This is a genomic window from Gordonia iterans (assembly GCF_002993285.1).
Classification (GTDB): Bacteria; Actinomycetota; Actinomycetes; order Mycobacteriales; family Mycobacteriaceae; genus Gordonia; species Gordonia iterans.
Genome location: NZ_CP027433.1, coordinates 169114 through 284456, shown reverse-complemented (window position 1 = coordinate 284456; position 115343 = coordinate 169114). Strand labels below are relative to the sequence as shown.

The 115343-nt window shown below is 68.7% G+C and carries 102 protein-coding genes and 3 pseudogenes (1 of these 105 running past the window's edge); 65 read left to right on the top strand and 40 right to left on the bottom strand.

The features are described from left to right. Window positions 1-333: 333 nt before the first annotated feature. Window positions 334-1125 carry an LLM class F420-dependent oxidoreductase gene (locus C6V83_RS01300; protein ID WP_105940867.1) on the bottom strand — a complete coding sequence of 264 codons (792 nt, stop codon included), beginning with the start codon at window positions 1123-1125 and terminating at the stop codon, window positions 334-336. A 66-nt stretch (window positions 1126-1191) separates the two neighbouring features. On the opposite strand from C6V83_RS01300, the gene C6V83_RS01295 reads away from it, so the two are divergent. Together C6V83_RS01295 and dinB are read left to right on the top strand one after the other, a co-directional pair. Continuing rightward, a complete protein-coding gene (locus C6V83_RS01295; protein WP_105940866.1) occupies window positions 1192-1806 on the top strand; it encodes a class I SAM-dependent methyltransferase in 615 nt (204 codons plus the stop codon). Window positions 1807-1929: 123 nt separating this feature from the next. Next, window positions 1930-3177, top strand: coding sequence for a DNA polymerase IV (gene dinB / locus C6V83_RS01290; RefSeq protein WP_105940865.1), 1248 nt, complete (start codon window positions 1930-1932; stop codon window positions 3175-3177). A gap of 134 nt (window positions 3178-3311) precedes the next feature. Here the strand turns inward: dinB and C6V83_RS01285 are convergent, their stop codons facing one another. Further along, window positions 3312-4349 carry a quinone oxidoreductase family protein gene (locus tag C6V83_RS01285; protein ID WP_105940864.1) on the bottom strand — a complete coding sequence of 346 codons (1038 nt, stop codon included), beginning with the start codon at window positions 4347-4349 and terminating at the stop codon, window positions 3312-3314. 110 nt (window positions 4350-4459) lie between these two features. Here C6V83_RS01285 and C6V83_RS01280 point away from each other — a divergent pair, with 110 nt between their 5' ends. Beyond that, complete coding sequence (locus tag C6V83_RS01280) at window positions 4460-5761, top strand: TrpB-like pyridoxal phosphate-dependent enzyme (protein WP_105940863.1); 1302 nt, start codon at window positions 4460-4462, stop codon at window positions 5759-5761. Here the strand turns inward: C6V83_RS01280 and C6V83_RS01275 are convergent. Next, window positions 5731-7377, bottom strand: coding sequence for a DHA2 family efflux MFS transporter permease subunit (locus C6V83_RS01275; protein WP_105940862.1), 1647 nt, complete (start codon window positions 7375-7377; stop codon window positions 5731-5733). The two genes, C6V83_RS01280 and C6V83_RS01275, sit on opposite strands and share 31 nt — an antisense overlap. A gap of 121 nt (window positions 7378-7498) precedes the next feature. On the opposite strand from C6V83_RS01275, the gene argG reads away from it, so the two are divergent. The 3 genes from argG (at window position 7499) to C6V83_RS01260 (ending at window position 11290) form a co-directional block, all read left to right on the top strand. Beyond that, window positions 7499-8917 (top strand): argininosuccinate synthase, encoded by a 1419-nt coding sequence (gene argG / locus C6V83_RS01270; protein ID WP_105940861.1) that lies wholly within the window; start codon window positions 7499-7501, stop codon window positions 8915-8917. 121 nt (window positions 8918-9038) lie between these two features. Further along, window positions 9039-10259: a sensor histidine kinase gene (locus C6V83_RS01265; protein WP_105940860.1), complete on the top strand. Its 1221-nt coding sequence runs from the start codon at window positions 9039-9041 to the stop codon at window positions 10257-10259. After that, the gene (locus C6V83_RS01260; RefSeq protein ID WP_105940859.1) at window positions 10256-11290 is read left to right on the top strand and encodes a hypothetical protein; all 1035 of its coding nucleotides are present in this window, start codon (window positions 10256-10258) and stop codon (window positions 11288-11290) included. The genes C6V83_RS01265 and C6V83_RS01260 overlap by 4 nt, the downstream gene beginning before the upstream one ends. A 43-nt stretch (window positions 11291-11333) precedes the next feature. Here the strand turns inward: C6V83_RS01260 and C6V83_RS01255 are convergent, their stop codons facing one another. Further along, window positions 11334-12059 carry an MSMEG_1198 family transcriptional regulator gene (locus C6V83_RS01255; RefSeq protein WP_105943631.1) on the bottom strand — a complete coding sequence of 242 codons (726 nt, stop codon included), beginning with the start codon at window positions 12057-12059 and terminating at the stop codon, window positions 11334-11336. A gap of 173 nt (window positions 12060-12232) precedes the next feature. On the opposite strand from C6V83_RS01255, the gene C6V83_RS01250 reads away from it, so the two are divergent. Further along, window positions 12233-12838 (top strand): helix-turn-helix transcriptional regulator, encoded by a 606-nt coding sequence (locus C6V83_RS01250; protein WP_105940858.1) that lies wholly within the window; start codon window positions 12233-12235, stop codon window positions 12836-12838. A gap of 4 nt (window positions 12839-12842) precedes the next feature. Here C6V83_RS01250 and C6V83_RS01245 read toward each other — a convergent pair whose 3' ends face one another. Next, a complete protein-coding gene (locus C6V83_RS01245) occupies window positions 12843-14030 on the bottom strand; it encodes a cation:proton antiporter (protein WP_105940857.1) in 1188 nt (395 codons plus the stop codon). A 91-nt stretch (window positions 14031-14121) separates the two neighbouring features. Between C6V83_RS01245 and C6V83_RS01240 the strand changes: the two genes are divergently transcribed. Next, the gene (locus C6V83_RS01240) at window positions 14122-15135 is read left to right on the top strand and encodes a zinc-binding metallopeptidase family protein (RefSeq protein ID WP_105940856.1); all 1014 of its coding nucleotides are present in this window, start codon (window positions 14122-14124) and stop codon (window positions 15133-15135) included. Here the strand turns inward: C6V83_RS01240 and C6V83_RS01235 are convergent. Beyond that, window positions 15110-15538: an MDR/zinc-dependent alcohol dehydrogenase-like family protein gene (locus tag C6V83_RS01235; RefSeq protein ID WP_105940855.1), complete on the bottom strand. Its 429-nt coding sequence runs from the start codon at window positions 15536-15538 to the stop codon at window positions 15110-15112. The genes C6V83_RS01240 and C6V83_RS01235 overlap by 26 nt on opposite strands. 11 nt (window positions 15539-15549) lie before the next feature. Between C6V83_RS01235 and C6V83_RS01230 the strand changes: the two genes are divergently transcribed. From C6V83_RS01230 to C6V83_RS01220, 3 genes are read left to right on the top strand one after another with little or no spacing between them, the layout of a single operon-like run. Then, the gene (locus tag C6V83_RS01230) at window positions 15550-16695 is read left to right on the top strand and encodes a tyrosine-type recombinase/integrase (RefSeq protein ID WP_325027368.1); all 1146 of its coding nucleotides are present in this window, start codon (window positions 15550-15552) and stop codon (window positions 16693-16695) included. Next, complete coding sequence (locus tag C6V83_RS01225; RefSeq protein ID WP_010157051.1) at window positions 16685-17020, top strand: helix-turn-helix domain-containing protein; 336 nt, start codon at window positions 16685-16687, stop codon at window positions 17018-17020. The genes C6V83_RS01230 and C6V83_RS01225 overlap by 11 nt, the downstream gene beginning before the upstream one ends. Before the next feature lie 46 nt (window positions 17021-17066). Further along, window positions 17067-18989 (top strand): hypothetical protein, encoded by a 1923-nt coding sequence (locus C6V83_RS01220; protein WP_199832562.1) that lies wholly within the window; start codon window positions 17067-17069, stop codon window positions 18987-18989. Window positions 18990-18998: 9 nt separating this feature from the next. Here the strand turns inward: C6V83_RS01220 and C6V83_RS01215 are convergent, their stop codons facing one another. Next, the gene (locus tag C6V83_RS01215) at window positions 18999-19340 is read right to left on the bottom strand and encodes an ArsR/SmtB family transcription factor (protein WP_091182437.1); all 342 of its coding nucleotides are present in this window, start codon (window positions 19338-19340) and stop codon (window positions 18999-19001) included. An 82-nt stretch (window positions 19341-19422) separates the two neighbouring features. On the opposite strand from C6V83_RS01215, the gene C6V83_RS01210 reads away from it, so the two are divergent. Genes C6V83_RS01210 through C6V83_RS01190 form a run of 5 tightly spaced genes read left to right on the top strand, consistent with a single transcriptional unit; the run spans window position 19423 to window position 23927 of the window. Beyond that, window positions 19423-20754 carry an NAD(P)-binding domain-containing protein gene (locus tag C6V83_RS01210; RefSeq protein ID WP_091182439.1) on the top strand — a complete coding sequence of 444 codons (1332 nt, stop codon included), beginning with the start codon at window positions 19423-19425 and terminating at the stop codon, window positions 20752-20754. Between the two features lie 47 nt (window positions 20755-20801). Next, entirely contained in the window at window positions 20802-21161 is a 360-nt protein-coding gene (gene cmtR, locus C6V83_RS01205; RefSeq protein WP_091182441.1) for a Cd(II)/Pb(II)-sensing metalloregulatory transcriptional regulator CmtR, read from the top strand. Next, on the top strand, window positions 21158-23071 hold the full coding sequence (locus tag C6V83_RS01200; protein ID WP_176980777.1) for a heavy metal translocating P-type ATPase: 1914 nt from the start codon (window positions 21158-21160) through the stop codon (window positions 23069-23071). Before cmtR ends, C6V83_RS01200 begins: the two co-directional genes overlap by 4 nt. Continuing rightward, complete coding sequence (lspA, locus tag C6V83_RS01195) at window positions 23068-23622, top strand: signal peptidase II (protein WP_024356154.1); 555 nt, start codon at window positions 23068-23070, stop codon at window positions 23620-23622. The genes C6V83_RS01200 and lspA overlap by 4 nt, the downstream gene beginning before the upstream one ends. After that, the gene (locus C6V83_RS01190) at window positions 23619-23927 is read left to right on the top strand and encodes a hypothetical protein (protein ID WP_010157044.1); all 309 of its coding nucleotides are present in this window, start codon (window positions 23619-23621) and stop codon (window positions 23925-23927) included. Before lspA ends, C6V83_RS01190 begins: the two co-directional genes overlap by 4 nt. Window positions 23928-24063: 136 nt before the next feature. On the opposite strand, the gene C6V83_RS01185 is transcribed toward C6V83_RS01190, so the two are convergent. From C6V83_RS01185 to C6V83_RS01150, 8 genes and pseudogenes are all read right to left on the bottom strand, one after another. Beyond that, on the bottom strand, window positions 24064-24468 hold the full coding sequence (locus C6V83_RS01185; RefSeq protein ID WP_010157043.1) for an arsenate reductase ArsC: 405 nt from the start codon (window positions 24466-24468) through the stop codon (window positions 24064-24066). 16 nt (window positions 24469-24484) lie between these two features. Next, on the bottom strand, window positions 24485-25489 hold the full coding sequence (locus C6V83_RS18980; protein ID WP_091182444.1) for a metalloregulator ArsR/SmtB family transcription factor: 1005 nt from the start codon (window positions 25487-25489) through the stop codon (window positions 24485-24487). After that, window positions 25486-26574 carry an ACR3 family arsenite efflux transporter gene (gene arsB, locus C6V83_RS01175; RefSeq protein ID WP_091182445.1) on the bottom strand — a complete coding sequence of 363 codons (1089 nt, stop codon included), beginning with the start codon at window positions 26572-26574 and terminating at the stop codon, window positions 25486-25488. The genes C6V83_RS18980 and arsB overlap by 4 nt, the downstream gene beginning before the upstream one ends. After that, window positions 26571-26897 (bottom strand): thioredoxin, encoded by a 327-nt coding sequence (trxA, locus tag C6V83_RS01170; protein WP_091182447.1) that lies wholly within the window; start codon window positions 26895-26897, stop codon window positions 26571-26573. Before trxA ends, arsB begins: the two co-directional genes overlap by 4 nt. Then, window positions 26894-27868: a thioredoxin-disulfide reductase gene (gene trxB, locus C6V83_RS01165; RefSeq protein WP_091182449.1), complete on the bottom strand. Its 975-nt coding sequence runs from the start codon at window positions 27866-27868 to the stop codon at window positions 26894-26896. Before trxB ends, trxA begins: the two co-directional genes overlap by 4 nt. A 168-nt stretch (window positions 27869-28036) precedes the next feature. After that, window positions 28037-28552: pseudogene (locus tag C6V83_RS01160) on the bottom strand (alcohol dehydrogenase catalytic domain-containing protein); the annotation flags it as partial. A gap of 482 nt (window positions 28553-29034) precedes the next feature. Then, window positions 29035-30129, bottom strand: coding sequence for an inositol-3-phosphate synthase (locus C6V83_RS01155; protein ID WP_105940852.1), 1095 nt, complete (start codon window positions 30127-30129; stop codon window positions 29035-29037). Continuing rightward, the gene (locus C6V83_RS01150; protein ID WP_105940851.1) at window positions 30122-30823 is read right to left on the bottom strand and encodes a PadR family transcriptional regulator; all 702 of its coding nucleotides are present in this window, start codon (window positions 30821-30823) and stop codon (window positions 30122-30124) included. The genes C6V83_RS01155 and C6V83_RS01150 overlap by 8 nt, the downstream gene beginning before the upstream one ends. A gap of 168 nt (window positions 30824-30991) precedes the next feature. On the opposite strand from C6V83_RS01150, the gene C6V83_RS01145 reads away from it, so the two are divergent. The 3 genes from C6V83_RS01145 to C6V83_RS01135 all read left to right on the top strand — a co-directional run bounded on the left by C6V83_RS01145 (window position 30992) and on the right by C6V83_RS01135 (window position 35303). Beyond that, a complete protein-coding gene (locus C6V83_RS01145) occupies window positions 30992-31381 on the top strand; it encodes a DUF5318 family protein (RefSeq protein ID WP_105943629.1) in 390 nt (129 codons plus the stop codon). Between the two features lie 135 nt (window positions 31382-31516). Beyond that, window positions 31517-33733: a transglycosylase domain-containing protein gene (locus C6V83_RS01140; protein WP_105940850.1), complete on the top strand. Its 2217-nt coding sequence runs from the start codon at window positions 31517-31519 to the stop codon at window positions 33731-33733. 7 nt (window positions 33734-33740) lie between these two features. Next, the gene (locus tag C6V83_RS01135; RefSeq protein WP_234353810.1) at window positions 33741-35303 is read left to right on the top strand and encodes a glycosyltransferase family 87 protein; all 1563 of its coding nucleotides are present in this window, start codon (window positions 33741-33743) and stop codon (window positions 35301-35303) included. Window positions 35304-35349: 46 nt separating this feature from the next. On the opposite strand, the gene C6V83_RS01130 is transcribed toward C6V83_RS01135, so the two are convergent. Then, the gene (locus C6V83_RS01130; RefSeq protein WP_105940849.1) at window positions 35350-37422 is read right to left on the bottom strand and encodes a GNAT family N-acetyltransferase; all 2073 of its coding nucleotides are present in this window, start codon (window positions 37420-37422) and stop codon (window positions 35350-35352) included. Window positions 37423-37568: 146 nt separating this feature from the next. Here C6V83_RS01130 and rpsF point away from each other — a divergent pair, with 146 nt between their 5' ends. The 4 genes from rpsF to rplI all read left to right on the top strand — a co-directional run bounded on the left by rpsF (window position 37569) and on the right by rplI (window position 39303). Beyond that, on the top strand, window positions 37569-37850 hold the full coding sequence (rpsF, locus tag C6V83_RS01125; RefSeq protein WP_105940848.1) for a 30S ribosomal protein S6: 282 nt from the start codon (window positions 37569-37571) through the stop codon (window positions 37848-37850). A gap of 132 nt (window positions 37851-37982) precedes the next feature. Beyond that, entirely contained in the window at window positions 37983-38531 is a 549-nt protein-coding gene (locus tag C6V83_RS01120) for a single-stranded DNA-binding protein (RefSeq protein WP_105940847.1), read from the top strand. A gap of 41 nt (window positions 38532-38572) precedes the next feature. Continuing rightward, window positions 38573-38830 (top strand): 30S ribosomal protein S18, encoded by a 258-nt coding sequence (gene rpsR, locus C6V83_RS01115; protein ID WP_105940846.1) that lies wholly within the window; start codon window positions 38573-38575, stop codon window positions 38828-38830. Between the two features lie 20 nt (window positions 38831-38850). Further along, entirely contained in the window at window positions 38851-39303 is a 453-nt protein-coding gene (gene rplI / locus C6V83_RS01110; RefSeq protein WP_105940845.1) for a 50S ribosomal protein L9, read from the top strand. A gap of 329 nt (window positions 39304-39632) precedes the next feature. Here the strand turns inward: rplI and C6V83_RS01105 are convergent, their stop codons facing one another. After that, a complete protein-coding gene (locus tag C6V83_RS01105) occupies window positions 39633-40193 on the bottom strand; it encodes a hypothetical protein (protein ID WP_105940844.1) in 561 nt (186 codons plus the stop codon). Between the two features lie 401 nt (window positions 40194-40594). Between C6V83_RS01105 and dnaB the strand changes: the two genes are divergently transcribed. The 5 genes and pseudogenes from dnaB to C6V83_RS01080 form a co-directional block, all read left to right on the top strand. Next, window positions 40595-42802: a replicative DNA helicase gene (gene dnaB / locus C6V83_RS01100; protein WP_267893964.1), complete on the top strand. Its 2208-nt coding sequence runs from the start codon at window positions 40595-40597 to the stop codon at window positions 42800-42802. Window positions 42803-43233: 431 nt separating this feature from the next. Then, on the top strand, window positions 43234-43551 hold the full coding sequence (locus C6V83_RS01095) for a transposase (RefSeq protein ID WP_105940842.1): 318 nt from the start codon (window positions 43234-43236) through the stop codon (window positions 43549-43551). Window positions 43552-43565: 14 nt separating this feature from the next. Continuing rightward, window positions 43566-44450: an IS3 family transposase gene (locus C6V83_RS01090; protein ID WP_267893963.1), complete on the top strand. Its 885-nt coding sequence runs from the start codon at window positions 43566-43568 to the stop codon at window positions 44448-44450. A gap of 88 nt (window positions 44451-44538) precedes the next feature. After that, window positions 44539-45684 carry an IS110 family RNA-guided transposase gene (locus C6V83_RS01085; protein ID WP_105940840.1) on the top strand — a complete coding sequence of 382 codons (1146 nt, stop codon included), beginning with the start codon at window positions 44539-44541 and terminating at the stop codon, window positions 45682-45684. Between the two features lie 26 nt (window positions 45685-45710). After that, window positions 45711-45950, top strand: a pseudogene (locus C6V83_RS01080) (integrase core domain-containing protein); the annotation flags it as partial. Between the two features lie 163 nt (window positions 45951-46113). On the opposite strand, the gene C6V83_RS01075 reads toward C6V83_RS01080, so the two are convergent. Further along, the gene (locus C6V83_RS01075; RefSeq protein ID WP_105940838.1) at window positions 46114-47394 is read right to left on the bottom strand and encodes an IS256 family transposase; all 1281 of its coding nucleotides are present in this window, start codon (window positions 47392-47394) and stop codon (window positions 46114-46116) included. Between the two features lie 159 nt (window positions 47395-47553). Between C6V83_RS01075 and C6V83_RS01070 the strand changes: the two are divergent. After that, a pseudogene (locus C6V83_RS01070) lies at window positions 47554-47922 on the top strand (transposase); the annotation flags it as partial. A gap of 279 nt (window positions 47923-48201) precedes the next feature. Here C6V83_RS01070 and C6V83_RS01065 read toward each other — a convergent pair. Continuing rightward, window positions 48202-48576, bottom strand: a complete 375-nt coding sequence (locus C6V83_RS01065) for a YidH family protein (RefSeq protein WP_105940837.1) — start codon at window positions 48574-48576, stop codon at window positions 48202-48204. 228 nt (window positions 48577-48804) lie between these two features. Here C6V83_RS01065 and C6V83_RS01060 point away from each other — a divergent pair, with 228 nt between their 5' ends. After that, complete coding sequence (locus C6V83_RS01060; RefSeq protein ID WP_105940836.1) at window positions 48805-49953, top strand: acyl-CoA dehydrogenase family protein; 1149 nt, start codon at window positions 48805-48807, stop codon at window positions 49951-49953. Between the two features lie 104 nt (window positions 49954-50057). Further along, window positions 50058-50747 carry a GntR family transcriptional regulator gene (locus tag C6V83_RS01055; protein WP_105940835.1) on the top strand — a complete coding sequence of 230 codons (690 nt, stop codon included), beginning with the start codon at window positions 50058-50060 and terminating at the stop codon, window positions 50745-50747. A 36-nt stretch (window positions 50748-50783) separates the two neighbouring features. Here C6V83_RS01055 and C6V83_RS01050 read toward each other — a convergent pair whose 3' ends face one another. Further along, window positions 50784-51977: an acyl-CoA dehydrogenase family protein gene (locus C6V83_RS01050; RefSeq protein WP_105940834.1), complete on the bottom strand. Its 1194-nt coding sequence runs from the start codon at window positions 51975-51977 to the stop codon at window positions 50784-50786. 118 nt (window positions 51978-52095) lie between these two features. Here C6V83_RS01050 and C6V83_RS01045 point away from each other — a divergent pair, with 118 nt between their 5' ends. Continuing rightward, window positions 52096-53307: an acetyl-CoA C-acetyltransferase gene (locus C6V83_RS01045; protein WP_105940833.1), complete on the top strand. Its 1212-nt coding sequence runs from the start codon at window positions 52096-52098 to the stop codon at window positions 53305-53307. 15 nt (window positions 53308-53322) lie between these two features. Here the strand turns inward: C6V83_RS01045 and C6V83_RS01040 are convergent, their stop codons facing one another. Genes C6V83_RS01040 through C6V83_RS01020 form a run of 5 tightly spaced genes read right to left on the bottom strand, consistent with a single transcriptional unit; the run spans window position 53323 to window position 57255 of the window. Next, window positions 53323-53778, bottom strand: coding sequence for a MaoC family dehydratase (locus C6V83_RS01040; RefSeq protein WP_105940832.1), 456 nt, complete (start codon window positions 53776-53778; stop codon window positions 53323-53325). Between the two features lie 21 nt (window positions 53779-53799). Next, the gene (locus tag C6V83_RS01035; protein ID WP_105940831.1) at window positions 53800-54681 is read right to left on the bottom strand and encodes an FAS1-like dehydratase domain-containing protein; all 882 of its coding nucleotides are present in this window, start codon (window positions 54679-54681) and stop codon (window positions 53800-53802) included. 2 nt (window positions 54682-54683) lie between these two features. Then, complete coding sequence (gene fabG, locus C6V83_RS01030; protein WP_199832561.1) at window positions 54684-55427, bottom strand: 3-oxoacyl-ACP reductase FabG; 744 nt, start codon at window positions 55425-55427, stop codon at window positions 54684-54686. Between the two features lie 44 nt (window positions 55428-55471). Beyond that, window positions 55472-56047, bottom strand: a complete 576-nt coding sequence (locus tag C6V83_RS01025) for an aldolase/citrate lyase family protein (protein ID WP_105940830.1) — start codon at window positions 56045-56047, stop codon at window positions 55472-55474. Beyond that, the gene (locus tag C6V83_RS01020) at window positions 56044-57255 is read right to left on the bottom strand and encodes an acyl-CoA dehydrogenase family protein (RefSeq protein ID WP_105940829.1); all 1212 of its coding nucleotides are present in this window, start codon (window positions 57253-57255) and stop codon (window positions 56044-56046) included. The genes C6V83_RS01025 and C6V83_RS01020 overlap by 4 nt, the downstream gene beginning before the upstream one ends. Before the next feature lie 297 nt (window positions 57256-57552). On the opposite strand from C6V83_RS01020, the gene C6V83_RS01015 reads away from it, so the two are divergent. The 4 genes from C6V83_RS01015 (at window position 57553) to C6V83_RS01000 (ending at window position 62758) form a co-directional block, all read left to right on the top strand. Next, window positions 57553-58728, top strand: coding sequence for a CaiB/BaiF CoA transferase family protein (locus tag C6V83_RS01015; RefSeq protein ID WP_105940828.1), 1176 nt, complete (start codon window positions 57553-57555; stop codon window positions 58726-58728). After that, window positions 58725-59933 (top strand): CoA transferase, encoded by a 1209-nt coding sequence (locus C6V83_RS01010; protein WP_105940827.1) that lies wholly within the window; start codon window positions 58725-58727, stop codon window positions 59931-59933. Before C6V83_RS01015 ends, C6V83_RS01010 begins: the two co-directional genes overlap by 4 nt. Window positions 59934-60068: 135 nt before the next feature. Next, window positions 60069-60749, top strand: coding sequence for a P-loop NTPase family protein (locus C6V83_RS01005; RefSeq protein ID WP_105940826.1), 681 nt, complete (start codon window positions 60069-60071; stop codon window positions 60747-60749). 2 nt (window positions 60750-60751) lie between these two features. Further along, window positions 60752-62758, top strand: a complete 2007-nt coding sequence (locus C6V83_RS01000) for a YhgE/Pip domain-containing protein (protein WP_105940825.1) — start codon at window positions 60752-60754, stop codon at window positions 62756-62758. Between the two features lie 203 nt (window positions 62759-62961). On the opposite strand, the gene C6V83_RS00995 is transcribed toward C6V83_RS01000, so the two are convergent. After that, complete coding sequence (locus C6V83_RS00995) at window positions 62962-64338, bottom strand: MFS transporter (protein WP_105940824.1); 1377 nt, start codon at window positions 64336-64338, stop codon at window positions 62962-62964. Window positions 64339-64474: 136 nt separating this feature from the next. Here C6V83_RS00995 and C6V83_RS00990 point away from each other — a divergent pair, with 136 nt between their 5' ends. From C6V83_RS00990 to rnhA, 6 genes are all read left to right on the top strand, one after another. Then, window positions 64475-64957, top strand: coding sequence for a MarR family winged helix-turn-helix transcriptional regulator (locus C6V83_RS00990; protein WP_105940823.1), 483 nt, complete (start codon window positions 64475-64477; stop codon window positions 64955-64957). Between the two features lie 121 nt (window positions 64958-65078). Beyond that, complete coding sequence (locus tag C6V83_RS00985; protein ID WP_105940822.1) at window positions 65079-65921, top strand: SDR family NAD(P)-dependent oxidoreductase; 843 nt, start codon at window positions 65079-65081, stop codon at window positions 65919-65921. Between the two features lie 172 nt (window positions 65922-66093). Next, on the top strand, window positions 66094-66903 hold the full coding sequence (locus C6V83_RS00980) for an SDR family NAD(P)-dependent oxidoreductase (protein ID WP_105940821.1): 810 nt from the start codon (window positions 66094-66096) through the stop codon (window positions 66901-66903). After that, complete coding sequence (locus C6V83_RS00975) at window positions 66890-67762, top strand: LLM class F420-dependent oxidoreductase (protein WP_105943626.1); 873 nt, start codon at window positions 66890-66892, stop codon at window positions 67760-67762. Before C6V83_RS00980 ends, C6V83_RS00975 begins: the two co-directional genes overlap by 14 nt. Next, the gene (locus tag C6V83_RS00970) at window positions 67759-68241 is read left to right on the top strand and encodes a nuclear transport factor 2 family protein (protein ID WP_105940820.1); all 483 of its coding nucleotides are present in this window, start codon (window positions 67759-67761) and stop codon (window positions 68239-68241) included. Before C6V83_RS00975 ends, C6V83_RS00970 begins: the two co-directional genes overlap by 4 nt. A gap of 111 nt (window positions 68242-68352) precedes the next feature. After that, the gene (gene rnhA / locus C6V83_RS00965; RefSeq protein ID WP_105940819.1) at window positions 68353-68811 is read left to right on the top strand and encodes a ribonuclease HI; all 459 of its coding nucleotides are present in this window, start codon (window positions 68353-68355) and stop codon (window positions 68809-68811) included. A 36-nt stretch (window positions 68812-68847) separates the two neighbouring features. Here rnhA and C6V83_RS00960 read toward each other — a convergent pair whose 3' ends face one another. The 7 genes from C6V83_RS00960 to C6V83_RS00930 all read right to left on the bottom strand — a co-directional run bounded on the left by C6V83_RS00960 (window position 68848) and on the right by C6V83_RS00930 (window position 77587). Further along, window positions 68848-69417, bottom strand: coding sequence for a peroxidase-related enzyme (locus C6V83_RS00960; RefSeq protein WP_105940818.1), 570 nt, complete (start codon window positions 69415-69417; stop codon window positions 68848-68850). Window positions 69418-69490: 73 nt separating this feature from the next. Next, window positions 69491-70492: an acrylyl-CoA reductase (NADPH) gene (gene acuI / locus C6V83_RS00955; RefSeq protein ID WP_105940817.1), complete on the bottom strand. Its 1002-nt coding sequence runs from the start codon at window positions 70490-70492 to the stop codon at window positions 69491-69493. A 312-nt stretch (window positions 70493-70804) separates the two neighbouring features. Next, complete coding sequence (locus tag C6V83_RS00950) at window positions 70805-72724, bottom strand: ABC transporter ATP-binding protein (RefSeq protein WP_105940816.1); 1920 nt, start codon at window positions 72722-72724, stop codon at window positions 70805-70807. Next, window positions 72721-74454 carry an ABC transporter ATP-binding protein gene (locus C6V83_RS00945; RefSeq protein ID WP_105940815.1) on the bottom strand — a complete coding sequence of 578 codons (1734 nt, stop codon included), beginning with the start codon at window positions 74452-74454 and terminating at the stop codon, window positions 72721-72723. The genes C6V83_RS00950 and C6V83_RS00945 overlap by 4 nt, the downstream gene beginning before the upstream one ends. Before the next feature lie 104 nt (window positions 74455-74558). Then, complete coding sequence (locus C6V83_RS00940; RefSeq protein WP_105940814.1) at window positions 74559-75365, bottom strand: family 1 encapsulin nanocompartment shell protein; 807 nt, start codon at window positions 75363-75365, stop codon at window positions 74559-74561. Window positions 75366-75403: 38 nt separating this feature from the next. Further along, window positions 75404-76513, bottom strand: a complete 1110-nt coding sequence (locus C6V83_RS00935; protein WP_105940813.1) for a Dyp-type peroxidase — start codon at window positions 76511-76513, stop codon at window positions 75404-75406. Window positions 76514-76627: 114 nt separating this feature from the next. Continuing rightward, complete coding sequence (locus tag C6V83_RS00930; RefSeq protein WP_105940812.1) at window positions 76628-77587, bottom strand: alpha/beta hydrolase; 960 nt, start codon at window positions 77585-77587, stop codon at window positions 76628-76630. Window positions 77588-77823: 236 nt separating this feature from the next. Here C6V83_RS00930 and C6V83_RS00925 point away from each other — a divergent pair, with 236 nt between their 5' ends. After that, complete coding sequence (locus C6V83_RS00925) at window positions 77824-79494, top strand: FAD-binding dehydrogenase (protein WP_234353808.1); 1671 nt, start codon at window positions 77824-77826, stop codon at window positions 79492-79494. 76 nt (window positions 79495-79570) lie between these two features. On the opposite strand, the gene C6V83_RS00920 is transcribed toward C6V83_RS00925, so the two are convergent. Next, a complete protein-coding gene (locus C6V83_RS00920) occupies window positions 79571-81022 on the bottom strand; it encodes a DUF3068 domain-containing protein (RefSeq protein ID WP_199832559.1) in 1452 nt (483 codons plus the stop codon). 57 nt (window positions 81023-81079) lie between these two features. Further along, on the bottom strand, window positions 81080-82495 hold the full coding sequence (locus C6V83_RS00915; RefSeq protein WP_105940810.1) for an ABC1 kinase family protein: 1416 nt from the start codon (window positions 82493-82495) through the stop codon (window positions 81080-81082). A gap of 230 nt (window positions 82496-82725) precedes the next feature. Between C6V83_RS00915 and nadB the strand changes: the two genes are divergently transcribed. The 8 genes from nadB (at window position 82726) to C6V83_RS00875 (ending at window position 93532) form a co-directional block, all read left to right on the top strand. After that, window positions 82726-84327 (top strand): L-aspartate oxidase, encoded by a 1602-nt coding sequence (gene nadB / locus C6V83_RS00910; protein ID WP_105940809.1) that lies wholly within the window; start codon window positions 82726-82728, stop codon window positions 84325-84327. Window positions 84328-84450: 123 nt separating this feature from the next. Continuing rightward, window positions 84451-85710 (top strand): hypothetical protein, encoded by a 1260-nt coding sequence (locus tag C6V83_RS00905; protein WP_105940808.1) that lies wholly within the window; start codon window positions 84451-84453, stop codon window positions 85708-85710. Window positions 85711-85802: 92 nt separating this feature from the next. Further along, window positions 85803-87284 (top strand): FAD-binding protein, encoded by a 1482-nt coding sequence (locus C6V83_RS00900; RefSeq protein ID WP_105940807.1) that lies wholly within the window; start codon window positions 85803-85805, stop codon window positions 87282-87284. 287 nt (window positions 87285-87571) lie between these two features. Next, window positions 87572-89104 (top strand): Re/Si-specific NAD(P)(+) transhydrogenase subunit alpha, encoded by a 1533-nt coding sequence (locus tag C6V83_RS00895; RefSeq protein WP_105940806.1) that lies wholly within the window; start codon window positions 87572-87574, stop codon window positions 89102-89104. Beyond that, window positions 89101-90543, top strand: a complete 1443-nt coding sequence (gene pntB / locus C6V83_RS00890) for a Re/Si-specific NAD(P)(+) transhydrogenase subunit beta (RefSeq protein ID WP_105940805.1) — start codon at window positions 89101-89103, stop codon at window positions 90541-90543. Before C6V83_RS00895 ends, pntB begins: the two co-directional genes overlap by 4 nt. 322 nt (window positions 90544-90865) lie before the next feature. Beyond that, entirely contained in the window at window positions 90866-91213 is a 348-nt protein-coding gene (locus tag C6V83_RS00885) for a YciI family protein (RefSeq protein WP_105940804.1), read from the top strand. Between the two features lie 4 nt (window positions 91214-91217). Next, the gene (locus C6V83_RS00880; RefSeq protein ID WP_105940803.1) at window positions 91218-92480 is read left to right on the top strand and encodes an RNA polymerase sigma factor; all 1263 of its coding nucleotides are present in this window, start codon (window positions 91218-91220) and stop codon (window positions 92478-92480) included. Between the two features lie 104 nt (window positions 92481-92584). Further along, window positions 92585-93532, top strand: coding sequence for an ERCC4 domain-containing protein (locus tag C6V83_RS00875; RefSeq protein ID WP_105940802.1), 948 nt, complete (start codon window positions 92585-92587; stop codon window positions 93530-93532). Between the two features lie 43 nt (window positions 93533-93575). On the opposite strand, the gene C6V83_RS00870 is transcribed toward C6V83_RS00875, so the two are convergent. Beyond that, a complete protein-coding gene (locus C6V83_RS00870) occupies window positions 93576-94334 on the bottom strand; it encodes a metallophosphoesterase (protein ID WP_105940801.1) in 759 nt (252 codons plus the stop codon). Between the two features lie 161 nt (window positions 94335-94495). Next, window positions 94496-95707 (bottom strand): helix-turn-helix domain-containing protein, encoded by a 1212-nt coding sequence (locus C6V83_RS00865; protein ID WP_105940800.1) that lies wholly within the window; start codon window positions 95705-95707, stop codon window positions 94496-94498. Window positions 95708-95889: 182 nt separating this feature from the next. On the opposite strand from C6V83_RS00865, the gene C6V83_RS00860 reads away from it, so the two are divergent. Next, window positions 95890-97728 (top strand): flavin-containing monooxygenase, encoded by a 1839-nt coding sequence (locus C6V83_RS00860; protein ID WP_105940799.1) that lies wholly within the window; start codon window positions 95890-95892, stop codon window positions 97726-97728. 84 nt (window positions 97729-97812) lie between these two features. Further along, window positions 97813-99057: a serine/threonine-protein kinase gene (locus C6V83_RS00855; RefSeq protein WP_105940798.1), complete on the top strand. Its 1245-nt coding sequence runs from the start codon at window positions 97813-97815 to the stop codon at window positions 99055-99057. 39 nt (window positions 99058-99096) lie between these two features. Here C6V83_RS00855 and ligD read toward each other — a convergent pair whose 3' ends face one another. Next, on the bottom strand, window positions 99097-101199 hold the full coding sequence (ligD, locus tag C6V83_RS00850; protein WP_105943625.1) for a non-homologous end-joining DNA ligase: 2103 nt from the start codon (window positions 101197-101199) through the stop codon (window positions 99097-99099). A gap of 82 nt (window positions 101200-101281) precedes the next feature. Here ligD and C6V83_RS00845 point away from each other — a divergent pair, with 82 nt between their 5' ends. Continuing rightward, a complete protein-coding gene (locus C6V83_RS00845) occupies window positions 101282-101821 on the top strand; it encodes a hypothetical protein (protein WP_105940797.1) in 540 nt (179 codons plus the stop codon). Between the two features lie 61 nt (window positions 101822-101882). Here the strand turns inward: C6V83_RS00845 and C6V83_RS00840 are convergent, their stop codons facing one another. Next, the gene (locus C6V83_RS00840) at window positions 101883-103787 is read right to left on the bottom strand and encodes a DUF222 domain-containing protein (RefSeq protein WP_159067412.1); all 1905 of its coding nucleotides are present in this window, start codon (window positions 103785-103787) and stop codon (window positions 101883-101885) included. Window positions 103788-104024: 237 nt separating this feature from the next. Between C6V83_RS00840 and ku the strand changes: the two genes are divergently transcribed. From ku to C6V83_RS00800, 8 genes are all read left to right on the top strand, one after another. Then, on the top strand, window positions 104025-104933 hold the full coding sequence (gene ku / locus C6V83_RS00835; RefSeq protein ID WP_105940795.1) for a non-homologous end joining protein Ku: 909 nt from the start codon (window positions 104025-104027) through the stop codon (window positions 104931-104933). A gap of 61 nt (window positions 104934-104994) precedes the next feature. Continuing rightward, window positions 104995-106527: a flavin-containing monooxygenase gene (locus C6V83_RS00830; protein ID WP_105940794.1), complete on the top strand. Its 1533-nt coding sequence runs from the start codon at window positions 104995-104997 to the stop codon at window positions 106525-106527. Next, a complete protein-coding gene (locus C6V83_RS00825) occupies window positions 106524-107027 on the top strand; it encodes a DUF4334 domain-containing protein (RefSeq protein WP_105940793.1) in 504 nt (167 codons plus the stop codon). The genes C6V83_RS00830 and C6V83_RS00825 overlap by 4 nt, the downstream gene beginning before the upstream one ends. An 8-nt stretch (window positions 107028-107035) precedes the next feature. Then, window positions 107036-108415 (top strand): alpha-hydroxy-acid oxidizing protein, encoded by a 1380-nt coding sequence (locus C6V83_RS00820; protein WP_105940792.1) that lies wholly within the window; start codon window positions 107036-107038, stop codon window positions 108413-108415. Between the two features lie 150 nt (window positions 108416-108565). Next, the gene (locus C6V83_RS00815) at window positions 108566-109993 is read left to right on the top strand and encodes an LLM class flavin-dependent oxidoreductase (protein ID WP_105943624.1); all 1428 of its coding nucleotides are present in this window, start codon (window positions 108566-108568) and stop codon (window positions 109991-109993) included. Then, the gene (locus C6V83_RS00810) at window positions 109990-111030 is read left to right on the top strand and encodes a methionine ABC transporter ATP-binding protein (protein ID WP_105940791.1); all 1041 of its coding nucleotides are present in this window, start codon (window positions 109990-109992) and stop codon (window positions 111028-111030) included. Before C6V83_RS00815 ends, C6V83_RS00810 begins: the two co-directional genes overlap by 4 nt. Then, window positions 111027-111758 (top strand): methionine ABC transporter permease, encoded by a 732-nt coding sequence (locus C6V83_RS00805; protein ID WP_105940790.1) that lies wholly within the window; start codon window positions 111027-111029, stop codon window positions 111756-111758. Before C6V83_RS00810 ends, C6V83_RS00805 begins: the two co-directional genes overlap by 4 nt. Further along, window positions 111755-112672, top strand: a complete 918-nt coding sequence (locus C6V83_RS00800) for a MetQ/NlpA family ABC transporter substrate-binding protein (protein ID WP_105940789.1) — start codon at window positions 111755-111757, stop codon at window positions 112670-112672. Before C6V83_RS00805 ends, C6V83_RS00800 begins: the two co-directional genes overlap by 4 nt. A 47-nt stretch (window positions 112673-112719) precedes the next feature. On the opposite strand, the gene C6V83_RS00795 is transcribed toward C6V83_RS00800, so the two are convergent. Continuing rightward, window positions 112720-113610 carry an oxygenase MpaB family protein gene (locus tag C6V83_RS00795; protein WP_105940788.1) on the bottom strand — a complete coding sequence of 297 codons (891 nt, stop codon included), beginning with the start codon at window positions 113608-113610 and terminating at the stop codon, window positions 112720-112722. Between the two features lie 114 nt (window positions 113611-113724). Here C6V83_RS00795 and C6V83_RS00790 point away from each other — a divergent pair, with 114 nt between their 5' ends. The 3 genes from C6V83_RS00790 to C6V83_RS00780 all read left to right on the top strand — a co-directional run. Next, window positions 113725-114363 carry a TetR/AcrR family transcriptional regulator gene (locus C6V83_RS00790; protein ID WP_199832558.1) on the top strand — a complete coding sequence of 213 codons (639 nt, stop codon included), beginning with the start codon at window positions 113725-113727 and terminating at the stop codon, window positions 114361-114363. A gap of 13 nt (window positions 114364-114376) precedes the next feature. Continuing rightward, window positions 114377-114985, top strand: a complete 609-nt coding sequence (locus C6V83_RS00785) for a TetR/AcrR family transcriptional regulator (RefSeq protein ID WP_105940787.1) — start codon at window positions 114377-114379, stop codon at window positions 114983-114985. A gap of 64 nt (window positions 114986-115049) precedes the next feature. Beyond that, window positions 115050-115343, top strand: the start of a protein-coding gene (locus C6V83_RS00780) for an acyl-CoA dehydrogenase family protein (RefSeq protein WP_105940786.1). It continues 924 nt past the right edge of the window; only the first 294 of its 1218 coding nucleotides appear in the window; the start codon lies at window positions 115050-115052; its stop codon lies off the right edge, out of view.

The window sequence follows — 115343 nt, the reverse complement described above, 5'->3', positions numbered from 1 at the left end:
CGCCCAGCTCCTTGAGCTTGTCGCTCAGCCCCTTGAGCTTGTCGAAAGGCTGTTTGGGTGGTGCGTTTCGACACGCCGGGCCCTGGCGGGCCCGTCGGCTCAACGAGCGAGGGGACGCCCAGCTCCTTGAGCTTGTCGCTCAGCCCCTTGAGCTTGTCGAAAGGCTGTTTGGGTGGTGCGTTTCGACACGCCGGGCCCTGGCGGGCCCGTCGGCTCAACGAGCAAGGGCGCCCAGCTCCTTGAGCTTGTCGACCAGCCCCTTGAGCTTGTCGAGAGGTTTCATCGAGCGAGGGGACGCCCAGCTCCTTGAGCTTGTCGAAAGGTTCATCGAGCTCAGCGGTTCCGGTCGCGCCACTCGCAGAGCAGTTTCGCGGCGGAGAGGTCGTAGTCCGGACCGCCGGTCGCGACGGTCAGCAGGGAGACGCCTTCGGCGGTGATCGCGTCGGCGAAGCCGAGGGTCTTGGCGACGTCGCCGTCGTACCTGATCTCGGCGGACCGTTCGATCGTGGACGGGTCCCGGCCGAGGTCCGCGCAGTAGCCGTCGAGCAGAACGCTCTTCTCGCGGTAGGTGTCGACGCTGACGAAGGAGTGCCAGATGCTCGCGTACTCGGCGACCAACGGCAGAGTCTTTTTGGGTCCGCCGCCGCCGATCATGATCGGGATGTCGCGCACCGGCACGGGATTCAGCTCGGACACGCGTGCGGTGATGCGCGGTAGAGACTCGCCGAGCGCGTCTAGCCGCGAACCCTTGGTGCCGAAGGAGTACCCGTACTCGTCGTAGTCGCGCTCGAACCAGCCGCTGCCGATGCCGAGGATCAGCCGGCCGCCGCTGATGTGGTCGACGGTGCGCGCCATGTCGGCGAGCAGGTCGGGATTGCGATACGAGTTGCAGGTGACGAGCGGCCCGAATTCCACGCGCTCGGTCTGCTCGGCCCACGCGCCGAGCATCGTCCAGCATTCGAAGTGCGCGCCCTCGGGGTCGCCGTACAGCGGGTAGAAGTGGTCCCAGTTGAAGATCACGTCGACGCCGAGGTCTTCCGCGCGCACGACCGCATCGCGGAGGAGACCGTAGTCGGGTGCGTGCTGAGGCTGGAGCTGTACGCCGATGCGAGTGCGGAAGGCCATGGCTCCAGTGTGCCGGACGGCGCGCGCGGGAGCGCTCGACCGTGCGAGTTCGATACCCTCGCGGGTATGAGTCATGATCACGGGCATCCGCCGAACTCGGCGGCCGAGTGGGATGAGCGGTACGGCAGTGCCGACCGGCTGTGGACCGCCCAGGCGAATCCGGCGCTGGTGCGCGAGGTTGCCGGGCTGCCGGCGGGGCGCGCACTGGACGTGGGGAGCGGAGAAGGCGCCGACGCGCGCTGGCTCGCCGATCAGGGCTGGACCGTCGTCGCCGTCGACATCTCGCAGGTCGCTCTGGAGCGCGCTGCGAAGATGGATTCACGTGAAACCATCTCCTGGGTGCGGGCGGACCTCGCCGTCGACGACGTGCCCGGAGAAGCGTTCGATCTGGTGGCGCTGCACTACTTTCCGGTGCCCATCGAGCGCGAGGACGTCATCGCCAAGCTGGTCGATGCCCTCGCGCCCGGCGGCACGCTGCTCGTCGTCGCTCATGATCCGCAGGGGATCCGGGCGCACGGTCACGACCCCGACGCCTACTTCCAGCCCGTGGACGTGGCGCAGCGATTCGCGGACCGGATCGAGGTCCAGCGCTTGGAGACCGTCGAACGCGGCCGTCCCGCCGGCGGTGCGTCCGGACAGCGCCACATGAACGACGTCGTGCTGAAGGCCCGGCGCCGCTGAATCGGGGCCAGTCGATGTTGAGGGCTTCGCTGAACGCCCAGCGCTGCTGAAGCCTGGGAGGCGACGACTGTGCCTCGTTTTGCCGGGCGTCCACGTGTCGGACGGTGGTGAGACCATCCGGGTATGCGGATCGAGCGAGTGGAGCGGAGTCAGGCGTCGATTCTGCACGCCGACCTCGACTCGTTCTACGCGTCCGTGGAGCAGCGCGACGACCCGGCGCTCCGCGGCCGACCGGTCCTCGTCGGCGGTGGTGTGGTGCTCGCAGCCAGTTACGAGGCCAAGGCCTGTGGGGTCCACACCCCGATGCCCGGGCGCGAGGCTCGCGCACTGTGCGACGCTCGGCTGGGCCGGGGGAGGGCGGTCACCGTGCCGCCGCGGTTTGCGGCGTACGTCGAGGCGAGCCGCGCGGTGTTCGACGTCTTCCACGACACCACCCCGATCGTCGAGGGAATCTCCGTCGACGAGGCCTTCCTGGACGTCGGTGGCCTGCGGAAGATCAGCGGCAGTCCGCTGGAGATCGGCGCGCGACTCCGCGAGCGAGTGCGCTGCGACGTGGGTCTGCCGATCACCGTCGGCGTCGCACGGACCAAGTTCCTCGCCAAGGTCGCCAGCGGCGCGGGTAAGCCCGACGGGCTGCTCGAAGTGCCGCCCGATGCAGAGCTCGCCTTTCTGCATCCGCTGCCGGTCCGCAAGCTCTGGGGCGTCGGCGTGAAGACCGAACAGCGCCTCGCCGAAGCGGGCGTGCACACGGTCGGCGAGATGGCCGCGCTCGGCGAATCAGGCCTGTCCGCCCTCCTCGGCCGGAGCGGCGGTCGGCATTTGTACGCACTGGCGATGGCGCGTGACCCGCGCCGGGTCGAGACCGGACGGCGCCGCACGTCGATCGGGGCCCAACGGGCGCTGGGGAGGCGGATCACAGACGAGGGAGACGTGGAGACCACGCTGATCGCGATCGTCGACGGACTCGGCAAACGACTCCGCGGCGCCGACCGGTTGTGCCGCACCGTTGTGCTGCGGCTGCGGTTCGACGACTACGAGCGGGCGACGCGGTCGCGCTCGTTCTCCGAGCCCACCGACTCGACCGCCGCGATCCTCGCATCGGCACGCGGACTGTTCGACGAGGCGCGCCCGCTGATCCGTGACCGCGGGTGCACGCTGATCGGCCTTTCACTGGCCAACCTCGTCCGGCAGGGCGCGCTGCAGCTCGCCCTCCCCTTCGACGAGGAGACCGGCGAGGTGGGTGTGAATCACGCCGCTGATCTGGACCTGGCGATCGACGACCTCAAGAACCGCTTCGGCCGTGACGCGGTGACTCGTGGCCGGCTCGTCGGACGCCACCACGGCGACGACGCACCCATGCTGCCGGACTGACGGGTTCGGTTCCGGCAGTCGGGTTCTATTCCTGCCGCCGGATTGTTGCGGCAGCCGGAAATGAATTCGGCAGCCGGAACGGAACCCGACCGCGCCGAGCGGCGGGGAGATGAGTTGCGGAGCAGGCCCGCCGATCAGGGGAGCAGCACGACCTTTCCGTGGGCGCCGCCCGACGCGACCAGATCCAGGGCCTCGCGTGCCCGGGTCAATGGGAAGGTCTGTGCGACGGGAACTTCCAGTTCGCCGTCGGCCAGGAGTGAGACCAGTTCGGCGCGCACTGAGTCGCGGTACGCGGCGCTGGCGGGGTCGGCGCCGGACAGCGCGGTGAAGCCGTGTTCGCGCGCGGCGGCGGGCGCCGCGACCGTGAGGATGCGGCTCCGGTCGGCGACGAGTCCGAGACTCGCGGCGACGGCCGCGTCGGTGCCCGCGGTATCGAGCGCGGCCACCACGCCGCCGGGCGCCGCGGCACGGATGCGGTCGGCGAGCGCAGAACCGTCGAGGATCGGGCCGTCGCGCAGCTCACCGTCGTGCAGCGCGCCGTCGTCGAGCATCCGCCCGGGCCGTCCTAGCCGCCCGCCGTCGGTCGTAGTGCCGCCCTCGTCCCGGTACGGCACCGGGATGCCGCCGAAACGCCGCACCTCCTGGAGGCGACTCGGGGCGCAGGTGCCGACCACGCGGACGCCGCGCAGGCGTGCGAGTTGGAGCAGCGCGACCCCGACCGCGCCGGAGGTCCCGTGCACCAGCACCGTCTCGCCCGGGCGGGCGCCCGACCGGTCCAGCAGTTCGGCGGCGGTGCACCCGGCCAGCAGCAGGCCGGCCGCCGCGCGCTCGTCGACGTGATCGGGGAGAGCGAAGGCGTCCGTCGCCGGAACGGTGAGTGCTTCGGCATAGCCGCCGCGCACCCGGAAGGCGACGACGCGGTCACCGATCGCCCAGCGCGACCCGGGACCGGCCGCCGTGACCGTGCCGGCGATCTCGTAGCCGAGGGGCATCGGGAGCAGCGCCGGATCGGACGCGCGCAACACGTGCTTGAGGTCGGCCGGGTTCACACCGGCCGCGACAATCCGGACGGTGATCTCGCCCGGACCCGGAGTCGGCACTTCGCGGGCCTCGAGGACCAGATCCGCGAGGCCGCCGAACCCATGAGCGGTCCAGGATGAGGCGGTGGTCATGGGCTCCAGTGTGCCGATCGGGCGACCGGCACGCGAGAACAGGGCCTCTCGAACGGTCTCGGCGACAGACGCGTCGCGCCGGACCCGCGCCGACCACTACAGTGACCCGCATGACGAGCAATGTGGACGCCACCAACCCCGATCTCGTGACGATCGACGTTCCCACGCACTGGTACAACCTGGCCGCCGAGCTCGACGAGCCGGTCCCGCCGCACCTGCACCCCGGCACCAAGGAGCCGGTCGGCCCCGACGACCTCGCCGCGCTGTTCCCGGCCGGGCTGATCGCACAGGAGGTGACGAGCGAGGCATACGTCGAGATCCCCGAGCCCGTCCGTGAGATCTACAAGATGTGGCGGCCCTCGCCGCTGCTGCGCGCCCGCAACTTCGAGAAGGCGCTCAACACCAAGGCGCGCATCTACGTGAAGTACGAGGGTGTGAGCCCGGTCGGCAGCCACAAGACGAATTCGGCTGTGGCGCAGGCGTACTACAACAGCATCGACGGGGTGAAGAAGCTCACCACCGAGACCGGCGCCGGGCAGTGGGGCAGCGCCCTCGCCTTCGCCGGCGCTCAGTTCGGGATCGACGTCGAGGTGTGGCAGGTCCGCGCGTCGTACGATTCCAAGCCGTACCGCGGGTACCTCATCCGCACCTACGGCGGCACGCTGCATCCGAGCCCGTCGGACCTCACCGAATCGGGCCGGGCGATGCTCGCCAAGGACCCGAACACCACCGGCAGCCTCGGCATGGCCGTCAGCGAGGCAGTGGAGGTCGCGGCGCGCAGCGACGACACCCGCTACGCCCTCGGCAGCGTGCTCAATCACGTGGTCCTGCACCAGAGCGTGATCGGACAGGAGGCCGTCGACCAGCTGTATGCCGTGGAGCCCGGCGGCGCGGACGTCGTCTTCGGTTGTGCCGGTGGCGGTTCCAACCTCGCAGGACTCTCGTTCCCGTTCCTCCGGGAGAAGATCCACGGCCGCAGCGACCCGCGGATCGTCGCCGCCGAACCGGCAGCGTGCCCGTCGATCACTCGAGGCGAGTACCGGTACGACCACGGCGACGTCGCCGGGCTCACCCCGCTGCTCAAGATGCACACCCTCGGCATGGACTTCGTTCCGGACCCGATCCACGCCGGCGGGCTGCGCTACCACGGCATGGCGCCCGCGCTCAGTCACACGGTCGAGCTCGGACTGGTCCAGGGCGTCGCGATCGATCAGCACGACGCATTCAGCGCAGGTGTGCAGTTCGCGCGGACGCAGGGCATCGTTCCGGCGCCGGAGTCGACGCACGCGATCGCCGCGTGCGCGGCGCACGTCGCGAACAGCGACACCGAGCAGGTCGTCGTGATCGGCCTGTCCGGCCACGGCCAGCTCGACCTCCCGGCCTACGCGGCGTTCCTCGACGGCGGCTTCTGATCGGCGGGCGTCGCGGTCCGTCGGGCCGCGACCCACACCGCCGCGGCCGCCAGGAGCCCGAGAACCAGGAACACGGAGGTGGCGAACATCGCCCACCGCGTCGCCTGAGTGAAGGCGTCGGAAAGCGCGAACACCACCCCGGCGTCGCCTCCGTGTTCGCGCAGCCCGGAGATCACCCCGCCCGCCGAGCTGCGGGTGGCGTCGGCGAACTCGACGGCGGGCCCGGTCAGCCGACCGAGGAAGTGCGCCAGGCCGATCGAGAGCACCGAACCCATGATCGCCGAGCCGAAGGCGGAGCCGATCTGCCGGACGGTGCTTTGCGTCGCCGAGCCCTGCCCCGAGGCGGCGACCGGGATGTCGCGCAGGACCGTGCTGGTCAGCTGGGCTGAGGCGAAACCGAGCCCGACGCCGTAGATCAGCAGGACGCCGCCGATGGACCAGCCCGACGAACCCGGATGAATGGTGAACGCGAGGGTGAGCACCCCGATCACTTCCAGTGCGACCCCCACCAGGACCGTCCCGGCCGCGCCGATGAGCGCTGCGAGGTGGCGCGCCAGCGCGCCCGAGACGAACGCGCCGGCGGCCATCGCGGCCAGCACGAATCCGGCGCCCATGGTGCCCAGCCCGACAGCGTTGATCAGGTACAGCGGCAGGACGAAGATGAGGCCGAACTCTCCGACGGCGATCATCATCGCGGCGACGTTGCCCCAGCTGAAGGTCGGAGTGAAGAAGAGATTCAAGTCGAGGAGGGCCGAACGGCGAACCCGGGCGCGGTGCCGCTCCCAGACGAGGAACGTGGTCAGCGCCACGGCGGACACCAGCAGGGCCACCGGCACGATCGACACCGGCATGTCGCGCGACCATGTCCAGCCGAAGAGGTGAAGATCGCTGATCGGCTTCCACCAGCCGAGCGTGTTCGCCTCGATCACCGCGAAGACGAGTGAGCCGAATCCGACGACGCTCAGCAGCAGGCCGTCGACGTCGAAGCCGCGCCGGGTACTCGGCGACTTGGTCTCCGGCACGACGATCAGCGCCGCGATCACCAGGACGGCACCCACGGGAACGTTGACGCCGAAGATCCACTGCCACGAGAACGTGCTGGTCAGCCAGCCGCCGAGCAGTGGCCCGAGGGCCGCGGCGCCGGAGATCACCGCACCCCACACACCGAACGCGGCGGCCCGATCCTTGCCCCGGAAGGTGTCGCTCACCGTCGACAGGGTCGACGGCAGGATGCATGCGCCGCCGAAGCCCTGGAGCACGCGGGCACTGATCAGCGTGCCGGCGTCGGACGCGGTCGCCGCCCAGATGCTGCCTCCGACGAACAGCAGGATGCCGACGATGAACAGTTTGCGGCGACCGAACCGATCACCGAGGGCTGCGCAGGTGAGCAGCAGCGCAGCCAGGATCACCGAGTAGAGGGAGTTGACCCATTGCGCATCCGTCAGGTCCAGATGCAGGTCGTCGATGATGGTCGGCAGCGAGACGGCCACGATCGTGCCGTCCATGACGATCATCGCCAGGCCCACGGACAGTACGCCCAGGGCCCACCAGCGGCGCGGCCCGGGCTGCTCGGGAGACGGTGGCGGGGCGGTGGAGGCAGGCGTGGAAGCGGTCATGACCGCCGATCCTAGGGACTTGCAGGCGTTTGGCCATCCATCGAAAGTGGGAGATCCCGGGGCGGGATGGGCCCCGGGGAGCGATTCGCTCCCCGGGGCGGGTACGCCTTAACCTGGTCGCATGTCGAAAGTCCTGAGTTCGCTGCCCATCGGTGAGCGTGTCGGTATCGCCTTCTCCGGCGGACTGGACACCTCCGTCGCCGTCGCTTGGATGCGGGAGAAGGGCGCGGTTCCGTGCACCTACACTGCCAACCTCGGTCAGTACGACGAGCCGGACATCGATTCGGTGCCCGGCCGCGCCCTGCAGTACGGCGCTGAGCTCTCGCGTCTGGTCGACTGCCGTGCGGCGCTGGTCGAGGAGGGCATCGCGGCCCTGCAGTGCGGCGCCTTCCACATCCGCACCGCCGGCAAGGCCTACTTCAACACCACGCCGCTGGGCCGTGTCGTCACCGGCATGCTGCTGGTGCGGGCGATGAAGGAGGACGGCGTCAACATCTGGGGCGACGGCTCCACCTACAAGGGCAACGACATCGAGCGGTTCTACCGCTACGGCCTGATGGCGAACCCGAACCTGCAGATCTACAAGCCGTGGCTCGACGCGGACTTCGTCGAGGAACTCGGCGGCCGCACCGAGATGAGCGAATGGCTGCTGGCGCGCGACCTGCCGTACCGCGACTCGGCGGAGAAGGCGTACTCGACCGACGCCAACATCTGGGGCGCCACCCACGAGGCCAAGGTGCTCGAGCATCTGGACCAGGGCCTGGACATCGTCGAACCGATCATGGGCGTGGCCGCCTGGCGCGAGGACGTCGACGTGCCGACCGAGGAGGTGACGCTCACCTTCGAACAGGGCCGACCGGTCGCCATCAACGGCGAGCGCTTCGACAGCGCCGTCGACCTGGTGATGAAGGCGAACGAGATCGGCGGTCGTCACGGATTGGGCGTCTCCGATCAGATCGAGAACCGGATCATCGAGGCCAAGTCGCGCGGCATCTACGAGGCGCCGGGCATGGCGCTGCTGCACATCGGTTACGAGCGCCTGGTGAACGCGATTCACAACGAGGACACCGTCGCCAACTACCACAACGAAGGCCGACGACTCGGCCGCCTGATGTACGAGGGCCGCTGGATGGACAGCCAGGCCCTGATGCTGCGCGAGGCCCTGGTCCGCTGGGTCGCTTCGGCGATCACGGGCGAGGTGACCGTCCGCCTGCGCCGCGGCGACGACTACCAGTTCCTGAACACCACGGGCCCGTCGCTCAGCTACCACCCGGACAAGCTGTCGATGGAGCGGGTCGGCGACTCGGCCTTCGGTCCGAAGGACCGCATCGGTCAGCTGACCATGCGAAACCTGGACATCGCCGACTCGCGCGCCCGCCTGGAGCAGTACGCGGAGCTGGGCATCGTGGGCGGTGCGACCGCGGATCTGGTCGGGGAGCTCTCCGAAGGCGGTGCCGCGGCGATCGCCGGCGGCGAGGGTCCCGAAGACGACGCCGAGGTGGCGCTGGATCGCGCCGCGATGGAGTTCGGCGTCGACTGATGCCGCCGGACGCCCCGGCACGCGAAGGCGTCGTCCGGGCTGTCGGCTGAACGTACGACAACGAGCCTGCGACCCCCGGGACGGTGCATCACCGCCCGGGGGTTCGTGCTGAACTAGGAGCATGCGGGGAGGGGATACCGGAAGCACCGACGACGGCGATGCACTGCGCGACGATGCCAACTTCGAGCGGATCCTCCGCATGTTCGCGCGCTTCGCCTCGGTCGGCTACGTGGCCTACCTGGTTCTTCTGCTGCCGGAGATCGCCCGTCTGGAGCCGCTCATGGCGTCGTGGTGGACGCCGGTCATGGTCGGCGCGGTGTTCGTGCCGGGATTCCTCCTCGGCGCGGTGAGCTTTCTGCGCGACACCCGCCTGACCCGGGTGTTCGCCGCGGTCGCCGCTATGACGTTCATGATCGCCACCCTGAGCTGGCGCACCGCCTGGGACGGGACGCCCATGTCCGGCGACCAGGGCGTGTGGCTGGCCGCGTTCCCGGGGCTCGCGGCCATTGCCGCGGTGGTGGCGTGGCGGGCGTGGCCGGCGTTCGCGTACATGGTGGTGGCGTGCGTCAGCGTGCAGCTGGTCAACTTCGTCGTCCGGGGCAGCCGCGACGCCTACCTTCTGCTCCCGGACATCCTGTTCGCGATCATGTTCTGCAGCCTCTTCGTCGGCGGCTCGATCATGGCCCTGCGGACCGGGCGGCTCCTGGATGAGTCGACCGAAGAGGCGCACGCCACGGCGGCGGCCACGGCCGCGCAGCGTGCGAGGGCGGTCGAACGTGAACGGTTCGACGGACTGACCCACGACAGCGTCATGTCGACGCTCCTGATCGCGGCCCGCGGCGGTTCCTCCGAAACGGTGCGGCAGCTCGCTGCCGGGACCCTGGCCGAACTCGACGACATCCGCAACGGCGACGACTCCGACCGGCCGTTCGATCTGCGCCAGGCGGTGGTCCATCTGCGAGTGGCGGCGACCGAGGCCGATCCCGGAGCCGCCTTCGAGTTCGTCGATCAGAGCGAGGGCCGACTCGATGCCGGGGACGGCATCCCCGCCGACGTCGTACGGTCTCTCGGCGCGGCGCAGGCCGAAGCGCTGCGCAACTGCGTGCGGCACGCCGGTGACGACGCCTACCGGGAGGTGGTGGTGATCGCCCGCCCCGACGGGCTGCGGGTCCAGGTGAGCGATGACGGCGCCGGCTTCGACCCCGGTGCGGTTCCGGCGCAGCGACTGGGCATCACGGTGAGCATCCGGCGACGGATGGCGCGGGTTCCCGGCGGCTGGGCGCAGGTCTCCTCCAAGCCCGGGCACGGAACGTCGGTTCGACTAGGCTGGGATCGCTCGTGAGCACGCAGCCGATCGTCGGCGATGTCCGCGAACTCCTCGGTCTGCGAACTCCTGCCGCCCGCCTGCTGGTCGGCTGGTTCGTGCTCACCTACCTGGTGGTGTTCGCCGTGACCCCGCCGGCGGACCCGGCGGCGACGGCGGTCGAGGCCCTCGCCTGGCTGCTGGTGAGCGCGGCGGCGTACACGTTCATCCGGGCGCCGGGTGATCCGTTGCCGCTGCGCTGGACATGGTTGATCGCCGTCGCGGGACCGATCGCGTCGACGCTGGTGCTGGCGGTGATCCCGTACCCGATCGACACCTTCTTGCAGACCTGGCCGTTGTCGGCGACCGCGGCGCTCTCGGCATACCTGGCGGTGCGCGGCCGCGTCTGGTGGGGGTGGGCGTCGACGAGCAGCGCGGTCGGGGCGTGCATCGGCTGGGCCGTGCTGAGCGGCCAGGGCGCCGGATACGGCGCACAGATCTCACTCATCAACTTCGCACCGCTGATCATGGCGAGCTTCTTTGTGCTGACCATCCGCCCGGCCGCACGGGAGATCTTCGAATTGCGGCGTCGAGCCACCGAGGCGGCGGCTGCCGGTGCGGCGCAGGCGGCGGTCCTGGAGGAGCGCGACCGGCAACTGGCGCGCCTCGACGAACGCGCCCGTCCGATGCTGGAACGGCTCACCGACGAGACTCCGGTGGCCGCGCGGGATCGTCTGCAGTGCGCGCTCGTCGAAGCCCAGCTGCGGGATTCACTCAGAGCTCCGATCCTCGACGTACCCGCGGTGGCCGACGCGGCCGGCGAGGCCAGGACGCGTGGCGTGGACGTGGTGCTGCTCGACGATCACGGTCTCGACGGTGCGCCCCGCGAAGTGCGCGAGAGGATCGTGGACGCGGTGGTCACGGCGATCGAAGACATGCCCGAGGGAGTGCTCACCGTACGGGTGCTGCCACCGGGCCGCGACGTCGCCATGACGATCGTCCGAACGGTGGACCAGCCGGTGCGTTCAGAGTTCAACAGCGACGGCCGGTTGGTCACGACGGTCGGTTGACAGCCGAACGCGGTAGTCGAGCGATCAGGTCGTCGGGGCCGGTTCAGAGGACGTCGGAGTGGCCGTTGCGGCGGCACCAGCTGGTCAGATACCGGGCGTGGAGACCACACCAGCGATAGATCACGCCCTGGGTCAGCGGCAGGCGGTCGTCGTGCTCGCCGCGTGCGGTGATCATCGGCCCCAGATAGTGGCTGGTGACCTTGTTCGCGGTGCTGGGCGACACCTTGGCAACCGTGGCCAGCGAGGCGTTGTCGGCGGCCCGTCCGGCGGCGATGGCCCCGGCCATTCGGGCGGCGGTCTGGCCGCGGCGGTCGTCGAACAGCTCGTACAGCGGGGTCCGCTTCGGCGTCGGGCCCGGCGGAGGGGGAAGGCGACGGCCCAGGGCCGCGAGCCGCAGGCCGTCCATGATCGCCTGGAGCCCGGCGGCCTTGGGGATCACGCCGAAGACCTCCGGGCGCAGGCGCGCCTCCTCCAGGTGATCGGCCTCCATGCTGTGTCCCTGGGTCGCGAGCAGGACCGGCGCCGCGCGCTCGGCCTGGCGGAGACGGTCGATCACGTCGAGGCCGTCGAAGCGCCACTCCAGCGCGGGATCGTTCCAGATGAGATCGGCGGCGACGACGTCGTAGCGGACGGTGCCGGAGATCATCGAGGTGAGCTCGTCGTCGGTGGTCGCCACGGAGACGGTCACATCGTCGAACGCGTTCTGCAGGGGCGCCGAGATCACCCGCCCGAGGGGCGAGGCGATGAGGATGCGGAGTCCGGCGGCCATGCACAGAGGGTAGGCCCGGCCGGCGTCGAATGTGTAATCGCGCATGACGGACTCGTGAACGGCGAGAGATTCACCTGGAATCCGGACCAGACTGCCCGAACGCATGCTGATCGACGCTGCGCAATCCTCCACACTGGGGATGTTCGCCGGGAGAGCGGCGCGAAGGAGGAAACATGCAGGTCGACAGGGTAGTCGGCATCGTCGTCGAGCATGATCTGATCGATCGTGCTCTGCTCGAGACGGTGCGCACGTTCGGATACGACGCGGTGCTCTGCGACGTCGAACTCCCCGCCGGACGGGCGCCGCTCCCCGCGGTGCTGGTGGTCCGCAGCCGTGATCGGCTGACGTGGCTCAGCGACGCGGCCCGGTCCGAGCTGACCGCGGTGATCGCCGTGGAGACCCCCGGGACCTCGTTCGCGCCGGCCCCGGGCATGGACGTGGTGCCGGCCACCGACGAGGCGCCTAAGCATCTGAAGGCGCACCTCGAGTACCGGCTCGGCGCGCCGCGACGGACGTCCGCTCAGCCGCTGAGCCGTCGCGAGCTCGCGGTGCTGACGACCTATGTGCTCGGCGCAACGGTGCAGGAGACCGCCGCCCAGCACTTCGTCGCGACGTCGACGGTGCGCACACACTACCGGCGGGTGGCGAGCAAGTACGCGGATGCGGGAAGGCCCGTGGGGAACAAAGCGCAGCTGCTGCTGCAGATGGTCGCCGACGGCTGGATACAGCTGCCGGACGGCTTCGGGGAGGTGGAACGGCGCGGCGCGGGCGCGGCCTGAGGGGTCAGGCCGCGGGAATGTCGTCGGCGGAGTCGCGGGCGCGCAGCGCGGTCGCGACGACCGGAAACAGCAGGACCGAGAGCAGTCCGCCGCCGACCAGGACAGCGGCCGTGGTCGGGGAGAGGTAGCCCGCGGAGACACCGGCCGAGGTGGCGACGATGATGATGGGAAGTCCCGTCGCGCCCATCACGCCCACGGCCAGCCGTTCGCGACGGCCGGTCCCGGACGGCGCCGCGAGCATCGACGGAACGCCGCGCACCAGCAGGAGCAGCACGGTCACCGCGGGCACGGCCGCGAACGTCCACGGTTGAGCGAGCAGTGCCTGCAGATCGAAGTCGACGCCGGTCGTGATGAAGAAGATCGGCACCAGGAAGCCGAAGGCGAGACCCTCGATCTTGCTCTCGACTTGTTCCTGCGTCTTGGGTGAGGCGTCGGAGATCAGAAGCTTCCAGACGATGCCTGCGGTGAAGGCGCCCAGCAGGATGTCGACCTTCAGCGCCAGGCTCAGCGCGACCAGCGCCGACAGGATCAGCATCACCAGACGGACCGCGAACTGTCCCGAGGTGTGCATGGTGGACTCGACGAAGCGGTGCAGCCAGGGGTACGAGGTCCGTCCCGCCTGCCACACGGCCAGCACCGCGACCACGGCGAAGGCGATCAGCACGAGAATCGCCTGCAGCGTCGACCGTTCCGACAGCACCACCGAGATCGCGATGATCGGGCCGAACTCGCCGACCGCTCCGACTGCGCCCACCGTCCGCCCGAACGGCGTGGTGAACTCACCGGCGTCGCGGAGTACCGGGATCAGCGTGCCCAGTGCCGTCGACGAGAGCGCGATGCCGATGATCACCGCACCCAGACCCGGAGCGATCACCCAGCCCAACGCCGTGCCCACGCCGAAGCTGATCAGCCATCCGCCCCACGCGCGGGCCCCGCTGCGGCCACGCAGCGCCGCCGCGTTGATCTCGGTGCCTGCCATGAAGAAGAGCATCGCCACACCGAAGTGCGACAGCATCTCCAGCAACTCGGAGGGCTGTACCAGATTCAGCACGGCCGGGCCGATCGCGATGCCCAGGAGCAACTCGAAGACGATGCCCGGGAACGTGACCCAGCGCGCGAGCGCGCGGGCGATCAGCGGCGCCAGCACCGCCAGCAGCGGTACCAGCACCAGGGTCGTCGTGGTTGTGCTCACGAGTGGAGAGTCTAGGAGGTGGCGAGCTCAGGAGGGTGGCGAGCGGCCGCCTCGCCCGGCGGACTGACCGCCGGCGTGTCAATGTGGGGAGATGAAGACCTACCGCTGCCGCCGGTGCGGTGCCGCCCTGTACTTCGAGAACTCGGTCTGCGTCTCGTGCGGCACGCCGCTGGGCTACTCGCGCGCCGAGTCCGCGATCGTGCCGGTCGACGACGCCGGAGCGTACCGCGACGAGGACGGCGCGCGATGGTTCGTCTGCGCCAACCTGAACCTGTCCGGGTGCACGTGGCTGACGGCGACGGCCGGTGGCCAGTGCTTCGCGTGCAGCCTCACGCGGACCCGGCCGTCCGACGACGATGCGACCGGCCTGGCCCAACTGCTCGACGCCGAGCGCGCCAAACGACACCTCGTCGCCGAACTCGACGCGCTCGGCTTCCCGGTCGTCGGCAAGCACGACGATCCGGCGAACGGCCTCGCGTTCGACCTCCTGTCGAGCGTCGACGAGCAGGTGCTGATCGCGCACGCCGACGGACTCGTCACCATCGACCTGGCCGAGAGCGACGACGCCCACCGGGAAAAGGTCCGCGATCAGCTCGACGAGCCGTACCGCACCGTGCTCGGGCACCTGCGGCACGAGGTGGGGCACTACTACGAATGGCAGCTGGTGGAGCAGCGCGGCGGTGCGGTGCTCGACCGTGCGCGGGAACTCTTCGGCGACGAGACGGTGTCGTATCAGGACAGCGTGCAGCGGCACTACGACTCGGGCCCGCCCGAGGGCTGGCGGGATCGCTACATCTCGTCGTACGCCACGATGCACCCGTACGAGGACTTCGCCGAGACCTGGGCGCACTACCTGCACATCTGCGACACCGTGGAGACCGTCGTCGAGTACGGCCTGCTCCCTGTTTCAGAGGTGAAGCGGCAGAGCAGTTTTCGCGACGTCGTGACGCAAGTGTGGATGCCGTTGTCGACCACCCTGAACATGGTGAACCGCTCGATGGGGGCCGGCGATCTGTACCCCTTCGTGATCCCGGGCGCGGTGCTCGAGAAGCTGGAGTTCGTCGCCGGGTTGCGTCCGATCAGTTCGGCGACCGTTCCGGCATGACGACGACGAGGCTGCCGCGGGACCGGTCGGCACGCAGGTCGTCGAGCGCTCGGCCGACGTCGCCGAACTCGTAGCGGGTGGTGTGCGGGGCGAGCTTCAGGCGGTGCGCCAGGCGGAGGAACTCGTCGCCGTCGGCGCGCGTGTTGGCGGTGACGCTGCGCAGGTCGCGCTCGCCGAAGAGCAGGTCGTCGTAGCTGAACTCCGGGATGGGCGACATGTGAATGCCGGCGCTGACGACGGTGCCGCCGCGCGCCGTCGCGGCCAGCGCCGTCGTCATGATCGCACCGATCGGAGCGAAGACGATCGCGCTGTCGAGCGGCTCGGGCGGGACGTCGTCGGCGCCACCGACGAACTCCAGGCCGAGCTCACGTGCGAGACGCTGGTTGCGCTCGCCGCGGGTCATCGCGAAAACTCGTGCACCGCCTGCAATTGTTGCATCTAATGCAAGATTTTGGGAGCGCTCCAGCTGCACTTCGACTGGTCACCTCGGCGTCGAACGTCGCTTTGACGAACCCGGAGCAGCAGGTCTTCGACGCGATGATGGACGGCTGGCGGAATCAGCAGCTGTCGCGAGGGCTCCGTGAGCAGACCATCCAGAACCGCACGGCGACGGTGGCCCGCTTCCGGGATTTCGTGGACAAGCCGCCGTGGAGGTGGACGGTCGCGGACGTTGACGAGTTCACGAGAGAAGCCACCGATCGCACTCTGACGCTGTCCACCCTGCGTCACCACCATGGCGCAATCCGTGGGTTCTGCGACTACCTGACGAATCCGTTGTACGACTGGATGGAGATCTGCGATCGGGAGTTCGGCGAGATCCCGTCGCAGGTGTGCTTGCCGTGGAACACGGTCGCGCATCGGTTTGAGTTCGAGGGCGATGGAAAGCGCCGGCCGTTCACCTACGACGAGGTGGAGGACCTGTTCGACACCGCTGACGCCCGGGTCGAGCTGCTCGTGAGCTCGGGACGAAAAGGCGCGCTCGGGGCGCTTCGGGACGCGCAGCTGCTGAAGACGGTCTACGCGTTCGGGCTGCGCCGCACCGAGGCTGTGATGCTCGACACCGTCGACCTGCACCACAACGCCAAGATGCGCCAATGGGGACGTTACGGTGCGATCCACGTGCGCTGGGCGAAGGCGGCGGGAGGCGGCGCTCCTCGTCGTCGCACGGTGCTGCTGGTGCCGGAGTTCGACTGGTGGGTGCCGGGCATGCAGCAGTGGCTCGAGCAGGCCCGGGAGCGGTTTGCGCCCGGTGACGACCTCGACGCGCTCTGGGTGACCGAGCGACGCACCCGCCTGTCCGCCGGCTACCTCGACCGGAGGTTCGCGGAACTGCGCGACGAGGCCGGCCTGTCGAAGGATCTGACGCTGCATAGCCTCCGTCATTCCTACGTCACGCACCTGCTCGAGTTCGGCTACGCCGAGCGATTCGTGCAGGAGCAGGTCGGGCACATGCACGCGTCGACGACGTCGATCTACGCCTCCGTCAGCTCGGACTATAAGAACCGGGTGCTCGCAGAGGCGTTGAAGGCCCTCATCGAAGGAGAAGCGGATGACCGTTGAACTTGAGACCGGATGGAACCTGCGCAGCGTGATGGCGTCACGCGGCATCTTCCAGACCTCCAAGCTGAAACCTCTGCTTGAGGAGCGCGGCATCGACCTCTCCCGCGAGCAGGTCTATCGGCTGGTGACGCAACCGCCGCAACGGGTGCGTCTCGACGTCCTCGCCGCGCTCTGCGACTCGCTGGAGTGCTCCCTTGACGATCTTGTGACAATCACCCGCCGCGAGGCCGCGGCCCCGATCGCCGTGGGCGAAGAAGCGACGCGCGGGTCGATCGGCGATCTCAGGCCCGTTCGCGCCACCATCCGCCGTCCACGCACCAAGTAGACCATCGTGGGCCAAACCGCCGCAGGAGCCGCGCGTCGCAGAAGTCGTGATGCTCATCCAGTGGGTCGCGATCGAGATCCCGACGGAACGTCTCGCTGAGATCGTGAACACGGTCGCTCCGGTACCGCTCACGCAACGCCTACTCGAGCTCGCTCTCCTCAAGCAACCCGGAGTCCTCGAAGGACGTCACTCGAATGTGCCGGTGACAGTCCAGGACCTCGCGCACGCGCTCGTCGCTGAGGGCGCGAGTCGGGTCGTCCTGCCGACGTGCGAGTCGTGCGGTCGCGCCGTCCGCATGCCGCACAAGACGCCGAGCGGCGGGCGTCGCTGCTCCCGCTGCGAGCGGAACGCCAGATCCGTCGCATGCGCGACCTGCGACCGGGTGAGGCCGGTGCAGCGCACCATCGATGGGAAGCGATACTGCCGTGAATGCTGGCGTGCTGATCCGCGTTCCTTCGACCACTGCTCACGGTGCGGTCAGCGCGCGACCATCGTTGTCCGTCGTCCCGAGCTCGTCTGCCTGGCCTGCTACACCGCTCCGATCAAAACCTGCGGGCTCTGCGGAGAACCCGGCCGGGTTGCATCCCACCTCGATGGACGGCGCGTCTGTGCCCGCTGCTACTACGCAATGCGTACCCCGCAGCCCTGCCCTGAATGCGGTCGCAAGGTGTTCCTCACCGGGTTCATGAACGCCCAGAAGGTCTGCGCAGACTGCGCCGGCGCGCCGATCACGATGGCGTGCCCCGGCTGCGGCTCGATCGAAGAAGTGCGCAAACACCGCCTCTGCGCCGAGTGTCGGCGGCCGATCACCATCCAGCGGCTTCTCTGCGACGAGACAGACGACATTCGCCCTGAACTTCAGCCTCTTGCGGATTACCTGCTCACGCACCATGGCAAAGCAAATTCTCTGGAGCGATGGCATCACAAGAGCAAGTGCGCCGCCGTGCTCCGCGAACTTGCCGAGGGAACCCTGCCTCTCGCCGCCGATGCGATCATCACCAGAGCCCAGTCGGGGCAGTCCGTGGCATTCCTCCTCTCGCTGCTGGTTCGCTCCGGCGTACTGCCGGAGCTTGACGTCGAGGCCGCGCGCTTCGACCACTGGCTCGAGAAATGGTTATCAGAGGTCGGGCACGCCGAAGACCGGCTTGTCCTGCGCCGGTACTGCACCTGGGAGTTGCTCCGTTCGACGCGCACATTCCGGGCGGTGTCTCGCGGCCCATCGAACCCTGCGGCTGGGTTCCAGCGGCAACGCGCAGCGCTCAAACACTGCGCCGCGCTCCTGCACGAGATCAGATCGCAACACGAGACGCTCGCCACCTTCCCCCAGCGTCGCCTCGACGCGTTTCTCACGGACTCTCCAAGCCAGCGAGACGCGTTGGCACCCTTCACCCGCTGGCTGCGACGCCACCATCTGAGCACCCTCCGCGTCGAGTTCCGGCCGAGTCGCCTCGAGGGCCGGCACTACGAGTCCGACCACCGATGGCAGATGGCCCGCCGATTCCTCACGGACACGGACATGGACTCCAAGACCCGGGCTGCGGGCCTGCTCGTGCTCCTCTACGGCATCCAGCTCACCCGCATCATCACCCTCACCCGCGATCAGGTCGACGCGACATCCCAGCCCGTGAAGCTCACTATCGGGGCGGAACCGATCGAGCTCCCCAAGGTTCTCGGAGACGCGATCATCGACCTCGTCGACGCGTCGATGCGCCATCCCGAAGGATGGCTATTCCCCGGCAGAAACCCGGGACTCCACCTCACCCCGGGGCCGATCAGTCGCCGCCTCCGCGCCGAAGGGCTCCGCTCCGGAAGCGCACGGACAACCGCCCTCATCGAACTCACCCGGCAGATGCACCCGCGGATCGTGTCCGACTTGCTCGGCATAACACCGGCGTCGGCCGCCGCGTGGTCGCGCCTCGCCAGTGGGGACTGGTCCGACTACCCAAAGATCCGCTCGGCGTCCGATTGATAACGAAGCTCAGCCCAGCAGCGCCTTCGCCGCGTCGGCGAGCGTCCCGGTGGTGGGCTGGTAGTAGGCCCATTTCCCGCGCTGCTCGCGGGTGACCAGGCCCGCCTCGACGAGCAGCTTCATGTGGTGGGAGACCGTCGGCTGCGACAGGCCCACTGGGTCGGTGAGGTCGCAGACGCACATCTCGCCGGCACTGCTGCCGACGATCATGGAGAGCAGCTTCACCCGCGTCGGGTCGCCGAGCGCTTTGAAGACCTTCGCGAGGTCGTGAGCCGTGCCGTCGTCCATCGCCTGGCCGGGGGCGCAGCAGGAGCCTGCGCTGGTGTCGATAGTGACGGGCAGTGCGTTCATGGCTCCATTCTGCCCGACGTATTGACATCTGTCGATATGAGCCTCAAGATCGTTCCTGTCTCACATCGAAGAACGTCAATGCATGGAGGTCGCAGTGAATCCCGTCGTCGTCATCGGGGCCGGTCCGCAGGGACTGGCCGCCGCAGCCCACCTGATCGAGCGCGGGCTCGACCCAATCGTCCTGGAGTCCGGCGACGCCACCGCCTCGGCCGTGGCCGAGTGGGGCCACGTGCGCCTGTTCTCGCCGTGGACCGAGCTCACTGATGCTGCCTCGCGACACCTACTGGAGCCGACCGGATGGTCGGCCCCGACGCAGGGCTACCCGACCGGCGCGCAGTGGATCGAGCAGTACCTCGCACCCCTCGCAGAGGCCCTCGGCGACCGCGTGCGCTACGGAGCGCGGGTCGTCGGCGTAGGCCGCAAGGGCCGCGACCTCTCCGTCGACGACGGCCGCGCCGAGCAGCCCTTCGTCGTCCACGTCGAGCGCGCGGACGGCACCGAGGAGCGGATCGAAGCGAGTGCCGTGATCGACGCCTCGGGCACCTGGCGCACACCGAGCCCCGCCGGAGCTGACGGGCTCCCTGCCCTCGGCGAGAGCGCAGCGACAGACGCAGGCCTCCTGGAGCACCGCATGCCCGCGATCGAGGACGCCAGTGCCCTGGCTGGCCAGCACGTCGTGGTCGTTGGCAACGGCCATTCCGCCGCGACCACGATCGGGATCCTGTCGCGGGTGGCCAAGCGCGAGCCGGGGACGCGGATCACCTGGGTGCTGCGCCGCGGCACGGTCGGCAACACCTTCGGCGGCGGCAGCGCCGACGAACTGCCGCAGCGCGGAGCGCTGGGCCAGCGCGCGAAGAAGGCCGTCGAGGACGGCCTCGTGGACCTCGTGACCGGGTTCCGCACCGAGCAGGTCGTCCTCGCCGCCGGCGAGGCGGTGCTGGTGGCAGAGGACGGCCGCCGGCTCGCGCCTGCCGCTCGGGTCTTCGTCGCCACCGGCTTCCGTCCCGACCTGTCCTTCCTCTCTGAGATCCGTCTCGACCTCGACATGCGCCTGCAGGCCCCGTCGAAGATCGCTGCGGAGGTCGACCCGAACGTGCACTCCTGCGGCTCCGTCCGGGCCACCGGCGCGGCCGACCTCGAGCAGCCCGAGCCGGGGTTCTACATCGTGGGAGCGAAGTCCTACGGCCGTGCGCCGACGTTCCTCGCCCTGACCGGGTTCGAGCAGGTGCGCAGCGTCGTCGCCGCGATCGCCGGGGACCGCGAGGCCGCGGAACGGGTGGACCTCGTTCTGCCCGACACGGGCGTGTGCGGCGGCTCGGGGCTCTTCGATGCGCCGGACGAGTCCGCCAGCGCGGGATCGTGCTGCGCGCCGGCCCCGCAGCTCATCCAACTCGGCGTGGGTTCGGCATCGTAGGTTCACTACCCTTGGTTCAGGTCAGTGCTGGCTGTATAGTTCAGTGCATGCTGACCATTGCTTCTCGCCTCGACGTCATGAACCGGCTCGGCCGGGCCATGGCGGACCCGACGCGCTCCCGGATCCTGATGACCTTGCTCGTTGGCCCGAGCTACCCGGCCGTGCTCTCTCGCGAGCTGGAGCTGACGCGCTCGAACGTGTCGAACCACCTGACCTGCCTACGCGACTGCGGGATCGTGGTCGCCGAGCCCGAGGGTCGGCAGACCCGCTACGAGATCGCGGACCCGCACCTGGCGGCGGCGCTGACGGCGCTGGTGGACGTGACCCTCGCGGTCGATGAGCACGCGCCGTGCGTCGACGCCGAGTGCACGGTGCCGGGCTGCTGCGCGACGAGGGCGGGCGAGTGAGCGCGGCGTGTGGCTGCGAGCACGAGCCGGAGAGCATGGTGGGCGAGGAGTCCGAGGAGGCGGAGCGCCCCTGGTGGCGGGACCGCGGGATCATGGTCCCGGTCTTCTCCGGCGTGGCCTTCCTGATCGGCCTCGTCCTGGAGTGGTCCGGGCTCGAGTTCCCGGCGCTGGTGGCGTTCTGGATCGGCCTGTTACTAGGCGCGTCGACGTTCACCCCCGGCGCGATCCGCAAGCTGTTCCAGGGCAAGCTCGGTATCGGCCTGCTGATGACCATCAGCGCGGTCGGCGCAGTGATCCTCGGCTACGTCGAGGAGGCCGCCGCGCTGGCGTTCCTCTACTCGATCGCCGAGGCCCTGGAGGACAAGGCGATGGACCGGGCCCGTGGCGGGCTGCGGGCGCTGCTCAAGCTCGTCCCGGAGACCGCGACGATCCGCCAGGACGGGGCCTCGGTCGAGGTCGCGGCCAAGGATCTCGCCGTGGGCCAGGTCATGCTGGTGCGTCCGGGTGAGCGGATCGCGACCGACGGGATCGTCCGTACGGGGCGCTCCAGCCTGGATACGTCGGCGATCACCGGGGAGTCGATCCCGGTCGAGGTCGAGCCCGGCGACGCGGTGTCGGCCGGGGCGATCAACACCGCCGGTGCGCTGGAGGTCGAGACGACCGCGGCGGGCACCGACAACTCGCTGACCACGATCGTGGAGCTGGTCGAGCAGGCGCAGGCGGAGAAGGGGGACCGCGCCCGCCTCGCGGACCGCATCGCCCGCCCGCTCGTGCCCGGCGTGCTGATCCTCGCCGTCCTGGTGGCGGTCATCGGGTCGCTGTTCGGCGACCCGGAGCTGTGGGTCACCCGCGCCCTCGTGGTCCTCGTCGCGGCGTCGCCGTGCGCGCTGGCGATCTCCGTGCCCCTGACGGTGGTCGCCGCGATCGGGGCGGCGAGCAAGTTCGGCGTGATCATCAAGTCCGGTGCGGTGTTCGAGCGGTTCGGCGTGATCCGTCACGTCGCCGTCGACAAGACCGGCACCCTGACCCGCAACGAGCCCGCCGTCACCGCGGTGCTCACTGCCGACGGCGTCACTGAGTCGCAGGCTCTGGCCTGGGCGGCCGCGCTGGAAAAGCACAGCACCCACCCGCTCGCTGCGGCGATCACCGCCGCTGCGCCGGGTGCGCCCGCGGCGGAGGCCGTGACGGAGCAGGCCGGTCACGGCATCGAGGGCACCCTCGACGGCGCGCGGATCACGGTCGGCAGCCCGCGCTGGCTCGACGCCGGCCCGCTCAAGGACCGGGTCGCGGGCCTGGAGGAGCAGGGCATGACCGTCGTGATCGTGCACCGCGACAGCGCCGCGGTCGCCGCGATCGGCGTCCGCGACGAGCTGCGCCCCGAAGTCCCCGAGGTCGTCCGTACGCTCGCCGCCCAGAGCATCGGGACGACCATGCTCACCGGCGACAACGCCCGCACCGCCCGCGCCCTGGCCGCGCAGGCCGGGATCGAGGACGTGCGCGCCGAGCTGCGCCCGGAGGACAAGGCCTCAGCGATCGCCAAGCTCGGCGAGAAGCACGGGTCGGTCGCGATGATCGGCGACGGCATCAACGACGCCCCCGCCCTCGCCGCGGCGGACATCGGGATCGCGATGGGCACGACCGGTTCCGATGCCGCGATCGAGTCCGCCGACGTCGCCTTCACCGGCCACGACCTGCGCCTGCTCCCGCGCGCGTTCGACCACGCCCGCCGGGGACGGCACATCATCAACCAGAACATCATCCTGTCGCTGCTGATCATCACCGTCCTGCTGCCGCTGGCCCTGTTCGGCGTCCTAGGCCTCGCGGCCGTGGTGCTCGTGCACGAGATCGCCGAGGTGATCGTGATCCTCAACGGGCTGCGCGCCGCGCGCACCAGGAAGTCGATCGCGTGACCGCGCAGGGCACCGTCGTCGCCGAAGGGACGAGCCCGCCCTCCCCGAAAGGTCGGAGGGCACTCGGCGTCGCCCTCGCGGTCGCCGTGCTCGCCGTGGCCCTCGATCAGGGGTCGAAGGCCCTCGCTGTGGCGCAGTTGACTTCTGGCGAGCGGGTTCCGCTGGTCGGCGACCTGTTCGGCCTGTCCCTGGTCTACAACCCCGGAGCCGCGTTCTCGCTCGGCTCCGGGTCCACCTGGATCTTCACCCTCGTCGGCCTCCTCGCCGCCATCGCGGTAGTTGTGTTCGCTGTGCGGCTGCGTGGCGCGCGGTGGGGTGCCGCGTTGGGCCTGGTCCTCGGCGGCGCGGTCGGCAACCTCGTCGACCGGCTCCTGAACCCGCCCTCCTTCGGACAGGGGCAGGTCACGGACTTCCTCGCCTACGGCGACCTGTTCGTCGGGAACGTCGCCGATGTCTTCGTCGTCGCCGGTGTCGGCCTGGTCTGCCTGAACCTTCTCCCGCCAGGCCCGGACCGGGCGTCGAACGACGCGCGATTCGAGGATGCCGCATGAAGGTCGAGTTGCTGCACATTGTCGGTTGCCCGAACACGGACGTGGCCGAAGCCAACGCGCGCGCAGCACTGGACGCTCTTGGATTCAGGGCCGTGCCTGTCGAGCTGGTCACGATCCGGACCGAGGCCGAGGCGGTAAGCACCCGGTTCGGAGGCTCGCCCACGATCCTCGTCGACGGCGTCGACCTGTTCCCGACAGCACCGGTCCGCTCGCTCGCGTGCCGCGTCTATGCGACGAGGAACGGGTTCGCCGGAGCGCCTACGCAGGAGCAGATCGAAGCAGCGCTGCGAGGCGCGTCCCGGTAGAGCAAGAACGGGCTGTAGCGCGATCGATGGCGCACGCCTCACGGCACATCGGTGTTCGCCGCAGGGACCAGGAAACCCGGAAACACAGCGGAGAGGCAGGGCCATTGGCCGCTGCCCCTCCCGTGCTCGCAGTCCCTCAGACGAGCAGTTCCGCCAGCAGCGTTTCGACGCGACCTTTGATCTCGTCCCGGATCGGGCGCACGGCATCGATGCCCTGTCCGGCCGGGTCGTCGAGCTTCCAGTCCTCGTAGCGCTTGCCGGGGAAGAACGGGCACGCGTCGCCGCAGCCCATGGTGATCACCACGTCGGAGTCCTGCACCGCTTCGGTGGTGAGCACTTTCGGCTGTTCGGCGGTGATGTCGATGCCGACTTCGCGCATCGCCTCGACGGCGACGGAGTTGATCTGGTCGGCGGGTATGGATCCGGCGGAGCGGACCTCGACGCGGTCGCCTGCGAGCTCGCGGAGCCAGCCGGCGGCCATCTGGGAGCGCCCGGCGTTGTGGACGCAGACGAAGAGGACGGAAGGCTTCTGGTCAGTCATTGTTGTTCGCTTTCGTTCAGTCGGTGAGCGTGGCGAGGAGCTCGCGGACGCGGCCCTCGATATCGTGGCGGATCGCGTCGACCCCGTCCGGGGAAGCGAGAGCCGGGTCGCCCACGGCCCAGTCCTCGTAGCGGACGCCGGGGATGATCGGGCAGACGTCGCCGCAGCCCATCGTGACCACCACGTCGGCCGCGCGCACGGCGTCATCGGTGAGCGGCTTCGGGAACGCCGTCTCGGCCTCCTGCTCGCCCTCGATCTCGGTGAGCAGCGAGCGCACGTGCGGGTGCACGTCCGACGCCGGGGTGGATCCTGCGGAGCGTGCGACGACGCGGCCGTCGGCGAGCTGGTTGACGATCGCGGCGGCGAGCTGGGAGCGGCCCGCGTTCTGCACGCAGACGAACAACACCTGCGGCACCCCGGCCGAGCGGTCCCGCGTCAGGTCGGCGAGGCGCTGCCGGGCGAACCGTTCGGTCAGCGGGATCATGTGCGCCGTCAGCTTCGCCGAACGCACCAGGCCGGCGTAGGACTCGCGCACGATCGCGATCACGAGGTCCCGGTTCAGCCCGGTCAGCTCGTCCGCGAGTTCCTCGGCGAGGCGGGTCACGCGGGCGTCCATCTGCTGCAGGGCCGCGGCCCGTGCCGCGGTGTCTTCGGGTTCGTCGGTGACGGCCGCGGCGGGAGCGAACGCGTCGAGGAGGGACGCGACGGCGCGCTGCTTGCCCGGTGCGATGCGGTAGTACACCCAGGTGCCGCGCCGCTCGGACAGCAGCATCCCGGTCTCCTTCAGCACTTTCAGGTGGTGGGAAACAGTCGGCTGCGACACCTCGGCGAGGTCGGCGAGGTCGCACACGCAGGACTCGCCGCGCGGGTCGGTCGCGATCGCCGAGAGCATCCGCAGCCGCAGCGGGTCAGCGAGCGCTTTCAGTGCCCCGGCCACGGTCGTGGCGGCCTCGGTGCCGATCGCGTGCGCCGTGGACGGCGCGCACGCGTCGGCGTCGGAGATGACGGTCGTGTCGGTCATGACGTCCTCGATTCGGTGGCGTAGGGGTCGGTGTGGAACCAGGCCTTCGCGGCCCAGAGCGAGACGTAGACCAGGCCCACGAGCACGGGCACTTCGATGAGCGGGCCGACGACCCCGGCCAAGGCCTGGCCGGATGCCGCGCCGAAGGTGCCGATCGCGACCGCGATGGCGAGCTCGAAGTTGTTGCCCGCTGCGGTGAACGCCAGCGTCGTCGACCGTGCGTAGCCGAGACCGAGGCCCTTGCCGAGCAGCAGCCCCGCGAACCACATCAGGCCGAAGTAGACCAGCAGCGGCAGCGCGATGCGCGCCACGTCGAGAGGCTTCGCCAGCACCGCGTTGCCCTGCAGTGCAAACAGCAGCACGATCGTGAACAGCAGCCCGTAGAGCGCCCACGGCCCGATCCTCGGGAGGAACTTCTCTTCGTACCAGTCGCGCCCCTTGCGCTTCTCGCCGATGAAGCGGGACGCGAAGCCCGCGATGAGCGGGATCCCGAGGAACACGAGCACGTTCAGCGCGATCTTCCAGACCGAGATCTCCAGTCCCTGTGCGTCCAGGCCCAGCCAGCCCGGCAGCACAGTCAGGTAGAACCAGCCCAGCACCGAGAACATCACGACCTGGAAGACCGAGTTGATCGCGACGAGCACCGCGGTCGCCTCGCGGTCGCCGCAGGCGAGGTCGTTCCAGATCACGACCATCGCGATGCAGCGGGCGAGACCGACAATGATCAGCCCGGTCCGGTACTCGGGCAGGTCCGGCAGGAAGATCCACGCGAGCGCGAACATCACCGCGGGCCCGACGAGCCAGTTCAGCACGAGCGAGGAGACCAGGAGCTTCTTGTCACCCGTGACGGCTGCGACCTTGTCGTAGCGGACCTTCGCGAGCACGGGGTACATCATCACCAGCAGGCCCAGCCCGATCGGGACCGAGATCCCGCCGACCTCCATCGCAGACAGCGCGTCGGAGAGCGCCGGCACGAACCGGCCGAGCACGAGGCCGGCGACCATCGCGAGGCCGATCCAGAGCGGCAGCCACTTGTCGAGGGTGGAGAGCCGTTTCGGGGCGGTGCGGGTCAGGGCGTCGGTCATGCGAGCAGCTCCTCGAGCTTCGCGACGTAGACGGGTTTCGGGTGCGCGCCGATCAGCACGTCGACACGTTCCCCGTTCCGGTAGAAGCCGAGGGTCGGGATCGAGGTCACGCCGGCCGCGGTCACGGTCTCGGGGTTCTGGTCGGCGTCGATCTTCACGATCTTCACCCGGCCCTCGTACTCGCCGGCGAGCTGGTCCAGGATCGGGGCGATCGCCCTGCACGGGCCGCACCAGGTCGCCCAAATGTCGACCACGACGGGCAGCTCGGACTCGAGCACCTCGGTCTGGAAGGTGGCGTCGGTGACGGGGGTGACGGTGCTCATACGGAGACCTCCAGAACAGGCTCGGAAACGGTGGCGGGTGCGAGGTGCGACAGGTAGTGCTGGGCGTCCTGCGCGGCCGCGCAGCCGGTGCCCGCGGCGGTGATCGCCTGCCGATACGTGTGGTCGACGAGATCCCCGGCCGCGAACACCCCGGCCAGATTCGTCCGCGTCGACGGGTGCGCGACCCGCACGTACCCGTCCGCGTCGGTGTCGACCTGCCCAATCACGAGCTCGGAGCGCGGGTCGTGCCCGATCGCGACGAACACCCCCGTCGCGTCGAGCCTCCGCTCGGCCCCGGTGATCGTGTCGCGCAGCGTGAGCCCGGTGACCTGCTCGTCGCCGAGGATCGCGGCGACCTCGCTGTTCCAGGCGACCTCGATCTTCGGATCGTCCAGCACGCGCTGTGCCATGATTCTCGACGCTCGGAACTCGTCCCGGCGGTGCACGACGGTGACTTTCGATGCGAACCGGGTGAGGAACAGCGCCTCCTCCATCGCGGAATCCCCGCCACCGACCACGGCGATCTCCTTGTCGCGGAAGAAGAACCCGTCGCAGGTCGCGCACCACGACACCCCGTGCCCCGACAGGCGCTCTTCCTCGGGGAGGCCGAGCTTGCGGTACGCGGAACCCATCGTCAGGATCACCGCCCGCGCCCGGTACGTCATCCCGGCACCCGTCTCGATGGTCTTCACGTCGCCGTCGAGCTCGAGGCGAATCGCGTCGTCGTAGACGATCCGAGCGCCGAACCGCTCAGCCTGCGCCCGCATCGACTCCATCAGCTCCGGCCCCTGCACGCCATCGACGAAGCCGGGGAAGTTCTCCACCTCGGTCGTCGTCATCAGCGCACCGCCCGCGGTGACCGAGCCCGCGATCACGTTCGGCGCAAGACCCGCGCGGGCCGCGTAGACCGCCGCGGTGTATCCGGCGGGACCGGACCCGACGATGACCAGTTCGACTTCTTGATTCGACATACTTCTATATTGACATCTATCGAATCAGTTCGCGAGCCCATGCCGGCTTCGTCACCGGATGTTCACCTACCGTGCTCAGGCAGGGCTGCCAACGCCCTTCGCGCGTGACCTCCGCATCATCGACGAACAGTGCATGAAAAGTGCACTCTTCAACAATCGGACCTACCAGTAACCGTAGATGCCGAGCGTCCCGCCCGGGGGCAGGTTCGCCCGGGACAGCGCCCGATACCCGATGATCCCCGCGCAGAGCAGGGGCGCGGTGGCGATCGGATCGGTGCCCGGCGGCAGGCGGTAGGCGAAGGCGGCGCTCACCACGGCGAGCTCGGCGTAGCCACCGTCGTCGTCGTACCCGGTGAATTCGGCACTCTCGCACAGGTTCTCGCGGCCGCTGCGGCAGAACCGGCACGCCCCGCAGGTGCCGCGCAGCCACGCGATTCCGGCCAGATTGCCGGGCCGCCAGCCGCGGACCTCGGCACCGACCGCCACGACCTCGCCGACCACCTGATGCCCGGGGGTCACCCGATCACGGTGAGCGGGGATGTCCTCGTCGATCACATGAAGGTCCGTCCGGCACACGCCGCACGCGATCACCCGCACCAGCAACTCGCCAGGCAGCGGCTCGGGCACCGATACGTCCCGGAGTGTCAGCCGGCCACGGCCGCGATCGGTGGTCCAGGCCCGCATGGTGTCGCTCATGGTCCTCAGTCTGCGCTCCCGGCGGGTTCGGGACCAGGGGCGTACGGAGGAGATCGGTGCTGCTGGATTCGTGTCGGGCTGCCGGATTCGCGTGGCGCTGCCGGATCAACACGACAGCGCGAACGTGACCCGGCAGCGGGAAGGAACCGCGACCGTGCGAAGGGACGACGATGCGACGAACGCCCGCCCCGGGAAGAGTCCGGGGCAGGCGTTCGGCGCTGGCGTCGGGGAGGTGAGGTCTCGATACGGCTCGGCTGGCGCCTCGCCTACTCGACCACCACCAAGGGGGGCTCGCCTGCGCGACCGCCGGACGGGGTCTCGTCTGCTCGACCACCAAGTGGGTCCGCCTACTCGACCACCGAACGAGGGTCTCGATACGGCTCGGCTAGCGCCTCGCCTACTCGACCACCAATGGACGGTCTACTCGACCACCAATGGGCGGTCTGCTCGACCGCCGAAGGGACGGAGGGTTAGTCCGCGCCGATGATGAAGGCCTCGAGCTGGCTGCGCGCGACGTCGTCGGCGATCTGCTTGGGCGGGCTCTTCATCAGGTAGGCCGAGGCCGGGAGGATCGGGCCGCCCAGGCCGCGGTCCTTGGCGATCTTCGCGGCGCGCACGGCGTCGATGATGATGCCGGCCGAGTTGGGGGAGTCCCAGACCTCGAGCTTGTACTCCAGGTTCAGCGGCACGTCGCCGAAGGCGCGTCCCTCGAGCCGGACGTACGCCCACTTGCGGTCGTCGAGCCAGGCGACGTAGTCCGACGGGCCGATGTGCACGTTCTTGTCGTACACCTTGCCCGACAGCGGACCGGTCAGGTTGCTGGTGACGGCCTGGGTCTTGGAGACCTTCTTGGACTCCAGACGCTCACGCTCGAGCATGTTCTTGAAGTCCATGTTGCCGCCGACGTTCAGCTGGTAGGTGCGGTCGAGCTCGACGCCGCGATCCTCGAACAGCTTGGCCATCACGCGGTGGGTGATGGTCGCGCCGACCTGGCTCTTGATGTCGTCGCCGACGATCGGCACACCGGCATCGGTGAACTTCTGGGCCCATTCGGGGTCCGAGGCGATGAACACCGGCAGGGCGTTGACGAAGGCCACGCCCGCGTCGATGGCACACTGCGCGTAGAACTTGTCGGCCTGCTCCGAGCCCACCGGGAGGTAGCTGACCAGGACGTCGACCTGCGCGTCCTTCAGGGCCTGCACGACGTCGACTCCGTCGCCGTCGGCCTCGGTGATGGTCTCCTTGTAGTACTTGCCCAGACCGTCGAGGGTGTGGCCGCGCTGCACGGTGACGTCCAGCGGGGGCACGTCGGCGATCTTGATGGTGTTGTTCTCGCTGTTGCCGATCGCCTCGGAGAGGTCGAAGCCGACCTTCTTGGCGTCGACGTCGAACGCGGCGACGAACTTGACGTCCCGCACGTGGTACGGGCCGAACTTCACGTGCATCAGGCCCGGAACGTTCGCGTTCTCGTCGGCATCTTTGTAGTACTGAACGCCCTGGACCAGGGAAGCGGCGCAGTTACCCACGCCGACGATGGCCACGCGCACTGTGTTGGTGTCACCCATGGTCGGGTTCTCCTTCTTTTCGCGGCGGAACGGCGGATTGCGTTGCCGCCGGGTTCTTTCCTTCTTCACCGCTGCCGGAATCACCGGCTGCGGTCAAATCTGTGGGGGCGGACCCGCTCACTGCGTTCCCGGCGCCCGTGGCACTGGGCCCGCTCACTGCGTTCCCGGCGCCCGATGCCTCGTCGGCGATCAGCTTGTTGAGCCACTGAACCTCACGTTCGGAGGTCTCCAGGCTGAGCTCGTGCATCTGGCGCGTGTAGTGGTCCGAGCCGAGCCCGGCGCGGCTGAGCAGCTCGCGCAGCGACTCGCGCCGTTCCTCGACCTGCCGGCGGCGGCCCTCCAGGATCCGCATCCGCGCCATGGCGGGAGTGCGGCTGAAGAACGCCAGGTGCACACCGAAACCGTCGTCGGTGTAGTTCTGCGGGCCGGTGTCGGCGAGCAACTCGGCGAAGCGGGCTTCGCCCTGCGGAGTCAGCCGGTACACGCGCCGCCCGCGGCGGACCTTGGCGCCGGTGGGGCCGGGGCTGTCGTCTTCGACGATGAGGCCGTCGGCCTGCATGCGCCGCAGCGTCGGGTACAGCGAGCCGTACGAGAACGCGCGGAACGCGCCGAGCAGGCCGGTGAGCCGCTTGCGTAGTTCGTAACCGTGCATCGGGGACTCGAGCAGGAGGCCGAGGATGGCCATCTCCAGCATGGGAGCCCCTTTCTGGTGCCGCGGACGTACCGGTGCCGTCGTTACGACGAGCTGATGTAGCACCGAATGTATCGTATCGATATAATTCGCACCTAACCAATGAGTAGGGACGAAGATTGATCTCCGTCACACGCCGGGTCCCGGTACGTCAGGACTACGCTGGTGCTCGTGCACCGAAGGGTCGTGGACTATGCGCTCGCCAAGCGCGCCAAGCTGGCCGAGGTGCGCGGCGGCCGCCTCGGGCTCGACGAAGTCTGCGATGCCGACGCGTACCTGCTGCGAGCTGCGCAGTTCCACGGGGTCGCCACCGGACAGAGCTGCCCCGTCTGCCGCAAGGAGCAGATCACGCAGGTGTCCTGGGTGTTCGGCTCGTCCCTCGGCCAGGCATCGGGATCGGCCCGGACACCCGCGGAGATCGCCCGCCTGGAAGCCCGGGCGGGCGAGTTCACCGTGCACGTGGTGGAGGTGTGCCGGACCTGTCACTGGAACCATTTGATCCGCTCGTACGTTGCCGGACTGGCGCCGGTCGCCCGGTCACGGCGCCGTGCCGCGAAGTAAGAGGGGTGGACGTCACGTCTCCGGGAGGTCCGTCGAGGTCTGCCGGAGTTGAAACGGTGCCCCGTGTGCGGTCACAGTGGAAGATGGCGTCGTCCGACAGGATGAGCCGGTGAGCGGGGAGACAGTGGGAGAGCGATGAGTAGCGAGAAGAAGACCACCGGTGGGACCGACGGGTCTCAGCGGTCTCGGGTCACGCGGGTGATCGCCTGGGTTCTGGGCCTGGGCGCCGCAGTGGTGCCGCTCGTCGCCATCATCGGCGTGGTCGCCTTCCTGATCACCTATCTGGTGGTCGACGTGCCCGGGCCCGGTGACATCAAGCAGAACCAGGTCGCGACGATCGTCGACAGCAAGGGCGGCACCATCGCCCGGATCGTGCCCCCAGAGGGCAACCGCACCGACGTGAAGTACGACGACATCCCGGAGTCGATGATCGAGGCGATCAAGGCCGCCGAGGACCGCGACTTCGACTCCAACTCCGGCTTCTCCCTCCGCGGCTTCACCCGCGCCGCCCTGGGCAAGGTGACCGGCAACGCCGGCGCCGGCGGCGGATCCACGATCACCCAGCAGTACGTCAAGAACGCGATGGTGGGCGACGAGGCGACCGGCATCGCCGGTTACCAGCGCAAGTTCAAGGAACTGGCGATCTCGACCAAGATGTCGCGCAAGTGGTCCAAAGAAGACATCATGGCCGCCTACCTGAACACCATCTACTTCGGTCGCGGCGCCTACGGCGTCGCCTCGGCGTCGAAGGCGTACTTCAACAAGGACGTCTCCAAGCTCACGGTCTCCGAGTCTGCCCTGCTGGCCGGCATCATCCGCGGGCCCTCGATCTACGACCCCGCCGTCGACGAGGAACTGGCCAAGGATCGCTGGGAGTACGTGCTCGACGGCATGGTCAAGATCGGCGCGATCAGTGAGGTGGAGAAGAACCAGCAGACCTTCCCCCGGACGATTGAGCCCAAACCGGTCGCCGACTCCGACGCGGAGGGCCCGAACGGCCTGATCAAGCGCCAGGTGCTCGCCGAACTCGGCAAACTCGGCATCTCCGAGCAGCAGGTGCGCACCGACGGCCTCAAGATCACCACCGCCATCGACCCGAAGGTGCAGAAGGCGCTGCAGGACGCCTCCAAGAGCAAGATGAGCGGCGAGCCGAAGGACCTGCGCACCGCGTCGGTGTCGGTGGATCCGGCCACCGGCGGGATCGAGGGCTACTTCGGAGGCTGGGACGGCGCCGGCTGGGACTACGCGTCGACGGGCCTGCAGACCGGCTCGGTGTTCAAGACCTTCGCGCTGATCGCGGCGCTGGAGCAGGACATCCCGCTCTCGCAGCGCTACGACTCGTCGACCTACACCACCAGCTCGGGTCTGCGGGTCACCAACTCCGACGGTGAATCATGCGGCACTTGCAACCTGGCGACGGCGATGAAGATGTCGCTCAACACCGTGTACTACCGCCTGATGATGGACTTGAAGAACGGGGCCGACGACGTCGTGTCGGCGGCCCACCGGGCCGGCGTCGCCGAGACCCTGAACGGCAAGCCCACCCTGGTGAACGCGAACGGCCGAACCGAAGGCGGCGTGGTGCTCGGTCAGTACGACTCGACCGTGCTCGACCTGGCGTCGTCGTACGCGACGCTGGCCGCCTCCGGGATCTACCGCGAGCCGTTCTTCGTGAAGAAGGTCGAGACCTCGACCGGCGAAGTGCTCTTCGACCGCCAGCCCAACCCGGGCAAGCGCGTCTTCCAGGCCAAGGTGGCCGACAACGTGACCGCCGCCCTGGAACCCATTGCCGCGTACTCCAACGGCAACTCGCTGTACGACTCGTCGCTGGGTTCGCGCCCGTCGGCCGCCAAGACCGGTACCGCGCAGCTCGGCGACACCGGGAACAACCGGTACGCGTGGATGGTCGGCTACACGCCGCAGCTCTCGACCGCGGTCTGGGTCGGCACCGCCAAGGGCGACAAGCCGCTGCGCAACTACGCGGGCGCGTCGATCTACGGCGGCGGACTGCCCTCGCAGATCTGGAAGGCGGCGATGGACCAGGCTCTGGCCGGCCAGCCCATCGAGGACTTCCCCACGCCGGATCCTGTCGGCGGCCAGGCGGGCGTCCCGTACGAGCCGCCGCCGACCACGTACACGCCGACCGACCGGACATCGCCGACGCGACCGCGTCTGCCCGGTCAGGGAGACGACGGAAACATCACGGTCGGACCGGGCTGGACCATCCCGTGGGGAGATCCGACGACGACCCGTCCGCGCCGCGGCAATCCGAACCGGACACCGAGCGAGCCGACGCCCGGGGAAGAAGAGGTCCCCGCGCCGAACGACTCCGACCCGGTCCCGACGGCCTGATCCGCGCGTGAGCGCCATCGGGGCCGAGGACGGCTCGGCGCCGTCGAACGACGACGGTGTGCCGTCGAATCACGACGGCGTGCAGTCGCCGCGGCCGCTGGCCGAGAAGCGCCGGATCAACACCTGGCGGATCCTGCCCAGCCGGGCGAATGCACAGGTCGCGGCCGCCAGCGAGGTGATCGGCGGTCCGGTCGGACGGCACGCGGCGATCGGGCGCAGCCGCAATTGGACGCCGGTGCGCGTGGTGCTGCTGATGGGGCTGTTGGCCCTGGCGGTGTCGTGGTTCGGCAAGGCCGGCTGCCTGCAGCAGGCGCCGGTGCCGTCGGAGAACGGGGAACCGTCGTCCGGGGTGCGCCTGAACTGGGACAATCAGCGCCAGTACTACGGCCTCTGCTACAGCGACGTGATCGCGATGTACGGCGCACAGCGCCTCACGCTGGAGGATCTCCGGCACGGCACGATGCCTTACCGCACCTTCTGGTATGCGCCCGGTGCGGACGGCGAGGAGGGGACGAAACGGTACACCGACCAGCCGGTGCTGATCGGCGGCTTCCTGTACGCGGTGGCCAGGGCGACGCAGGGGTGGCAGGCGCTGGTCGACGGCACGCCGATCCCGCGGCAGCTGGACGTGGTCACCTTCTTCAACATCGCCGCGCTGCTGCTGGCGCTGTTCTGGCTGCTCGCGGTGTGGGCGACCATGATGACCGATCGCCGCCGCATCTGGATCGGTGCGCTGATGGCGCTCTCGCCGCTGCTGCTGGTGCACGGCTTCACCGCATTCGACGTGATTCCGGTGGCGCTGGTCGCGCTCGCCATGCTGTTCTGGGCGCGCGAGCGAGTGATCCTGACCGGAGTCTTCGCCGGGCTGGCCGCCGCGGCATCGGTGTACCCGCTGCTGCTGATCCCGGCGTTGGCGGTGATCTGCGCCCGTGACCGCCGGATGCACGACTTCGCCGCGACGGTCGCCGCCGCCGTGATCGCGTGGCTGGCGGTGAACCTGCCGGTCTTGCTGGCCTATCCGCAGGGCTGGAGCGAGTTTTACCGGACCTGGTGGAACCGGGGAGCCGAACCGGACAGTCTGTACCGCCTGATCATCACCGGCACCGGGTGGTCGCCCTCGGTGTCGCTGCTGAACGCTCTGGCGCTGGTGCTCATCGCCGCCGTGATCGCGGGTACCGCCTATCTGGCGCTGCGCTCGCCGGCGCCGTCGAGTCCGCAGTTCTTCGCGCAGCTGATGTTCCTGCTCGTGGCCGGCTATCTGCTGGTCGGCAAGGCGTGGAGTCCGCAGCACTCGCTGTGGCTGGTCCCGCTCGCGGTGCTGGCGATCCCGCACGCGCGGCTCCTGCTCGCGTGGATGGTGGTCGACGCCCTCGTCTGGGTTCCGCGGATGGGACTGTTCCTGGATCCGTCGCGCAAATGGCTTCCCGACGAGTGGTTCTACGTCGCCGTCGTCGTCCGCGCGGTCTTCCTGGTGGTGCTCTGCGGCCTCGTGGTGCGCGACCTGCTCAGGGCCCGCACAACGCCGCCCCAGCCGTCCGCCGCCGCACCGCCGGTTCCCGCGTACGCGTAGATCGCCCGTGCTCTGCGGCGGTCACGGCCGGCGCCCGGCAGACCGGTCAGACCGGGGCGGAGTCGAGGTGGTCGACACGCTCGGCCAGCCGTTCGCGAGCGTGCGACCAATCGTCGTCGGTCATCGCGTACTGCGCGGTGGTGCGCCAGCCGCCCTGGAAGCGGCGGTGCTTGCGCAGCAGTCCCTCGAAGGTCGCGCCGAGCTTGGCGATCGCCGCGCGGGACTGCGCGTTCTGCTCGTGCGTGTGCCAGACCACGCGCACGGCACCGGCTTCGGAGAACGCGTAGTCGAGCAGCATCAGCTTGGCGGCCGGATTCACGACGGTCCCGTGCGCCGCACGCGCGTAGTAGGTGTAACCGATCGCCAACGTCCGGTTGGCCTCATCGACGTCGTAGAAGCTGGTGGTGCCCACCAGGTCGCCCGACCGGTCGTCGATCACCGCGAACGCCAGGCGCGTGGGCGTCCGATGCGCGGCGGTGATGAACTCGACGGCCGAACCGAGGTCGCCGGGGGTGCCCGAGGTCCAGCGGCCCAGATCGGGGTCGTCGGCGGCCACCGCAGCGAGGTTCCGGGCATCGGTGACGGTCAGCGGGCGCAGCGTGATTCCGGCGCGCTCGAGGACCGGCGTCCCCAGCCAGCACCGGGCGTCGCGCGCATCGGCGGCGGCCAGACGCGTGAGCGGCGGATCCGGCGGGAGTTCGCTCCGCACGAACGACGCCAGCGGCTCGCGCAGTCCGGTGCGGCACGCGGTCACCAGGAAGTAGGCCAGCAGGACCCAGTGCGCCCACACGCCGAGGTTGACGCCGCCGATCACCCACCACACCATGTCCGAACCGGAGTTGATGACGCCGAACAGCCGGAAGATCGTCAGATCCAGGATCACGTCGGTCACCAGGTAGATCGCGATCGCCCACCAGCGCACCCGCATGAGCACGAAGAAGGGCAGGACCCACAGCGTGTACTGCGGCGAGTGGACCTTGTGGAACAGCATGAACGCCGCCAGCATCGCGAAGCTCGCGCCGATCCACGGGAAGACCCCGGTCTCGGTGTAGCGGCGCCAGGCGAGGTAGATCGCCGCGGCCAGGCCGGCGACGATCAGCACCGGCGACGCCAGGCCGACGATCGAGTTGTACAGATCGGTGTCGTCGTTGCCGATCCAGTAGTTGCCCCAGTACCAGATGGTATTGGTGTCGATGTCGGCCTTGCGCTTGCCCTGGAAGTCGAGGGCGGCCTTCCAGCCCTGGTACCCGGCGACCATGAACGGCACCTGCACGATCAGCGTGGTCACGACGGCGGCGGCCACGACCCAGGCGGCTCCGGCCCAGTCGTATGCCCGCCGGGCGCCGTCCCGCAGCCGATCGCCCTGCTCGCCGCACGTCAGCACGTAGAGCGCCAGGGGCAGGACGAACAGACCCGGATAGAGCTTCAGGGAGAACCCGACGGCCAGCAGCACCGAGGCGATGATCGATGACGTGCGCAAGGACATCCGCCGTTCGCCGGTCCGCGGGTTCGCGCTCGCCGCCCAGGCCATCACGGCGATCGCGGCGACCGAGGTGAACACCACCGGGGTCTCCCAGTTGTGGAAGGCGTACAGGACCAGCGGCGGGGTCGCGGCCCACAGGAGCACCCACCAGCGGCTCATCCAGGCCAGGAGGAGGGTGATCGCCAGGGCGAACGGCGTCAGGATCAGCGCGGACTGCCGGAAGAACTCCAGGTCGGTGTGCTGGCCGATCGCCCCGAGCCACATCAGCAGGCCCGAGAGGACCGGGTACTCGACGACGCCGCCGTAGAGATGGCCCTGCTCGGTGATGCCGCCGTGGATGTACGGGAAGACATGGTTGTCGATGTCCCGCCCGACCCAGAGGAACATCAGGTCCGAGTAGCACGGAATGACGGCGTTCGGGTCGCCCACCGGGAACCGGGCGCTGCGCCCGAACTCGTCGTAGGGGGCTCCGCCGCAGGCGGCTTTGACCCGATAGCTCCAGGTCAGAGCGGCGGCGGTGAACAGCAGTGCCGCGACCATGATGAGCGAGGTCTCTCCGCGGTGGAGGAGCGGCGGCCGTGGGGAGCGGAGCGGGCCCCCGCGGCGTGCGGCGGGGACGGAACCGGCAGAAGGCATGGCCTCGACTCTAACTGTTCGGCCTGTCTGTTCCGATTTCCCTGGTCACCGCCCTCTCATGTATCTTGGACGGGTTGCCGACGCAGGCGACCCTCCTGCCGTGGAACGTCCATGGCCGATTAGCCCATAGGAGGTGATGAGGTCTTATGCGTCACTACGAACTGATGGTCATCCTCGATCCGAGTCTGGACGAGCGCACCGTCGCCCCATCCCTGGATACTTTCCTCAACGTGGTGCGGAAGGACGGTGGCTCCGTCGACAACGTCGACATCTGGGGCAAGCGCCGTCTCGCGTACGAGGTGGAGAAGAACGCTGAGGGCATCTACGCCGTCATCGATCTGAACGCCGAGCCCGCGACCGTGAGCGAGCTCGACCGTCAGCTGAAGCTGAACGAGTCGGTGCTGCGCACCAAGGTCCTGCGCAAGTAGGCGGATCCGGCTCATCCGATTCGGCTCGGTTGATCCCCGCCGGCTGTCGTGGGCGGCCGTTAGGGTGGTGTCGAAACCACCCGGCCGCCGACGAAGTCGAGGCGACAACCATCACGACCTGAGGAATCTGACATGACTGACACGGTCATCACCGTCGTAGGCAATCTCACCGCCGACCCGGAACTGCGGTTCACCGCTTCCGGTGCGCCGGTCGCCAACTTCACGGTGGCTTCCACGCCGCGTACGTTCGATCGCCAGACCAACGAGTGGAAGGACGGCGAAGCGCTGTTCCTCCGCTGCAGCATCTGGCGCGACGCGGCGGAGAACGTGACCGAGTCGCTCACCAAGGGCACTCGAGTCGTGGTGCAGGGCAAGCTCAAGCAGCGGTCGTACGAAACCCGTGAAGGGGAGCGTCGCACCGTCGTGGAGCTCGAAGTGGATGAGATCGGTCCCTCGCTGCGCTACGCCACCGCCAAGGTCACCCGCACCCCGCGGGGCGGCAGCGGCGGCGGGAACTTCGGCGGCAATCAGGGCGGTTACGGCGGCGGAAACCAGGGCGGCGGCTACGGCCAGCAGTCCGCTCCCCGTCAGCAGCCCCAGCAGCCGGCCGACGACCCGTGGGGCAGCGCACCGGCCGCCGGCGGCGGATTCGCCGCCGCGGACGACGAACCACCATTCTGATACGGGCTCGCCAGCCCGAGGAGCACTAACGGAGCACCGATATGGCAAAGCAAAAGGGGCGCAAGCCTCGCGTCGAGAAGGTCACCAAGGCTAAGGCCTGCACCTTCTGCAAGGACAAGAAGACCACCGACATCGACTACAAGGACACGGCGCTGCTGCGCCGCTTCCTGTCGGACCGCGGCAAGATCCGCTCGCGCCGCGTGACCGGCAACTGCGTCCAGCACCAGCGTGACATCGCGGTGGCCGTCAAGAACGCGCGTGAAGTGGCTCTGCTGCCGTTCACGTCGACCGGTCGCTGAGCGGGAAGGGAAGCACTGACATGAAGCTGATCCTGACCACCGCTGTGGAGAACCTGGGCGAAGCCGGCGACACCGTCGAGGTGCGTGACGGCTACGGCCGCAACTACCTGCTGCCCCGCGGCCTGGCGATCGTCGCCACCCGCGGCGCCCAGAAGCAGGTCGAAGGCATCCGCCGGGCTCAGCAGGCGCGCGTCGTGCGCGACCTGGACCACGCCAACGAGCTGAAGCAGGCCCTGGAGGGCCTGGAGAACGTCTCGCTGACCGTGAAGACCCACGACTCGGGCAAGCTGTTCGGTTCGGTCACCGCCGCTGATGTGGCCGGGGCGATCCGCGCCGCCGGCGGCCCGGCCGTCGAGAAGCGCAACGTGGCGTTCCCGAAGGGGCACATCAAGGCCACCGGCTCGCACCCGGTCGTCGTGAAGCTGCACCCGAAGGTCGAGGCGAAGTTCGCCGTCGACGTCGTGTCCGCCTGACGCTCGACGCACCACACGGACAAGCGCCGGTCACCGAAAGGTGGCCGGCGCTTCGTCGTGCCCGAATCGCCGCGTGCCGATCAGGCGCTGGCCGGACGAGTGCGTGCCCTTCCTGATCGAGCGGAGTCGAGACCTGGCGGTGCCCTCGGTGGTCGAGCGGAGTCGAGACCTGGCGGTGCTCTCGGTGGTCGAGCGGAGTCGAGACCTGGCGGTGCTCTCGGTGGTCGAGCGGAGTCGAGACCTGGCGGTGCTCTCGGTGGTCGAGCGGAGTCGAGACCTGGAGGTGCTCTCGGTGGTCGGGCGGAGTCGAGACCTGGCGGTCGAGATAGCTACCGCAGGTGCGCTGGCAGGTACCTCGGCGCGGGATTGCCGTTGCGGTAGCTGCGCGGCCCGTAGAACTTGTGCCACTGGGGGCTCAAAATGAAGGCGCGGTTGTTGGTGGCGCAGGAGACCACTCCGCTGCGGGGCACGGCGCACACCACGTTGTTGGTGACGATCCGTTGGCCGGGCCGCAGGACCGGTGCGCGGAACCCGGCCTGGGACCCGAACCGGAAGGTTGTGCCCGGCGGCACCCACCACGGGCCCTGCGAGTCGTTGGTGACGGACACGCCGAGGGTGTTCGGCGGCGCGGTGGCGGGCTTCCCCTGGCAGGCGACCGAGCCGGCCCGCCAGATCTGACAGCGCCACTTGCCCGCGCGGAAGAAGAACCTGCCGTCGTCGGCGTAGCGGAGCGACTGGTACTTGGCCGGGTTCACCGGCGTGTACCGGTCGAACTGCAACTCCGGCGGCGGCGCGGCTGCGGCGGGAGCGGCCGGAGCCAGCAGAACGGCGCCGAGCGCGAGCACCACGAGCGTCGCGAGCTTGCGGGGAATCGAATTGGGCACACGCACGTTCTCATTTCACCACGCGACGGTGTCGACCCGGCGTCCTTCGAACGAATGACTCGTCGGTAACTGGTCTCAACCTCGTCTCGACACCTCCCCGGGCGTGGCGCAATGCGACACGCCGAGGAATCCGAACTTCGCTTCTGTGGACAGCGGAATTCTCTCTTGACCTCGGACGATGTGTCGATTGTGGCCAGAATCTGTTCGTGAATCCACAGGGCTGTGCACATGCCGACCGGGCAGACAGCCAATCGTCCACACGACACCCACAGAGTTGTCCACAGCGACCGTTTGCCGCGCACGCGGCCTGCGCCTAACCTTCCCGAGGTACCCGATTCATCGCCCGGTCATCTCGGGAGCCGGGTCATCGACGAGAGCGGCGTCTGGGAAAGGGGGTGCGCGAAGCATTGAGTGAAGACTCGCACGATCCGGGCCCGGCGCAGCCGCCCGCACCCGGTGAAGAGACGCTTCGCCAGCCCCCGCAGGACACCGCTGCCGAGCAATCGGTGCTGGGCGGCATGCTGCTCTCGAAGGACGCCATCGCCGACGTCCTCGAGCGGATCAAGCCGGACGACTTCTACAAGCCCGCCCATCAGGCCGTCTACGACGCGATCCTCGAGCTCTACGGGAAGGGTGAGCCGGCCGATGCCGTGACCGTCGCCGCCGAACTGGACCGGCAGGGCCAGCTCCGCAAGGTCGGCGGCGCGCCGTATCTCCACACTCTGATCTCCACGGTCCCGACCGCCGCGAACGCCGGCTTCTACGCCGACATCGTCGCCGAGAAGGCCCTGCTGCGAAGGCTGGTGCAGGCCGGCACCCGGATCGTGCAGTACGGCTACGCGGGCTCGGAGGGCCAGGACGTGGCCGAGGTGGTCGACCGGGCCCAGGCCGAGATCTACGACGTCACCGAGCGGACCTCGTCGGAGGACTACTCGATCCTCGACGAGCTGATGCAGCCGACGCTCGACGAACTGGACTCCATCGCCTCGCGCGGCGGACTCTCGCTGGGCGTCCCGACCGGCTTCGCGGATCTGGACAAACTCACCAACGGTCTGCACGCCGGGCAGATGATCATCGTCGCGGCGCGTCCCGGCGTCGGCAAGGCGCTCGCCCTCGACACTCCGCTGCCCACCCCGACCGGCTGGACGCGCATGGGCAAGGTCGCCGTCGGCGATCGGCTGATCGGCGCGGACGGCAGGCCCACCCGGGTGGTCGCGATCAGCGACGTGATGACCGACCGCCCCTGCTTCGAGGTGGAGTTCGACGACGGCGCGGTGATCGTGGCCGATCGGGATCACCAGTGGTCGGCCGAGGTCGACGACACCGTGACGGTGATGACCACCGATGCGCTGCGCCACCACGTCGGCCGGGCGCTGATCCCCAATGCGACGCCGCTGGACCTGCCCGAGCGCGACTTCGCGTACGGACCGTACACCGTCGCCGCCCTGGCGGGCATGGCCTACGACGATCCCGAGATCGGCGTCCGGATCGAGGCCGAAGGCCCCGTCGACACCATGACTCTGATGGCCGATCTCGCCGGCCTGATCCCGGACGAGTACCTCCGCGGATCGGTGCGGCAGCGTCGTGCTCTGCTCTCCGGCCTGCTCGACGCCCGCGCCCGGGTGGAGGTCGACGGCTGGATCACCATCCCGTCCGTCACCCGGCACATGTCCGAGGTGCTCGCCGATCTGATCGCCGGGCTCGGGTACACCTACCGGCGCGAGCCGACCGGTTGGATCCGGATGGCCGCCGATGACGACGTGTTCACCGTCCACGAAAAGGCGGTGCTCCACAAGGAACGACGGTTCCGTGTCCGCGGCCGCCGGATCGTGGCGATCCGTCCGATCTCGTCGGTGCCGGTGCGCTGTGTCCAGGTCGACAACGCCGACCATCTGTACCTGGCGGGCGAGGCGATGGTGCCGACCCACAACTCGACGCTTGCGATGGACTTCCTGCGGTCGGCGTCGATCCACAACGGGCATGCCGCGGCCATGTTCTCGCTGGAGATGAGCAAGACCGAGATCGTGATGCGTCTGCTGTCGGCCGAGGCGCGGGTGAAGCTCGGCGACATGCGCTCGGGCAACATGAGCGACGACGACTGGAGCCGCCTGGCCCGGCGGATGGGCGAGATCACCGATGCGCCGTTGTTCATCGACGATTCGCCGAACCTGACGATGATGGAGATCCGCGCCAAGGCGCGCCGGCTCAAGCAGCGGCACGACCTCAAGCTGGTGGTGATCGACTACATGCAGCTGATGACCTCGGGCAAGAAGGTCGAGTCGCGTCAGCAGGAGGTCTCGGAGTTCTCCCGGTCGATCAAGCTGCTGGCCAAGGAGCTCGAAGTGCCGGTGGTCGCGATCTCGCAGCTCAACCGCGGCCCCGAGCAGCGCACCGACAAGCGCCCGCAGGTCTCGGATCTGCGTGAGTCGGGTTCGTTGGAGCAGGACGCGGACATGGTGATCCTGCTGCATCGCCCGGACGCCTTCGAGCGCGACGACCCCCGCGCCGGTGAGGCCGACATCATCGTCGGCAAGCATCGCAACGGCCCGACGGCGACGATCACCGTCGCGCATCAGCTGCACCTGTCGAAGTTCGTCGACATGGCGCGGGGCTGACCGGGGAACCGGTAGCTGTAGCCTGCGCTGAGGTTTGTCAGTTTCCAGACCCGGTTGTCACCGTGCGGGTTGACGACTCATCGACCGTCCCACACCAGCGACATCTCAGCGTAGTCGGCGGCTAGGTAGCGCTCCATTCCGATGGGCTCGCCAGACTCTAGACGACGCCGACGTCGTTCCTTGTCAGTGATCCAAGATCCCCTCAGACGGTCGTCCACGCGAGGCGGCTCGCGGTCGCTCATGTCCGGCGGTGCTGAAGCTGAAGTCGGCCCCACGCGGTGTCGCGGCGTGCACAACTGGTTTCGTTGGTGAACAGTGCCGATTCGTCCGGTCCAGTGCGTGCCTGACCACTCGCCGTAGTAAGTAGTGCCCCATAGAGTGTCCCGCCCCGGGTTTGATGGAGACATCGAAACCTGGAGGAACAGAGGAAGATGGCAGCACAGCGTAAGTACCCGTTGGAGTTGAGGGAGCGGGCCACTCGGTTGGCGGTGGAGGCTCGGCGGGATCCGGCATCGAAGGTCGGTGCGATTAAGCGGATTGCGGACCAGCTCGGGGTGCATCCCGAGGCGTTGCGGACGTGGGTGAAGCAGGCCGAGATCGACGGCGGTGTCGTGCCGGGTGTCACCTCGGCCGAGGCGGGCCGGATCGCGGAGTTGGAGCGGGAGAACCGTGAGTTGCGGCGGGCGAACACGATCTTGAAGCAGGCATCGGCTTTCTTCGCCGCGGAGCTGGACCGTCCGGCGAGGTAGCTGTTCCCACGGCGTTGAGGGTCGAGTTCGTGGACTCCGTTGCGGAGGAACACGGCGGCGTCCAGCCGGTCTTGGCTGCCTTGGAGGGCACGAGTGCCGAGATCGCGTCGTCGACCTACTACGCCTACAAGGCTCGGCCCGCTTCGCCGCGGTCGATCCGTGATGAGGAGTTGACCAAGATGATCAGGAAGGTGCACGAGGAGAACATGGAGGTCTACGGCGCGAGGAAGGTGTGGCACGAGATCAACCGGCAGATGCCGAGCCAGCCCGGCCAGTCGGCGGGGCCGGGCCGGGAGTCGGTGGCGCGGTGCACGGTCGAGCGGCTGATGCGGACCGCCGGGCTGCGGGGTGTGCTCCGCGACAAGCATCCCCGCACCACCAGGCCCGCGGCGGAGACCGGCCGGCCCGCTGACCTGGTCGACCGTGACTTCACCGCGTCGCGGCCCGACCGGTTGTGGGTAGCGGATCTGACATATGTGAGGACGATGTCGGGGTGGGTGTACGCGGCGTTCGTACTGGACGTCTACTCGCGGATGATCGTGGGCTGGCAGGTCTCGACGGGCCTCTACACCGACCTCGCCCTGGACGCGCTGCAGATGGGGATCTGGCGTCGCCAGCGCGACGGGCGGGACCTGACCGGACTGGTCCACCACTCCGACAGGGGCGCCCAGTACCGAGCGATCCGCTACACCCAGCGGCTCGCTGAGGCCGACGTGGTCGCCTCGGTGGGGTCCAAGGGCGACAGTTACGACTGCGAGGATCGTGTATGCGTCACCACCTGGTGTCTGACCCCTGCTACGACCGGCCCTGCGGGTGTCTTCGCGTTGACCTGTCGACCCCGGGTGGTGGCGTTCACCCAGGCTGCTGGCCGGGTGGGCAGTGACCTGATAGGAGCCTGACTCGACCAGGGTCTCATCGCAGTCCTGTCCGCCCACTCCGGCCAGCTGAGCCATGGACCCAGAATGCGAGAGAGGAATCCATAGCCTAATGTCCAGCATGCAGCTCCGCCGTGACGATGTCATCATCGGTGTCGATACCCACAAGGACAACCACGTAGCAGTCGCGATCGACGGTCTCGGCGGACGACTCGGTGATGTGGTCATCTCGGCCACGGTCGCCGGATTCGACGAGCTCGTCACCTTCTGTCTGGCGTTGGTCGGCCCGGCCGGAAGTCTGATCGGGTTCGGCGTTGAAGGCACCGGCTCCTACGGCGTCGGCCTGGCCCGCTACCTGCGCAACCACGGCCACCAGGTCCATGAGATCGCCCGTCCCGCGCGGGCCGCCGAACGTCGTCTCGCGGGGAAGAACGACACCATTGACGCCGAGCACGCCGCTCGGCAGCTGCTGGCCGGCCACGGCTTATCGGCACCGAAGACCGCCGATGGTGCAGTGGAGACGATCAGGCTGGTCAAGATTGCCTACGACGGTGCCGTCCAAGCCCGAACCACCACCATGATCACACTCAAAGCGACCCTCGCGACGGGAAGCGAAGCGCTGCGCGCAAAGTTGGAGAAGCTCACTGACCACAAGCTGATCACCGCGTGCGCGGCACTGGAAGGCCCGACCCCATTGCCACCCGTTCGCCGTGGAGCACCAGCCGTAGTTGTCCCGAACGATCCAGAGGCCGCGATGCGACATGTGTTGTCCTCAATGGCGCAGCGTTGGCTGGCGCTGCATGAAGAGGCCAAGGCTCACGCCGCGTCGTTGAAGACACTCACCGCGGCCACTGCACCCCGGCTCATCGAGGCTGTCGGCGTCGGTTACGACACTGCGGCCCAGATGCTGATCACCGCCGGCGACAACACCAACCGGATCAAGTCCGAGGCGGCATTCGCCAAAATGTGCGGCGCCTGTCCGATCCCGGCCGGATCAGGCAAGACCAACAACCGCCACCGGCTCTATCGCGGTGGGAACCGCCAGGCCAACGCCGCGCTGTACCGGGTCGTCATCGTGCGGATGCGCTGGCACCAGCCCACCATCGACTACGTCGCCCGTCGCACCGCCGAGGGCCTGTCGAAACGGGAAATCATCCGCTGCCTCAAGCGCTACCTCGCACGTGAACTCTTCCGACTCCTGCCCACACCGGATACCACCGCCGAACCCCGCGTCGACGAACCCGAAATTGCGGCCTGATCGACTTGAAAATCTATAGGAGCTTCAACGCGATGGCCGAGGCGCTGAACTCGCTGTACAAGGCCGAGCTGGTCCGCGGCCCCAGGCAGCGACGCAAGGGGATGTGGCACGGCATCGATGACCTCGAGATCGCCACCGCCGAGTGGGTCGACTGGTACAACCAGCGACGGCTCCACGGCGAGCTCGGACACGTCCCGCCCGCCGAGTACGAGGCCGCCTACTGGGCCAGCCTCGATCAAGCAGCCGACGACAAGAACGCCGCCTGACACGGCCACTGCAGGCCGATCACACGTCCAGGCCAACTCGGCTCTGGCAACCAAGGAAACCAACTAAATCAGTCTCCAAGAAACCCGGGGCTTGACAGAGTGGTGTAGCCCGGTGACCGGGATCGTGCCGGAGATATTGTCAAGATCTGTGGATGAGGTTGTTTCAGGCAGCCTCCTGCTGGTCGGGTGAGGCGGTGTCGGGTTCGACGAGTTCGCCGTTTTTGAAGGTGGCGCCGGCCCGGACGAGAGCGACGAGGTGGGGTGCGTTGACGGCCCGCCATTTCGTCTGTGCGGCTTCGATGAGTTTGTAGGCCATCGCCAGTCCCGCGGCCCGTGAGCCGGGGCCCTTGGTCACCTTGGTGCGCAACCGGACCGTGGCGAAGGTCGACTCGATCGGGTTGGTCGTGCGCAGATGAATCCAGTGCTCGGCCGGATAACGGTAGAACTCCAGCAGCACATCAGCGTCGTCGACGATCTTGGCGACCGCTTTGGGGTACTTGGCGCCGTAGGTCTTGGCGAAAGCCGTGATCGCGGTGCGGGCGTGGTCGATGTCTTCGGCGTTGTAGATCTCCTGCATCGCTTTGACCGCATTCGGATGCGCCGACTTCGGCAGTGCGGCAAGCACATTGCCTTGTTTATGAAACCAGCACCGCTGCTCTCGGGTATCCGGGAACACCTCGCGCAACGCAGCCCAGAACCCCAGGGCACCGTCCCCGACGGCCAGGTTCGGGGCCGCCATGCCGCGGCGCCGGCACGACCGCAACAGATCGGCCCACGATTCGGTCGATTCGCGGTAGCCATCGGCCAGGGCGACGAGCTCTTTACGGCCGTCGGCCCGCACACCGATCATCACCAACAGGCACAGTTTCTCCTGCTCAAGCCGGACTTTGAGGTGGATTCCGTCGGCCCAGAGGTAGACATAATCGCTGGTGATGTCGCGGTCTTCGAAGGCCGCGGCTTCCTTCTGCCACTGGCTGGTCAACCGGGTGATCGTGGCCGCCGACAACCCTGCACCCGAGCCGAGAAACTGCTCGAGTGCCGGCCCGAAATCCCCCGACGACAACCCGTGCAGGTACAGCAGCGGCAACACCGCGCTGACCTCCGGACTCTTGCGTGCCCACGCCGGGATGATCTTCGACGAGAACCGTTGACGTTCACCAGTTTCAGGGTCGACCCGCTTGTCGTTGACCCGCGGTGCCCGCACCGGCACCGCACCAGCAGCGGTCATCACCTCCCGCTCGTTGTGGTAGCCGTTACGCACCACCAGCCGGCGACCGTGCTCATCGACCTGATCGGTGAACTGATCGACATAGGCAGCGACCTCGGCCTGCAGGGCTGCGGCGAGCATCTGCCGGGCCCCGTCGCGCACGATCTCATCGAGGATCGACCGGTGATCGTCGTTGGACTGGTTGGAACCATCAGGGGCGTTGACTACCGTGAGCACGAGGCGTGCCTTTCCGCCAGCGCTGCAACGCTGACTTGATCAAGTGACTACCGGGATCATTCTGCGGGAAGGCACGCCCTCCCAGATCCACAGGTCTTGATCATTCCTCTGATCCTTCGAGTGATCTCTCACAACCAAACTCGAGAAGGAACAACAACGATGACCGCTCCCCATATTGTCGACCCTGCAGGCCTGCTTGGCCAAGCCCTGACCGAAGCGTCCCCGGATCTGATGCGCGATTTGCTGCAAACGATGATCAACGCCCTACTGTACGCGGACGCCGATGCCGTGTGCGGCGCCGAATGGGGCCGCCGATCAGCTGAGCGGACCAATCACCGCAACGGCTACCGCCACCGGCCGCTCGATACCCGCGTCGGCACGATCGAGGTCGCTGTCCCGAAGCTGCGCTCGGGCAGCTACTTTCCAGAGTGGCTGCTCGAGCGCCGCAAACGTGCCGAATCAGCGCTCATCACCGTCGTCGCGGACTGCTACCTGGCCGGGGTGTCTACCCGCCGAATGGACAAGCTGGGACGGCAGAGCTGACTGGGAAGGCTCCTTGGGCTCGTCCCGGCTGCGACGGTGACGGCTCCGATGCCATTGCCCAGGATCGCCATAAAGCTTGTTTTGTCCTGTTCGGGCTCGGCCAACGATCACGCCGCACACAGTTGATCCTGTCGACATCCGCCGACTCGGCGTGCGGCTGATCGACGGAGCCGGTTACGTGATCGTCCTGCGACGAGGCCCGCGCGGACTTTTCGACGCGGTTCTTCGTTGCGCTCCTCAACGGCTCACGGAGCGAGGAGGGTGTCAGCGCCAGATGACGAAGCCGAAGCTCGCCAGGACGATCAGCGCGCCGAGTGCCAGGACCGGCCAGGGGCCGGGGAGCGGGCCGCCCCGGTGGAGGGCGCGGTCGACGGCACGCCACCGTGCGAGACCGATGATCGCGGTGAGGGCGCCGATCAGCAGCAGGGTGATGCCGAGCGTCGTGCGGGCGGCCGGCTCGCCGAACGGCCCCAGCAGATGCAGCACCGCGATGCCCGCGGCGATCAGCCCGAGCGCGGTGCGCAGCCAAGCGAGGGCGGTGCGCTCGGCGGCCAGGGTGAACCGGGCGTCGACCGCACCGGGCAGAGGCTCCGGCGGATCGCTCTCGGGTTCGGGGGACCTTTCGACGCGATTCGTCACTTCGTTCCTCTTCGGCTCAAGGGGCTGATTGGTTGGGGGAGCGGTGCTGGCTCAAGGGGCTGGTCGGCGGGCGTTCGGGGAGTGGCGTGAGCGTCAGGGTAACCGTCCGCAAGGGGCTCGGTCCTCATGCGCAGCGGGTGAGACGAGTCCGTCGAGCCGCGGACCGCCGACCGTCATGGATAATATATTATCGCCTTCTCGGCGATCTTCTCCGAAAGGACCTGGCGAATGGCGTTGACCGAGGACGAGCAGGAGATGGTCTCCCTGGTACGGAACTTCGTCGATCAGCGGGTGGCGCCGCGGGTGCGGGAGTTCGAGCAGGACGACGTGTATCCGGCGGAGTGGATCGAGGAGATGAAGGAGCTCGGGTTCTTCGGGTTGCTCGCTCCGGCCGAGTACGGCGGTGTCGACGTCTCCATGCAGTGCTTCTCCGCGGTGTGCGAAGAGCTGGCGCGGGGATGGATGAGTCTGGCCGGGGCGATCGGCGGGCACTCGGTGATCACCTATCTGATCAAGACCTTCGGCACCGACGGGCAGAAGGAGCGGTATCTGGCGGCGATGGCCGGGGGCGGCATCCGGGCGACGATGGCGTTGACCGAACCCGGCGGCGGCTCGGATCTACAGGCGATGCGCACGGTGGCGGCGCCGAACGCCGACGGCTACTCGATCACCGGGGCCAAGACCTGGATCTCGAATGCGGCCCACTCCGACTTGTTCGGCCTCCTCTGCATCACCGACAAGTCCGCCGCGCCGGCACACAAGGGAATGAGCGTGATCCTGGTGGAGCCCACCGACGGTTTCACCGTCTCGGCCAAGATCCCCAAACTCGGATACCGCGGCGTGGAGGCCTGCGAGCTGGTGTTCGACGACGCTCAGATGCCCGCCGACGCGGTTCTGGGCGGCGCACCGAACAAGGGCTGGGCGCACATGATGCGCGGGCTGGAGGTCGGCCGGATCCAGGTCGCCTCGCGGGCGCTCGGAGTGGGGCAGGCGGCGCTGGACGCGGCGACCAGGTACTCGCAGGAGCGCGAATCGTTCGGCAAGCCGATCTGGAAGCACCAGTCGGTGGGCAACATGATCGCCGACATGGCCACCAAACAGCAGGCGGCGCGCTTGCTGACCCTGGACGCGGCGGCCAAGCTCGATCGCGGTGAGCGAGCGGACCTGGAAGCCGGGATGGCCAAGCTCTTCGCGTCGGAGACTGCGATGGAGATCGCGCTCGACGCGATCCGGGTCCACGGCGGCTACGGCTATTCGAAGGAGTACGAGGTGGAACGCTACTTCCGCGACGCTCCGCTGATGATCGTGGGCGAGGGCACCAACGAGATCCAGCGCAACGTGATCGCCGCCCAGCACATCGCCCGGCACCAGATCTGACCGCGGCATGAGTCCGGCGTCGCGGCGAATCGCGCACCGTGCAGTATTATATATTCCTGTTTCAGTGCTAATCCGATTCCGGAACAGAAACGGCGGGTGCGTAGATGACGGTGGAATCTCGGTCCGGAGTCGGCGCACATCGGCGTCAACTGCCCGAGGACGTGGCCGCCTATGTGCGCGAGATGATCATCTCTGGCGAGGTGCGGCCCGGCGACTTTCTGCGCACCGCGCCCATCGCGAAGGCGGTCGGAGTCAGCAACACCCCGGTCCGGGAGGGCCTCCTCATCCTGTCGGGGGAGGGATTCGTCGAACTCGTGCCGCGTCGCGGCTTCGTGGTGAGCGAGTTCAGCAGCCAAGATGTGCGCGACCTCTTCTGGGCGCAAGCGGTCTTGGCCGCGGAGCTGGCGCGGAGGGCCGCAGCGGGGGTCACCGCAGAGCAACTCGATCACCTGCGCACTCTCTATGAACGGCACACGGCGGCGCTGGCGGACGGAGACGACGAGGCCACGGTCCGGCTGGGCCACGAGTTTCACCGTTCAGTCAACCTGGCCGCCGGATCGCGCCGGCTGGCCGCCATGCTGGCGTCGATCGTCCGGCAGCTGCCGAATCGCTTCTACAACGACATCGAGGGGCACACCGACGACACGATGGAGGCGCATCCCAAGATCATCGCTGCGCTCGCTGACCGAGACGGCGATCGTGCGGCGGACCTGATGCGGGCGCACATCATGTCGGGGGCCGACGAACTGGTCGCTAACCTGGCCAAGCGGGGCCTGTGGCAGGACGGCGAATGATAGCCGTGCGCCGTCGTTCTGGCCTCTCCGCATCCCTCACGGCGCGTAGTTCTCGAGTAGCCGCCGGCCGATGATCATGCGCTGGATGTCGGCGGTACCCTCGCCGATCAGCAGCATCGGCGCCTCGCGGTAGAGGCGCTCGATCTCGTACCCCTTCGCGTAGCCGTAGCCGCCGTGGATGCGGAAGGCGTCTTCCACCACGTCGTGGCAGTATTCCGAGGCCAGGTACTTGGCCATGCCGGCTTCGAGGTCGTTGCGCCTGCCGGCGTCCTTGAGTCGGGCGGCCCGGACCACCATCTGGTGGGCGGCTTCGACCTTGGTGCCCATCTCGGCGAGCCGGAAGAGGACAGCTTGATGCTGAGCGATCGGCTTGCCGAAGGTCTCGCGCTGCTGCGCGTACGAGGCGCCCAGTTCGAATGCCCGATGAGCCATGCCGACGCCTCGTGCGGCGACGTTCACACGGCCCACTTCGACGCCGTCCATCATCTGGTAGAAGCCTCGGCCGGGCTGACCGCCCAGGATCTCGCCGGCGGAGATGGAGTAGCCGTCGAAGATCAGCTCGGTGGTGTCGACGCCCTTGTAGCCCATCTTCTCGATCTTCGCGGGGATCGTGAGGCCGGGCGCGACCGCCCCGAATCCGGGGGTCTTCTCGATGAGGAAGGTCGTCAGATTCTGGTGCGCCTTCTCGCCGTGTCCCGGTGTGCGGACCAGCACTGCCACCAGCGACGACGAAGCGCCGTTGGTGAGCCACATCTTCTGGCCGTTGATCGTGTATGTGCCGTCAGCGTTCGCGCGGGCGGTGGTGCCGATGGCGGCTACATCCGAGCCCAGGGCGGGCTCGGACATGGAGAACGCGCCAGTGAGCTCGCCGGCAGCGAGGCGCGGGAGGTACTTCTGCCGTTGTTCGTCGGTGCCGTGCTGCAGGAGAAGGTAGGCGACGATGAAGTGGGTGTTCACGATGCCCGACACGCTCATCCAGCCTCGGGACAGCTCCTCGACGACCAGCGCGTAAGTGAGAAGAGATTCGCCGAGGCCGCCGTACTCTTCGGGGATGGTGAGGCCGAAGACGCCGACATCTTTCATCGTGGCGACAATCTCGGACGGGTACTCGTCGCGATGCTCGAGCTCGGTGGCGACCGGAATGATCTGCTCGTCGACGAAGTCGCGGACGGTCGCGAGGATGTCGTGCTGAGCGTCGGTCAGGTCGGCGGTCTCGCAGAGTCGGGGCATTGGTGGGAGTCCTTAGGGAGGGCGACGCGTGGGCTGGTTGAGCATAATATAATATTCTTCTGAAGTGTTCGCCGTCGCAGACTTCCGGGCGGACAGGATTCCGAAAGGACCGACGCACATGCGCGACGCCGTGATCTGTGAACCCGTTCGGACGCCCGTCGGCGGATACGGCGGCATGTTCGCCTCCGTGCCCGCCGCCGACCTCGCGTCGGCCGTGGTGACGGCGCTGGTCGATCGAACCGGTATCGGGAGCACCGACATCGACGACGTGATCTTCGGCCAGTGCTATCCCAACGGCGAGGCGCCGGCCATCGGGCGCATCGCCGCACTCGACGCCGGCCTGGACATCGGCGTCCCCGGCCTGCAGGTGGACCGCCGCTGCGGCTCGGGTCTGCAGGCGGTGATCGACGCGGCCATGCGCGTGCAGACCGGCGTCTGCGACCTGGTCCTGGCCGGCGGCGCCGACAGCATGAGCCAGGCCGAGCACTACGCGCTCGGTCTGCGTTTCGGGCTGCGCGGCGCGGACACCGCGCTCATGGACCGTATCGGCCGCGGCCGCGTCACCTCGGGCGGCAAGCATCATCCGGTGGAAGGCGGAATGCTGGAGACGGCGGAGACCCTCCGCCGCGAATACTCGATCACCCGCGAGGCGCAGGACCGACTGGCCTACCACTCGCATCGTCGCGCCGTGGCTGCGCAGGACGCCGGGCGGTTCGCCGACGAGATCGTGCCGGTGACCGTGGCCGCGCGGACGGGCGAGGTCACGCACGACCGAGACGAGCACCCGCGTCGCGACGTCTCGCTCGAAGCTCTCGCCGCTCTGCGGGCCGTGCGTCGTCGTATCGATCCTGAAGCCACGGTCACCGCCGGCAATGCCAGCGGGCAGAACGACGGCGCCGCGGTCTGCATCGTGACGACCCGGGAGAAGGCCGAGCATCTCGGCCTGCGACCGCTCGCGCGACTGGTCACCTGGGCGGTGGCCGGCGTCGAGCCGGAGCGGATGGGCATCGGACCGGTCCCGTCGACCGACCGGGTGCTCGAGCGGGCCGGCCTGCGATTCGCAGATCTCGACCTGATCGAACTCAACGAGGCCTTCGCCGCTCAGGTCCTGGCCTGCACGGCGGCCTGGGGCCTCGGCGACGACGACCTGGGGCGGATGAACGTCAACGGCTCGGGCATCTCCCTCGGTCACCCGGTCGGAGCGACCGGTGTCCGGATCCTGGCCACCATGCTCCGTGAACTCGATCGCCGGGCCGGTCGTTATGCGCTGGAGACGATGTGCATCGGCGGCGGGCAGGGCCTCGCGGCGGTCTTCGAGCGCATTCCCTGACGGCGCCCCGCGAAGTCAGGGAGTGATCACCACGAGGGTCTCGGCCACCAGACTCGGCTTGGCAGCACCGGTCACAGTGACCACGTACGTGACCGTCAGCACCGCACCGGCCGCCGAATCGGTCAGGTCGGTGAAGGTGGCGGTGGCCGTCAATTCGCTGTCGACTGGCACCGGGGACGGAAACCGCACCTTGTTGGCGCCGTAGTTCACGCGGGCGCCGCCGAACTGAAGGTCGAACAGATCGGCGCCGAAGAGCGGGACCAGCGACAGCGTCAGGTATCCGTGCGCGATGGTGGTGCCGAACGGCCCGGTGGCCGCCCGTTCCGGGTCGACGTGGATCCACTGGTGGTCGCCGGTGGCGTCGGCGAAGGCGTTGATCCGCGCCTGGTCGACGGTGACGGCGGTACTCGGGCCGATCTCCTCGCCGAGTGCGGCGCGGACGTCGTCCAGTGAGGCGAAGATTCGGGTCATGGCGGGTTCTCCTTGGCGGGGTCAGGTCAGGGTGAGCTCGAGCGTCGTGCCCGCTCCGCCGCCGGCGCCCTGTGGGCCGAAGAGCTCGACGGTCTTGCCCGCTCCGGTTCGCCGGGCACGAAGCGTTGCGGACTGACCGCAGAACAGTGGTGCGGCATTGCGGTGCTCGAGGGCGGTGACGGGCTCCAGATCCCCGGAGAGGCGATGCGTCTCGGCGAGCGAGAGCGTCATCAACGGTCCGTGCACCACGAGGCCAGGGTAGCCCTCCACGACGGTCGCATACGGCCAGTCGTAGTGGATCCGGTGGGCGTTGGCGGTGGCCGCGGAGAATCGCATCAGCAGCGTCGGGTCGGTGCGGAAGTCCCACACGCCCGCGCCGTCGGCGACGATCGGCGGGCCGGACGGAACGTGGGCCGCCGCAGCCTCCGGCGCGCGAGCGGAACCGGACGACGGCGCCGCGGCCTCCCGGTAGATGATGTTCTGCTTCTCAGTGAGCGCGGGTGTGCCGTCCGGTGCGTACAGGGTCGTCGAGGTCACGACGATCACCAGCTTGCCGCTGCGGCCGTTCTTCTCGGTGACAGACTCGACGGCGGCTTCCCGGCCGACCGTGTCGCCGACCTCGACGGTGCCGGTGAACCGGACCGATCCGCCCGCGAACATCCGGCGCGGAAGGTCGACCGGCGGCAGGAACGAACCGCGGAACGGGTGGCCGTCGACGGACAGCTGTGAGGAGACGCTCCAGCGCGGAAGCGCGACCCAATGCCACAGCGGCGGAAGCGGGTCGCCCGGAGCCGGAGCGGGCAGACCGTCGTCGAACAGCGCCGCCAGGGCCGCGACGGGTGCCGGGTCGATCAATTCCTCGGTGACGACGGTGTGCGGTTCCCAAGAAGCGGTGTCGGACATGATCACATGTACCGTCCACCGGTCACTTCCATGACGGTGCCCGTCATGTACGACGACAGGTCCGATGCGAGGAAGAGCGCGACCTTGGCGATCTCGTCCGGCTCGCCGGCCCGACCCATCGGGATCTCGGCCATCTTCGAGTCCCAGGCCTTCTGCGGCATGGCCTCGGTCATCGCCGTGCGGATCAGGCCGGGCTGGATCGCGTTGATGCGGACCCCCTTGAACGCCACTTCTTTGGCGGCGGCCTTGGTGAGCCCGATGATGCCGGCCTTGGCAGCGGAGTAGTTGGTCTGGCCGATATTGCCCACCTTGCCGGAGATGGACGACATGTTCACGATGGCGCCGCTGCCCTGTTCACGCATCACCGCGGCGGCGGCGCGGGTGCCCAGCCAGGTGCCCTTCAGGTGCACGTTCATCACCTGATCGAAGTGCTCCTCGGGCATGTTGCGCATGGTCGCATCGCGGGTGATGCCGGCGTTGTTGACCATCACGTCCAGCGAGCCGAAGCGGTCGAGCGCCGTGGCGATCAGGGTGTCCACGTCGGCGGAGGAAGTGACGTTCCCCGCGACGCCGACGGCCACCCCGTCGCCCAGCGTCGTCGCCGCCGCGGTGACGGCCTCGCCGTTCATGTCGCCGAGCACCACGCGGGCGCCTTCGGCGACGAAGCGTTCGGCGATCGCGAGACCGATGCCCTGCCCTCCGCCGGTGATGATCGCGGTCTTGCCCGCCAGCAGTCCTGCTGCCATGTGATTCTCCGTTTCGTTGCGATGTCGGTGGTAGCGGCGCGCGGTCATTCGCCCGCGCGCGACAAGATGCGTTGGGCGCGTTCGACGACCGGCTTGTCCACCATCGCACCGTCGACCTTCGCCACGCCCGCGGCGTCGACGGCGGCGGCGAGCGCCTCGCTGTCCACCGGATCGACGCCGAGCTGCGCGGCCAGGTCGAAGGTGCCCAAGGCAAGTCGGACGACGCCGTCGCATGCGGCGATCTCACCGGCGGCGAGCACCCCCGCGGCGGTCTCGACGAGGGCGATCACCGCGTGCGGCGAGCCGATCGCGGCCAGGGTCCGGGCGTTCTCGGCCTTGGGAACCATCACTGCGCAGCCGGTGCCGGCCAGTGCGGCCAGATCGTCGGCGTACCAGGGAGTGTCGGCGGCGTTCACGCGGACCGCGCATACGTGTTCCGCGGCCCATGCCGCGACGTTTGCGCGCGCCGCCTCCTTGTTCTCCGGGGCGACGGCGTCCTCCAGGTCGAGGACCACCAGATCGGCTCCGGCGGCAGCGGCCTTGCCGAATCGCTCAGGCCGGTCACCCGGCACGAACAGCAGGGTGCCGGCCGAGGCGGCGGCGAGCGAGGCGGCGTTCACTGGCCCTGCTTCTTCTTCTCGGCGCGGACCAGACCGCCGCCGATGATGAGGCGCTGGATCTCACTGGTGCCCTCGTACAGCCGGAGCAGCCGGACGTCGCGATAGATCCGCTCGACCGTCATCTCGCGCATGTAGCCGCTGCCGCCGTGTACCTGGACGGCTTTGTCTGCCACGTCGCCGGCCATCTCGGTGCAGAACAGCTTCGCGACCGACGGTGCGATGCGGCGATCCTCACCGGACACGTACTTGACGGCCGCGTCGCGGACCAGCGCACGGCCGGCCATGATGCCGGTCTGCATGTCCGCGAGGTGCGCTTGCACCAGTTGGAAGTCGCCGATCGGGGTGCCGCCCTGAGTGGTCACCGCCGCATGCCGCAGCGACTCGTCCAGAGCGCGCTGTGCCGAGCCGACAGCGAGGGCCGCGATGTGCACGCGACCGCGGGCGAGAGAGGTCATGGCGGCCTTGTATCCGGCGTCCTCGTCGCCGGCGACCAGGGCGGACGCCGGAACACGGACACCGTCGAAGTGCACGTCGGAGGTCCAGGCGCCCTGCTGGCCCATCTTCTCGTCGTGCGGGGCGACGGTGACGCCGGGTGTGTCGGTGGGCACCAGGAAGGCCGCGATACCCGGGCCATTCTCGTCGGCCGGGCGGGTCCGCGCGAAGGTGACCAGCAGGTTCGAGAGCGCGGCGTTGGTGATGAAGCACTTGGCGCCGTCGATCACCCAGTCACCGTTCGGCCCGCTCGCTGCGCTCCCGGCGCCGGCGCCGTTGTGGTCCTGGCGGGCTTTGGTGCGCAGACCGGCGGGGTTGGATCCGGCGCCGGGTTCGGTGAGGGCGAACGAGGCCACGACCTCGCCGGAGGCGATCTTCTCCAGCCACTGCGCCTTCTGCTCGTCGGTGCCGAAATTCACCAGAACCTGACCGGCGATGCCGTTGTTGGTGCCGAACATCGAGCGCAGCGCCAGCGCCGTGTAGCCGAACTCCATGGCCAGCTCGACGTCCTGCGTGAGGTTCAGGCCGAGACCGCCCCACTCCTGCGGAATGGCGTAGCCGAAGAGGCCGATGTCCTTGGCCGCCTGGCGGATGTCCTCCGGGATCGCGTCGGTGTCGGCGATCTCGCGCTCGCGGGGGACCACGCGGGTCCGGATGAACTCACGCACGGCGGCATGGATCTGTTCGAAGTCTTCGTCGCTGACCTGCTGAGTCATCGGCACTCCTGTCGGATCTGAGTGGAAGCCGCTCGCTGTCGCTGCGACGAGAATCTCGGACGGCCTAACCTGGACACTTGAAAACATAATATATTCTAGGTCATCTGAGGGCTCCGAATGTGAGGCAGCCGACAATCAGTGCGCTCCGCCCGCGTCGGGCGCGGCCGACGCAGACCCCGAGAGGACCACGAGCACAGTGCAGTCATACGAGCAGTTCACGACGCTGCGGGCGGAACGACCCGGTGAGGGTGTTCTCCCAATGCGAGGTGCGCCGCTCTCGTCGAACGAGGGCGAGCAGTGAGCAGGCCGCTCGACGGTATCACTGTCGTGAGCATGGAGCAGGCGATCTCAGCTCCGCTGGCGACGCGGCACCTGGCCGACCTCGGTGCGCGGGTCATCAAAGTGGAGCAGCCGCGCGGCGGCGACTCGACCCGTCACTACGACGGCGGGGTGCACGGCACGAGCGCGCATTTCACCTGGCTCAACTACGGCAAGGAATCGGTGGCGCTCGACGCCCGCACCGATGACGACCTCGCGCTGCTGCGCCGCCTCCTGGCCGGTGCCGACGTCTTCGTCTCCAACCTCGCGCCGGGCGCGCTCGACCGGCTGGGACTGGGCGTCGACGGCCTGCACGAGGAGTTCCCGCGTCTGGTGATCGTCGATGTCTCCGGATACGGGAAGGGCGGTCCTCTCGATCACAAGCGCGCCTACGACCTGCTGATCCAATCCGAGGGCGGTATGTGTTCAATGACCGGCTTGCCCGGTCAGCCGGCCAAGCTGGGGGTCCCCGTCGCCGACATCGGCACGGCCCTGTACGTGTACTCCTCGGTCCTGGCCGCGCTCTACGAGCGGGAGCGCACCGGTGCGGGTGCGATCATCGAGATCGCCATGCTCGACGTCATCGCCGAGTTCATGGGCGCGCCGCTGAATCAGGCGATCCACACCGGGACGGTGCCCGAGCCGGTCGGCATGGGAGCGCCGATCGTCGCGCCCTACGGCGCGTATCCGACGAAGGACGGTCAGACCGCGGTGTTGGGCACCACCAGTGACCGCGAGTGGCTGCGGCTGATCGACATGATCGGACGACCCGAACTGGCCGGCGCCCGGCATCTCGCCCGCAACGAGGACCGCTGCGCTGCGCGCGACGAGGTCGACGAGATCGTCGCCGAGTGGTGCGCCCGGCACACCCTCGCCGAGATCCAGGACCGGGCCGACGCGGCGGGAATCGGCAACGCCCGCTACAACGTCGTCACCGATCTGGCCGAGCATCCTCAACTCCGGGCGCGCGGCCGATGGCGGGAAGTTCAGACTCCGGGTGGTCCGGCGCCGGCCCTGCGTCCGGCTGCCCTGGCCCGGCACTGGGAGGCCGGTGACGGCGTGGTGCCGGCGCTCGGTCAGCACTCCGAAGCAGTGCGTGCGGAGTTCGGCGCAGCCCCAGAACAGACTGACCAAGCGCAAAGGAGCACCCCGTGACCGACGACCGTCCCCTCGAGGGAGTTCGCATCGTTGAATTCGCGAGTTTCGTCGCCGGGCCCTCGGCCGGCCTGGCGCTCGCCCAACTGGGCGCCGAAGTGATCCGCGTGGATCCGCTCGGCGGCAACGCCGACTACCGGCGATGGCCGCTTTCGGCGCGGAGTGGCGAGAGTCTGTACTGGAACTCACTCAACCGCGGCAAGAAGTCCGTCGTACTGAACCTGCGTGAGCAGGAAGGGCGAGACCTGCTGCTGAGCCTGGCGACGGCGCCGGGCCCGGACGCCGGCATCGTCGTCGACAACGCGGTGGGACGGTCGTGGTTCTCGTACGACGCGCTGCGCGGACGGCGCACGGACGTGATCTCGGTGCGCGTCCAGGGCCGATCGGACGGTGGCCCGGCGGTCGACTACACGGTCAACGGAGGCAGCGGGGTCGCGAACATGACGGGACCGTCGTATACCGATGCGCCGGTCAACCACGTGCTTCCTGCCTGGGACTTCCTCTGCGGTCAGCAGGTGGTGAGCGGTGTGCTCGCGGCGCTGCGGCGCCGGGATCGCACCGGCGAGGGCGCCCTGGTCGAAGTGGCGTTGTCCGATGTGGCGATGGCGGCCGTGGCCGACCTCGGCTGGTACTCCGAAGCGGCCGAGCGCGGCGACCGGGCCAGGCACGGCAACCACCTGTACGGCAGTTTCGGCGTCGACTTCGCGACCGCCGACGGCGACCGCATCATGATCGTGGCGCTGACACCGAGGCAGTGGCAGGCCATCGGTGCCGCGACCGGTACCACTGAGGTGTTCAGCGCGTTGGAGATGTCGCTGGGCGCCGACTTCGGTACCGATGAGGGGCGCTACGCGCACCGGGAGGTGATCGAGGCCGTGCTCACACCGTGGTTCGCGTCCACCGGCACCGACGAGGTCGAGGCCGCCCTCACCGCTGCCGGTGTGCTGTGGGGGCCGTACAAGACGACCTCGGAAGTCGCGGCCGACTTCGTCGCCCACCCCGATGCCGAACCGGTGCTGGCCGCCCTTGGGCAGCCGGGCATCGGTGAGGTGATCTCCGCGAGTTCGCCGCTGCGCTTCGACGAGCGATACTCGGGTGCTGCGCCTGCCCATCGGCTTGGTGCCGACACCGAGGCCGTGCTTTCCGAAGTGCTCGGCCTCGGTCCCGCCGAATTGGTACGGCTGCGCGCGGGCGGGATCGTCTGACCTGGCAGTTCGGCGTCGGAGTGGCAACGATCACCCTCGATCTGAGAACGTGCGTTTTCACACTCCGGGGCGCTAGGCGGTGACGGAAGCGGTGGCTGAGGACTAGCGTCGGCACCCGTGATTCAGACTGCTCCGATGCCCGCGGTCGTCGCCCGCGGCATCACCCAGGACGGCCCGTGGGGCCGTGTCTACGGCCCGCTCGACCTCGACGTGCCCGCCGGCGGCCTCACCGTGCTGCGCGCGCCCGCCGGTCCCGGCCGCACGGCGCTGCAGATGACCCTCGCCGGGCGGATGAAGCCCAAGTCGGGCTCCCTCACGGTGCTCGGCCGCACCGGAGCGAAGCGCATCTTCGCCGTGTCCGCACTGGCGGCGATTCACGACCTCGACAGCCACTACACCTCGGTGCGGGTCCGCGATCTGATCAACGAGCAACTGCGCTGGGACGCCCCGTGGTACCGGATGCTCCGCAGGGCCGATCAGGCCGCGTACGAGGCGCTCTGCCGCCCGGTCTTCGGCGATCGTCCGCTGCCTCCGCTGGACACCTTCGTCCAGTACCTGTCTGAACTCGACGGGCTCCTGCTCCGCGTCGCGCTCGCCAACACCGGGTGCCCGCCGCTGCTGGTGGTCGGAAACATCGATCAGGTGACCAGTGACGAGAACCAGCGGATCCTGGTCCGCCGCCTCGCCGCCCTGGGAGAACGACAGACCGTCGTCACCTGCACGGTGAACGACGTCGACCCCGATCTGGGGCACCGGACGCTGATCCCCGTCGACCTCGCCCCACCCGCCGAGCCCGAATCCGGAAAAGAGGCCTAGACGTGTTCGCTGGAATGTCACTCGGCACCGAACTCAAGCGGTACTCCAAGGGGGTGATGCCGCGCGTCGCGATCATCACCATCGTTCTGCTGCCGCTGCTGTACGGCGCGATGTACCTGTGGGTCTTCTGGAATCCGTTCGACGAGGTGAACAAGCTGCCGGTCGCACTGGTCAACGAGGACACCGGCGCGAGTTCACAGGGCCGGGACCTGCGGGCCGGCGACGAGGTGGCGGCGAGCTTGCAGGCCAGCGGGCAGCTCGATCTGCGGCCCACCGACGCCGCCGATGCCGCCGACGGGCTCGCGCACGGCCGCTACTACTTCACCATCACCATCCCGACCGACTTCAGCGCGGCGATCGCCTCGGCGACCGGCGACGATCCGCGGAAGGCGACCATCGACTTCACCTTCAACGACGCGAACAACTATCTCGCCAGCGTCATCGGCAACAACGCGGCCACGCAGGTGGTCGACGCCATCAACGAGAAGATCGGTGAACAGGCCGTCGACCAGGTGCTGCTCGGCCTGCAGAGCGCGGGCGGCGGGCTGGTGCGCGCGGCCGACGGCGCCGGGCAGCTGGCCGAGGGGCTCGGTCGGGCGAACGACGGCGCGCAGAAGCTCGCCGACGGCGCGGGGGAGCTGTCGTCGAACCTCGTCACGGCGCGGGACGGCGCAGCGAAACTGGCCGACGGCAACGCGAAACTGGCCGACGGAATCACCGCGGCCACCGATCCGCTCGTCCCGCTGCTCGCCGAAGCACAGTCCCTCAAGGTCTCGGCGCAGACCGCGAAAGACCTGGGGCAGGTGAGTGCACAGCTGTCCGGCCTGCTGGGCGCGGTCGGCGAGGCCGGCACTCAGCAGTCCCAGGCGGCGCAGACGCTGTCGAAGGTTCTCACCACGCTGCGTCGCAGCGGTGATCCGAACCAGCGCGCACTCGCCGATGCGCTGACGCCGGTGCTGAGCTTTCTGCAGACCGGCGGGGTGGACCCGGGCACGACGGCCCAGGCGCAGCGCCTCGGTGCGCAGACCGAGATGCTGTCGAAGCAGTTCGCGGATCCGGAGTCGCCGCTGCGGTCGATGCTCGAGCAGCTGAACTCCGGCGGTCTGGACCAGAAGGTGACGGAACTGCGGTCGGGCGCGCAGCAGCTGAAGACCGGATCACAGTCGCTGGCCGACGGCCTGGTGCAGTTGACCGACGGCAGCCGCAAACTCGGCTCGGGTGCGAACGAGCTCGCCGAGGGCATGCCGCAGTTGCACGACGGCGCCCAGCAGCTGGCGACCGGACTGTCCGACGGTGTGCGGCAGATCCCCGACTTCGGCGGCGACGCTCAGCGGCAGACCGTGGCGGGCAACATGTCGACGCCGGTGGCGCTCAAGAGCGTCACCCACAATCCGGCGCCCACCTTCGGGGCGGGCTTCGCGCCCTTCTTCCTCACCCTGGCGCTGTTCATCGGCGCGATGATCATCCTGATGCTGATCAAGCCGCTGCAGACGCGCTCGGTGATCGGCGGCCTCGGCGGGCTGCGCTCCGTGCTCGCGTCGTACTGGCCGGCAGTCGCCCTGGCTGCCGCACAGGTGGTGGTGATGTTCACCGTCGCCCACTACGGCGTCGGCCTGAACGCCGCGCACGCCGTCGGTCTGCTGCTGTTCATGCTGTTGATCGCCGGGTCGTTCCTGGCGGTGATCCAGATGCTCAACATCCTGCTCGGCGTCGCGGTGGGCCGGGTGGCGACGCTCGCATTCTTGATGGTGCAGATCGTGGCGTCCGGCGGAATCTATCCGGTGCCGACCACGGCCACCCCGGCACAGGTCCTGCACCCGTGGGATCCGATGAGCTATGCCGTCACCGGCATGCGGCAGATGATCAGCGGCGGCGTGGACGGGCGGTTCTGGACCGCGGTGGCGGTGCTCGGGTCGATTCTGGTGGTCAGCATGCTGATCAGCGCGTGGGGTGTCCGCCGGAATCGGCAGTACTCGATGGTGCAGCTGTTCCCGCCGATCCAGGTCTGAGATCGGCGTCGTCGAGCTCGCGATACCGTGCGGGCAGCTCCGCCCAGGGTTCTTGGCTCCGTCCGCGTTCTGCGTTCCGCCCCCGGTTCTCGCTCCGCCCCGGGTTTCTCGTTCGGCCCTATGCGTCCCGCATAGGGCGGAACCAGAATCCTGGGGCAGAACAACGGGCGATCGCAGGCCGGTGCGGGATTCGGTTTGCCGCTTCATGTCGGGCGGACTCGCCGAGTCGGGTTCCGGCCGATCCGAATCTGATTGACCACCAGCGCGGCGCACACCGCCGACGCGGTCACGGCGGCCACGCCGAGCGCCACGGCGATGCCGTGCTGGCCGGGACTGGCGGCGAGGATCGAACCGACCGTCGCACTGCCCACCGCACCGCCCACGGTGCGGAGCACCTGGTTGAAGCTGACTGCGCTGCCCACTTCGAACGCGGCGACGCTGCGCGCGACGAGCGCAGGCATGGCGGCGTACGCCGCCCCCATGCCGAGGCCGAACAGGAACATGCCGAGGAGGATCTCCCACAACTCGTCGTTGGTCAGCCAGATCATCAGCCCCGAGGCCGCCATGACCGACGATCCCGCCGGGAGCATCGCCGCCATCGACGCGGGGCCCATGCGCCGGACGAGACGATTGCCGACCAGGCTTCCGACGGACAACGGCAGCATCACGAAGCCGGCCCAGAAGAGCGGCAGCTCCAGACCGTATCCGGTCGCCGCCGGCGCCTGCGCGATGATGCTGATGGTCGAGAGGCTCATGTACATCGCGGCGCCGAGGCCGATGGCGGTGAGGTTCGCCAATAGGACGTCGGGGGCTTTGACGACGTGCAGGTTGATCAGCGGATCACGGGAACGCAGTTCCACGACCGCCCAGGCGACGAGGCAGGCCGCACCGGTGAGGGCGGCGGCGAATGTCGGCGCCGACAGCCAGTCCCAGTGAGAGCCCTGGCTGACGGTGATGAGCAGACCCGCCAGGCCGAACGACAGCAGGGCGGCCCCGACGGTGTCGAACGGGCGGGACGTCCCGGCGTCCCCGTCGGCGGGGACGCCGCGCCAGACCACCACGATCGCGGTCAGGACGAAGCCGGCGGCGAACCAGAAGGCGATGCGGTAGTCGAGCAGGCTCGCCAGCATTCCGGTCAGCGGATAGCCGAGCCCGAGGCCGGTGGCGACCGTGACCGACAGCGTCGAGATGGCCGGCGCGGCGTCACCGGCGCCGAGGTGTCGCCGAGCCAGCACGATGGTCACCGGCACTATGCCGTACGTCAGTCCCTGCAGCGCGCGGCCGACGAGGAAGATCGTGAAAGTGGGCGCGACGGCGGCGACGATCGATCCGGCGAGGATGATGCCGAGCGAGGTCAACAGCAGTCGCCGGGTGTTCCGGCCGTCGGACAACCTGCCCATGATCGGTGTCGCGACGGCGCCCACGAGCAGGTTGATCGTCAGCATCCACTGGGCGGCGCTGATCGACACGTCGAGATCGGCGGCGATCGCCGGGACCAGGAGCATGCCGAGGGAGGAGACGATTGAGGTCGTCAGCGCCGCGTAGACGAGGCTGGGGACGAGCGGCGTGCCCGGCTTCATCGAGGCTCCGGTGAGTTCAACGGGTGGTTCTGACCAAAGAGGCGTTCAAAATAAGGCAGCATTGCTGTCTAAGTCTATCGGCTGACAACCCGTTGGTGCCAATATCGCGGGAGAAGTGACCAGCTATGCTGTCTATATGACCGATCTGAGTGAATCCCCCGACCGAAGCATCGACGGCCTGCGTGAGGACCTCGTCGTCTTCACGCGCACGATCCGGACGATGTCGTCGGGGCATCTCCTGACCGCCACGCAGCTGCAGGCCCTCGCGCAACTGGATCGGATCGGTCCGATGAGCGCCCGTGCGCTGGCCGACCGGGAACGAGTCGCTCCCCAGACCATCGCGCGCACGGTCAGTTCCCTCGAGGAGCGGGGCCTGGTCTCGCGGACTGCGGACCCGAACGATGCCCGCGCCACGCTGATCTCGATCACCGAAACCGGTCGGCAGACACTCGAATCGGATCGTGCGAAGCGGAGTCGATGGCTCGCCGAGGCGATCGACAGCACGTGCACCCCGGTGGAGCGGGATCTGCTGCTGCTCGCCGGGCGTCTGCTGCGACGCATCGCCGAAGACGCCGACGACGCCGATGCGTCAGGCCGGGCCCGGCAGGAGCACGCCTGAGTCGGTCGACGGTCGAGCCGAGTCGAGGTCGTCAACCGACCGCACCGCGGGTCGGTGCGGGTCGGGACGCCTCCCGGTGGTCGCGGCGTCCCGGAGGCGGGAGCGCTGCTACCGTGCCGGAATGTCACGACATTCACGCAGGAGCCCGACGCGGGGCGCGGGCAAGGTCTTCGCAGTAACCGGTGCGAGCAGTGGAATCGGTCGCTGTGTCGCGTTGGAGTTGCTCGATCGCGGTGCCCGCGTAGCGGCCGCCGACCGGAACGCCGAGGGCCTCGCCGAACTCACGGCGGAGGCCGCTGCCGGCGAGCGATTGTCGACGCACCCGCTCGACGTCACCGACGTGGACGCGATCAGGCATTTCCCTTCTGCGGTGGTCGGCAGGCACGGCCAGGTCGACGGCCTGTTCAACCTCGCGGGGATCGCTCAGAACTTCGAGACCGCCGGCGGGATCGAGTCTGCGCGGATGCGCCAGATCGTCGACGTGAACTTCTACGGCACGGTGGAGTCGACCCGCGCCTTCTTGCCGCTGCTCGAGGAACGCCCGGACGGCGGCGTCGTCATGATCACCTCGAGTCTTGCGGCCCTGGTGCCTGTGCCCGGGGCGGCCGTGTACGGGGCGTCGAAGGCCGCCGTCGCACAGTTCGGCTACGGCTTGGCACAGGATCTGCGCAACAGCAAGTCGAACGTCACCGCGACCACGGTGGTGCCCGGCACGATCTGGACTGACCTGGTTCGGGCGAGCGCAGTGACGCTGGGGACTCCCGAGGCCGTCGCGAAGGCCTTCGCCATGCCCGCGCCGAAGGCGGCACGGAAGATGATCGACGCGACCCTGAAGGGTCGGACCCGAGTGGTGGTCGGCAAGGACGCGCACGTGTATGACGCGTTGGGCAGGGTGAGCACCAGGCTCGCGGAGCGGGTGTCGTACTTGCAGGTAGCGAGCTTCGTCTACCGCGACCGGGGCTGACCCGAGGGCATCGGCCCCGTGGTCGGCACCCGCCGTGTCCGTCGATCGGCTACCGACGAATCCGTCGCCGGAACCGGGAGGCCTTCCCCGAAAACTAGAACGTGTGTCAGCCTTAAGGTCCGGAGCGGGACGTCGTGCACTACCGCTGCCGGAGTCGATCGGGGAGGACCACATGACCGACCTGAGGAAGTACCGGCCGTGGGCGGTCGTCGCCGGCGGATCGGAGGGGGTGGGACGTGCCTTCGCCGAGCAACTCGCGGAGTCCGGTGTGAACCTCGTGTTGATCGCCCGCCGATCCGGACCCTTGGAACAGACGGCGGCTGCCCTGCGCGAACAGGGCGCCACCGTGTGGACTCTCGCCGCGGATCTGACCGATCCGGCGGCGATCACCGCGATCACCGAACTCACCGACGATGTCGACGTCGGCCTGCTGATCTACAACGCGGGCGCCAACTCGTACGGCAGCGAATTCCTCGACGGCGACCTGGACGGCTTTCAGAAGGTCATCGACCTCAACATCACCGCGCCCCTGGCCCTCGTGCACCACTACGGCCGGCGCATGCGCGTCGCCGGCCGCGGCGGCATCCTGCTGGTGGGCTCGCTCAGCGGCTACCTCGGTGGTGCCACGCTCAGCGTGTACGGTGCCGCGAAAGCCTTCGGCCGCAGCTTCGCAGAGTCGCTCTGGCTGGAGTCGCGACCCCACGGGATCGCCGTGCTCGAGCTGATTCTCGGCGTCACTCGCACCCCGGCGATGGAACGGGCCGGGCTGCAGTTCGACGTGCCCGGGATGACTGCCAGCGAGCCCGGCGACGTCGCCCGCGAGGGTCTGTCCCGACTCGAGGACGGCCCGATCTGGATCGCGGGGGGCAACCGGGAGCGGGCCGAGGCGAGCAACGGGATGGATCGGGCGCAGATCCTGCTCGCTCAGCAGCGGATGATGGAGAAGCTGCTCGCGCGTGTACCGCGAGATGCGGAGCTCTGAGGTGCGGGTGGGCCTGGCGACGCCCGTCGTCACTCGATTGCCCGGGGCGTACTCCCCGTGGGAGGCCGACGCCGGGCCCGAGGAGCTGGGCCGGATCGCGCAGGCTGCCGACCGGCTGGGATTTGAGCATCTCACCTGTAGCGAGCACGTCGCCGTCCCCATGCCGATCGCCGAAGAACGCGGTGGAACTTACTGGGATCCGCTGTCCACCTTCGGATTTCTCGCCGGGCAGACCGTGCGAATACGGTTCGTCACGCAGGTGCTGGTGCTCGGCTACCACCATCCGCTGGAGATCGCCAAGAGATACGGAACCCTCGACGTGATCAGCGGCGGGCGCCTGACACTCGGCGTCGGCGTCGGTTCGCTGCGTGAGGAGTTCACTCTGCTCGGCGCGCCGTTCGAGGGTCGGGGCGCCCGCGCCGACGACGCGCTGCGAGCCCTGCGTGCGGGACTGGGCCGGGAGCAGCCCGCTTATTCGGGGGAGTTCTACGACTTCGCCGGTCTGGTGGTCGATCCGCGACCGGTCCAGCAGCGTGTCCCGCTCCTGGTCGGCGGCAGGACGCGCCGGTCATTGCGTCGGGCCGTCGAACTCGCCGACGGATGGACGCCGTTCGCGCTCGGTCGCCGGCAGGTGTCCGAACTGCTCGACGAGGTGTCTCCTCCGGCGGGCTTTGAAGTGGTGCTCTCGACTCCGCCGCTGGATCCCACCGGTGATCCGACGCGCACGCGCGTCGTTCTGGACGACTTCGCGGCGGCCGGAGCGACGGTGATCAACGCCGCTGTGCGCGCCGACTCGGCGGCCGACTATGTGGCGCAGCTGAGCGCCTTGGCCGACCTCGCCGACCTGGAGGAACGATGACGGAGTTGAACCGTCGACTCGCCGCGCTCGAAGCGCGCCTGAGCGGCCTCGAAGACGAACGGGAGATCGCCGCGGTGATCGCCTCGTACGGGCCTCTGGTGGACGACGGGGCGGCCGACGAGGTGGGCGCGCTCTGGACAGGCGACGGCGTCTACGAGGTGGACGACTACATGATGGACGGGGCGTCGGCCGTCACCGAGATGGTGCGCTCGGGGCCCCATCAGACACTGATCGCCGGCGGGTGCGCCCATTTCCAGGGGCCGTCGCACGTCACGGTGGACGGTGACACCGCGGTCGCCGTCGGCTACTCCCTGCTGGTGGTCCATCGCGACGGGCGGTTCGCGGTGGCCCGCGCGACGGCCAACCATTGGGAACTGCACCGGACTTCGGCCGGCTGGCGGGTGCATCGCCGGACCAGCCGATTGCTCGACGGCCGGTCCGAGGCCCACGATCTGATCGCCCGCCCGCTCAAGGACTGATCGGCCGGTCGGCCAGGGGTAGATCAGGTCCGTCGAACTGCGCGGTCATGAGGGGCCCGGCCCTCGCCCTGCCCGTGGGCGCACCGGCCCGCGCCGGTAGCGTTGATCGCTATGAGCGATACGGTGGTCGAGATCTCCACGGACGGTGCGTGCCTGGGCAACCCGGGACCCGGTGGATGGGGCGCGGTGTTGCGGTACAAGGGAACCGAGAAGGAGCTCTCCGGCTCCGAACCGGACACCACCAACAACCGGATGGAGCTGCAGGCGGCCATCGAAGGACTTGCGGCGCTCACCCGGCCGTCGACGGTGATCCTCTACACCGACTCGGTGTACGTGCGCGACGGCATCACCAAGTGGGTCAACGGCTGGCAGCGCAACGGCTGGAAGACCGCCGCCAAGAAGCCGGTGAAGAACGTGGAGCTGTGGCAGCGCCTGGTGGCGGAGACCGAGCGGCATGACGTGGAATGGCGATGGGTCAAGGGCCACGCCGGCGACCACTACAACGAGATCGCCGACACCCTCGCCACGTCGGCGGCGCGAGCCCTGCGCGACGGTTCCGCCGCGCGCTGAACCGGCGCACCGACCCGTGTCTGGGGACCGGAACGCTCAGCGGCCCATGGCGTAGAACTCGGCGTTGGGGCGCATCGAGAGCACATTGGCCATCCGGTTGGAGAGGCCGAAGAACGACGAGATCGCCGCGATGTCCCACACGTCCTCCTCGTCGAAGCCGTGACTCTTCAGGGTGGCGAAGTCCTCGTCGTTCACCGCGTACGCCTCCTGGGAGACCTTCGACGCGAAGTCGAGCATCGCCTTCTGCCGCTCGGTGATGTCCGCCTTGCGGTAGTTGGTGGCGACCTGATCGGCGATGAGCGGGTTCTTGGCCCGGATTCGCAGGATCGCGCCGTGCGCCACCACGCAGTACTGGCACTGGTTGGGAGCGGAGGTGGCGACGACGATCATCTCGCGCTCGGCCTTGGTGAGGTTGCCGGGCCTGTCCATGATCGCGTCGTGGTAGGCGAAGAACGCGCGGAACTCGTCCGGCCGGTGCGCGAGGGCCAGGAAGACGTTCGGCACGAAGCCGGACTTCTCCTGGACGTCGAGGATCCGGGTGCGGACGTCGTCGGGCAGCTCGTCCAGCTCGGGGACGGGGAAACGGCTGACGGGTGCTTCGGTCATCGGGGGACTCCTGTGTGGGGTGGGTGAGGACGTGCGCAGGTGCCGGGACGGGGCCCGCCCGGATCGGATCCGGCTAGGGATAGGCGTTCAGCGGTACGACGACCCGGCCGCGCACCCGGCCCGCGAGCAGGTCGGCAGCGGTCGTCGCGACGTCGTCGAGCGCGACGGTGCCGGTGATCGGGGCGAGGACGGCGGGGTCGAGGTCGCGCCCGAGGCGCCGCCAGGCTTCTTCGCGATCGGCGAGGGGACGGTAGACGCTGTCGATTCCGGCCAGCGTGACCCCGCGCAGGATGAAGGGCGCGACGGTCGCCGGGAACCCCATGCCCGCGGCGAGGCCGCACGCGGCGACCACGGACCCGTACTTCATCTGCGAGCACACGGTGGCCAGGACCTGACCGCCCGCCACGTCGACGGCGCCGGCCCACAGTTCCTTCGCGAGGGGCTTGCCGCGCTCGGTGAAGTCGGCGCGCGGCAGGATCCGCTCGGCGCCGAGCGCGGTGAGGTACTCGGTCTCGGACTCGCGGCCGGTGACGGCGGCGACGCGATACCCCAGCCGATGCAGGACGGCGATCGCGACGCTGCCCACACCGCCGGCGGCGCCGGTCACCAGGATCTCGCCGGAATCCGGTGTCACGCCGTGCTTCTCGAGCGCCAGGACACAGAGCATGGCGGTATATCCGGCGGTGCCGATCCCCATCGCCTGTTCGGCGGTGAATTCGGGAGCCAGCGGGACCAGCCACTCGCCCCGCACGCGGGCGTACTCGGCGAGACCGCCCCAGTGTTTCTCGCCGACGCCCCAGCCGTTGAGGACGACCTCGTCGCCGGGGTTCCACTTCGGGTTCGACGACTCCTCGACGACGCCCGCCAGGTCGATCCCGGGAACCATGGGAAAACTGCGGACGACCGGACTCGCGCCGGTGACGGCGAGCGCGTCCTTGTAATTGACCGTGGAGGCGGTGACGCGAACGGTCACGTCGCCCTCGGGCAGCCGGTCTGTGTCGACCTGCTGGACGGAGACGGTCTGGTCGTCGCCGTCCTTGTCGATCAGCAGGGCACGAAAGTCGTTACTGGGCATGAAATCTCGATTCTCTGATGGGGTGGCAACGGCGTGAACGGGGCCGCCGCTCCGAACGCAGGCGGTGCGGGGAGGCAGTAGGCGGTGACGGCACAGACGCCATCCTGCCAATGCTGCGCCCACGCCGCCTCCGATTCGGGTGCGTGTGACGCGTCCGTAGCGAGCCGAACAGCAAGTCTCGGCGCCGCGTCTCGACACGGACCTCGGCTGGCGCCTCGGTCCGGCTCGACGAGCGGGAAGAACGGCTCGTTCGGCCGGGGAGGCTGCTCAACGAGCTGATGCTGCTCGGGGAGAGACGACGGCGGAAACGTCCTACTCGACCGGTGCCGCGAACTGCGCGTCGTACAGGTCGAAGTAGGCGCCGCGGGCGGCGAGAAGCTCGTCGTGGGTTCCCTGCTCGACGATGCGGCCGTTCTCCATCACCAGGATCAGGTCGGCGTTGCGGATGGTCGAGAGCCGGTGCGCGATCACGAAACTCGTCCGGTCGCTGGCGAGATTCGCCATCGCCTGACTGATCAGGAGCTCGGTGCGGGTGTCCACCGAACTGGTCGCCTCGTCGAGGATCAGGATGCTCGGGCGGGCGAGGAAGGCCCGCGCGATGGTGATCAGCTGCCGTTCCCCCGCGCTGACGCCGCCGCCCTCGTCGTCGAGGACCGTTTCGTAACCGTCGGGCAGGGTCCGGACGAAGTGGTCGACGTGGCTCGCCTTCGCGGCGGCGATCACCTCCTCGCGGGTCGCGGTCGGGTCCCCGTAGGCGATGTTCTCGTAGATCGTCCCGCCGAACAGCCACGAGTCCTGCAGCACCATGCCGGTGCGCTCGCGGAGGTCGTCGCGGGTCATCGCCGCCGCGTCGGTGCCGTCGACGAAGATCGTCCCGGAGTCCACCTCGTAAAAACGCATGATCAGATTCACCAGGGTCGTCTTGCCGGCGCCGGTCGGCCCGACGATCGCCACCATGTGCCCGGGTTCGGCCGCCAGCGAGAGGTGCTCGATCAGCGGGCGGTCCTCGCGATAGCGGAATCTGACGTCGTCGAACTCGATGCGGCCGGCATCGGACGACGGGGTCTGTGGGTCGGTCGGATCGGGCGACTCTTCGGGCTCGTCGAGCACCTCGAAGATCCGCTCGGCGGAGGCCACCCCGCTCTGCATCAGGTTGAACATCGAGCCGATCTGGGTGAGCGGCTGGGTGAACTGGCGGGAGTACTGGATGAAGGCCTGCACCTCGCCGAGGCTGAGCTGACCGGTCGCCACCCGCAGACCGCCGACGACGGCCACCGCCACGTAATTGAGGTTGCCCAGAAACATGATCGTCGGCATGACGATGCCGGAGATGAACTGTGCCTTCCAGCTGGAGCGGTAGAGCGCCTCGTTCTGCTCGTCGAAGGCGGCCTCCACCTCGGCCTGCCGACCGAACGCGGTGACCAGCTGATGTCCGGTGAAGGTCTCCTCGACCAGGGCGTTGACCTTGCCGGTCGAGGCCCACTGGCCGATGAAGTGCGGTTTGGAGCGCTTGGCGATCACGGCCGTCGCGATCACGGCGAGCGGCACCGTCGCCACCGCGATCAGCGACAGCAGCGGCGAGATCGTCAGCATCATGACCAGAATGGCGATCACCATCAGGATCGAATTCAGCAACTGGTTGATCGTCTGCTGGAGGCTCTGCGACAGGTTGTCGAGGTCGTTCGTGACGCGGCTGAGCAGGTCGCCGCGGGCCGACCGGTCGTAGTACGAGAGCGGCAGGCGGTGCACCTTGGCCTCGACCTGGGCGCGCAGGGCGGTGACGGTGCCGACCACCACTTGATTCAGCAGATAGCCCGACAGCCAGCCCAACAGCGACGCGCCGACGTACAGGAGCAGCACCACCAGCAGGACCCGGCCGACGGCGTCGAAGCCGATGCCCCGGCCGGGGACGACGTCCATCGCCGACACCATGTCGGCGAAGGTGTGCTGGCCTTGCGCGCGGAGCCCGTCGACCGCTTGCTCTTTGGAGAGTCCGGACGGCAGCCGGGCGCCGATCACCCCGTCGAAGAGCAGATCGGTGGCGTGACCGAGCACGCGCGGTGCGACCGCGGTCAGCGCCACCGAACCCACGATGGCGAGCAGGATGACGCTCAGTCTTCCGCGGTACGCGCTGAGCTTGCGCACGAGGCGCTTGAGCGTGGGAGTGAAGCTCTTGGCCTTCTCCAGGGTGGGGCCGGCCATTCCCGGCGGTCCACCACCCGGCCGGGTCACGAGAGTTGTCCGATCGCGAGTTGGGATTCGGCGATCTCCGCGTACGTGGGGCACGTGCGTAGGAGCTCGTCGTGGGTGCCGACTCCCACCACTGTGCCCTGATCGAGACAGACGATCTGGTCCGCGGAGGTGATGGTCGAGACCCGCTGGGCGACGACGATCACCGCCGCGTCGCGGGTGGCGGGCGCGAGTGCGGCGCGCAGGCGGGCATCGGTGGCCAGGTCGAGCGCCGAGAAGGAGTCGTCGAACAGGTAGATCGCCGGCCTGCGGATCAGCGCCCGGGCGATCGCCAGGCGCTGGCGCTGCCCGCCCGAGACGGTGGTGCCGCCCTGGGAGATCTCCGTGTCGAGGCCCTCGGGCATGGCCCGGACGAAGTCGGCGGCCTGGGCGACGGTCAGCGCCTCCCACATCTGCGCCTCGGTCGCATCCGGCTTGCCCTGGCGCAGGTTCTCCGCGACGGTGCCGGAGAACAGATACGCGCGCTGCGGAACCAGGCCGATGTGCCGGCGCAGTTCCGCCGGGTCGGCATCGCGGACGTCGACGCCGCCGACCCGGAGGGCTCCGCCGGTCACGTCGATCAGACGTGGGACCAGGTTCAGCAGGGTGGTCTTGCCCGAGCCGGTGGAGCCGACGATCGCCGTCGTCGTACCGGGCGCGGTGGTGAAGCCGATGCCGCTGAGCACCGGGTCGTCGGCACCGGGATAGCCGAAGGCGACGTCGTCGAACTCGACGACGGCCGGGTCGCCGGTGATCGGCTGCGGCGCCAGGGGCGGCAGGACCGAGGTCTCGGTGTCCAGGACCTCGCAGATGCGGTCGGCGCAGACGCCGGCGCGCGGGGCCATCATGGCCAGGAACGACGCCATCATCACCGCCATCATGATCTGCATGACGTAGCTGATCATCGCGGTGAGCACGCCGATCTCCACGGTGCCGTCGGCGACCCGGTGACCGCCGAACCAGAGCACGGCGATGAGGGTGAGGTTGGTGATCAGCATGACCGCCGGGAACATCAGGGCCATCATCCGGCCGACGTGCAGGGAGGCGTCGGCCAGACTCGTGTTGGCGACGGCGAACCGGTCGATCTCATGGCGTTCGCGGACGAAGGCACGGACCACGCGGATTCCGGTGATCTGTTCGCGCAGCACGCGATTGACCGCGTCGATCCGGTCCTGCATGGCGCGGAAGCCCGGGATCATGCGAGCGATGATCAGGCCCATCGTCAGGCCGAGCACCGGGACGGCGACCACCAGGATCCAGGAGATCGAGAAGGCCACCGTCATACCCATGACGATGCCGCCGATCCCCATGATCGGCGCCATCACCAGGATGGACATCGACATCACGGCGAGGAGCTGGACCTGCTGGACGTCGTTGGTGGTACGGGTGATCAGCGACGGCGCCCCGAACCCGCCGACCTCGCGCGCGGAGAAGCCGTTGATCCGGTGCAGGAGGTCGCGCCGGATGTCCCGCCCGGCGCCCAGGGCCGCCTGCGCGCCGAAGTACATCGCGACCACGGCGCTGACCACTTGCGCCGCCGAGATCGCCAGCATCCAGCCGCCGGTGGTGAGGATGTAGCCGGTGTCGCCCTTGGCGACGCCGTCGTCGATGATGTGAGCGTTCAGCGTAGGCAGATACAGCATGGCCCCGGTGGCGACGAACTGCAGCAACACCACCGCCGCGATCGCTCCCCGGTAACGCAGCACATACGTGCGCAGCAGGCGGATCAGCACCCGATCCACAGTACGCGGACCCGCTCAGGCTGAGCGACCGGATTACTCGGCTCGCGTCCCCGGCGTGAGAGCGACGCGCCCTCGCCGGGCTGCGGGCCCGTGCGTCAGTTCTTCTCGCGGAGCGGGACGGCGGCCTCAGCGGTGTAGGTGAGATAGGTGAACGACTCGGTGAAGTACAGGTTCACCACGTCGGCATCGTGCGAGTCGTAACCGATCGACACGTCCTGACCGATGGCGAGCTCGAAGTCGCCGCCTCGGGTACTCACCAGCACCGCGCCGGTGATAGCCGGGGCCCAGATGATCTCGCCGTCGACCAGGATCCGCTTCAGGTGCTGCTGCACCGGGTAGCCGTCGTTCACGGTCTCGTTCACCGCGGCGTACAGATCCGCGCTCAGCGCCAGCGAGTAGGGGCCGTCGACGGAGTTGAGGCGCAGCCGGTTGATCGCGTTGCTGATGGCTTCCGGATAGTCGACGACGTCCTCGGGCAGGTCGATCGCCTCGTCCGACGCGGCCTCGGTGATCCCGGTGATGCCGGCCGCGGTGAAACCCTCGAAGATCGCGCGGTCCTCGGCGCGCGCCAGTTCGCTGGCTGCACGGACGACCGGATCCCAGTCGGCGTCCGAGGCGCCGCGGTCGACGTCGTCGATGGCTTCGCGTGAGACGGTGAACGGGACCTTCAGCTCCACCAACGGCTGTGCGTGGCGGATGAAGGCGTGAATGCCCTCGCCGGGCGAGTCGATCTTGGAACGGCGTCCGACCGTGACCGAGTCGACGTCCAGGCCGAGCGGCCCCTTGACGTCGACCAGGCGGCGTCCGGCGCTGTTGCGCTTGAACGAGCGGGTGGCCTCCTCCTCGATCTCGGCCCAGGCGGCCGTCGAGATGGGGGCGAGTTCGCGGTGCAGGTTGTTCATCAGGTCTCCTACGGTCGGTGCGGGTGGTCGTGGGTGGGCTAGCGGAGGCTGCCGATGCCGAGCGAGCCGTCGGACAGGGTTTCGACGGGCTCAACCGGCGAAGGGGGCTCAACCGGCGAAGGGGGCTCAACCGGCGAAGGGGGCTCAACCGGCGAAGGGGGCTCAACCGGCGAAGGGGGTCCGGCCGGTGCAGTGGATTCGGACTTCGCGCCGGCGGGTGCGGGCGGCAGGTCGTCGAGGAAGTCCGCGCGCGGGGCGAAGAACTCGCAGCCGGTGACCGCGGTGGTGAAGTCGAGCAGAGCGTCGTAGTTGCCGGGTGGATCGCCGATGAACATCTTCTCGAGCATCTCGTCGGTGATGTCCGGGTTCTTCGAGTAGGCGATGTAGTAGGTGCCCTTGATCCCGGTGCCGGAGGCGTTGCCGTACGGCATGTTGTCGCGCACGATCTGCAGCTGGTTGCCCTCGGCGTCCTCGACCTGATTCACCGCGATGTGCGAGTTGATCGGCTTCTCGTCCTCGTCCATCTCGATGTTCTCGGACTTGGTGCGGCCGAACACCGCTTCCTGCTGCTCGACGCTGAGTGCGTTCCACTTGGCCATGTCCGTCTCGTAACGCTGGACGGTGATGTAGCTGCCGCCGGCGAACGCCGGATCCTCGGACTCCGAGACGGTGATGGCCTCGAGTGCGGCGTCGCCCTCGGGGTTCTCGGTGCCGTCGACGAAGCCTGTCAGGTCGCGCAGATCGAAGTAGCGGAAGCCGTGGATCTCCTCGAGGGTGCGCACCGAGTCCCCGAAATCGGTGGTGAGGATCTGCCCGATCTCGTAGCAGACGTCCATCGTCTGCGCCTTGATGTGCAGGAGGATGTCGCCCGGGGTCGACGGAGCAGTGTGCACCTCGCCGGCATAACCCTTGAACGGACGCAACTGCCTGGGCCGGGGGCCGCTGAACAGGCGGTCCCAGGCGTCCGAGCCGATGCCGGCGATGACGCTCAGCCGGGACTCGGGATCGCGTGAGCCGACCGTCCGCACTCGGCCGGTGAGTCCTTCCAGGGTGTCGCGCACGCGGGTCACGCCGTCCGGCTCGATGCGCAGGGTCAGAAAGATCGCATACTTGGACTTCACGGTGAGGATGGTCTGTCCGGCTGCCATGCCGTCCACCCTAGTCTTGACTGAGGACAGAAAACGGCCGAGGTGGGCAATCCCATCGGATTGCCCACCCCGGCCGGTGTCTTTGGACCCTATCGGGTCGTCAGGCGCAGCGGATCAGCGCAGCGCCGGACCGAAGGTGGTGCGCCAGGACTCCTTGAAGCGGTCCTGCCAGTAGGTCCACCAGTGGTCGCCGTCCGGGCTGATGTGCGTGGTCAGCTGCACGCCGGGCACAGTGGCGACGCGAGCGATGTACAGCTGGCTGCTCACCGATGCGGCCACCTCCAGCGGCACCATCTGCGCGAACTTCACGGCGTTGAAGCCGGGGCTGCCGGGCATCAGGGACGGATCGTACTTGCTGCCCAGGCCGGTGCCCGAGGAGACGTAGACGCGCTTTCCGGCGAGGGCGCCCGCGGTCAGGAACGGATCGTTCGCGGCCCACTGACCGGCCGGCCAGATGCCCCACATGTTGACGGGGTTGCCGCCCATCTCGGCGACCGACGCCTGGATGCCCTGGTTGAAGCCCGGCATGGTGACGGTCGGGTAACCCGAGTACGACGCGACGGCGCGGAACTTGCCCGGGTGACGCGAAGCGATGTTCAGCGCCGAGGTGCCCGACATCGAAAGACCGGCGATCCCGTTCTTGTTCGGGATGGCGCGGTGCTTGCGGGTCATGTACGAGGGCAGCTCGCGGGTGAGGAAGGTCTCCCACTTGTTCTTGCCCAGGCGCGGGTCGCGCTGTTCCCAGTCGGTGTAGAAGCTGCCGCCGCCGCCGTAGGGGATGGCGAGGTTGACACCCTTGCCGCGCATGAACTGCGAGACGTTGGTGTTGATGTTCCAGCCGCTGTTGTTGTTCGGGGCGCGCAGGCCGTCGAGCAGGTACAGGGTGCCCGCGGGCTTGCCCGCGCTCACGATGCACACGGGGATGCTGCGGCCCATCGACGGCGAGTGGACGCGTTCGACGGAGCCTGCGCAGCCGCGGGCTTCGGCCGGGGAGGCGACGAGGGCGGCACCGCCCAGAGCGGTGGCGGTGGCCAACGTGATGGCCAGCAGGCGCTTGCGGGCGCTGGAGAACATTCGACTTCCTTAGCGATCGAGACCGGTGTGGTCCTGGTCGTATGTGCGAAACCCCGACGTTTCGATGCGCCTGGGGCGGCGCGCGTCCAAAAGGGTACAAGGACCCGGGGTCTACTTCGAGTCGAACAATAACGGAAAGATAACGGGGGAGCAAAAAGGGGTCGTGGACCGGCGGTTGACTACGCTGTGTGATGGGCCACAGTAGGGGCCGTGAGATCGGGATGAAGGAGTTGTCCGTGGGCGAGCAAGCGAAGGCCGATGCCGTCGTGGTGGGAGCCGGCCTGGCCGGACTGGTGGCCACCTTCGAGCTGACGAAGGCGGGCAGACGGGTGATCGTCGTCGACCAGGAGAACCGGAAGAATCTGGGCGGACAGGCGTTCTGGTCCCTCGGCGGCCTGTTCCTGGTCGACAGCCCTGAGCAGCGGCGACTGGGGATCAAGGACTCGCCGGAGCTTGCACTGCAGGACTGGCTCGGTTCGGCCGGCTTCGACCGCGACGACGAGGACTACTGGCCGCGACAGTGGGCGCGCGCCTATGTCGACTTCGCCGCCACCGAGAAGCGCGACTACCTGCACGACCTGGGTCTCCGGTTCACGCCGGTGGTCGGCTGGGCCGAGCGCGGCGGGGGAGTGGCCGACGGGCACGGCAACTCGGTCCCGCGCTTCCACCTGACCTGGGGCACCGGTCCGGAGGTGGTGCGGATCTTCGCCGAACCGGTACTCGAGGCGGAGAAGAAGGGTCTGGTGGAGTTCCGGTTCCGGCACCGGGTCGACGAACTAATCCTCGACGACGACGGCGCGGCAGTCGGAGTGCGCGGTTCGGTGCTCGAGCCCAGCGATACCGAGCGCGGCATCAAGAGTTCGCGAACGCAGACCGGAGATTTCGAGATCCGCGCCGGCGCGGTGATCGTGACCAGCGGCGGCATCGGGCACAACCATGAGATGGTCCGGGAGAACTGGCCCACCGAGCGCCTCGGGCCGGTGCCCGAGCACATGATCGCCGGTGTGCCCGACTACGTCGACGGCCGGATGCTCGGCATCACCGAGCAGGCCGGCGCCAACCTGGTGAACCGCGACCGCATGTGGCACTACACCGAGGGCATCCACAACTGGGACCCGGTCTGGTCCGACCACGCGATCCGGATCATCCCGGGGCCGTCGTCGCTGTGGCTGGACGCGAACGGCAACCGGCTGCCCGCCCCCAACTTCCCGGGCTTCGACACCAACTCCACGATGAAGGAGATTCTGTCCACCGGGTACGACTACTCGTGGTTCGTGCTGACCGGCGACATCATCGAGAAGGAGTTCGCGCTGTCGGGTTCCGAGCAGAATCCGGACCTGACCGACAAGTCGTTCAAGACGGTGGTCAAATCGCGGCTGGCGAAGGGCGCACCCGGGCCGGTGAAGGCGTTCATGGACCACGGCATCGACTTCGTGGTGCGCGACAACCTGCCCGACCTCGTCGCCGGCATGAACGAGCTCGGTCGCGGCGGGCACATCGACCTCGCCGACCTGGAGCGCACCATCTCGGCCCGCGACACCCAGGTGGAGAACGGGTACAGCAAGGACGCGCAGATCATGGCCATCCACAACGCGCGGAACTACCTGGGCGACAAGGTGGTCCGGGTGGCCAAGCCGCATCGCATCCTCGACCCGGAGAGCGGACCGCTGATCGCGGTCCGGCTGAACATCCTGACGCGCAAGACCCTGGGCGGCCTGGAGACGAACCTGGACGCCCAGGTGATGCGGCCGGACGGCCAGGTCTTCGACGGGCTGTATGCCGCCGGTGAGGTCGCCGGCTTCGGCGGCGGCGGTGTGCACGGTTACAACGCGCTGGAGGGCACCTTCCTCGGCGGCTGTATCTTCTCCGGCCGCGCCGCGGGTCGGGCTGTGGCGCGCAGGGTCTAGCGGGCCTGGTACGACAACGGGCGCCGAACCTCGCGAAGAGGTTCGGCGCCCGTCGTCGTCCGCCAGGCGGAGCCGCTCAGTCCGTCCGGCCGTGCCGAGGGGCCGACGGCGCCTCCGGGTCCGGGATCGGTTCGAAGACGATGGTGTCGGCCTCGGTGTCGACCCGTTCGGCGGTGGTCGTCGGGGTCTCCGGCGCCCAGTACTCGTCGGCGCTCAGGGCCGCCCCGCCGGCCGCGGCCGATGCGGTGGCCCCGGGGCCCCGGCCGGCCGGGGGGCCGGAGGTGTCGGTGCCGAGGACCTCCGTCGGCGCCTCGGGCGTGGTGTACACCGGTTCGGCGGCCTCGTCGCCGGTGGGGGCGCCGCCGCGCGGGGCGTCGTTGCCGGTGCCGTCGTCGTCACGGCCGCGGAAGGTCAGCCAGCCCCACAGGATCAGCAGCAGGGCACCGAGCACGCCGAGGATGATCGGCACGTAGGTGCCGCCCCACTTCAGCAAGTTCACGTACTCCTTGGCACGGTCGGTCTGCTCCGACACCGTCTGATCGGTCAGCTTGAAGTTGGCCTTCAGCGCGTCCATCTGGAACCCGGTGATCGCCTCGGGGAGATCCTCGGTGCCCTCCGGGCTCTTGAAGTACTGGTGCTGCTCCTCGTAGCCGTCCACGATGGTGCCGGTGACCGGCTCCACCCACACGTTGCGGACCGCGGCGGCGTGCCGGTGCATGGTGACCGGAGTGTTCGGGCGCACGCCCTGGCCCGTGATGCCCCACCATTCGGCCGGCATGGTCAGAATGGTGCCCAGCGGCGCCTCGCCCTGTGGGTTGGGCAGGTTGGAGATGTCCGTCTCGGGCACGTCCGCCCGGAAGTGGTAGACCTTCAGGCCGTTGATCGTCGTCTCTTCGACGAACTTGGCCACGGCATCGGCCCGCGTGTTGAGGTCGTAGTAGTAGTAGTCCTGCTTCTGCACGTCGAAGCCGAACTTGTATTGGAAGCCCTTGCGGTCGTCGAGACGGACCGACACGTCTTCCACGGGCACGCCCTCGGGATCGGCTTCCATCTGCAGCGAGCTGATGACGCCGTTGGGGGCCGAGGTCTTCCGGTCGAGCGAGACGCGGTCGATGTTGGCGGTCAGCAGGCCGTCACGGCAGGTGCGCTCGCTGTCGGCGGGCGCGACGGTCGGATGCACCTCCTCGCCGTTCTCCTCCCGGATCCGGTCGACCAGGACGCTCTGCCCGGCCTGGATGGTGGCCTGATCGGCGTCGGACGGGTCGACGACGACGGACCGGCGCTGCTGCTTGAGGCTGACGGTGAGCAGCTTCGCCCGGTCCTCGGAGACCGAGCAACGGTCGAAGATGACGGCCGGGAATCGTTCTCCCGTGTTGTTCAGTGCGGCGATGCTGGTCGAATCCGAGGTGATGTCGAGGTCGAGGGGCACCACCTTGAGCTTCGGTACCAAGTAGGTGGGGATGGTGATCGCCGCGGCGATGCACGCGATCCCGAAAAAGGCCAGCAGGGCCATCCCGAGTCGTCTCATGTGTTTCGGCTCCAAGCAGCAGGGGTCAGCGTATTCCGACCACGTGTGCGGTACAGCCTATTCCAGTTCGGCCCGCTTCTGTACCGGACGGGTGAGGTCGGCGCGGCGATCTTGCTCCGCGGCCGCGCGGCGATCGCGCTCGGCCTCCTTCATGATCCCGGCCATGTATCCGTAGATCTCCCGGTCGGAGATCGCTTTCCAGCGGGGCGCGAGCAGCTTCATGTACTTCTCGACGTACAGCAGTTGCTTGCCGACGAGGACCAGCTCCCGCGGCAGTCGTGCGTCATGGGCCTTGGCCACCGCGGCCAGCTGACGGCCGAGGTCGGTGTAGCTCATGGAGCCCAGCTCGGTGGTGGACAGCGGGGCGGCGACCTTCTTCAGATCTTCGCCGCCCTTCACCGTCGAACCCGGCTTGTGCACCGCACCGAGCAGGAAGATCGCACGGCCTGCGGAGTCGTAATCCTGCTTGACGATCAGGTCGACGACGAGTTGGCGCAGGATCCGCCGGGTGCGGGCGTTGAACCGGCCGACGATGCCGAAGTCGAGCAGGACCAGCTTGCCCTCATCGTCCACCAGCACGTTCCCGGCATGCAGGTCGCCGTGGAACAGCCCGCCGTGGAAGGCCGAGTCGAGCAGGGAGAGCAGAAGGTTCCGGCACAGCGCCTCGCCGTCGTGCCCGGCTGCCCGCACGGCGGCGGCGTCGTCGATCCGGGTCGCGTAGATGCGCTCCATCGTCATCACCTTGGCGGTGGTGAGGTCGTGGTGGACCTTCGGGACTCGCACCCGGTCGCCGAAGGGGCCCGGCTGCAGGCACTCGAACCACTCCTCCATGGTGGTGGCCTCGTTCCGGAAATCGAGCTCGGCGTTGAGGCCGTCGGCGAAGTCTTCCACGACGTGTCGCGCGCTCAGCATGCGGCCGTACTCGGAGACTTCGACCAGCCCGGCGACGCGTTCGAGGATCGCGACGTCCGGCGCGAGGCGGTCGGCGATGCCCGGGCGCTGCACCTTCACCACCACCTCCTCGCCGGTCACGAGCGTCGCGGTGTGGCACTGCGCGATCGAGGCGGAGGCGATCGGTGCGTCGTCGAACGTCGCGAAGACCTCGGAGGCGGGCCTGCCGAGTTCGGACTCGATGATCCGGTGGACCTCGGCGGCCGGGGCGGGGGGGACCTGGTCGAGCAGTGACTCGAACTCCTCTGACATCGCCGGTGTGAACACGCCCGGACTCGAGGCGATCAATTGGCCGAGCTTCACGTACGTGGGGCCGAGGTGTTCGAAGGTCACGCGGACCTCGTGAGCGATGTTCGACGCCGTCGGCTTCTTTCCGTGGATCAGGTCGTTGGCGGAACCGGCCAGGAAACGGCCGATGCCGAAGGCGGTCTGCGCCGCGGTGGCCGCGAAACGTGAGACCTCCCGGGTCGCCGGCACGGTCGGCAACTGTTCCCTGGAGTGGTCGTCGGGCTGTTGCGTCATCACGTCCCGGAGTGTAGCCCCGGAGGCAGCGCGAGCCGAGTTTCGTGACCTCGGCCGATCCTGCCCGGCGATGCTGCTCGGGTCACGCGCTGCCGAACGCCGCTGATCGGCGTCGTCGGCGGCCGGCGATTCGGGGTGGTCATGGCGCGCGCAGGGGTGCGGGCGTAGTGTGCGGGGACAGGTTTTCGATCATGGGTCGATAACCGGTCGACACGAAGGGTGGTGCGACGATGGGCGCCGAGATCAGGGCCGACCTGGTGGTGGTCGGAGCCGGGGTGGCCGGGCTGACCGCGGCGCTGACCGCGGCCGAGGCGGGCCTGGACGTGGTGGTGCTCAACAAGGGTCGGGCGTGGCGTCCGGAGGAGCTCGAGCAGTCCACCTCCACCTTCTACGCGCAGGGCGGGATCGCCGTGGTCGACCCGGACGACCCCGACGACAGCGAGCCGCTGCACGTCGACGACACCCTCGCGGCCGGTGCCGGGCTCACCGTCCGGGAGCCCACCGAGCAGATCGTCGCGGCCGGCTGGGCAGCGGTGGCGGGCCTGGTGGACTGGGGCGCCCGGTTCGACACCGGGGCCGACGGCCGCTTCTTGCGCACCCGGGAGGGCGGGCACAGCGTCCGGCGGATCATCCACGCCGGCGGCGACGCGACCGGCGCACAGGTGCAGGCGGCGCTGGGGGCGGCGCTGGGGCCGACCGGGGTGCGGGTGCTCGACGACGCGCGCGCCACCGAGATCCTCACCGCGCCGGACCGGACGGCGGCAGGCGTCGCGTACACCGACGACGGGGGCGACGGCGCGGTCTGGGCGCCGACCGTGCTGCTCGCCACCGGCGGGGTGGGGCATCTGTATGCGGCCACCACCAATCCGGCGGGCGCCACCGGCGACGGAATCGCACTCGCGCTGCGGGCGGGGGCGGCGGTCGCCGACTTGGAGTTCATCCAGTTCCACCCGACGATGCTTTACGTGCCAGGCGCGCGCGGCCGTCGCACCCTCGTCAGCGAGGCGCTGCGGGGCGAAGGGGGCCGGTTGTTCGACGTCGACGGTGCGAGTGTCACCGACGGTGTGCATCCGCTCGGCGACCTGGCCCCGCGTGACGTCGTCGCCCGCGCGGTCACGGCGGCGATGGAACGCACGGGCGCCCCGCACGTGTATCTCGACGTCTCCGGGATCGCCGACGTCGAGGAGCGCTTCCCGACCGTCCTCGCCGGTGTGCGGGCCGCCGGCGTGTCCCTCGACGACCGGCGGCTGCCCGTGGTGCCCGGTGCGCACTACCTCTGCGGCGGGGTGGTGACCGATCCGCACGGGCGCACCGGCGTGCGGGGCCTGCTGGCCGCGGGCGAGGTGGGCCGCACGGGATTCCACGGCGCCAACCGGCTGGCCTCGAACAGTCTCCTCGAGGGGCTGGTGATGGGTCGGCGGGCGGCCGCCGTCGCCGTCGAACGCCGTGACGAACCGGTCCCCGCCGTCCGGGTGGAGGTTCCGGACATCCGGCGGGCCGCCGACCGATCGGCGCTGCAGGACCGGATGTCCGCGCGGGTCGCGCTGTTGCGCGACGCGGACGGGCTGGCTGCGACCGGCGAGTTCCTGGCGGCGGCGGCGCCGCGGATCCAGGATTCGCGCGAGGCCGCCGAGGATGCGGCGCTGACCCTGACTGCGCGGGCGGTGGTGGCGGCAGCGACGGCACGCACGGAGTCCCGCGGCTGTCACTTTCGCGCCGACCATCCGCGCACCGCTCGGGAGGCCGGCTCGCGCGGCTTCGTGCTCCGCGGCGGCGATTTCGCCGAGGTCGCCCTGCCCGAACTCGTCGGCGCGTCGTCCGGCAGGTTCTAGCGGGTCGTCGGCAGACTTCGTAGACTGCTCCCCGGGAGCGGGACCGCTGCGGCGGGGTTCGACGTGGAACTCCGCGCGCGGTCCCCTGTGTGTCCCGCACACGCGAGACGAGGTGAATCGAGCATGGCGCCAGACGGTTGCTGGTCGTCGATCGTGGTCGGCCCGGCCGACAGCGCCTTGCTCGGCCTGCGCCCGGGCGGGTCCTCGCTGGTCGGCTGCGACCTCTCCGACGGTCACTCCGGCCTGCACAGCAGCGACGGCGGTCGCGGCGGGACGGTGCGGCGCGCCTGGGTCATGTGGGGCGACTACGCGCGCGGTCCGCAGGCCGGACGGATTCTCGATCCGTGCCACGGTATTTCGGCGGCCGGGGGCGCCTGCACGTTGTATGAGGGCCACGGTGGAGCCCATCGCTTCCTGGCGGCTCCGGTGGCCGCGCCGGATTCGCTCACGCCGCCCCCGAGATACTCGGCGAGCCCCCCGTCGTATCCGATTGCCGCGGCGTCTGTTCCCTCGGCTCCGTTTCCGGCGGCACCGTCCTCGGCGGCGGTCTGGCCGACCCAGCCCGCGCCCCGTGCGCGTCACGGTCTCGCCGAGGCCGCAGGTCCCGGGGCGCCCCGTGCCGCACCTCCCGCACAGGCTCCGACGGCAGCGGCGGCCCCGATCCCGGCGGGCAGGTCCGCCGACCCGCTCCGCACCACCGTGGATCCGGTGCGGCGTGGCGCGGTCCCGGATCCGAGTCCGTCGCCGCCGAAGCCCGCAGCACCGCCGTCTGCGCCGCAGACGATCCCCGTCGTCGAATCGTACGAGCCGGAGGAGACTGTGACCGACGAAGTGGAACCGAGCAAGCACGGCAAGCAGAAGCCTGCCAAACACGGCAAGGGCAAGGGCAAAGGCCGGAACAAGGGGTCGACCGGCGATTTCCCGGCACCCCCGCCCCCGGCGAGTGCGGGTCCCGAGGTCCGGGTGAGCGATCTGCGCGACCTCGGTTCGCTGCTCCAGGTCAACGATTACGCCGACCGCAGTCGGACCTCGTTCATCGAGGTGATCGAGCCGGACGGCTCGTCGCGGACCGTGGTGGCTCCGGTCTCCGCTGCGCCGCAGACCGCGTCTGCGCCGGCAACACCTGCTCCGACCGCGCATCGGCATGCCCGGGTCGCCGACTCCGTGCCGGAGAACGAGGACCGGTTCGCGGAGCTGTCCACGATGAAGGTCACGACGGTCGCGGCGTCGACGGCGGCGGCCTCGCAGGCCGTCGAGTCGGTCTCCGCCGCGGTGGAGGCGCTGCCCGACGAGCAGCTGTTGGTGCGCCGGCAGGTCGGCGAGGCGCTGCGCGACGTCGCCGCGGCGCTGTCGAAGCTCGCCGAGAGTCTGGACCCGCGCTGAGAGTCTGGACCCGCGCTGAGAGTCTGGACCCGCGCTGAGGGTCTGCCGCCTGATCTCTACCGGAGAAGTAGAACGTGTTCTAGTCTGTTCGTATGAGCGGCCTGGAACTGCCTGAGACCATTTCCGTCGACGACGTCGCCGACTTCACCGACACCGTGGACGTCCTCGTCCTCGGCGCCGGGATGGCGGGATGCTGCGCGGCGCTGGAAGCGGCCCGCGCCGGCGCGACGGTGCTGATCCTCGAGCGAGCGGCCCAGGCCGGCGGCACCAGTTGTCTGGCGGGCGGGCACTTCTACCTCGGAGGCGGCACCGCGGTACAGCGTGCCACCGGGCACGACGACTCGGCCGAGGAGATGGCCAAGTACCTGACGGCGGTCTCCCGCGACCCCGAACCGGACAAGATCGCCGCCTACTGCGCCGACAGCGTCGAGCACTTCGACTGGCTCGAAGCGCTGGGCTTCGAGTTCGAGCGCAGCTACTACCCGGAGAAGGCGGTGATCCAGCCGCAGACGCAGGGGCTGATGTACACCGGCAACGAGAAGGTGTGGCCGTTCGTTTCCGAAGCCGTGCCCGCACCGCGCGGCCACAAGGTTCCGGTGCCCGGCGACACCGGCGGCGCCGGGATGGTGATCGGCCTGCTCACCGAACGTCTGGCCGAGGCCGGTGTCGAGATCCGCTACGAGACCGGTGGGCGGTCCCTCGTCGTCGATCCGGCGGCGGACGGCCGGGTGGTCGGAGTGCGCTGGAAGAACGTGAACGGCGCCCAGGGCTGCATCCGTACGGCGTCGGTGGTGATCGCGGCCGGCGGATTCGTGATGAACCCGGACATGGTCGCCGCGTATGTGCCGCAACTCGCCGAGAAGCCGTTCACGCTGGGCAGCACATACGACGACGGGCTCGGTATCCGGCTGGGCGCCTCGGTCGGCGCGCAGCTGAAGCACATGGACCAGGCGTTCATCACCGCGCCGGTGTACCCGCCGTCGATCCTGCTGACCGGGCTCGTCGTCAACAAGGAGGGGCAGCGCTTCGTCGCCGAGGACTCCTATCACTCCCGGACCTCGGGATTCGTGATGGATCAGCCGGACTGCGCGGCGTACCTGATCGTCGACGAGGCGCACCTGGAGCGTCCGGTGTTCCCGCTCGCGCCGTTCATCGACGGCTGGGAGACGATCGAGGAGATGGCCGACGGCCTGAGCATCGACCGGGCGGCGCTGCGGCACACGATGGACAGATACAACCAGCATGCCGCGCGTGGTGAAGACCCCGACTTCGGTAAGAGCGCGGAGTTCCTGGCCGCTCAGGACACCGGCCCGTGGGCCGCCTTCGACATGACCCTCGGCAAAGCGCTGTATGCGGGCTTCACCATGGGAGGCCTGGCCACCACGGTGGACGGTCAGGTGCGGCGCCCCGACGGGTCGGTGATCGGCGGTCTGTACGCGGCGGGGGCGTGTGCAGCCAACATCGCCCAGGACGGCAAGGGTTACGCCAGTGGCACGCAGCTGGGCGAGGGGTCGTATTTCGGCCGCCGGGCCGGACGCCATGCCGCGGTCGCCGTCGCGCCGGCCGAACGGTGACTCGCGGGCTTACCGAGCGGTAGTGGTGATCTAGGTAACGCCATGCCGGCCGCGGTGAAGCCGCGTGTTATGTTTTTGCCGCGTTTTCCAATCAGCGGGACCGAGAGCCTTACCCGGCTGCCCGCGGCATAGCGTGCCGCTCCGATCGGAGTACCGGCCTTAGTACGAAAACCAGCCCGCGAGCTTCAGGCGTGCTGGCTTGAGGTGCATGCGTCGCCGAGTGGTGCGGTGTGTGACGGCAATCAGTTACAGGTGAACAGGAATATGAGTGTGGGAGAGGCAGTGACATGCTGATCGGCATCCCCCGGGAATCGGAGCCAGGCGAGACACTCGTCGCGGCGACCGCGAAGACGGTCGACCAGCTTCGGAAGCTCGGATATCAGGTCATCATCGAAGCCGGTGCCGGCGAGCGCGCCGAGCAGGCCGACGAGGCCTTCGCCGACGCCGGTGCCGACATCGGGAACGCCGACGCGGTATGGGCCGCTGACGTGGTGATCAAGGTCAACGCGCCGACCGACGACGAGATCGCGAAGATGGGCCGCGGCGCCGTCCTGATTTCGATGATGGCGCCGGCGCGCAATCCGGAGCTGGTGGAGAAGCTGCGCCAGGCAGGCGTCACCGCGCTGGCCATGGACGCCGTGCCGCGCATCTCGCGGGCACAGTCGATGGACGTGCTGTCGTCGATGGCGAACGTCGCGGGCTACCGCGCCGTGGTCGAGGCCGCCCACGAGTTCGGCCGCATGTTCACCGGCCAGGTCACCGCTGCCGGCAAGATCCCGCCCGCGCGCGTCTTCGTCGTCGGCGCCGGTGTCGCCGGCCTGGCCGCGATCGGTGCGGCTTCGGCCATGGGCGCCGTGGTTCGTGCGTTCGACGTGCGTCCAGAGGTGGCCGAGCAGGTCGAGTCGATGGGCGCGGAGTTCGTGCAGGTCGATTTCGAGGCCGAGGTCTCCTCCGACGGCTACGCCAAGGAGATGACCGCCGAGCAGGAGGCCGCCACCGCGGCGATGTACGACGAGGAGGCGCGCGCCGCCGACATCGTCATCACCACCGCGCTGATCCCGGGTCGCCCGGCGCCGAAGCTGATCTCCGCCGAGACCGTGGCCGGCATGCACAACGGTGCGGTCATCGTCGACATGGCGGCGGCCAACGGCGGCAATGCCGCGGGCACGGTCGCCGGCGAGAAGGTCGTGACCGCGGGCGGGGTGACGATCCTCGGCTACACCGATCTGGCCGGCCGTCTGGCCGCGCAGACCTCGCAGCTGTACGGCACCAACATCGTCAACCTGCTCAAGCTGCTCACGCCGAAGAAAGACGGCGTCCTGACGCTCGACATGGACGACGTGGTGCAGCGCGGCATCACCGTGACTCGTGACGGCGAAGGCATGTGGCCCCCGCCCCCGGTTCAGGTGTCCGCGGCGCCCAAGGCCGCGGCCGCCGCGCCGGTGCCGGCGCCCGAGCCCAAGGCGCCGATGGCGCCCGGCAAGAAGGTCGGTCTCGCGCTGGCCGCGATCATCCTGTACGGCATCGTGGTCGCGTTCGCGCCCGGTGACATCCCGCAGCACTTCACGGTCCTGATGCTGGCGATCGTGATCGGCTACTACGTCATCGGCAACGTGGCGCACGCGCTGCACACGCCGCTCATGTCGGTGACCAATGCCATCTCCGGCGTGGTGGTGGTGGGCGCGATTCTGCAGCTCGCCACCAACAACACGACCGTGCTGGTGCTGGCGACGATCGCGACCCTAGTCGCGTCGATCAACGTTTTCGGTGGCTTCGCGGTCACCCGTCGCATGCTGTCGATGTTCAGCAAGGGGGCATGACCGTGACCATCACTTCCGTTACCGTCGCGGCGTACATCGTCGCCTCGCTGCTGTTCATCCTGTCGCTGGCCGGACTGAGCAAGCACGAGACCGCCAAGAGCGGCCTCACCTACGGCATCGTCGGCATGGCGATCGCCCTGGTCGCCACCATCGCCCTGTCGGTCGACGACATGGCAGAGCTCACCGATCGGTGGCTTCCGCTGGGGCTGCTGATCGGCGCCATCGTCATCGGCGCGCTGATCGGTCTGTGGCGCGCCCGGATCGTCGAGATGACCGGCATGCCCGAGCTCATCGCGCTGCTGCACTCGTTCGTCGGTCTGGCCGCGGTCCTCATCGGCTGGAACGGCGCCATCGACGGTGTCCACGCCTCGCCGTCCGACCCCGACTACGGTGCGCTCGTGGGCATCCACGCCGCTGAGGTCGCCATCGGCATCTTCATCGGTGCGGTCACCTTCACCGGTTCGATCGTCGCCAACCTGAAGCTGTCGGCGAAGATCAAGTCCGCGCCGATGATGCTGCCCGGCAAGAACGGCATCAACGTCGGCTCGCTGGTCGTTTTCGTGGTGCTGACCGGCATCTACGTCGCACGGGACGTCAAGGACGACACCACCGGTTACGTGCTGCTCGCCGTGATCACCGCGCTGGCGCTGTTCCTGGGCTGGCACCTGGTCGCTTCCATCGGCGGCGGCGACATGCCGGTGGTCGTGTCCATGCTGAACTCGTACTCCGGTTGGGCCGCCGCGGCCTCGGGCTTCCTGCTCGGCAACGATCTGCTGATCGTCACCGGCGCTCTGGTCGGCTCGTCGGGTGCGTACCTGAGCTACATCATGTGCAAGGCGATGAACCGCTCGTTCATCTCGGTGATCGCCGGAGGCTTCGGCATCGAGGCCGGTCCGGCCGACGACACCGATTACGGCGAGCACCGCGAGATCAACGCCGAGGGCGCGGCGGAGCTGCTGAGCGCCGCCAAGTCCGTCGTCATCGCCCCCGGTTACGGCATGGCCGTCGCCCAGGCGCAGTACCCGGTCGCGGACCTGACCGCGAAGCTGCGTGCCAAAGGCATCGACGTGCGGTTCGGCATCCACCCGGTCGCCGGGCGGCTGCCGGGGCACATGAACGTGCTCCTGGCCGAGGCGAAGCTGCCGTACGACATCGTGCTGGAGCTCGACGAGATCAACGACGACTTCCCGGACACCGACGTCGTTCTGGTCATCGGCGCCAACGACACGGTCAACCCGGCCGCGGCCGAAGATCCGGGCTCCCCGATCGCCGGCATGCCGGTGCTCGAGGTCTGGAACGCCAAGGACGTCGTCGTGTTCAAGCGGTCGATGGCCGCGGGTTACGCCGGTGTGCAGAACCCGCTGTTCTTCCGCGAGAACACGCAGATGCTCTTCGGCGACGCCAAGGACCGCGTGGACGACATCATCGCCCACCTGTAGCCGGCGCCGGTGGTCGGTTCGCTGGGGACGAAGCGGACCCGAAGTTGGTGGTCGAGTAGCCGGGGGAGCGACGTGGGCCTGAAGTTGGTGGTCGAGTAGCCGGGTGAACGAAGTGAACCCGGCGTATCGAGACCATCGAGACCATCGAGAATATCCGCTACGGCCGCCCTGCGCTTCCCGCGCGGGGCGGCCGTCGTCGTTCGCGGACAGGGGCCGGTCTGAAGAACCTTCTGCCGGGTTGTCGATCTCGGCCGGGCCCGTCCGTCACCATGGTGTCGGACGAACCTGTTCGGCGACCGGAACACTCGGACCAGGAGAGATCATGAAGTACGCACTGCTGCTGATGGGACACGTCGACGACCCGGCGGTCGACGAGACGGGCTGCGCCAGCCCGGAGGAGTTCTTCGCCTTCGACGAGGAGATCACCGCGGCCGGGATCGTGGTGAGCTCGTTCGCGCTGGAAGACCCAGACCAGGGGGTGGTGGTCCACAGCGACGAGAACGGGGAACGGGTGGTGTCGACCGGTCCACTCGCCGAGGTCCGCGAGTTCGTCGGCGGCACCTACATCATCGAGGTCGCCGACGTCGACGAGGCGATCGCCTGGGCGCGCAAGAGTCCGGGGTCGGCGCCCGGCGGGCACGTCGAGATCCGTCCGCTCGCGCCCTACTGAGCCGGTGAAGGATGCGGCTCGCCGCGCGGTCGGGAACATCGACCGTGCGGCGAGAGGCCGCCTCCTGGCGGTGCTCGCCGGTCGCTTCGGCGACCTCGATCTGGCCGAGGACGCGCTGCAGGAGGCACTGATCCAGGCGTTGCGGACCTGGCCGGAGACGGGCGTGCCCTCGTCCCCGGAGGCCTGGCTGACCACCACGGCCAAGCGCAAGGCGCTGGACGTGGTCCGCCGCGACCGGGTGCTGGCCGCCAAGGTCGCCGAACTTCAGGTCTTCGCCGAGCGGGAGGCCCGGCCGATCACGGACCCCTCGGAGTTGGCCGGCGAGCGCACATCGGTGCCCGACGACCGGCTGGGGATGTTCTTCGCGTGCGCTCACCCGGTGCTGGGGCTCGCCGATCGCATCGCGCTGACGCTGCGGTTCGTCGCCGGTCTCACCACAGGCGAGGTGGCCAGCGGCTTGCTGATCCCGGTCCCGACCGCACAGCAACGGATCGTGCGGGCCAAGAAGAGGATCACCACTCTGGGCGTGAGGTTCGACGTCCCGCCGGCCGGCGAGCTCGCAGACCGGCTGGCCGGCGTCCTGCGGGTGATCTACCTGCTCTATTCGGAGGGCTACGCCAGGAGCTCCGGGACCGAGCACGTTCGCGACGACGTGACGGCCGAGTCGATCCGGCTGGCCCGGCTGCTGCGCGAGCTGCTTCCCTGCGCCGAGACCACGGGTCTGCTCGCATTACTGCTGCTCACCGAGGCACGACGACCCGCCCGGCTCGACGGCGACGGTCGTCCGGTCGCGCTGGCCGACCAGGATCGGAGCCGTTGGCGGGCCGGGGAACTGGCAGAGGGACTCGCGCTGGCCGAGCGCGCGGCGGGGACGCCGGGCGCGTCGTCGTATGCGATTCAGGCGGCGATCGCCGCGGTGCACGGCGAGGCCGCGACGGCCGCCGACACCGACTGGGCCCAGATCGTGGTTCTCTACCGCCTGCTCGAGGCCGTCGAACCCGGACCCGTCGTGCAGCTGGGGGCGGCCGTCGCCGCCGGTCGCGCGTACGGCCTCGACGTGGGTCTACGGCGGCTGGAGGCGCTGGAGTCCGATCCGGTACTGGCGCGGTTCCGCCCGTTCCACATCGCCCGGGCGCTGACTCTGGCTGAGCTCGGCGATGCGGCTGCAGCGGCCCGCGCCTACCGGTCCGCGCTCGACCTACCCGGCAACGAGGCCGAGGACGACTACCTCGCCGCCGCGCTGGCCGGCCTGGAGATGAATCGGTAAGCCGTCGTCGAGTTCTTGACCCGGTGTGGCGGGGCAGGGTTCTCGGGTGGGTTCACGACCGGCATACTGTGGGGACGCTTCGACATCGGACACTGAGCGCGAGCATGCCAGACGACTTCCTTATCGCCAGGAACCCCGAAGAGGGGTCGACGCTGCCCTACATACTGCTGATTCCGTTGGGCCGCAACGGGATCGTCCTCAAGGCGCGGGATACGTGGCCGGGTGCCACGAAGGTCTACTGTCATCGGGCGGAGGGCTGGCCCGACGAGCCGGAGATCGTCGAGTCGGTGCCGGTGCGGTGGGTGAGCAGGCGCGGCGCAGCCATCGACCTCGTGCTGGACCGGACGCGGAAGAGTCGCTCGCAGTTCGTGATCGCCCGCGGGCGTGGACGGGAGATGATTTTCTGGCAGTCACGGCAGACCGCCAAGCAGGCGCGTCCGCAGGTCGCCGTCCCGACTGCCCGGGCCCACGGCGAGGTGCTGAGCATCGTGGTCGACACCGGCGAGAAGTACGCGTATGGCTTCGGGCACCAGCAGGCCTCCACGAGCAAGCGGAAGCTTCCGGTCGGCGACTACGCGGTGTTCGATGACGATAGCCTCGTCGCGGCCGTCGAACGCAAGAGCATCGCCGACCTCGCGGGCGGTCTCCTCGGGGGCCGGCTCGACTACGCACTGGCCGAGCTGCGTGGGGAGTTCCGCGCAGCCGTCGTCGTCGAGGCCCCGTACAGTGCGGTCTTCAAGCAGGAGCACGTGAAGGGCGCGGCTCTCGCGGAGGCCGTCGCCGAGGCGCAGGTCCGATTTCCGTCGGTCCCGATCGTGTTCTGCGACAACAGGAAACTCGCGCAGGAGTGGACCTATCGCTGGCTCGGCGCTGCCCTCTACGAATGGCGCCAGCGGCGGGGGACCGAGGGCGTCCTCGCGACGATCGCCCCCGGGCCGGAGGCCTCGCCGAAACACATCCGCGCCTGGGCCGAGGAACAGGGCCTCCAGGTCCCGGCGCGGGGACGCATCCCGAAGGCCGTGCGGGAGGCGTTCGAGCGGCGCAACGGCTGACGGGATCCCGCCAGGCGCATCTCGCGTGCACAGCGGATCGGCGCTACCAGGTCGACAGCACCCGGAAGTGGGTGGTCAATCGGTGGTCCTGGATCACGTGGAAGGCGATTCCCGGGCCCTGGGTGGCGTTGAGCCACTCGGTGCCCTCGAACGGAAGGTTCAGCGTCGACGCCACGCCCGGTGCGACGATCAGCGGGCGTCCGGCAAAGACCGTCGCGGCCGGGGAGTGGGCGTGCCCGACGACGGTCCCCACCACGTTCGGATTCTCGGCGAGCAGCGCCGCGGCCCGCTGCGGTTCGTTGAGACGACGTTCGTCCATACGAGGCATGCCGATGGGTGCCGGCGGATGATGCCAGGTGAGCAGCACGTCGGCGTCGCCGGACTCGGCGATCTGCGAACGGGCCCACTCCAGCGTCTCGTCGGCCAGATAGCCGTCCGAGCGGCCGGGGATGGACGAGTCGAGGCCCAGGACCAGCAGGTCGGCGTCTCCGGTCTCGACGCGCAGCGCCGTGTTGACCGGTGCGGTCGACGCGACGCCGTCGCGCACCTGCGTGTAGGCGGCGCGGTCGTCGTGGTTGCCGAGGAGGGTCAGTACCGGGATGTCGGTGAGCAGGGTCGCGGCGGCTTCGGTGTACTCGTCGACCAGGCCCTGATCGGCGACGTCACCGGTCACCAGGAGCGCGCTCACCGTGTTGCCCTCGGTGTGGGCGGCGTTGAGATAGTCCATCACTCCGGTGGCGCGGTCGCGGTGTTCGCGAGAGCCGTTGAAGTGCAGATCGCTGATCTGCGCCACGACCACCATCGGTTGCGCCCCTTCGACGTCCCGTCCCGTATCCACGGATCGAGTTCACGCTAGTCCCTGACGAATGCTACCGGCGCGTAAGTCCGGGTACGGGTGAGCAGGGCCATAGCGCGGTGGTGATCGTGGCCGTGTCCCTCGACATCATCGATGGGGAGTGCGACTCACTCCGCGACGAGTGAGACCGTCACCCCGTCGGCGAAACGATACGGGTTCGCGACCAGGAGCCCGCCGAGGTGCTTGCGCAGCCGGGAGACCTCCGAGCGCGCGGTGATGCGCTGCCCCGGGTTCCCGAACAGCTTCTCCGCGAGCTGCGCAGCGCTGAGACCGTCCGGGTGGGTCGCGAGCAGTTCCAGGACCTGCGCGTGCCGCGGTGAGGGGTGGTGCACCCAGGTTCCGCCGGCGCCGGTCACCCGCACGGTAGGGGGTGGTCCGCGGACCAGATCGACGCGGATCGTCCCGGGGTCGGCGCCCTGATCGGCGATGCGGACGAGCCAGCCGCCGGGTATCGGCTCGAGGTCGCACGCGCCGAGTGCGGTGAGATGGTGCCGCCCGGTCGTCGGCGTGCGGGGAATGGCGATCCGGGACCGGGGATCGATGCCGTCGAGGGCGGCGACCCAGCCGAAGGAGTCGACGGCGACCACCGGCGCGGACGAACGCGCGAGAATAGGAGCGGCGACGGCGCGAAGTTCGTCGAGCCGGGCGCGATGGGCTTCCCGCAGGCCGGACTCGACGAGCTTGGCGACGGTGTCGACCAGCGCCAGGGTGGTGGGGTGGATCGTCGCCGCCGGACCGCTGACGTCGATCACGCCCAGCATGCCGCCGGTCCGTGGATCGCGGATCGGGGCGCCGGCACACGTCCATTCGTGGTGACTGCGGACGAAGTGCTCGGCCGAGAACACCTGGACGGCGCGCCCGGAGGCGAGCGCCGTGCCGATAGCGTTGGTGCCCACCGAGCGCTCGGCCCACGACGCACCCTCGGTGAAGCCGAGTCGGTCGGCGCGATGCAAGACGCGGTTGACCCCGTTGCGCCACAGCACCCGTCCGCCGGCGTCTGCGACCACCAGGATGTTCTCGCCGTCGACGATGAGCGTGTCGAGGTGCCGCATCAGCGGATCCAGGAACTCGCTCAGCCCGGACGTGGTGCGCCGTTCTTCCAGGTCGACGGTGTCCAAGACGGGTTCGGCCGTGTCGGCATCCGGCTGAAGACCGGCCTGCCGGACCCGGCTCCACGACTCGCCGATCACCGCGCGGGGACGGGCCGGAGGCTTGCCCCCGGACATCGAGGCGTCGTACACGGCGTGCAGCACCGCGGCGTGGGCGCGCGGATCCTCGCCGGCGGCGATGGCCGGTTCCGGGGCGGTGGGCAGGGGCACGGAGAAACTCTCGTCGGTGTGTCAACGGTCACATCGACGATCCCTCCCGCCGCGGCCCGCGTCAAGCGCTCGGCGCGTCGACGACGCCTGCAACCCGGTGCAACCCTTGTCCCGCCGCGGGGCTCTGCGGTGGTCTGAGTCACATCGAGTGTGACACCCGTCACCCGAGAGGAAGGACCGTGATGACTCAGACCCTGGAACCGGAGACCACCACCGCCGCACCGACGGCGCAGGAGCGGGTCGACGCCTGGCTCGCCGCGTTCTCCACTGCTCTGGAGGCGCGCGACGTCGAGGCGGCCGCCGGACTGTTCGCCGTCGACAGCTACTGGCGAGACCTGGTCGCGTTCACCTGGAACCTCAAGACCTCTGAAGGGCGCGATCAGATCGGCGCGATGCTGACCGACCGTCTTGCCGGCACTGCCCCTGCGAAGTGGCGATGCACCGAGCCGGCCACCGAGACCGACGACGTCGCCGAGGCGTTCATCGCCTTCGAGACCGAAGTCGGCCGCGGTGAGGGGCACCTGCGCCTGAAGCCCGGACCGGACGGCCAGGATCAGGGCTGGACGCTCCTCACCACCCTTCAGGAGCTCAAGGGTCACGAAGAGCCGAGCGGATTCCAGCGCCCGCTCGGCGCGGTCCACGGCGCCGACCCCGACCAGCGCTCGTGGGCACAGCGCCGCGAGGATGAGGAGGCTGAGCTCGGCCGTGCGGTGCAGCCGTACGTCCTGGTGATCGGCGGCGGACAGGGCGGCATCGCGCTCGGCGCGCGGCTGCGGCAACTCGGCGTGCCGTCGCTCGTCGTCGACAAGCACGAGCGACCCGGCGACCAGTGGCGCAAACGCTACAAGTCGCTCTGCCTGCACGACCCGGTCTGGTACGACCACCTCCCGTATCTGCCGTTCCCCGCGAACTGGCCGGTGTTCGCGCCGAAGGACAAGATCGGCGACTGGCTGGAGTTCTACACCAAGGTGATGGAGGTGCCGTACTGGTCCAAGACCGAGTGCACCTCGGCGTCGTACGACGAGGAAGCCGGCCGCTGGACCGTGCACGTGGTGCGGGACGGCGAGGAGCTGACCCTGCATCCGACGCAGCTGGTGCTGGCCACCGGGATGTCCGGTAAGGCCAATGTGCCGGAGTTCCCCGGACAGGACGTGTTCCGCGGCGAACAGCATCACTCCAGCGCCCATCCCGGCCCGGACGGTTACGTCGGCAAGAAGGTCGTCGTGATCGGTGCCAACAACTCCGCCCACGACATCTGCAAGGCCCTGGTGGAGAGCGGGGTGGACACGACCATGGTGCAGCGATCGTCGACCCACATCGTGAAGTCGGACTCGCTCATGGAGATAGGTCTCGGCGCGCTCTACAGCGAACAGGCAGTTCGCGACGGCATGACCACCAAGAAGGCCGACTTCACCTTCGCCTCGCTGCCCTACCGGATCATGCATCAGTTTCAGATCCCGATCTACGACCAGATCCGCGAGCGTGACAAGGACTTCTACGACCGACTGGAAGCCGCCGGCTTCGACCTGGACTTCGGCGACGACGACTCCGGCCTGTTCATGAAGTACCTGCGCCGCGGATCGGGGTACTACATCGACGTCGGCGCCTGCGAGCTGGTGGCCGACGGCACCATCAAGCTGGCCAAGGGCGGCGTGGACCACCTGACCGAGGACTCGGTGGTGCTGACCGACGGCACCGAACTGCCGGCCGACGTCGTGGTCTACGCGACCGGCTACGGGTCGATGAACGGCTGGGCCGCCGATCTGATGGGTCAGGAGGTGGCCGATCGCGTGGGCAAGGTGTGGGGTCTCGGGTCGGACACCACCAAGGATCCCGGGCCGTGGGAGGGCGAGCAGCGCAACATGTGGAAGCCCACGCAGCAGCCGGGACTGTGGTTCCACGGGGGCAACCTGCACCAGTCGCGCCACTATTCGCTGTACCTGGCGCTGCAGTTGAAGGCCCGCTACGAAGGGATCGACACCCCGGTGTACGGGCTGCAGGAGGTGCACCATCTGAGTTGACGCGCGGTCTCGGCCGTCACCGTCGCCGTCGTTGCGCGGCCGGGTACCGCGGTCGAGCCGACAGAGCCGAGGACGGAGGATCCGATGAGGCAGCCGGGCGACGGGATCGGCGGTTACGTCATCGAGGAGGTCCTCGGCTCCGGGGAGAAGGGGACGGCCTACCTGGCCAGGCATCGCCGCCTCGACCGGCGGGTGGTGATCAAGGAGAGCGCCGGGCAGAACACTACGGAGACCCAGCGGCGAGGCGGCGGCGACCGCGGGACGGCGTTCGCCGCCGACCTGCGGCACCCGAACGTCGTCGAGATCATCGACGCAGGCGAATGCGATGACGGCCGGACTTGGTTCGCGATGCAGTACGTCGACGGCACCGACCTGGCGGGACTGCTGGCCGAGCGCGGCGGTCTGCTCGCGCCGGCCGAGGCGATCGGTATCGCGCGGAGTGTCGCTGCGGGACTGGACTACGCGCATTCGCGCGGCCTGGTCCACGGTGAGCTGACACCGGGCGACGTGTTGCTGGAGCGGACCACCGGCCGGGTGGTCGTCGCCGACTTCGGAATCTCTGGGCGTGACGCCTCCGCGGAGGAGGACCGTCGGGCAGTCGCGCGGCTGCTCTCTCGGATGCTCACCGGGCGAGAGTCCGACGGTACCGTGTGGCCGCTTCCGGCGTCGTCGCTCAACCCGTCGTTGCCGTCTGCGGTCGACGGGGTCCTCGCCGTGGCGATGACAGGCGATCCGGCCACGCCGGGGACTGTGAGCGACACAGTCGAGGCTGTGGCTCGGATTGTGGCGCCGACTCCGGTGCCGCAGCCGGGGCCGAATCGTTCGGCACGTGTGGTGCTGGCAGTGGTGTCGGCTGTGGCAGCTCTCTTGGCCGCAGGCGGTGTGGCGGCCTACTTCCTCACACGCGAGGAGTCTTCGGCGGCTCCGTGCGATTCTGCGGTCGCGGTCGCCGACAAGGTCACCGAGCTGTCTCTCGACATGAACGTGAGCAGTTTCGACCGGAACACCGCCGAACTCGAGGGCCTGTCGACCGGGAAGTTCCGTGAGGCGCTGAAGGAACGGCCGGCGAGCAAGAAGTTTCTCGAACAGGCCGCGGTGACCGGTGAGGTGAGCCGAATGGACTCTCGTCTCGCGGGATGCGGGGACGGTTCGGCCGTGGTGCAGTCGACGGTCTACGTGAGTGGGACCAGTCTGCTCAGCCCCGCGGGCACCTCCCAGTCCACGCCGTTCCGAATCAGCCTCGTCTGGGAGAACGGCAGATGGCTCGTCACGGACTTCGTCGCCGATTCGCCCGTCGGGCCGTCGGCTCCGTCGAGCGCTCCCCGCTGATCGGGCTCAGGCCGATGACTGGCCCCTCGGTGTCTGGCCTCACAGGTCGCCGGGGAGCTTGTCGCGGCGGATGCCGCGCCACGACGGGTGGCGCAGATGCCCGGTGGAGGTCCAGTCCATGAAACGGACGTCGGCGACCAACTTCGGGAGCACCCAGGTGGCGCTGGAGGCGACCGGGGCGTCGACGCCGCCCACAAACGGGCACATGCGGATCTCCAGGTCGCGGAGCTCGGCGAGCAGGTCCGCGGCCTGGCTTTGGGTCCAGCCGGTGCCGACCCGGCCGATGTAGCGCAGTCCCGTCTCCTCCGGCAACCCGACCAGAACGGAGCCGAGATTCCGGTCGTTGCCCTCGCGGCCCATCCGGAATCCGCCGATCACCACTTCCACGTCGTTCCAGTTCTTCTGTTTGCGCCAATCCGGACTGCGGGATCCGGGTCGGTAGGGAGACGAGCGCCGCTTGGCGACCACTCCCTCCCACCCGTGCGCCTTGGCCTCGGCGACGGCGCGGTCGCCGGGACCGTCGAGCAAGCCGGGAATCTGGACTATCGGGGTGGCGGCGAACCAGGGCGTCAGCTCCTCGAGCAGGGCTCGCCGCTGCTCCCACGGCAGCGCCGACAGGTCGTGCCCGTCGAGCTCGAGAAGGTCGAAGAGGTACAGGCGCAGGAGGTACTCCCCGGGTCTGCGACGGCGCGAGGCCAGGAGGGTGAAGTCGGTGCGACCGGTTCCGTCGAGGGCTACCACCTCGCCGTCGAGCGTGATCGAGTGTCCGGACAGCGCCTCGCGCAGGACGCCGAGCTCGGGGAAGTCGGCGGTCATGTCGATGCCGGACCGAGACCGGAAGCGCAGATCCCCGTCGGCGAACCGCACCAGAATCCGGTAGCCGTCCCATTTGCCCTCGAACGCCCAGTCGTGCGCTTCGAGTCCTTCGATCGACTCGTCGACGGCGAGCATCGGCCGAAGCGGCACCACGGTCCCGTTCTCCCCGGCGGCCGATCGAGCGGAGACAGTCTGCTCGGTGTCTGCCCCGGCGGAACGCGTGGAGCTCCCTGCGCGGGTGGCGTGGTTTGGGCTCGGTGGGGGAGTGGGCTGGGTTGTGTTCGGTGGGGGAGTGGGTGGAGTGGGCTGGGTTGTGCTCGGTGGGGAGATCGGCGCTGTGCCCTGCTCGATGGTTGAGCGAGCGGAGCGAGTCGAAACCGAGTCGTCGACGTCCGCCCGGCGGTGTCTGCGGTACTCACCGAGGTCGACGACGCCTTCCGGAAGCGTCGGCGCCGGTCCGTCCAGCTCGGCCAGCAAGTCACCGGCAGCGGAGAAGCGTTCCAGCACCTCCGAATACTGCAGCTGGCGAAGATCGGCTTCGGCGAGCTCGGACCACTTGCGCGGCGCCGCGGCCCAGGGCTGCTCGAGCCCGCGGAGCGAGTACGGGCTGAGCGTCGTCTTGGCCGAGGAGTTCTGGCTCCAGTCGACGAACACCTTGCCCGGCCGGGCGGCCTTGCTCATCGAAGCGGTGACGTCGTCCGGATAGGCCCGCTCCAGAGAGGTTGCGATCTCCTTGGCGACGGCGCGCGCCGAGTCGCTGCGGACCGGCGCGGGTAGTCGACCGTACACGTGGATGCCCTTGCCGCCGCTGGTGACCGGCCACGACTCGATGCCGGCGTCGGCGAGCACGTCGCGGATGGTGAGCGCCACCTGTGCGCACTGGGAAAGGGGGACGTCCGGGCCTGGATCCAGGTCCAGGACCAGGCGTGCGGTGCGGCGCGCGCCGGTGCCTTCCGACAGGTCGATCCGCCATTGCGGCACATGAAGTTCCAGTGCGGCCATCTGCGCCATCCATACCAACACTGCGGCGCTCGACGCGACGGGATAGACCTTGTCTTCGGTGGAGTGCGCAATGGTGAAGCGCGGGATCCAGTCCGGTGCACCGGCCGGCATGGTCTTCTCGAAGAACGGTTCGGTGCCCGTCCCCGACGGCCAGCGTTTGCGAGTGACGGGGCGGGCCGCCAGGTGGGGCAGGATCGCGTCGGCGATCCCGACGTAGTACGCGATGACGTCGTACTTTCGGGTGCCGGTGTCGGGGTAGAGGACGCGATCGAGATGGGTCAGCGAGATCGTGCGTCCGTCGACCTCCAGTTCGTTGCGCGCCATGTCTTCCATTCTCGCCTGTTCCGTCGGCGTCGATGCGGGCCTACCGTGGGAACAGGGGCCGAACCGAACCGCAGGAGACGTCATGGCAACCATCAAGAGGTCGTGGCTGGCGAGTGCACTCGCCGCCGTCACACTCGGCGCGGGAACGGTGGTGGGTGCGGCGCCGGTCGCGGCGGCGCCGGCGTGTCCCGCCAACGTCAACACCCGCCTCGCACCGGGAGCCACGGCGATGGCGCTGCGCGACTCGTGCAGTCAGGCGCAGTTCGACAGACTGTTCCGCACCGCCGAGGCCGGCCCCATCCCGCTCGGGGTGATGAGGGGGCAGACGCGGCCGGTCGGGCCGCCCAATGATGCCGCCTCGTCGGCCGCGTCCGCGATCTGGGCGGGCAAGACTCTCCATCGAGGCTGGCTCACCAACCGTGCGTTCGGCGGCGAGATTCTGCCCGCCGACGTGTTCTACGCGCGGTCGGTGATCGACGGCAGGCGCGTGATCCGGATCGATTATCGGCGCAGCGGTATGCCCTTCGCGCACGACGAACTGCGTCGACTGCCGAACGGGGTCTACCTCGGCTACGGTTTCGTCGGCGGCAGCAAGTCGGTCGACTTCTGGTTGTGGAGGTAGGGCCGTCTCACCGCCATTCTGACGACGGGCAGGCACGGTGGACTGACTGGATGGGCCTGTGTCAGGCGACCCAGTGTCCGTGCACGATCCGGAATGGACGGGCAGTCCGGTGTTCGCCCGGTGGCCCGGTCGCGTCCGGTGCAGCGATCACTTCACGCAATGCGCTGACGTCGAGCATTCGTGTGTTGCCGCGCGGTCCGTCGGTGTCCTCGCGGGAGCCGGTCGTGTCGGGCGGTCCGGTGTCCGCGGGCGGTTCACCTGCTGCTGGGACACGGGCGGGGTCGGGTGCGAGCCGTTCGGGGTGGAACATGATGTTGCTCTGCCACGGAGTGTCCCGTCCGACGGGCCGCCAGCCGACGCGTCCGGCGTCGGGACCGAAGGTGAGGACGGTCGATTCCCAGTGCCCCGGGGTTGTGCCGTTCATGCGGTTGTGCCGTCCGCACGCCCCACCTAAGCGGTCGATACCTGTCCTGAGCGGAGTCGAAGGGTCGGTCTGGCCGTAGTCGGTCCAGTCGGGCATGCGTGGGCCTGAGCATGCGTGGCGGAGCTTGCGGCGACACGCGGTCGAAGGGTGGTGGGCTTGGGTGCGGATGAACGGGACGGTGCAGGCCGGTGCGGTGCAACCCCGGTCGCGGGCGAACAGCGCCAACCGTTGTGCCGCCGTCGCGAACCGGCTGGCGCGCCCCAAATACAGCACTTGTCCGGTGGCCTTGGAGAACACCGCCAGATACGGGATGGTGTCGGCGGCGAACTGCACCAGATCAGACACCGGGATGCGGGTGCCGGTCGCCGTCCAGCCGATCCCAGCCTGCCGGGCCAGATCCTCGTCAGTGACGGTGACCACGACTTGTGAGGGGATCCGGGTGGGTGCGGGTTGCCCGGCCAGCGCGAGGGCCCAGTCGCACAATGCTTCGAGGGCGTCGTGCTGACGCTGTCCGAGCGTGCGGGTGTCCCGCTCGGCCGCGGCCGCCAAGACCGCCGGGTCGAGGCCAGGTTGATCGGCCGCACCACGCGGGGAATCCGGGTCGCCGGGATTGTTCATCCCGGTGGTGGCCCACTGATGCAGGACCACCTCCAGCTTCGCGCGCAGCACGGGGGTGAGCAGCGCCCGGACTTTGCTCATCAGTTGCCGGTTCTGCGGCTGCAGGTTGAAGGTGCGGCGACGGGCCCGGTCGTGGTCGTCGGCCAGAGTCCCGTCGGGGTCGAGCCAGGCCAGGATCCGGTTGCCGACCACGGTGACCGCGGCCGGGTCCAGACGGCGCGCCGCATCAGCGAGCATGGCTTCGGCTTTGACGCGCTGATCGTGGGTGACCGCCGACGGCAGCTTCTCCATGATCTCGGTAACGGCGGCGACGTGGGCGCCGCCGGCGTCTCCGTCCGCGACGGCGGCCGCGGTCGCCGCCAGTCGGGGTTCGAGGCGTTCACCGGTCAACGTGCCCATGGCGCCGATGCCTTCGGCGGTGACCCGGCGGCGGCGGGCCTCACCCTCACCGAGACGAGCGCCGCGGGCGTAGAGCTGGTGGGTCGAGATGTGCCCGGCACGCCGGTACACGCCACGGTCAGAGATTCGGTGGATCGAGCTTGTCGAGATTTCGACGTACAGGGCGGCATCGAACACTTCGGCCCGGCGGTGGGTCTGTTCACGCACATCGAGCAGACCCAGCAGGGCGTCGTCGGACTCGGCGGCCACCGAGGCGGCCGCTTCGGTGCTCAAGCGCTGTTCGGCCGTGGTCTGCACCGCCAACAGTTGCGCTGGTGAGAGATCAGCGAGCAACACCGCAGGATCGAACACGTCCGCGTCGGCAGGGCCGGCACCGGCCGGAGCAGTCACCGAGCCATCGCGCGGACCCTCGGCAGCGGCGTCGTTGTACGAGATGCCGTTGACGGTCACGATGTTCACCTCCCCGAAGTGCTGTTCCCGCTGGTAGAACCGCTGGTGCCGTTCATCTGGTGTGTCTGACGTCACTCTACGACGGGGGTGCGACAAAATCGTTCTCGACCACACGCCGACGACGCGAACCGGCGAGAACGATGGTGGTTGCGTCTCGTGGTTCGTGAACGACTCGTGGTACCCGCCCTGAGCTCCGCCGAAGGGCTGCGCTCGCTCAATCGTCGACGGGTGCGCACTCCGCCGCCGGGGCGTCTGCTTCATCGCGGGCCGGTGCGCTCCGCAATCGGATGTGTTCTTTGGCACAATGGGCCCATGCGCTCGATCTGGAAGGGTGATCTGAGCTTTGGCCTGGTGAACGTACCGGTCAAAGTCTATTCCGCGACGGAGAGCCACGACCGATCGTCGCACCAGGTCGACGCGAAGGACGGAACCCGCGTCCGGTATCGGCGCGTCCGGGAGGGCACCGACGTCGAGGTCGACTACAGCCAGATCGCGAACGCGTACGAGAGTGACGAGGGCAAACCGGTAATCCTGACCAAAGACGACCTCGCGTCGCTGCCGGTGAACCGGAGTCCGGAGATCTCGATTCTCGAGTTCGTGCCCGTCGATCAAGTGGATCCGATCTATTTCGACAAGCCCTACTACTTGGAACCGGCGTCGAAGTCGCCGAAGGCGTACACCCTGCTCGCGCAGGCGCTGGAGACCACCGATCGCCTCGCGATCGCGATGTTCACCCTGCGCACCCGGACCCGGCTGGCGGCACTCCGGGTGATCGACGGCGTGATGACGTTGCAGACGCTGCTGTGGCCCGACGAGGTCCGTAAACCCGACTTCGCGTTCCTCGATCAAGACGTCGAGATCCGGCCTCAGGAACTCGAGATGGCTTCGTCGTTGATCGAATCCATGGCGACCGACTTTGATCCCACTCAGTTCGAGGACACCTACACCATCGAACTGGGCAAGTTGATCGAAGCGAAAGCTGGTGGCGAGCAAGCGTTTCCAGAGGAGGAGGCGGCTCCGGCCGGGAGCGACGACGAGGTGGCCGATCTGCTTGCCGCGCTGCGCGCATCGGTGAAGGGCCGTGCCGGCGCCGACTCCGGCGAGAAGGAGTCCGACGAAGCGGCGGAGTCGGAAGAAGCCGCCGAGAAGCCGAAGACCTCGACTCGGCGGAAGACCGGGGCGAAGAAGAAGCCGTCCGGTGGGACGGCCAAATCGGCTTGACCGCAGGGGCGTCCGGGAAGATCCGGACGTCATCGCAGAACGAGAGAGGTGGCGAGAATCGATGACGTTCGACGACGCCGACTATTACGACGTCCTGATCGTGGGAGCTGGACTGTCCGGGATCGACGCGGCTTACCGTGTCCGCGAACGGAATCCAGAGCTCACCTACCTCATCGTCGAACAACGTGAGCGGATCGGCGGCACGTGGGACCTGTTCCGCTACCCCGGTGTGCGCAGCGATTCCGACATCTTCACCCTCAGTTATCCGTGGAACCCGTGGCGCGGGGAGCGGACGATGGCCGAGGGTGCGGAGATCTGCGAGTACATCGAGCAATCTGCGCGTGACTTCGGCATCTATCCGCACATCCGCTTCTCCACCCAGGTGGTATCGGCCGACTTCGACCGGTCCGCCGACCTCTGGACTGTCGATCTGCTGAGCGATAGCGGAACCCGCACCGTCACAACGCGTTTTCTCTACCTCTGCACCGGCTACTACCGATACGACGCCGGCTATCGACCCGAGTTCGAGGGTGAGGACCAGTTCACCGGACAGATCGTGCACCCGCAGTTCTGGCCCGACGACCTCGACTACGCAGGCAAGAACGTGGTGGTGATCGGCAGCGGTGCGACGGCGGTGACGCTGATTCCGGCGATGGCTGCCGACGCCGGACACGTCGTCATGCTGCAGCGGTCGCCCACTTACATGTTCCCGTATCCGTGGAGCGACCCGATGACCAAACTGGTCCAGCGCGTGCTGCCCTGGCAAGCGGCGCACGACATCACGCGCTACCGGAACGCCTTCGTCACGCTGGGCCTGTACTCGTTCTGCCGCCGATTCCCGAAGGCTTCACGCAAGCTGATCCGGCGCTTGGCGCTCCACTACTTGCCGGACGGATACGACGTCGACACGCATTTCAAACCCGCCTACGAGCCCTGGGATCAGCGGTTGTGCGTGATCCCGGAGGGCGACTTCTACAAAGTGGTCGCCGACGGCAGTGCAGAGGTGGTCACCGACACCATCGAGAGCTTCACACCGACCGGTATCCGGGTCTCGTCGGGGCGTGAGCTAGCGGCCGACATCGTCGTCACCGCAACGGGATTGGACTTGGTCGCGTTCGGGGGCATCGACCTGTCCGTCGACGGAGAGCGCGTCGACCCGGGTGAGAAGTACGGCTACCGGGCGTACATGCTCGACGATGTTCCGAACTTCGCGTGGTCGGTCGGGTACACCAACGCCTCGTGGACGTTGCGTGTCGACCTCACCAGTCAAGCGGTGGCCGAGTTGCTGGCTCACATGCGCGCGAACGGCTACACGCGCGCCTACCCGACTCTCGACGGGGCAAAACCGAAGGCGCACGCCTTCTTCGACCTCAGCTCGGGATACGTGCAGCGTGCCGGCGGACGACTGCCGAAGGCGGGTGAAGAGGCGCCGTGGCAGGTTCGCCACAATGCGCTGCTGGACGCGATCGACGCCCGCCGTTACGACGTGACCGAAGCGATGGTGTTCTCGCGGACCGAGCCGGCGGTCGCCGTCGTCGCACCGGAGCCGACCGACACTCCGGAAGCCGCTGAAGAGAGCGAGACCGCCCAATGATCCTCACCCGAGAACAGGCGATCGCCGGATTCTTCGAGCGCGTCTCCTCGCAAGAGATCAGTGCTCCGGAACACCTCGACGAGATCTGGGCGGCGCTGCCGACGGTGACGATCGACGAGATCCTCGGCCACTGGCGTGGGGGCGAGCTGCCGTCCGGGCACCCGATGGACGGTCAACTCGCGCTCGTGCGCTGGCACGGGAAGTGGTTCGACTCGCGGTACCGTGTGGCGCCGATGGTCTGCCGGGACGACGACGGGAATCTGTACTCCAACAAGGAGATCGGCAAAGGAGAGGCAAGTCTCTGGCCGGTGGAGTTCCGCGGGGAAGTGACCGCGTCGATGGTCTATGACGGGCAGCCGGTGATCGATCACTTCAAGCGAGTCGACGAGACCACCCTCATGGGGATCATGAACGGCAAGACCTCGCTGGTCCGCGACCGTCACTTCTACTTCTACCTTCAGCGCGACCGCGACGGTGCGGCTCCCGGTGGCGGGGACTGAGTCGCTCCATGGTTTCAGTGAACTTCGGGCGTTCCCGGCAGAACGACGTCTACACCGCCGGCGTCCACGGGCGCACGCCCACGGTGCCCGCCGATTTCGCAGAGTTGGAGCGGCGGGCACGCGCCAAGATGTCGCGCCGCGCTTGGGCCTACATCGCGGGCGGCGCCGGTGAAGGCCGGACGATGACGGCCAACCGGCGGGCGCTGGACTCCTGGGCCATCGTCCCGCGCGTCCTCAGAGACGTGAGCGAACGAAGCCTGCAGACCGAGCTGTTCGGCCAGACACTTTCTGCTCCAGTGCTTTTCGCGCCAGTCGGTGCGGGCGCACTGGCCTACCCGGATGCCGACGTGCATATCGGAAGGGCTGCCGCGGAACTCGGTGTGCCCTACATCTTCTCCAATCAGGGCTGCGCGCCGATGGAGGGGGTCGCCGACGCGATGGAGGCCGTGAAACCGGGTGCTCCCCGTTGGTTCCAGCTGTACTGGTCGACCGATGACCGGTTGGTGGACAGTCTGATCCGACGCGCGGAGACGATGGGTGCGGCGGCGCTGACCGTCACTCTGGACACCACCATGCTCGGCTGGCGGCCGCAGGATCTGAATCTCGGCTCGCTGCCCTTCGCCCGGGCCGAGGGCATCGACCAGTACACCTCGGACCCGTCGTTCTGGGAGATCGTCGCCGAGCGCATGCGAGACGCCGCGTCGACCGGTGAGACCGCGAAGCAGGAGGTCTCGCTCGGCGCGATCAAGACGCTGCTGTCGATCGTGCGTAACATGCCGGAGCTGTCTGGGACCCTTTCGACGGGGCTCAAGGGGCGGTCGACGGGGCGCAAGGGGCGGTCGACGGGGCTCAGGGGGCGGTCGTCGGGGCTCAAGGAGCGAGTGACCAAGGGGCCGGCGGCGGTGCAGACGTTTCTGGACATCTATTCGCGGCCGTCGCTCGACTGGGACGACATCGCGTCCCTGCGCGAGAAGACCACCCTCCCGATCGTGCTCAAGGGGATCCTGCACCCCGACGACGCTCGGACGGCGGTCGAGCTCGGCATCGACGGGATCATCGTCTCCAACCACGGTGGCCGGCAGATCGACGGTGAGATCAGTTCGACGGACGCACTGGTGGACGTCGTCGATGCCGTGGGCGAAGAGGATGTGAAGATCCTCGTCGACTCCGGCTTCTACACCGGCTCGGACGTGTTCAAGGCGCTCGCGCTGGGCGCCGACGCGGTGTGTATCGGGCGTCCGCACATGTACGGTCTGGCCCTGAACGGGGCCGACGGCGCCCGCGACGCGGTCGCGAACATCCTCGCCGAACTCGACCTGACCCTCGGCTTGTCCGGGCACACGAGCGTCGCCGATCTGGACCGGTCCGCGCTGAAACACCTTCCTTGAGTCGCCGGCGATCAGGAATCGCAGCGTTCGCCTGACGCCTCGGCAATGCAGGACATCGCTCGTCGGGCAGGGAGTCCGCCCGGGCCGACGTTCGACCCATCACGCGTGCAACGGTTCTCGTAGCTCATCGGCGGCCCCACGATGGTCGCCATGACCCGACAGATCCATCTCAACGCATTCGACATGAACTGCGTCGCCCATCAGTCGCCCGGACTGTGGCGCCATCCCGACGACCGCTCGTGGGACTACAACACCCTCGACTACTGGGTGCATCTGGCTCAGGTGCTCGAGCGGGGCCGCTTCGACGGACTGTTCATCGCCGACGTCCTGGGCACCTACGACGTCTACGCCGGCACCGACGAAGCGGCGATCCGGCAGGGCGCTCAGATCCCGGTGAACGACCCGCTGCTGCTGGTGTCAGCGATGGCGCACGCGACCGAGCATCTCGGATTCGGTATTACGACGGGTACCGGCTTCGAGCACCCGTATCCCTTCGCCAGGCGGCTCTCCACCCTGGATCACCTCACCCGCGGGCGGATCGGCTGGAACGTGGTCACCGGGTACCTGCCGTCCGCGGCCCGCAATCTGGGCGACGACGGTCTGCTGGACCACGACCAGCGTTACGACCATGCCGACGAATACCTGACCGTGCTGTACAAGCTGTGGGAAGGCTCCTGGGAGGACGACGCCGTCCTGCGTGACCGGGCCGCCGGGATCTTCGCCGATCCCGCCAAGGTGCACCACATCGGCCACCACGGCGAGCACTTCCGGGTGCCCGGGATCCATCTGTCGGAGCCGTCGCCTCAGCGCACTCCGGTGATCTACCAGGCCGGGGCGTCGCCGCGCGGACGGCGCTTCGCCGCCCAGAACGCCGAGGCCGTCTTCGTCGCGGCGCCCACCAAGACCATCCTCCGAGAGCTGGTCGGCAAGATCCGCGAGGAACTGGTCGCGGCGGGCCGCGGCCCCTACGACGCGAAGATCTACACCCTTGTCACCGTCATCACTGCCAGCACTCCGGAGGCCGCGCGGGAGAAAGCGGCCGAGTACCAGCGCTACGCCTCCGACGAGGGAGCGCTGGTGTTCATGAGCGGCTGGATGGGGATCGACCTTTCCCACTACGACCTGGCCGCGCCGATCGGCGACGTCGAATCGAACGCCATCCGATCTGCCGTGAGTGCGTTCGCGCAAGCGAGCGAGAGCGGGAAGCCCTGGAGCGTAGGGGATCTCGCTGAGTGGGGCGGAATCGGCGGGATGGGGCCGGTCTTCATCGGGTCCGGTGACGAGATCGCCCAGACCTTCGCCGACTGGGTCGACGAGACCGACGTGGACGGCTTCAACATCGCCTACGCGGTGACCCCGGGGTCGTTCGAGGACATCGTCGATCACGTGCTCCCCAGCCTCGTGCGGCGCGGCGCCTACCCGAGTGAGTACCGCCCGGGGACGCTGCGGCACAAGCTCTTCGGAAACGGTGATCGGCTCCCAGGGGCCCACCGCGGTGCCGGGTTCCGGGTGGGCGGACCGTCGTCGACGATCGATGACTCGGTGCGCGCGAGCGTCCTGGCGGGAGTCACCCCGTGATCGAAGTCCGAAACCTGCGCAAAGTCTTCGGCTCGGGGCCGACGGCGCTGACGGTGCTCGATGACATCAGCTTCGAGGTCGCCGACGGGGAGATCTTCGCCGTCGTAGGACCGTCGGGTGCGGGCAAGAGCACGCTCTCGCGCTGCTTGAACCTACTGGAAGAACCGACCGCCGGCAAGGTCATCGTCAACGGTGAGGACCTGTCGCATCTCGATGCGGCGGGGCTGCGTCAGGCCCGGCGGCGGATCGGCACCGTCTTCCAGTCGTCCAATCTGCTCAGCCGGCGCACCGCCGCGGAGAACGTCGCGCTGCCGCTGGAGTTACTGGGTGCCACGAGGGCTTCCACCACACGCAGGGTGACCGAACTGCTCGACCGGGTCGGGCTCGCCGACAAGGCGCGACACTATCCCCACCAACTCTCCGGAGGTCAGTGTCAGCGCGTCGGGATCGCACGGGCATTGGCCCTGCGGCCTTCGGTCCTGCTGTCCGACGAGGCGACCTCGGGTCTGGACCCGGACACCACCCGCTCGTATCTGCGCCTGTTGACGGATCTGCGCACCGAACTCGGGCTGGCGGTCGTCCTGATCACCCACGAGATGGACACCGTGACAGAGGTCGCCGACCGGGTGGGGCTCCTGAAGGCCGGACGACTGGTGGAACAGGGGACTGTTCTCGACCTGGCACTGGATCCGGGGTCGCCGCTTGGCGCCGCCCTGCGCCGTGACGGTGAGCCCGGTCGGGTTCGGGCCGGCCGACCTGAGGTCGCCGGACGCGAACTGGTGACGGTGATCTATGGGTCGCACCGGATTCCCGATGACTGGCTGGCCCGCCTGTCCCTCCAACTCGCCACCCCACTCGGGCTCGCCGGGGCCGATGTCCGCGATGTCGACGGCGTAGCGGTCGGGCATGCGCAGGTGACAGTTCCTTCCGGGCTGATCGATGAATTCCGTAGGGCGGCAACCTATCTCGGATTGTCTGTCGCCGGACCCGCTCCGGATCCGGAGGGGCGCGCTGCGCAGGAGGCGGTGCCGGCATGAGCGTCACGACTCCACTCGCGGCCACGATTCCCGTTGCCGAGATCCCGGACCTACTGCTGCCGGCCTTCGTCGACACGGTGACGATGGTCGGCATCGTGATGGTGATCGTCGTCGTGGTCGGTGTGCCCCTCGGCGCGCTGATCCACAACCTCGCGCCGGGCGGCCTGTTCGCCAATCGCACGTTGCACACTCCGCTGTCCTGGCTCGTCAGCGTCGGGCGGTCGTTGCCGTTCCTGGTGCTGATGACCGCGATCATCCCGTTCACGCGTTTCGTCACCGGGACGAACATCGGGATCGCCGCCGCGGTGGTGCCGATGTCGATCGCGGGCATCGCGTTCTTCACGAGAATCGTGGAGAACTCCCTGCGCTCGGTCCCCGCCGAAGTGGTCGACGTCGCGCGTGCCGCGGGCGGCACGCCCCTCCAGATCATCCGATCCGCGCAGATCCCCGAGGCTCTGCCGAACATCGTCGGCGGACTCACCATCAACACGATCGCGATGATCGAGTACTCGACCATCGCCGGGACCATCGGCGCGGGTGGTCTCGGATACATCGCCGTCACCTACGGCTACCAGCGTTTCGACCACGGGGTGATGATCGCGACGATCATCGCGCTGGTCGTCACGGTCGCCCTCATTCGAGTGGCCGGGGACGCCCTGGCCCGTCGTCTCACCCCCGCGCTCTCGGCGACCGCCGGCGCACGTTCACAGAAGGAACCCGTCTCATGACCACCACCGGACCCGAAGAAGCGTCCGCAGACCGACCCGGCGAGGAGATCGAGCTCCGCCGGCGCCGACGATGGCCGGTGTTCGTTACGATCGTCGCGGCCGTGGCAACCGTCGGGGCGATCGTGGTCTGGCGCGTCGCGGGCGGCAGCGCCGAATCGCCGAACGCCGTCGAGGGTGCGACCCTGGTCGTCGTCACCGCCGAGGGGAACGCAGCCGAACAGGCCCTGGTGGAGTTCATCGCCGAGGAGGTCGCCCCCAGACACGGCATCACCGTCTCCTTCCGCGGCCTGGCCGACTCGACGACCCTGAACCGGGCCGTGAGCGACGGCGAGGTGGCCGGAACCATCTACCAGCACAAACTGTGGCTGCAGCAGGTGCTCGCGGCCAACCCGGACTTCAAGGAGATCGTCGCCACGCCGGTCTTCCGCTGGGGCTTCGGCGTCTGGTCGGACAAGTACGTCTCTCCCGACCAACTTCCCGACGGTGCGACGGTCTCCCTCTACTCCGATCCGGCCAACGAGGCGCAGGGCCTGTGGGTGCTGGAACGCGCGGGACTGATCACGCTCGACCCGAACGTCGACAAGTGGAAGGCGACGACCGCGAATGTCGTGGAGATTCCCCGGAACTTGCAGTTCAAGCTGCTGGACTTCGCGGCGCAGTCGCGCGCCCTCCCGGATCTGGACGCGGCCGTCGGCTACACCGAGTATTACCTCGCGGCCGGCATCCCGGTCGAGAAGCAGATCTATGCGACCCGGCCGCCGGACGAGTTCGCGGGCCAGCTGACGATCGGCGAGCGGTGGAAGGACGAGCCCAACATCAAGAAGCTGGTCGCCGCGTTCCAGGATCCGGCGGTGCAGGAGTTCCTGCGCACGTCGCCGGAGGTCAAGAACATCCTGTTGCCTCTGTCGGGCTGAGGCGCCGCGCCTGTTCTACGACCGCCGCCTGAGTGGAACGGGGATCCTCACACCAGTGGGCGGCCGGTGCGGCGACGCCACTCCAGATCGGCGAGCATCAGATTGAACGGGAACGCCTTCACCGGCTTGGGCATGAACCGCAATGCGATCCGCGCGACGGCGTTGTGCACGTCGAAGAAGCGGCGCTGGGCTGGTGACTGTTCCACGCGCATCTTCTCCCGGAACTCCGGAGGTAGAAAGCCGAGTGTCATGGTCTCGGACCACCAGCCGCCGATCAGCTGGATCGGTGTGTACGAGAACTCCAGCCGCATGATCTTGATCAGGTGACTGCGGATGGTGTCGTCGATCTCCAGTTCGGCAACCGTGCGCTGCCAGTACTCTTCGAAATCGGCGCGGGTGTCGGGCCACATCTCACGCGGCATCTGGAGGGTGGTGCCCATCACCGAGCCCTGCTGGTAGATCTCCTCGGTGACCGCGTCCGGGTCTCCGTAGATGCGCTGGACGTCCTCCCAGCCCTTGTACAGGCAGGCGGCGACCCAGAGTTGCAGGGCGGGATCGAAGGCGTTGTACTTCACCGGGCTGTTCTCGGTGGAGCGAACGTGCGCGTGCGACTTGTTGACCGCGTGGCGGTAGGCCTTGCGCAGCTCCGGGGAACCCATTGCGGCCACGGCGAGGTAGGTCAGGGTGGTGCGGGTGCGCTTGACCGGGTGCCGGAACAGATTCCCTGAGTCGACCTTGCTTTCGTAGACGCCGTAGCCGACTGCGGGCAGGGCCAGCTGCATGATCACGTTGGCGGGACCGGCGAGGAGCGCGATCCCCAGCGGTTCGGTGTCGAGAGTGGGCGCATGGTCCAATTCGTCCCGGCGGGACCGCGGCATGGATTCGGCGTCGCGCGCGATCCGTCGTGCATCGTCGGGTGAGACGGTCTCGGCGGTCATCACGCCCTCCGTTCATCTGATAACGAGTGTTACCTCTTGCCTGATTCGATTCAACGCCGACGGAGCCGGGGTGTCAAGGTCTTTCGCATTACGGACGAGTGCCAAGATGGCAGGGTGACTGCGCAGGATCCGGCGACCGAGCCGACGCTCCGTTCGTACGGGGGTGAGCCCGGCGATGCGCGGGTGGCACGACGCCGCGCCGCGCTGATCGACGCAGCCCTGGACCTGCTGGGGGATCCGGAGTCCGGGGGCGTCACGGTGCGGGGGATCTGTGCGCGCGCCGGACTGACCCCGCGGTATTTCTACGAGAGCTTCTCGGGAGTGGACGACTTGGTCGGGGCCACATACGACGGCGTGATCGCCGAAATCGCCGAGACCGCGCTCGCCGGGCTCGCGGCCGGCGAGGACACCCGCGGAAAGGTCGCCGGTGCGATAGGGGCGATCGTCGACGTCGTCGATTCGGACCGTCGCAAGGGCCGGCTCCTGTTCACCGACACGTTGCGCAGCCCGGTGGTCGCGACCAAGCGTGAGGATTCGATGCGGCTCTTCGTCCGGCTGACCAGCGAGTCGGCTGCGCAGGTGATGGGTGTGCGTCCGGGTCCGGAGACCACTGCTGCGGCCTATTTCCAGGTCGGCGGAATGGGCAGGCTCCTCGCATCCTGGACCGCGGGGATGATCGACCTCGACCGGGACCACGTGGTGGAGGTCTGTGTTCGATTGATGCTCCCGGGCGGCGCGGCGAACGAGCGATAGGGAGAAGCGTCACATGGACGACTGGCGTGAGTACGGTCCGCCGGAGCTGCCGGCGCCCCTCGCCGCGGCGCTGGAGGCCTTTACCGAGCACGGCTACCACGGAACAACGGTGCGCAACATCGCCGCGCGAGCCGGACTCTCGGTGCCCGGTCTCTATCACCATTACCCGTCGAAGCAATCGCTGCTGCAAGGGCTTGCGGACCTGACCATGTCCGAGCTGCTGCACCGCAGCGAAGCGGCGCTGGCCGGGGCGGGTGACGACCCGGTGGCCCGCTTCGACGCACTGGTGGAGTCGCTCCTCCGCTTCCACATGTATCGCCGGGAGCAGGCGTTCGTCGGTTCCACCGAGATCCGCAGCATGGAACCGGACTACCGAGAGGTCTACGTCGGACGGAGGGACCGGCAACAGCGGATGATCGACGACGTCGTCGCGGCGGGAGTCGAGGCGGGCGAGTTCGCCACCCCGCACCCGCGGGACGCGGCCCGCGCCATCGCCACGATGTGCGTCGGGGTGTCGACCTGGTACCGGCCGGACGGCGAACTCGATCCGGACGAGTTGGTCGCCAGGAATCTCGTCTTGGCGCGCATGGTGGTCGGCGGTCCGGTCGAGCCGACTGCTTGACGAGCCGGTCTCGCCGTGTGACCCTGGTAACGACCGAGCGTTCGTTCGGTGGGAGTGAGGAGACATGCCGACAGAACCGTCCTGCAGCCCCGAGGTGACCGGGCTCGTCCACCGGACGAGGGCCTTCGTCGACGACGTCGTGCTGCCGCTGGAGAACCGGCACGCCGGCGACATCATGGCGGCCGGCGGCGACGACCTGCGTCGCGAACTGAACGCACAGGCCAAAGCCGCCGGGATCTTCGCGCCGCACGCGCCCGTCGAGTTCGGCGGTCTGGGACTGAACATGCGAGACCGGGCGCCGGTGTTCACCGCAGCCGGACACTCGACTTTCGGTCCGGTCGCGCTGCACATCGGAGCG

Bases quoted from the DNA above. Each gene is read 5' to 3' on its own strand.
- pntB (WP_105940805.1), top strand. From the start codon at position 89,101: ATGACCGTGACCATCACTTCCGTTACCGTCGCGGCGTACATCGTCGCC.
- rpsR (WP_105940846.1), top strand. From the start codon at position 38,573: ATGGCAAAGCAAAAGGGGCGCAAGCCTCGCGTCGAGAAGGTCACCAAG.
- C6V83_RS01120 (WP_105940847.1), top strand. From the start codon at position 37,983: ATGACTGACACGGTCATCACCGTCGTAGGCAATCTCACCGCCGACCCG.
- C6V83_RS01275 (WP_105940862.1), bottom strand. From the start codon at position 7,377: ATGACCGCTTCCACGCCTGCCTCCACCGCCCCGCCACCGTCTCCCGAG.
- ku (WP_105940795.1), top strand. From the start codon at position 104,025: ATGCGCTCGATCTGGAAGGGTGATCTGAGCTTTGGCCTGGTGAACGTA.
- trxB (WP_091182449.1), bottom strand. From the start codon at position 27,868: ATGTCGAATCAAGAAGTCGAACTGGTCATCGTCGGGTCCGGTCCCGCC.
- C6V83_RS00855 (WP_105940798.1), top strand. From the start codon at position 97,813: ATGAGGCAGCCGGGCGACGGGATCGGCGGTTACGTCATCGAGGAGGTC.
- C6V83_RS00820 (WP_105940792.1), top strand. From the start codon at position 107,036: ATGGTTTCAGTGAACTTCGGGCGTTCCCGGCAGAACGACGTCTACACC.
- C6V83_RS00975 (WP_105943626.1), top strand. From the start codon at position 66,890: ATGCGGAGCTCTGAGGTGCGGGTGGGCCTGGCGACGCCCGTCGTCACT.
- C6V83_RS00875 (WP_105940802.1), top strand. From the start codon at position 92,585: ATGCCAGACGACTTCCTTATCGCCAGGAACCCCGAAGAGGGGTCGACG.
- C6V83_RS01250 (WP_105940858.1), top strand. From the start codon at position 12,233: ATGCAGGTCGACAGGGTAGTCGGCATCGTCGTCGAGCATGATCTGATC.
- C6V83_RS01005 (WP_105940826.1), top strand. From the start codon at position 60,069: ATGCCCGCGGTCGTCGCCCGCGGCATCACCCAGGACGGCCCGTGGGGC.
- rnhA (WP_105940819.1), top strand. From the start codon at position 68,353: ATGAGCGATACGGTGGTCGAGATCTCCACGGACGGTGCGTGCCTGGGC.
- C6V83_RS00930 (WP_105940812.1), bottom strand. From the start codon at position 77,587: ATGTTCTCCAGCGCCCGCAAGCGCCTGCTGGCCATCACGTTGGCCACC.
- C6V83_RS01060 (WP_105940836.1), top strand. From the start codon at position 48,805: ATGGCGTTGACCGAGGACGAGCAGGAGATGGTCTCCCTGGTACGGAAC.
- C6V83_RS00800 (WP_105940789.1), top strand. From the start codon at position 111,755: ATGACCACCACCGGACCCGAAGAAGCGTCCGCAGACCGACCCGGCGAG.
- C6V83_RS01235 (WP_105940855.1), bottom strand. From the start codon at position 15,538: ATGACCCGCGGCGAGCGCAACCAGCGTCTCGCACGTGAGCTCGGCCTG.
- C6V83_RS00860 (WP_105940799.1), top strand. From the start codon at position 95,890: ATGACTCAGACCCTGGAACCGGAGACCACCACCGCCGCACCGACGGCG.
- C6V83_RS01035 (WP_105940831.1), bottom strand. From the start codon at position 54,681: ATGTCCGACACCGCTTCTTGGGAACCGCACACCGTCGTCACCGAGGAA.
- C6V83_RS00990 (WP_105940823.1), top strand. From the start codon at position 64,475: ATGACCGATCTGAGTGAATCCCCCGACCGAAGCATCGACGGCCTGCGT.
- C6V83_RS00825 (WP_105940793.1), top strand. From the start codon at position 106,524: ATGATCCTCACCCGAGAACAGGCGATCGCCGGATTCTTCGAGCGCGTC.
- arsB (WP_091182445.1), bottom strand. From the start codon at position 26,574: ATGACCGACGCCCTGACCCGCACCGCCCCGAAACGGCTCTCCACCCTC.
- C6V83_RS00970 (WP_105940820.1), top strand. From the start codon at position 67,759: ATGACGGAGTTGAACCGTCGACTCGCCGCGCTCGAAGCGCGCCTGAGC.
- C6V83_RS00915 (WP_105940810.1), bottom strand. From the start codon at position 82,495: ATGACGCAACAGCCCGACGACCACTCCAGGGAACAGTTGCCGACCGTG.
- C6V83_RS01085 (WP_105940840.1), top strand. From the start codon at position 44,539: ATGTCCAGCATGCAGCTCCGCCGTGACGATGTCATCATCGGTGTCGAT.
- C6V83_RS00830 (WP_105940794.1), top strand. From the start codon at position 104,995: ATGACGTTCGACGACGCCGACTATTACGACGTCCTGATCGTGGGAGCT.
- fabG (WP_199832561.1), bottom strand. From the start codon at position 55,427: ATGGCAGCAGGACTGCTGGCGGGCAAGACCGCGATCATCACCGGCGGA.
- C6V83_RS00940 (WP_105940814.1), bottom strand. From the start codon at position 75,365: ATGAACAACCTGCACCGCGAACTCGCCCCCATCTCGACGGCCGCCTGG.
- C6V83_RS01095 (WP_105940842.1), top strand. From the start codon at position 43,234: ATGGCAGCACAGCGTAAGTACCCGTTGGAGTTGAGGGAGCGGGCCACT.
- C6V83_RS00870 (WP_105940801.1), bottom strand. From the start codon at position 94,334: ATGGTGGTCGTGGCGCAGATCAGCGATCTGCACTTCAACGGCTCTCGC.
- C6V83_RS00885 (WP_105940804.1), top strand. From the start codon at position 90,866: ATGAAGTACGCACTGCTGCTGATGGGACACGTCGACGACCCGGCGGTC.
- C6V83_RS01190 (WP_010157044.1), top strand. From the start codon at position 23,619: ATGAAGGTCGAGTTGCTGCACATTGTCGGTTGCCCGAACACGGACGTG.
- rpsF (WP_105940848.1), top strand. From the start codon at position 37,569: ATGCGTCACTACGAACTGATGGTCATCCTCGATCCGAGTCTGGACGAG.
- C6V83_RS00905 (WP_105940808.1), top strand. From the start codon at position 84,451: ATGGCGCCAGACGGTTGCTGGTCGTCGATCGTGGTCGGCCCGGCCGAC.
- C6V83_RS00920 (WP_199832559.1), bottom strand. From the start codon at position 81,022: ATGAGACGACTCGGGATGGCCCTGCTGGCCTTTTTCGGGATCGCGTGC.
- C6V83_RS01215 (WP_091182437.1), bottom strand. From the start codon at position 19,340: ATGAACGCACTGCCCGTCACTATCGACACCAGCGCAGGCTCCTGCTGC.
- C6V83_RS00980 (WP_105940821.1), top strand. From the start codon at position 66,094: ATGACCGACCTGAGGAAGTACCGGCCGTGGGCGGTCGTCGCCGGCGGA.
- C6V83_RS01020 (WP_105940829.1), bottom strand. From the start codon at position 57,255: ATGACTCAGCAGGTCAGCGACGAAGACTTCGAACAGATCCATGCCGCC.
- C6V83_RS00815 (WP_105943624.1), top strand. From the start codon at position 108,566: ATGACCCGACAGATCCATCTCAACGCATTCGACATGAACTGCGTCGCC.
- nadB (WP_105940809.1), top strand. From the start codon at position 82,726: ATGGGCGCCGAGATCAGGGCCGACCTGGTGGTGGTCGGAGCCGGGGTG.
- trxA (WP_091182447.1), bottom strand. From the start codon at position 26,897: ATGAGCACCGTCACCCCCGTCACCGACGCCACCTTCCAGACCGAGGTG.
- C6V83_RS01055 (WP_105940835.1), top strand. From the start codon at position 50,058: ATGACGGTGGAATCTCGGTCCGGAGTCGGCGCACATCGGCGTCAACTG.
- C6V83_RS01050 (WP_105940834.1), bottom strand. From the start codon at position 51,977: ATGCCCCGACTCTGCGAGACCGCCGACCTGACCGACGCTCAGCACGAC.
- C6V83_RS00895 (WP_105940806.1), top strand. From the start codon at position 87,572: ATGCTGATCGGCATCCCCCGGGAATCGGAGCCAGGCGAGACACTCGTC.
- C6V83_RS00785 (WP_105940787.1), top strand. From the start codon at position 114,377: ATGGACGACTGGCGTGAGTACGGTCCGCCGGAGCTGCCGGCGCCCCTC.
- C6V83_RS00985 (WP_105940822.1), top strand. From the start codon at position 65,079: ATGTCACGACATTCACGCAGGAGCCCGACGCGGGGCGCGGGCAAGGTC.
- C6V83_RS00900 (WP_105940807.1), top strand. From the start codon at position 85,803: ATGAGCGGCCTGGAACTGCCTGAGACCATTTCCGTCGACGACGTCGCC.
- C6V83_RS01285 (WP_105940864.1), bottom strand. From the start codon at position 4,349: ATGACCACCGCCTCATCCTGGACCGCTCATGGGTTCGGCGGCCTCGCG.
- C6V83_RS01265 (WP_105940860.1), top strand. From the start codon at position 9,039: ATGCGGGGAGGGGATACCGGAAGCACCGACGACGGCGATGCACTGCGC.
- C6V83_RS01300 (WP_105940867.1), bottom strand. From the start codon at position 1,125: ATGGCCTTCCGCACTCGCATCGGCGTACAGCTCCAGCCTCAGCACGCA.
- C6V83_RS01225 (WP_010157051.1), top strand. From the start codon at position 16,685: ATGACCGTTGAACTTGAGACCGGATGGAACCTGCGCAGCGTGATGGCG.
- C6V83_RS01040 (WP_105940832.1), bottom strand. From the start codon at position 53,778: ATGACCCGAATCTTCGCCTCACTGGACGACGTCCGCGCCGCACTCGGC.
- C6V83_RS00805 (WP_105940790.1), top strand. From the start codon at position 111,027: ATGAGCGTCACGACTCCACTCGCGGCCACGATTCCCGTTGCCGAGATC.
- ligD (WP_105943625.1), bottom strand. From the start codon at position 101,199: ATGGCGCGCAACGAACTGGAGGTCGACGGACGCACGATCTCGCTGACC.
- C6V83_RS00795 (WP_105940788.1), bottom strand. From the start codon at position 113,610: ATGACCGCCGAGACCGTCTCACCCGACGATGCACGACGGATCGCGCGC.
- C6V83_RS18980 (WP_091182444.1), bottom strand. From the start codon at position 25,489: ATGACCGACACGACCGTCATCTCCGACGCCGACGCGTGCGCGCCGTCC.
- C6V83_RS01185 (WP_010157043.1), bottom strand. From the start codon at position 24,468: ATGACTGACCAGAAGCCTTCCGTCCTCTTCGTCTGCGTCCACAACGCC.
- rplI (WP_105940845.1), top strand. From the start codon at position 38,851: ATGAAGCTGATCCTGACCACCGCTGTGGAGAACCTGGGCGAAGCCGGC.
- C6V83_RS01150 (WP_105940851.1), bottom strand. From the start codon at position 30,823: ATGCTGGAGATGGCCATCCTCGGCCTCCTGCTCGAGTCCCCGATGCAC.
- C6V83_RS01210 (WP_091182439.1), top strand. From the start codon at position 19,423: ATGGAGGTCGCAGTGAATCCCGTCGTCGTCATCGGGGCCGGTCCGCAG.
- C6V83_RS01140 (WP_105940850.1), top strand. From the start codon at position 31,517: ATGAGTAGCGAGAAGAAGACCACCGGTGGGACCGACGGGTCTCAGCGG.
- C6V83_RS01130 (WP_105940849.1), bottom strand. From the start codon at position 37,422: ATGCCTTCTGCCGGTTCCGTCCCCGCCGCACGCCGCGGGGGCCCGCTC.
- acuI (WP_105940817.1), bottom strand. From the start codon at position 70,492: ATGCCCAGTAACGACTTTCGTGCCCTGCTGATCGACAAGGACGGCGAC.
- C6V83_RS00995 (WP_105940824.1), bottom strand. From the start codon at position 64,338: ATGAAGCCGGGCACGCCGCTCGTCCCCAGCCTCGTCTACGCGGCGCTG.
- C6V83_RS01155 (WP_105940852.1), bottom strand. From the start codon at position 30,129: ATGGGTGACACCAACACAGTGCGCGTGGCCATCGTCGGCGTGGGTAAC.
- C6V83_RS01045 (WP_105940833.1), top strand. From the start codon at position 52,096: ATGCGCGACGCCGTGATCTGTGAACCCGTTCGGACGCCCGTCGGCGGA.
- dinB (WP_105940865.1), top strand. From the start codon at position 1,930: ATGCGGATCGAGCGAGTGGAGCGGAGTCAGGCGTCGATTCTGCACGCC.
- C6V83_RS01240 (WP_105940856.1), top strand. From the start codon at position 14,122: ATGAAGACCTACCGCTGCCGCCGGTGCGGTGCCGCCCTGTACTTCGAG.
- C6V83_RS01280 (WP_105940863.1), top strand. From the start codon at position 4,460: ATGACGAGCAATGTGGACGCCACCAACCCCGATCTCGTGACGATCGAC.
- cmtR (WP_091182441.1), top strand. From the start codon at position 20,802: ATGCTGACCATTGCTTCTCGCCTCGACGTCATGAACCGGCTCGGCCGG.
- C6V83_RS00845 (WP_105940797.1), top strand. From the start codon at position 101,282: ATGGCAACCATCAAGAGGTCGTGGCTGGCGAGTGCACTCGCCGCCGTC.
- C6V83_RS01255 (WP_105943631.1), bottom strand. From the start codon at position 12,059: ATGGCCGCCGGACTCCGCATCCTCATCGCCTCGCCCCTCGGGCGGGTG.
- C6V83_RS00960 (WP_105940818.1), bottom strand. From the start codon at position 69,417: ATGACCGAAGCACCCGTCAGCCGTTTCCCCGTCCCCGAGCTGGACGAG.
- C6V83_RS01295 (WP_105940866.1), top strand. From the start codon at position 1,192: ATGAGTCATGATCACGGGCATCCGCCGAACTCGGCGGCCGAGTGGGAT.
- argG (WP_105940861.1), top strand. From the start codon at position 7,499: ATGTCGAAAGTCCTGAGTTCGCTGCCCATCGGTGAGCGTGTCGGTATC.
- C6V83_RS00935 (WP_105940813.1), bottom strand. From the start codon at position 76,513: ATGGCAGCCGGACAGACCATCCTCACCGTGAAGTCCAAGTATGCGATC.